We start from the raw sequence: 109,878 nt of genomic DNA, 5'->3' as shown, positions 1-109,878 counted from the left end.
GGTGCCTGGTGCAAACAACCAATGCCCGGCTGGGGGAATTGGTTGCTCTGCAGACTGGGTTACCCCTGGACGGTTTTATAAAGCTGCATCGGCCATGGCGGGGCAGGATCGAGAAAAAGGTCTGGTTGCTTCGATGGAGCGATTGGGGGGTGACAACTTCGATGATCCGTTGTGGCGGCAATACGTCGATGGGCACTGTGAAATGAGTGAGCGCGTGTTCCGGGAGGACATCGCTAACTGCGCAGTGCGAATGCGTTTTCAGTTGCCTCTGAATCGTTGAAGGAATGATCAGATTGAAGTCACTGCGAGTTTTATCTGCTGCACTGTTTGTTCTCTTTCCTATGGCGGCGCACAGTGAGGTCTCGACGGAGATTTATTGCTTCCGTTCGCAAGAAAGCGCCAAAAGCATCAATTTCGAACTCAGAACTTATTACGACTCCTTCTCCAAATGGAGCGGAGCGGCTGTCAGGTACAGCAAGTCAAAGAAGGCCATTTCTCTGGTGTATCGGAATACCGAGCAAGAAATTCTGGCAGAGGATCGTCCGTATCAGTTCACTACGACTTGGGTTGAGGTATCGGAGGGCGCGCTGACGGGTGAGTATGAAATGGTGAGTCAGGGTGCCCGGGTCTATGGCATGACTTATACGAACTACAAAACCGGGAAGAAGTACTCCTTCGAACACGATTTCAGTATGGATTTCTCATCGGAGACGGGCTGTCAGTGGTGAGGAATTGGTCAGTTGGAAAAGGGGACTCATCGTCCCCTTTTTTCCGCCCGCGATTCAGCTACGGCTTGGCCTGATACTCCCGAAACTCAATGTGATCGAGCGTGCCTTCCACCATCAACCGCACGCCGTCCGCCATTCTGCTCAGGCCCAGTGCCATCGAGCGGCGGGGGCCGTCGAGGTCGTCGGCCAGGTGGGCGGCGAAGGCGCTGATGGACAGGAGGTCTTCGGAGGCGTTGGCCATGAGGGCTTCGGCGTCGGCGTTGGGGCAGAGGGCGAACAGGCCACCCAGGCGTTTTGGGCGTGGGGCGCTGGGTTTGAAATGGTGGTCGAGGGCGCGTTCGGCGGCTTCGTGGAGTTTCTTCGAGTCTGGGAATTCGTAAGGGGAAACTTCTTCGTCAGTGAAGGTTGGGTCGATCATCGGTGTAAATCCTTTTGAGTTGGAAAGATTTGCTCCGGTTTTCGGACTTGCACATCCGGTCACCGATTTTGCGGTGACACACAGAGGCTATCGACGATGGTCCAGCCTGCCTAGTTCATGGACAGCACCGCAGTTTGAAGGACATTTCCCAAGGATTTGCGGGTTAGAGGAACAAGAAACCATTGCTATCGGCAGCTCCTACAGGAATGTGTTTCTTCAGGTGTAGGACGGGGGGATGGTGTGACGCGGAGCGTCACGGGAGGCATTCCCACGCGGAGCGTGGGAACGATCAGGCTCAAGGGTTTGGAAGCGTGACTTGGTAGTCATCATGCGAGAAAAGACCTGCATCGTCTTCTATCAATCCAGGATAGTGGCGAATCCATCCGAATCCCTTACACTCCCCCAGCCGTTCATTTTCCTTTTGAGGCTGTGCGCATGAAATTTCGTTTTCTTCTGTGGATGCTGGGTCTGTTGATGGGGAAGGCCAGTCGGACAAATCCTGCGTTCCAGCAGCAGTTGGGTGACAAGGATCTGGTGTTTCAGCTGCAGACTCTGGACGGGAAGGTGGCGCGGCATTTCGTGGTGAAGGACCAGCGCATTACCAGCAAGTCTGGTGTGGTGGCGGAGCCGGCGTTTGCGATTGCGTTCAAGGACGCGGCGTTCGGGTTTGCCACGATGCAGGCGAAGAACAAGCAACTGGCGTTCATGCAGGGGATTCAGGACAAGTCGATTCAGCTCAAGGGCAACCCGGCGCTGGTCATGTGGTTTCAGGGGTTGATGAAGTATTTGAAGCCTAGGAAGGCCAAGCCGAAGTCATAGGTCTTGCAGGTAGTTTGCCGGGAAGGTCCAGCGTTTTCAGCTGTCCGGTTCAGGGGGCTCGGCGTCCAGTGGCTGGCCCCGGTACGTCTTGTAGATCTGCTGGACTTTCGGGTTGTCCAGCTTCTCGTAAGCGATGTCTTCCTTGTCCAGGCCATCCAGGCCTCTGATGCCACTGATGGTCTCTGGCCATTCGTCACGACTGGATATATCGACTACGAACGGGTTGAGGTAGTTATCGAGATGCCTTTCGCGAGGTTCTCGGATCTCGTCGCTGAGTGCCCGCAAGTAGTCGTCTTTGTTTGTTCTTGACCAGTCGATGGCGAACCCGGCTCGATAACAGAGTTCCATGAAGACCAATAGAATCGCGCGTCCATTGCCGTCCAGGAAGGGGTGTGCGAAAGCCAGTTGGCCCATCACTCCACCGGGATGGTCTCTGAAGCGTTTTTTGTCTGATGCGAGCTTGAGCGCATAGTCGACAGACATTTTGATGGAGTCCGGGCGCTCGAAGACGGTGCTGCGAGGGTCGTCGAGAGAGCCCTTGAAGACTGCCAGGTGAGGGACAAGCTCGTTCCGGTCTTTTCCTGCCCAGTGATAGAAGCCGGAGAACAGGATTTCGTGAACCTTGAGTACAGTCTGGTAATCGATTGGCTTTTTCTTGGCCAGATAGGCAAGCGCCTCTTCGATACTCAATTCGAACGAAAGATGCTCTGACTCTTTTACTTCAACGGGATCTTTCAGTTGCAGCGAGTTTTGAAGATATCCAGCCTTGTCGAAGTCGCCGAATGGATCAAAAGTCATGCGCTACGTTTCTGTGCGCGCCTTTCTTGAAGATAGCGCCCTTGGAGCGCCAGGATTTCAGATTTGCTCAGAACGCCTTTTCGCTTGAGATTGACGAGCAACTGTTCGATGCCATCCAGCTCGACGACATCGCCAGACAAGCGGGTAATCCCCACGGCCATACGACTCATGCCGTCACGACTGGCTGTAACCTTGTTGTCTTTGGCAAGCTTGCGCACTTCGCTCGCAACGCTGACAGCATCTGTTTGGGTCATCGGAAATTCCTCTGAATGCCGTCAAATCATAGCAGGGCGCTTGTTTGCTGTCGTTGCTGGCAAAGTGGCCGAAATCTGTGGAGCCAGGGCCCAATCTGCAATCAAAACAGGCCCTGGTTGACGTTCCGAAGAATGCTTTAAGCCTGGCTGAACTGCGAAGCCAGTTCACGCAGCAGGACTTCGGCTTCCAGGACTTTGCTGACCACATCATTGGCCTTGTCACGAGTCAGGCCAACGCGTTCCAGCAGCGCATCCGGGATGTCTTCATCCGGGCCGGAGCCGATCCCGCGACTGCGCAGCAGGCGCACGGCCAGGCAGACGAGGTTCGGGTATTCGGCGTAGGCGCCGTCGTAGTTCGGGTCGTGCTGGAAGCGCAGGGCGGTGGCCAGTTCGTCCGGCATGTCCCAGTAGCGCATCAGCCAGGAGCCGATCTGTTCACGACTGATGCCCAGCAGGTGTTGCTCGACATAGCTGTGGCACAGGTGCGGGTTGACCTCCAGGTGGCGGCAGATCAGCGAGAAGTGCGGCGGGAACACGTGGGCCAGCAGCAGGTAGCCGAAGTTGTGCAGGAGGCCGGCGAGGTAGGTCAGGCCGGATTCCGGGCGCTGGGCACGCGGCATGGCGCGGGTCAGGCCTTCGATGACGGCGGCGGTGTAGATCGACTGTTGCCAGTACGGCGTGGTGTGTTGCGGGTGATCCTTGGGCAGGCTCAGGGTCTTGCCGAGGGCCAGGCCCAGCGCCAGGTTGATCACCAGGTCGAAGCCCAGCACGCGGACGATCGCGTCTTCCACCGAACGGATCTTGCCCGGCGAGGCGTAGTACGGCGACGCCGCCCAGCTCACCACTTGCGCGGCCAGTGCCGGGTCGGTTTCGACCACGCCGGTGATGTCGTCGATGGTGGCGTTCGGGTCGACGCGCAGCTTGATGATTTTTTGTGCGGTTTCGGCCAGCGGCGGAATTTCGATGGTCGCTTCCAGACGCTGCTGGATGCGTCGCGCGGTGAACGCCTGCACGGCCTGGGTGATTTCCTCGCGGTCATCGTCCGGGCGGTCGAGGTTCGGGCGGATGCTGCTCAGGGCTTCGCCAAAGTTGGCGGCGCTGGCCTTGGTCAGCATGGTCTTGAAGTCTTCGCTGGCGATTTCCAGCAGCAGGCCCGGCTCGCCGGAGTTGATCAGCAACTTCGGCTCGCGCAGCAGGCCTTCTTCGTAGAGGCACGGCGAACTGGTCAGCGCCGGCAGGCCCGGCAGCAGGCTCAGGCTGTGTTTGCCGAGCATCTTTTCCAGGCGTTCGGTGGACACGGCGGTCAGGCGACGGCCCGTCAGCTCGGCGAGGCGGTTGAGATCCAGCAACTGGCTCTGTGGAAACAGCACCATCAGCGCACCGACCGCGTCGTCCAGCAACACCGCCTGCACTTTGCGCGAGGCGTTGAGGCCGTGGTGGTCGAGCACTTCTTCGTAGGCGACGCCCAGCTTGTTGAGCAGCAGCCGAATAACAGACGGAGCGTGCGGGGATTCGGGGGCGAGAGCAGCTTCGGTCATGGTCTGTATCCGTTTTTGAAACAATTGCAGGAGTATAACCAGCTTGGTTGGAACGAGCTGTCAGAAACTGCGACGGTGCTCACACTTGGCCGTATTGCTGCCCGTGTCGCAGCCAGCGGTCGAGCAACGGGCTGACGTGGGTGGGCCAGCGTTCTAGCAAAGCCTGGGCGGCATCGCGCACGGCGGGCAGCAGATCGGCGTCGCGCATCAGGTCGGCGACCTTGAATTGCAGCAGGCCGGTCTGGCGGGTGCCGAGCATTTCGCCGGGGCCGCGCAGTTCGAGGTCTTTTTCGGCGATGACGAAACCGTCGTTGGTCTCGCGCATGATGCCCAGGCGCTGGCGGCCGATTTGCGACAGCGGCGGATGGTAGAGCAGCACGCAATGGCTGACCGCGCTGCCCCGGCCGACGCGACCGCGCAACTGGTGCAGTTGCGCAAGGCCCAGGCGCTCGGGGTTTTCGATGATCATCAGGCTGGCGTTGGGCACGTCGACACCGACTTCGATCACGGTGGTGGCGACCAGCAGTTGCAGGTTGCCGGCCTTGAATTCGGCCATGACGGCGGCTTTCTCGGCGGGTTTCATGCGGCCGTGGATCAGCCCGACCTTCAGTTCGCCGAGGGCGGCGGTCAGGTCTTCAAACGTGGTTTCGGCGGCCTGGCAGGTCAGCTCTTCGGACTCTTCGATCAGCGTGCACACCCAATAGGCCTGACGGCCCTCGGCGCAGGCGCTGCGTACCCGCTCGATGACTTCGACGCGACGGGTGTCGGTGACCAGCACGGTGTTGACCGGGGTTCGGCCGGGCGGCAGTTCGTCGAGGATCGAGGTGTCGAGGTCGGCGTAGGCGCTCATCGCCAGTGTTCGCGGAATCGGCGTGGCGGTCATGATCAGTTGATGCGGGCACATGCGCCCGCCGACGCCTTTCTGCCGCAGCGCCAGACGTTGCTGCACGCCGAAGCGGTGTTGTTCGTCGATGATCACCAGCGCGAGATTCTTGAACTGCACTTCGTCCTGGAACAGCGCGTGGGTGCCGACCACCATCGGCGTGCCGCTGGCGATCTGTTCCAGCGCGGCGACGCGGTTCTTGCCCTTGAGCTTGCCGGCCAGCCACGCCACGTCGATGCCCAGCGGTTCGAGCCAGCGTTTGAAGGTGATGAAGTGCTGCTCGGCGAGGATCTCGGTCGGCGCCATCAGCGCGACCTGGTAGCCAGCCTCCAGCGCTTGCAGCGCGGCGAGGGCGGCGACCACGGTTTTACCCGCGCCGACGTCGCCCTGAATCAATCGCAGCATCGGTTCGTGCTGGCTGAGGTCGTAGGCGATTTCGTTGCCGACCCGCTGTTGCGCGCCGGTCGGATTGAAGCCGAGGTTGGCCAGGTATTTCGCCGGCAGCTTGGTGGCTTTCGGCATCGCCGGCGCGCGCAGGGAGCGCATGCTTTCGCGCAGGCGCTGCTGCGATAGCTGGTGAGTCAGCAGTTCCTCGAAAGCGAGGCGATGCTGGGCCCAGTGATGGCCGAGGGCGAGTTCGTCGACGTCGGCATCGGCGGGCGGGTTGTGCAGGTAGCGGATCGCGTCGGCCAGCGGCGCCAGTTGATAGTCGCGGGCCAGTTCGGTCGGCAGCCAGTCGGGCAGGGTGGATGGCTTGAGCAGGGTCAGGGTCTGCATGCACAACTGGCGCAGACGCGCCTGTGTCAGGCCTTCGGTCAGCGGGTAGACCGGGGTCAGGGTTTCATCCACCGGTGGCGGTTCGTCGCCGTTGATGGCGCGGTATTCCGGGTGGTAGATCTCCAGCCCCGAGGCGCCGGGCCGGGCTTCACCGTAGCAGCGAATCCGCGTGCCGCGCTTGAGGCCTTCTTTCTGCGCGTTGCTGAAGTGGTAGAAGCGCAGGCTCAGTCCGCCGGTGCCGTCCTGCAAACGCACGACGAGGCTGCGACGCCGGCCCATGACCACGTCGGCGCCGCTGACGGTGCCTTCGACCACGGCGTCCTGTCCCGGCCGCAACGCGCCGATCGGCACCACGCGGGTGCGATCCTGATAACGCAGCGGCAGGTGGAACAGCACGTCCTGGAGGTTTTCCAGACCGACCTTGGCCAGTTTCTCGGCCATGGCTTCACCGACACCCTTGAGTGCGGTGACCGAGACCTGCGACAGCTCCGTCATGACGCTGGCTTAACCGGCCGTGACCGGCGCGGCAGGCTTGGCGACCGAGCACAGGCGTATGGAGTCGGCGAGGATCTCGATGGCTTTCGGCCGTGGGAAGCTCGCACGCCAGGCGATGGCCACGGTGCGGAACGGCACCGGTGCCGACAGCGGGCGCACTTCGATCACGCCGGGGGCGTAGTGGTGGCTGTCCACCGCTGACAGCGGCAGGATCGAGATGCCCAGACCGGACGCGACCATGTGGCGAATGGTTTCCAGTGAGCTGGATTCGACCGTGGTGTGCTTGGCGCCGTCGTTGCCCTTGGTCAGGGTCGGGCAGGCTTCCAGCACTTGATCGCGGAAGCAGTGGCCTTCGCCGAGCAGCAGCAGGCTCTTGTCGTTGAGCAGCGCGGCGTCGATGGATTCTTTCTGGGTCCACGGGTGCTGGGCCGGCATCAGGACGTAGAACGGCTCGTCGTAGAGTTGCAGGGTCAGCACGTCGGCTTCGTTGAACGGCAGGGCGATGATGATCGCGTCCAGCTCGCCGTTGCGCAGTTTGTCGCGCAGCACGTGGGTGAAGTTTTCTTCGATGTACAACGGCATCTGCGGGGCGACCCGGTGCAGTTGTGGAATCAGGTGCGGGAACAGGTACGGGCCGACGGTGTAGATCGCGCCGACTTTCAGCGGGGCGGTCAGCTGGTTCTTGCCGGCCTGGGCCAGTTCGCGGATGCCCTGGGCCTGCTCCAGCACTTTCTGCGCCTGGGCGACGATGCCTTCACCGACCGGGGTCAGGCGCACGGCGCTTTTGCTGCGCTCGAAAATCAGCACACCGAGTTCGTCTTCAAGCTTTTTCACGCCCACCGACAGGGTCGGCTGGCTGACGTGGCAACGCTCGGCCGCGTGGCCGAAATGCTGCTCTTGGGCGAGGGTAACGATGTAGCGTAATTCTGTGAGAGTCATAGCAAGCGTCCATGAAGATGCGGGCCAAGCATACCGGCTGCAATCGATAGACGCACGTTATCAGACTGAGTGATGAATGCGACACCGGGCAATGCCGGTTTGCCGTGGATGGATAAGCGAAAGGCACCTTTCGGTGCCTTTTGGGCTGGATCAGGCCGGGCTTCGCGAGTGCGAATCAGCGGCGGCGCTCCAGCGAGTACACAAACGGCGCAACGATTTCGATCGCGCCATTGGTCAGCATGTCCGCCGGTGGCTTGGGCAGCGGCTGGGCGCGGCGGATCATTTCCAGGGTGGCCCGGTCCAGATCGGCGTTGCCGGAGCGGCTCACCAGTTCGAACGACAGCACGTTGCCTTCGCCATCAACCACGAAACGCAACCGGTTCAAGCCTTCCTTGCCCCGTGCCTGAGCGCTGGCCGGGTACTTCTTGTACTTGGCCAGATGCGCGAGCAGGGTGCCTTGCCAGCTGGCCTTGGCGGCCAATTGTGCAGGCGACGGGCCCGGTGCAGGCTGGGCGGATTTCTCCGTCGGGGCCTGAGTCGGCTGGGTATCGGCCGGCTTCTCTTCGGACGGTTTCTCCTTCGGCGGATCGGGCAGTTTCTTCTCGATCGGCTTCGGCGGTTTGGGTTTCGGCTTGGGCTTGGGGTTGGGCACCGCGATCTCGGCTTTCGGCGCTTCGGCCAGTTTCGGGATCGGCAGTTCCTCAGCCGGAGCCGGTGGCTGCGGTGGCGTGACGACTTTCGGCGGTGCGGGCGGTGGCGGGGCCGGAACCGGTGCCAGCTCGACCATCATTGCCTGCGGCGGCAATTCGATGGGCGGGCGGACGTTCCAGTTCAGCGCCAGCGCGATGGCCAGCGCGTGAACACCCAGCACCACGGCCAGGCTACCGCTGTAACGCGTCAGCTTATGGCGCGTGGTGATCATTTCTTGACTGCGCTCTCGAGTCCGACCAGACCGACCTTCAGGTAACCGGCAGCGCGCAGGTTATCCATCACGCTCATCAGGTCGCCGTAATCCACACCTTTGTCGGCCTGGAAGAAGATCGTCGTGTCTTTCTTGCCCTGGGTCTTGGCGTCAAGGACGGCGCCGAGGGTTTCGGCTTTCACTTCGTCATCGCCAATGAACAGGCGCTGGTCAGCCTTCACGCTGAGGAACACCGGTTTCTCCGGCCGCGGCGCCGGTTTGGCGGTCGAGGCAGGCAGGTCAACCTTGATGTCCACGGTGGCCAGCGGCGCGGCCACCATGAAGATGATCAACAGCACCAGCATCACGTCGATGAACGGCGTGACGTTGATTTCGTGGTTCTCGGCCAGATCGTCGTCTGCGCCTTCTTTCAAATGCAGGCCCATGGCCGATTACCCCACTTTCACCATGTGCGGTTGCGAGCTGTTGCGCTCAGGCTGGTGGTCGAGGTCGCGGCTGACCAGCAGCAGCACCTGAGCCGACGCATCGGACACCTGAGCCTTGTAACCGGCGATGGAGCGGGCAAAGACGTTGTAGATGACCACGGCAGGAATCGCGGCCACCAGACCCAGTGCGGTAGCCAGCAGCGCTTCAGCGATACCCGGTGCTACGACGGCAAGGTTGGTGGTCTGGGTTTTGGCGATGCCGATGAAGCTGTTCATGATGCCCCACACGGTACCGAACAGGCCGACGAACGGTGCGGTGGAACCGATGGTGGCGAGGACGCCGGTGCCGCTGCTCATGTTGCGGCCACAGGCTGCGACCAGGCGCTCGAGGCGGAAGCTGACGCGTTCCTTGATGCCTTCTTTCTCGCGGGCGTTGGTCGACAGGCGCATTTCTTCCAGCGCGTCGTGTACCAGCAGGTTGGCGAGGGTGCCTTCCTTCGCGGCGGTGGCGCTGGCCTCTTTGAGCGTGGCGGCTTTTTTCAGGGCGGCAATCTCGCCGCGCAGACGACGCTTGGCGCCCATCAGCTCGAAGCCCTTGGCGATCCAGATGGTCCAGGTGATGATCGAGGCGATGGCCAGACCGATCATCACGGCTTTAACGATGACGTCGGCGTTCTGGTACATGCCCCATGGCGACAGGTCGTGGGCCATGCCCAGGGTGTTGTCGGCTTCAAGGACTTCCGGCGCGTCGGCGGCGCTGGCGTCTACGGCCTGCACCGGATCGGTCGCGGCAGGTGCAGCAGCCGGAGCGCTTTGCTCGGTGGCGGCTGGCGCGGCCGGGGCTTGTGCGTCAGCGAAGGCGGCGGCTGGCGCCAGCATCAGGCTGACCAGCAGGGCAGCCACGGCGCTCCAGGCGCGAGGTCGGTTGGTTGGCGAAGCGGAGTTTTGAATGCGTGTCATGCTGGCCGGACCTGAGATAGAAAAACGGTGATGCTCTTCCAGGCCTCGTGAGGCCGAGAACAAAAGTGGCGTGCATTATTGCAAGTAATTCTTGTTAACAAAAGTAATAGAGTTGCTTTTTTTCCTTGATTGCTAGCCGCTCGTCCCTTGCCGAGGCTAGTCTGTCGCTTTCCGATGGGAGATTTTTGATGTCCGCGCCTTCTGTTTTGATCGCCGGTTGTGGTGATGTCGGCAGTCGTCTGGCCACGCAATTGCTGGCTGCCGGCTTCCAGGTCTACGGCCTGCGCCGTGATATTTCACGTTTGCCGGACGGCGTTATCGGTGTGGCCGGTGACTTGTTCAATGAGGATTGCCCCGAGACGTGGCCGGTGGGCGCTATCGATTACCTGGTGTATAGCGCGGCGGCTACTGATCACGATGAAGCCGGTTATCGCGCGGCTTATGTGCAGGGTTTGCAGCATGTGCTGGGTTGGCTGAACGATTACGGTCAGGAGCCTGAGCGGTTGCTGTTTGTTTCCAGCAGCAGTGTTTATGGCCAGCAGAACGGCGAATGGGTCGATGAAAAGTCCGAAACCGTCGCTGCGGGTTATTCCGGTCGGGTGATGCTGGAGGCCGAGCAGGTTGCGCTCAACAGCGGCATTCCTGCGAGCATCGTGCGCCTGACGGGTATTTATGGCCCTGGTCGTGAATGGCTGCTGACCCAGGTGCGTCGGGGTTATCGCGTGGCGGTCGATCCGCCGCTGTATGGCAATCGCATCCATGCCGATGACGCGGCGGGGTTGATGGCGTTTCTGCTGGAAGCGGCTCGCAGAGGCGGGGCGCTGGATGACATCTATATCGGCGTGGACGATGCGCCGGCGCCGCTGGCCGAGGTGGTAGCGTGGCTGCGTGAGTATCTGGGTGTCACCGAGTGGTCGGAAGACGAGAGCGTGCGTCGCACCGGCAGCAAACGTTGCAGCAATGCCCGGGCGAAGGCGCTGGGATGGGTGCCGAAGTATCCGAGTTATCGCGAGGGGTATGCCGCGATTCTTGAGGGGCGCTGCTGATCTTCAGGCGTAAAAAAGGCGGGAGCAAATGCTTGCTCCCGCCTTTTTTGTCTCAAGCGCCGATCACTGCTTCTCGAGCAACCACTTGCGTTCACCCGGGGTGAACTGCGGTTGTTCGTCCGCCAGTGCCGTGTTCACGGCCTGCAGGATTTCCAGCTCTTTGCCCTTGCGAACAAAGATCCAGTTGTTGCCCTGGCCGTTCTGCTGCAACCACATGCTGTCGTTGCCGCTGCTCATCGATGCGCAATCGCCTGCGAGGCACAGCGCATAGCGGTCGGCACCCGGCAGGCCGGAGACTTGACCGTCCGCCTGGAACTGCACGGTGGCGCCTTCGCCCTGGCCGCTGGTGATCGTCCAGTTGCCGCCCAGATAAGCGGAATACAGCGCGCGTTCGAAGCTGGCGCCGATCGGTGCGCCGTCCGGCACCGGGATCTGTGCGCGGTCGAAGACTTGTTCCGGTTCATTTTCGTTGGCAGCTTGTTGCAGTTGGCCGCCGTCGCGTTTCAGCTCGCTGGCGGAGCTGCCATAGAAGTCGACTTTCCAGGCGCCGGACTGTTCGCCGAGCAAGCGACCTTCGACGTTTTCGAAACCGTTGGTGTAGCGGGCCTGACCGGCCTTGGTGTTGACGTCCCACTCCAGGTTCGGGCCGTAAGCCTGAAGCGCTTCGCGCAGGGGGCCGCCCTTGGCAGCGGCATCGATGGCGACCTGATTAATCCAGGTGCCGCTGATGTCACGGTCGGCAGGGTTGCTGGCGCAACCGCCGAGGAAAATGGCGAGCAGCGAGAGAGCAAGCGCTTTGCGCATGGTGGAATCCTTTCAAAACCTTTTCTTTACCGCAGAGCAGTCGGCGCGGCGTGAGGCCGCGCCGTGCGCATTACTCGATGACCAGAATGGCATCCATTTCAACCTGCGAACCCTTTGGCAGGGCTGCCACGCCGATGGCGGCGCGCGCCGGGTACGGCTGGTCGAAGTACTTGCCCATGATCTCGTTGACCTTGGCGAAGTGGCTCAGGTCGGTGAGGAAGATGTTCAGCTTGACGATGTCCTTGAACGAACCACCGGCGGCTTCGGCCACGGCTTTCAGGTTCTCGAACACCTGGACGGTCTGGGCTTCGAAGCCTTCGACTAGTTCCATGGTTTTTGGATCGAGGGGAATCTGACCCGACATGTAAACGGTGTTACCGGCCTTGATCGCCTGGGAGTAAGTGCCGATGGCGGCCGGGGCCTTGTCGCTGGTGATAACAGTCTTGGTCATGTATGACTCCTTGTAATGTTTAAGTTATGCACGCATGCGGGTGATGCGGATCACCCCGGTCAGGGCGCGCAGTTTCTTGATCACGCGGGCCAGGTGCACACGGTCGTGGACGCTGACCACCAACTGGACAACGCTGATGCGACCATCGCGTTCGTCCATGCTGATTTTCTCGATATTGCCGTCGGCTGCGTTGACGCTGCTGGCCAGCAGGGCGATCAGGCCGCGCTGGTGCTCCAGCTCGACGCGCAGTTCGACGTTGAATTCGCCGGTGACATCCTTGGCCCACGAGAGCTGGATGCATTTTTCCGGGTTGTGACGGATTTCGCTGATGTTGCGGCAGTTGTCCAGGTGCACGACCATGCCCTTGCCCGCCGACAGGTGACCGACAATCGGGTCGCCCGGGATCGGCGTACAGCATTTGGCATAGCTGAGAACCAGGCCTTCGGTGCCGCGAATCGCCAGCGGACCTTCCGGGCTTGGCAGTTGTTCGCCTTCGCCGAGCAGGCGGCGCGCCACGACGTAGGCCATGCGGTTGCCGAGGCCGATGTCTTCCAGCAAGTCTTCGATCAGTTCGAGGCGGTACTCGGTGAGCATCGCCTTCACACGCTCGGCCGGAATCTGTTCCAGCGCGCTGTCGAAGCCGTTGAGCACCTTGTTCAGCAGGCGTTCGCCGAGGCTGATGGATTCGGAGCGGCGTTGCAGTTTCAGCGCATGGCGGATGTGCGTCCGCGCCTTGCCGGTGACCACGAAGTTGAGCCACGCCGGGTTCGGACGTGCGCCGGGGGCGCTGACGATCTCGACCGTGGAGCCGCTTTGCAGCGGTTCGGACAGCGGTGCGAGACGACGGTTGATCCGGCAGGCGATGCAGCTGTTGCCGACGTCGGTGTGCACCGCGTAGGCGAAGTCCACAGCCGTGGAGCCTTTGGGCAGCTCCATGATCCGGCCTTTGGGCGTGAACACGTAGACCTCGTCCGGGAACAGGTCGATCTTCACGCTCTCGATGAATTCCAGCGAGTTGCCGGCGCGTTGCTGCATTTCCAGCACGCCCTTGACCCACTGACGGGCGCGGGCGTGGGTGCCTTTCGGCTGCTCGTCACCGCTGGATTTGTACAGCCAATGGGCGGCGATGCCGTTGTTGGCCATCTCTTCCATTTCACGGGTGCGGATCTGGATTTCGATCGGGACGCCGTGCATGCCGAACAGCGTGGTGTGCAGCGACTGATAGCCGTTGGCCTTGGGGATCGCGATGTAATCCTTGAAGCGCCCCGGCAACGGTTTGTACAAATTATGTACAGCACCCAGCACGCGGTAGCAGGTATCGACCTTGTCGACGATGATCCGGAACGCATAGACGTCCATGATCTCGTTGAAGGCCCGACGCTTGCCGCGCATTTTCTTGTAGATGCCGTAAAGGTGTTTCTGGCGACCGCTGACTTCACCCTGGATGCCGTCGATGGCGAGGCAGTGGCCGAGGGATTCTTCGATCTTGTTGACGATTTCCTTGCGGTTGCCCCGGGCGCGTTTGACGGCCTGGTAGATCCGCGCGGAACGCATCGGGTGCATCGCCTTGAAGCCGAGGTCTTCGAATTCGATGCGGATCGCGTGCATGCCCAGCCGGTTGGCGATGGGTGCGTAGATCTCGAGGGTTTCCTTGGCGATACGCCGGCGTTTTTCGCCGGACAGCACTTCCAGCGTGCGCATGTTGTGCAGGCGGTCGGCAAGCTTGACCAGGATCACGCGAATGTCGCGCGCCATGGCCATGGCCATCTTCTGGAAGTTTTCCGCCTGGGCTTCGGCCTTGGTCTCGAAGTTCATCTGGGTCAGTTTGCTGACCCCGTCGACCAGTTCGGCCACGGTTTCACCGAACTGCGCTTGCAGCGCTTCCTTGGCGATACCGGTGTCTTCGATCACGTCATGCAGCATCGCAGCCATCAGGCTCTGATGGTCCATGTGCATGTCGGCAAGAATATTTGCCACGGCAAGAGGATGCGTGACGTACGCCTCGCCGCTACGGCGGCGTTGGCCGTCGTGGGCTTGTTCGGCGTAGAAATACGCTCGGCGGACCAGGTTGACCTGGTCGTTGCCGAGGTAGGTCGATAAGCGATCGGCGAGGGCGTCTATGCTCGGCATGATGTCTCCTGCCGTAGGCTGTGATCCCGCGCCGTGCTACGTCGACCAGGCATAGGCTTAGACGGCCTCGTTGGACTCGTCCTCGAACGCAGCGAAGACAGGGTCTTCGTGGACGATTTCCTGCTCGGCGATGAACTCGTAGCTCATCAGGCCTTCAGCGATTTCACGCAGCGCAACTACGGTCGGTTTGTCGTTTTCCCACTGAACCAGGGGCTCTTTGCCGCCGGTGGCCAGTTGACGGGCACGCTTGGTAGAGAGCATGACCAGCTCAAAGCGGTTTTCCACGTGTTCTAGGCAGTCTTCAACGGTTACGCGGGCCATGGTATTCCTCGGAGCGAATGCAATATGCGCGCTGCCCGGTTGGGCGAGCGGACTCAACAGTTTAAAAAATCACCAGCGATTAGGGAAGCGCTGATTTTTTGACCAGACTCTTCAACGCGCTGCAAGTGCCAATGTAAAGCCCTTGCAGCGGTTTTGGGAAGTGCTGTTTCAGCCCAGCAATTCAGCCAGCAATTTGCCGAAACGCACTTGTTGGCGTTTCTGTTGCAGCTGATTGGCGCGGAAAATCGCCTTCAGATCGTCCAGCGCGTGGGCGAAATCGTCGTTGATGATCAGGTAGTCGTACTCGACGTAGTGGCTCATCTCGCTGACCGCTTCACGCATCCGGCCGTCGATGATGTCGTCGCTGTCCTGGCCACGGTTGGTCAGGCGCTGGTGCAGGGCCTGCAGCGATGGCGGCAGAATGAAGATCGAACGGGCCTGCGGCATCAGCTTGCGCACTTGCTCGGCGCCTTGCCAGTCGATTTCCAGAATCAGGTCGTGGCCTTCGTCCAGGGTCTGCTGCAGGCGGCTTTGCGAGGTGCCGTAGAAGTTGCCGAAAACTTCGGCGCGTTCCAGGAAGTCGCCGTGCTCACCCATCTTCACGAACTCTTCGCGGGTCACGAAGTGATAGTTCACGCCGTCCACTTCGCCCGGGCGCATGGCGCGGGTGGTGTGGGAAATCGAGACGCGGATTTCCGGGTTGGCGTCGGTCAGGGCCTTGACCAGACTGCTCTTGCCCGCGCCCGAGGGGGCGGAAATGATGTACAGGGTGCCGGTGCTGTGGGTCATGTCGGGGGTAGCCTTACTCAATATTCTGCACTTGTTCGCGCATCTGCTCGATCAACACCTTGAGGTTGACCGCCGCCTGGGTGCTGCGCGGGTCGAAGGCCTTGGAGCCCAGTGTGTTGGCTTCGCGGTTGAGCTCCTGCATCAGGAAGTCCAGGCGCCGGCCGGCGGCACCGCCGGACTTGAGCACCCGGCGAACTTCGATGATGTGGGTGCTCAGGCGATCCAGTTCTTCGGCCACGTCGCTCTTTTGCGCGAGCATGACCATTTCCTGTTCCAGACGCTGCGGGTCCATCTCGGCCTTCATGTCGGCGAAGCGGTCGAGGACTTTCTGGCGCTGGGTGGCGAGCATCTGCGGAACCAGTTCGCGCAGGGTCACTACATCTTCTTCGATGGAGGTCAGGCGATCGTTGATCAGGCGTGCCAGCTCCGCGCCTTCGCGCTCGCGGCCGGCCTTGAGGTCTTTCAGGCCCTGATTGAACAAGGCCAACGCCTCGGCGTTCAGCGCCTGCGGGTCGGTGGCGTCGGCGACCAGTACGCCTGGCCAGGCCAGCACTTCCAGCGGGTTCAGAGCGGCCGGGTTCTTGATCAGGCCAGCAACGGTTTCGGCAGCGGCGACCAGTTGCGCGGCGCGCTCGCGATCCACCTGCAGCGGCTTGCCGGTGCTTTCCTCGGTGAAACGCAGGGTGCATTCCAGTTTGCCGCGCGACAGGCCCTGGCGCAGGGCTTCGCGGACAGCGCCTTCGAGGTCGCGAAACGACTCCGGCAGGCGCAAGTGGGGTTCCAGGTAACGGCTGTTGACCGAGCGCAGTTCCCAGCTCAGGGTGCCCTGGACGCCGGCTTTTTCGACGCGGGCGAAGGCGGTCATGCTGTGCACCATGGGGTGACCTCGCGATACAGATCGGCGCGAATTGAAGCTCCGCAGCTCGATATCAATGAATTTAAGCCGACTGGCAGCAAAGGCGCAGGATTGTAGCGCAGTGCGGCAGATGCGCCCAAACACACGGTGTGACAAAGGGCTGCAGGCCGTCGGCGAAGCGCGTTTCAGGGCCTTCGGTCGTCGGCCGGATTTTTTAACGAGTGCCCAGGCGCGGTGCGCGGCTCTATAATGGTCCGCAGTTTTCCGTCCCCAGTACAGGTATCTCCTATGAAACGTCCTAGTGGTCGCGCTGCCGATCAGCTCCGCTCGATCCGCATTACCCGCAACTACACCAAACACGCCGAGGGATCGGTACTGGTCGAATTCGGTGATACCAAAGTCATCTGCACCGTCAGCGTCGAAAACGGCGTGCCGCGTTTTCTCAAAGGCCAGGGCCAGGGTTGGCTGACCGCCGAATACGGCATGCTGCCGCGCGCCACCGGCGAGCGTAACCAGCGTGAAGCGAGCCGTGGCAAGCAGGGCGGTCGTACCCTGGAAATCCAGCGCCTGATCGGCCGTTCCCTGCGCGCCGCGCTGGACATGTCCAAGCTGGGCGACGTCACCCTGTACGTCGACTGCGACGTGATCCAGGCTGACGGTGGCACCCGTACCGCGTCGATCACCGGCGCGATGGTTGCACTGGTCGATGCCTTGAAAGTGATCAAGAAGCGTGGCGGCCTGAAAGGCGGCGACCCGCTCAAGCAAATGATCGGTGCTGTTTCCGTGGGCATGTACCAGGGCGAGCCGGTGCTGGATCTGGACTATCTTGAAGATTCCGCTGCCGAGACCGACCTCAACGTGGTGATGACCAGCACTGGTGGCTTCATCGAAGTGCAGGGCACCGCCGAAGGCGCGCCGTTCCAGCCTGAAGAGCTGAACGCGATGCTGGAGCTGGCCAAGAAAGGCATGAACGAGATCTTCGAACTGCAAAAGGCTGCACTGGCCGACTGAGCAGGTTCGTAACCCGCAAGGAGGACGCGATGAGTGATGAGCAAGAGTTGCTGCCCAAGCCGAGCCAGGAGGTTCGTCAATGGGCCATGTTTTGTCACTTGTCCGCCTTGCTGGGGATCTGGATTCCGTTCGGCACGCTGATCGGGCCGCTGGTCCTGTGGCAGATGAAGCGCGAGACCGATCCGTTCATCGACGCTCAGGGCAAGGAAGCGTTGAATTTCCAGATCACCGTGGCGATTGCTTCGATGGTCTGCTTCGTTCTGATGCTGTTGCTTATCGGGTTCGTGCTGTTTGGCCTGCTGGCCATTGCGGCGCTGGTGCTGACGATTATCGGCGGAGTGAAAGCCAACGAAGGCTTCCCTTATCGTTATCCGTTCACCTGGCGGTTGATCAAATAACGAACGATCGCCCACAAAAAAACCGACAGTGAAGTCGGTTTTTTTGTGTCTGCGAAAGGCCGCTTAGATGGTCAGCGTCCAGTCGTAGTCGACGATCAGCGGCGCGTGCTGCGAGAACCGAGGCTGACGCGGCAGGCGTGCACTGCGCACGAAGCGCCGCAGGCCCGGAGTCAGGATCTGGTAGTCGAAGCGCCAGCCCAGATTCAGCATCTCGGCCTGTTCGTTGTCCGGCCACCAGCTGTACTGGTCACCTTCGCGGCTGACTTCGCGCAGGGCATCTACGTAGCCCATGTTGCCGACAATCTCGTCCATCCAGGCGCGTTCCGGCGCCAGGAAGCCCGGTGATTGCTGGCTGTCGCGCCAGTTCTTGATGTCGAGCTTCTGCTGCGCGACGTACAGCGAGCCACAATAAATGTACTCGCGACGTTTGCGCCGCTGTTTGTCCAGGTACTTGCCGAAGTCGTCCATGAGCTTGAACTTCTGGTTCAAGTCCTCATCGCCGTTCATCCCCGAAGGAAGCAGCAAGGTGGCAATACTGACTTTGTCGAAATCTGCTTGCAGGTAGCGCCCGTAGCGGTCGGCCGTCTCGAATCCGAGACCGCTGATGACAGCCTTCGGTTGCAACCGCGAATACAAAGCCACGCCACCTTGGGCAGGGACTTCAGCATCGCAGGCATAAAGGAAGTAGCCATCCAGTTGGAAGGCTGGGTCGTCCAGTTCAAAGGCGGAGGCACGGGTGTCCTGCAGGCAGATGACGTCGGCATTCTGTGCCTGCAGCCAACTGAGCAAACCGCGCTCGACTGCAGCCTGAATACCATTGACGTTCACACTGATGATCCGCATAAATGGCCCCAAAAATCGCGTGCGTGTATGATACACGGCGTCAAGCTAATTAGCTAAATCCGTGGTATTTGGGGTTTTTTTCATGCAAGCGTATCAGCGCGATTTCATTCGTTTTGCCATCGATCGCGGCGTTTTGCGCTTCGGTGAGTTCACCCTGAAGTCCGGGCGCACCAGTCCTTACTTCTTCAATGCCGGCCTGTTCAACTCGGGTTCCGCGCTGGCGCAGCTGGGTCGTTTCTACGCCGCAGCCATCGCCGAGAGCGGCATTCCGTTCGACGTGCTGTTCGGCCCGGCCTACAAAGGCATCCCGCTGGCGGCAACTACTGCTGTGGCGCTGGCCGAGCACCACAACCGTGACCTGCCTTGGTGCTTCAACCGCAAGGAAGCCAAGGCCCACGGCGAAGGTGGCAGCCTGGTCGGCGCGCCGTTGACCGGCGACGTGCTGATCATCGACGACGTGATCACTGCCGGCACCGCGATCCGTGAAGTGATGCAGATCATCGCTTCCCAGGACGGCGCCAAGGCTGCCGGCGTGCTGATCGCCCTGAACCGTCAGGAGCGCGGCAACGGTGAGCTGTCGGCCATTCAGGAAGTCGAACGTGATTTCGGCATTCCGGTCATCAGCATCGTGTCGCTGAACCAGGTGCTGGAATTCCTGGCAGACGACCCGCAGCTCAAGCAGCACCTGCCGGCCGTTGAAGCCTATCGCGCCCAGTTCGGCGTCTGATCGCAGCTTCAGGCAAAAAAAGACCCCGCTCAGCCAGGCTGAGCGGGGTCTTTTTATTTGCGCGAGCACTTATGGACGCTTGCGATTGCTGATCAGCGTACCCACACCGGTATCGGTGAAGATTTCCAGCAGGATCGCATTCGGAACGCGGCCGTCGATAATCAGCGAGCTGCCCACGCCGCCCTGAACCGCTTCCAGTGCACAGCGAATCTTCGGCAGCATGCCGCCGTAGATGGTGCCGTCGGCGATCAGGTCGTCGACCTGCTGGGTGCTCAGGCCGGTCAGTACGGTGCCCGACTTGTCCATCAGGCCGGCGATGTTGGTCAGCAGCATCAGCTTCTCGGCTTTCAGCGCTTCGGCAACCTTGCCAGCCACCAGGTCAGCGTTAATGTTGTACGACTCGCCGTTTTCACCCACACCGATCGGCGCGATCACCGGGATGAAGTTGCCTTTGACCAGCAGGTTCAGCAGTTCGGTGTTGATCCCGACCACTTCGCCCACATGGCCGATGTCGATGATTTCCGGTTGGGTCATCTCCGGGGTCTGGCGGGTGACGGTGAGCTTCTTCGCACGAATCAGCCCGGCGTCTTTACCGGTCAGGCCGATGGCGCTGCCGCCGTGACGGTTGATCAGGTTGACGATGCTTTTGTTGACCTGACCCCCGAGGACCATTTCCACCACATCCATGGTCGCGGCGTCGGTAACGCGCATGCCGTCGACGAAGTGGCTTTCGATCGACAGACGCTTGAGCAGATCACCGATCTGCGGGCCACCGCCGTGCACGACCACCGGGTTGATGCCCACGGCCTTCATCAGCACGATGTCGCGGGCGAAGCCGGTTTTCAGCTCCTCGCTTTCCATCGCGTTGCCGCCGTATTTGATCACCAAGGTCTTGCCGACGTATCGGCGGATGTAAGGCAGCGCTTCGGACAGGACCTTGGCAGTGTTGGCGGCAGCATCGCGTTCGAGGGTCATTCAGGGCTCCGGGTGAATCAGCAATCAGAACGGTAGTTGGAGATCAGGTGCAACGCGTTTCAGTTGGGCATGGAACACAGCCTTGATGCGCTGCAGTTCCGCCTCGTCATCGGCCTCGAAGCGCAGCACCAGCACCGGTGTGGTGTTGGACGCGCGCACCAGGCCCCAGCCTTTGGCGTAGTCGACCCGCACGCCGTCAATGGTGGTCAGGTCGGCGCCTGGGCCCCACTGGGCATCGTGCAGTGCATCAATGATGCTGAATTTGCTCTCTTCGGTCACATGGATATTGATTTCCGGCGTGGAAATATCGTTCGGGAAGGTCGCGAACAGCTCCTCGGCCGAAGATTTTTCCTTGCTGAGGATTTCCAGCAGCCGTGCGGCGCTGTAAATGCCGTCGTCGAAACCGAACCAGCGTTCCTTGAAGAAAATGTGCCCGCTCATCTCGCCGGCCAACAGTGCGCCGGACTGTTTCATTTTCTTTTTGATCAACGAGTGACCGGTCTTCCACATTAGCGGCCGACCGCCATATTCCTTGATCAGCGGGATCAGGCGGCGGGTGCATTTGACGTCGAAGATGATCTCCGCGTCCGGGTTGCGCGCCACTACGTCACGGGCGAACAGCATCAGCAGGCGATCCGGGAACACGATGGTACCGGTGTTGGTCACCACGCCGACGCGGTCGCCGTCACCGTCGAAGGCCAGGCCGATGTCGGCGTTGGTTTCCTTGACCTTGGCGATCAGGTCGACGAGGTTCTCAGGCTTGCCCGGGTCCGGGTGATGGTTCGGGAAGTTGCCGTCGACTTCGCAGAACAGCGGGATGACTTCGCAGTTCAGCGCTTCGATCAGTTGCGGGGCGATCACGCCGGCTGCGCCGTTGCCGCAGTCGACCACGACTTTCAGGCGGCGGGCCAGTTTGATGTCCTGGACGATTTCGGTGGTGTAGCGGTCGAGAATCTCGACCTGGGTCACGCTGCCCGTGCCGCTGCTCAGGTTGCCGGTCTTGATGCGCTCATGCAGGACCTGGATCTGTTCGTTGGCGAGGGTGTCGCCGGCGATCACGATCTTGAAGCCGTTGTAGTTCGACGGGTTGTGGCTGCCGGTGAGCATCACGCCGGATTTGCCGGCCAGCACGTTGGCGGCGTAGTACAGCGCAGGCGTCGGCACCAGGCCGACGTCGCTGACATGGCAGCCGCTTTCGGCGATGCCGCGGATCAGTTCGGCAACCAGTTCCGGGCCGGACAGACGGCCGTCACGACCGACGGACACGTTCGGTTCGCCCTGGGCCAGGCTTTGGGAGCCAATGGCGCGACCGATCCAGTAGGCGGTTTCGCCATTGAGGAATTCCGGCACGGTGCCGCGAATGTCATAGGCGCGGAAGATGCTGTCGGGAAGCTTCGGGGCGACTTGGGCGGGGGTGCTCATCTGCAAAAATGCTCCATCTCGAAAGTGGCTGGACACACCGACGACTATTCGACGGCAAGCTCAAACTGAAGGGTATGACGGCGGTTTTCACAGAGAGTTCGTGGTGTGAAAGGGCCATGACGCCACGTACGGCGTGGCTTTGACCTGTCAATGCCTTGATTTTCAGCGGTAAAGCTTTCAGATGAATCTGCCTATTTTTATGGCGAAGGAGCAGGCTCCCTCGCCATAAAACCAATCACTTGGTGCCGGAATGGCCGAAACCGCCAGCGCCGCGTTCGGTTTCGACGAACTCTTCAACCATTTCGAAGTGCGCCTGAACCACCGGCACCAGCACCAGCTGCGCCAGGCGCTCCCCAACCGGCATGGTGAATTCGGTCTGGCCACGGTTCCAGCAGGACACCATCAGCGGGCCCTGGTAGTCGGAGTCGATCAGGCCGACCAGATTGCCCAGCACGATGCCGTGCTTATGGCCCATGCCCGAGCGCGGCAGGATCAGCGCGGCGAGGTTCGGATCGCCGATGTAGACCGACAGACCGGTAGGGATCAGCACGGTTTCACCCGGCTTGATCACGATGTCCTCTTGCAGCATGGCGCGCAGGTCGAGGCCGGCGGAGCCCGGTGTGGCGTATTGCGGCAGCGGGAATTCGGTACCGATGCGTGGGTCGAGGATCTTGGCTTGCAAAGCGTGCATGTAAATTAAACCTGGTTCAGACGTTCGGCGATAAAAGTGACCAGTTGGCGAGCGATCTTGCTCTTGCTGGTCTGGGCGAAAACCGTGGGGTGCAGCGCACGGTCGATGACGCTGCAGGCGTTTTCTTCGCTGTTGAAACCGATGCTCGGGTTGGCGACGTCGTTGGCGACGATCAGATCGAGATTCTTGTCCTTCAGCTTGCGCGCAGCGTAGTCGAGCAGGTGTTCGGTCTCGGCGGCGAAGCCGACACTGAACGGACGGTCGGGACGGGTCGCGATGGTGGCCAGGATGTCCGGGTTGCGCACCATTTGCAGGACGAAGCCGTCGCCGCTCGTAGGGTCTTTCTTCAATTTTTGCGGGGCGACGACTTCCGGACGGTAGTCCGCCACCGCCGCCGAGGCGATAAAGATGTCGCAAGGGATCGCGGCTTCACACGCGGCGAGCATGTCGCGGGCGCTGACCACGTCGATCCGGGTGACGCGATCCGGCGTCGGCAAATGCACCGGGCCGCTGATCAGGGTCACGCGGGCGCCGGCTTCCACCGCCGCTTCGGCCAGGGCGAAGCCCATTTTTCCGGAGCTGTGGTTGGTGATGTAGCGCACCGGGTCGATGTTTTCCTGGGTTGGGCCGGCGGTGATGACCACGTGCTTGCCGGTCAGCGCCTGACGCTGGAAGCAATCCGCCGCGAGTTGAGCCAGATCGGTGGCTTCCATCATGCGGCCCATGCCGACGTCGCCGCAGGCCTGGCTGCCGGAGGCCGGGCCGAAGGTCTTCAGGCCACGGCTTTCAAGGAGTTGCAGGTTGGCCTGGGTCGCCGGGTCGCGCCACATGGCCTGGTTCATGGCCGGGGCGACGGCCACGATGGCGTCGGTGGCCAGCACCAGGGTGGTCAGCAAATCGTTGGCAATGCCTTGGGCCAGACGGGCCAGCAAGTCGGCGGTGGCCGGGGCGATCAGCACCAGATCGGCCCATTTGGCCAGTTCGATGTGGCCCATCGCCGCTTCGGCGGCCGGGTCGAGCAAGTCCAGGTGAACCGGGTGGCCGGACAACGCCTGCATGGTCAGCGGGGTGATGAATTCGCTGCCGCCACGGGTCATGACCACGCGCACTTCGGCGCCCTGATCGATCAGGCGGCGCACAAGGTCGGCGCTCTTGTAGGCAGCAATGCCGCCGCCGACGCCCAGAACGATGCGTTTCCGATACAGCCGCTGCATAGGTCTGCCTTTCATTTCGTTGGTGACATACGTGGCGAACCCCCTCCCCAGGGTGAATTCGCCCGCAAAAAAGATGGGCTACGATATCACAGCGACCGCTACGGAACAGCGGCGCCCACAGACAAGGAAGGTGTATGAGTATTCGCGATTGGCCGGCGGCGGAAAGGCCGCGGGAGAAGCTGTTGGAGCAGGGCTCGGGAAGTCTTTCCGATGCCGAGTTGCTGGCGATTTTTCTGCGCACCGGGGTATCCGGCAAAAGTGCGGTGGATCTGGCGCGACACTTGTTGAATCAGTTCGGCAGCCTGCGAGCGTTGCTGGAGGCTGACCTCGGGGCGTTCAGCGAGCAACTGGGCCTGGGCCCGGCGAAATTTGCTCAATTGCAGGCCGTGTTGGAGATGGGGCGGCGACACTTGGCCGAGCGCATGCGCCAGAAAACGGCGCTGGAAAACCCGCAGGTCGTGCGTGATTACCTCAAGGCCATGCTGCGCCACGAGCCGCACGAGGTGTTCGGTTGCCTGTTTCTGGATTCCAAACATCAGGTGCTGACCTTCGAGACGCTGTTTCGCGGCTCCATCGACAACACGGCCGTGCACCCCCGGGAAGTCGTGAAGCGTTCGCTGGCCAACAACGCGGCGGCGGTGATCCTGTGCCACAACCATCCGTCGGGGAACAGCGATCCGAGTCAGGCTGATCGATTATTGACCAAGCGTTTGCAGAAGGCTTTGGAGCTGATCGACGTGCGGGTGCTGGATCACTTCATCGTTGGCGATGGTGAACCGTTGTCGATGGCTGAGTGCGGCTGGATGTAGCTCCGAAGGGAGAATGCAAAACCCTGTGGGAGCTGGCTTGCAAGCGATGACGGCGGCACATTCAGCACAATGTTGTCTGTCAGTCCGCTATCGCTGGCAAGCCAGCTCCCACAGGTTTTGTGTTGTGGCGGATTACTTCAGGGTGACCCTGGAGTAATCCTGCCGCCCAAACGGGCTCACCGAGTAACCCTGCACGTCCTTACGCGTCAGCGCATATGCCGTCGGATGAGCCAGCGGCAGCCACAGCGCCTGCTGCTGGATCTGCGCCTGCGCCTGCTCATACAGCTTGGTGCGTACGCCTTGTTCGCTGGTGGTCTTGCCGGCGCTGATCAGCTTGTCCAGGTCGGCATTGCAGTAGCGGGCGAAGTTGGTGCCGGATTTGACCGCCGCGCAGGAAAACTGCGGCGTGAGGAAGTTGTCCGGGTCACCGTTGTCGCCGGCCCAGCCCATGAACAGCAAGTCATGTTCGCCAGCCTTGGCGCGACGGATCAGTTCGCCCCATTCGATCACGCGGATTTCCGCTTGAATGCCGATTTCTGCCAGATCCGATTGCAGGAGCTGCGCGCCGAGGCTCGGGTTCGGGTTGAGCAGGCTGCCGGACGGGCGCGTCCAGATGGTGGTCTGGAAACCGTCCTTCAATCCGGCCTTGGCCAGCAGGGCCTTGGCCTTGTTCACGTCGTGGGCGTAACCCGGCAGGTTCTTCGCGTAGCTCCAGGTGTTCGGCGGGTACGGGCCGTTGGCGGCTTCGGCGGTGTCCTCGAACACGGCTTTCAGGTAGTTGGCCTTGTCGAAGGCGAGGTTGATCGCCTGACGCACTTCCGGTTTGTCCAAGGGCGGATGCTGGCTGTTGATGCCTACGAAAGCAGTCATGAACGCGTCAGTCTTTTCGACTTTCAGCGTCGGCTCTTGCTTGGCAGCCTGTACGTCCAGTGGTTTTGGCGACAGGGCAATCTGGCACTCGTTGCGCCGCAGCTTTTGCAGCCGCACGTTGGCGTCCGGGGTGATGGCGAAGATCAGTGGGTCCACCGCAGGTTTGCCGCGGAAGTAATCCGGGTTGGCCTTGTAGCGGATCGAGGCGTCTTTCTGGAACCGGGTGAAGACGAACGGCCCGGTGCCGACCGGCTGGCTGTTGAGCTTGTCGGTGGCGCCGGCCTTCAACAGCTTGTCGGCGTATTCAGCAGAATAAATCGAGGCGAAGCCCATGCTCAGGGTCGCGAGGAACGTCGAGTCCGGATGATCGAGAGTGAAGCGCACGGTCAGCGGATCCAGTGCGTCGATCTTCTTGATCAGGCTCGGCAACTGCATCGACTGGGCGTGCGGGAAGCCGCTCTGGGCGACTTTGTGCCACGGGTTGGCCGGGTCGAGCATGCGGTCGAAACTGAATTTGACGTCTTCGGCAGTCAGCTCGCGGGTCGGCTTGAAGTAGTCGGTGGTGTGGAACTTCACCTGCGGGTGCAGCTTGAAGACGTAGGTCAGGCCGTCAGTGCTGACTTCCCAGCTGGCGGCCAGGCTCGGGACCACCTTGCCGCTGGCGGTGTCGAAGTCCACCAGGCGATTCATCAGCACGTCGGCCGATGCGTTGGTGGTGGTCAGCGAGTTGTACTGCACCACGTCGAAGCCCTCGGGGCTGGCCTCGGTGCAGACGCTCAGGGCGGCGGCCTGGGCCAGTGGACTCAGTAACAGCGGGGCGAAGAGCAGGGGGAGGGCAGCGAGGCGCATGGTCGGCTTCCTTTACAGATCGAAGGCCCATCTGCAAGTGCAGTCTGGAAAAGGCCTACCCTAGTGGTCGCGATTGCAAATGACTATCCCCTTTTTGCATTTTCGGAGCTGCGCGGCTGAGGATTTGTCGGAACAGACGGTAGGAAAAGTCTCGATTGCGGGCATGGCCGATTTTCTTCGACGAATGGTAAAAATTGCCGGCAGCCTTTGCCCAAGGCGCTTGCGGCCGGGAAAAGCGGCTTTTTAGCCATTCTTTGCGCACGGAAAGTTGTTGCTCCGTGGTCTTTCTGGTATAAAGCAGCGCTCTTTTCTAGGGGCCCGGTTCCTTCGCTTGTAGGTGTAGCCGGTAAGACCTCTAAAGAATCGCGGCGCCTGGCGCCACAATGACTAGAGATTAAGCGGCCAACCCATGCCGGGTTGGGCATGTGGTTTTAGAGGGCTGAGGCATGTCTAGAGTATGTCAAGTTACCGGTAAGGGTCCGGTGACTGGGAACAACATTTCCCACGCAAACAACAAAACCCGTCGTCGTTTCCTGCCGAACCTGCAGCATCACCGCTTCTGGGTTGAAGAAGAGAAACGTTTCGTGCGTCTGCGCGTATCTGCCAAAGGCATGCGTATCATCGACAAGCGTGGCATCACTGTCGTGCTGGCCGAACTCCGCAAAGCTGGCAAGATCTAAGGGAGCTAATCATGCGTGAATTGATTCGTTTGATTTCGAGCGCCGGTACTGGTCACTTCTACACTACCGACAAGAACAAGCGCACTACTCCGGACAAAATCGAGATCAAGAAATATGATCCGGTTGTTCGCAAGCACGTGATCTACAAGGAAGGCAAAATCAAGTAATTGATTTTTCCCGACTTACGAAAAAGGCCCGTATCTCACGATACGGGCCTTTTTTGTGCCTTCGAATATAGATTTGCCAGCCGTTTAGCCAAAGCTGAATGATTCGATATTGCCTGCCTTATTGACCCTGATGACTATACGCTCAGGATTCAACTCGCGACTCATCAGATCCCTGGGGCCAATCACTTGCATGCGGCCGGTCAACTCGGTGATGTAACGTTTGACGCTCACTACATAGCGGCTGCCTGCCAAATGTCGAATTTGTTGCAGGACCTGTTCATTGGTCATGTTCTTTAATCCTTTTGATTGAATGTCGAGTCCGTCCGGGCCATTCAGTACTCCGTCTGGGCAGGTGCCCGGTGCGGTATATATTTATGTGCAACAAGGCCCCCACATTGCTGTGCAGGCCTTGTTGCAGGGGGGGGGCTTCAACCTCTGATCATCATTTGAAGATTTCAAACCACACGATCTTGTCGTCACGAGTGACGATTTGCACGAGCTGATACTTCTTCATGGCATTGTCTACTAACCTTTGCTTTTCGACACGAAAGCCGGTCAGCTCGGCGATGTAGACTTCTACCGACTCCACGTACGGCGTGCCGATCAAGTGGTGAATTTTGTTGAAGATTTCAATGTGGATCACGCTGCATCTCCTTATGCATGATTGAGACGTCCTTATGGACGACCCGATTTTCAATCCCTCAACGCCTGGTCATGCACTACTTAGTTATTTTTTTGCTTCGAAGATCACATAGACCTTGCGACAAGCCTCCAGCACTTCCCAGGTGCCACGGAAACCGGCCGGAATCACGAAGCGGTCGCCGACACGCAGAGTCTTGGCGTTCCCATCGTTGTCACGCAATACCGAAACGCCCTGCAGGATTTCGCAGTATTCGTGCTCGGTGTAATTCACCGTCCACTGCCCGACCGCACCTTCCCACACGCCGACACCCATTTGCCCGCAAGGGCTGTCGTACTGATTGAACACCGCCTGCTCGGGATCGCCCTTGAGCACTTTGGCCGGGTCCGGGCGATAGCGTTCGGCTTCGGTTGTGGTCAGGCTGATGTCGACGACGTTCTGGATGTTCATTGTTGTTTTCTCCCGTGATGACGGCGCGGTGGCTTGAAAGGGCCAAAGTCTATGTTGATTAAATTGAACGCCGCAAGGCGCTATAACCGCCTTATGTCAAATATATTGAAACAACCCCGGCCGCTGGTTTAGGGTGGCGGATGCCTTGGGCCGAAAAGCAGGCTGGCCGGGCAGTATTCCCGAGAACGACCGCGACGATCGCGGCGCTCGTATTGAACAAGAGGAGGACACTCGAATGACCACCCTGACTCGTGCCGACTGGGAACAACGCGCCCGCGACCTGAAGATCGAAGGCCGCGCCTTCCTCAATGGCGAGTACACCGATGCCGTCTCCGGCGAGACCTTCGAGTGCATCAGCCCGGTCGATGGCCGTCTGCTGGGCAAGATTGCCAGCTGTGATGCCGAAGACGCCCACCGCGCCGTGGAAAACGCCCGCGCCACGTTCAACTCCGGCGTCTGGTCGCGCCTGGCGCCGACCAAACGCAAAGCCACCATGATCCGTTTCGCCGGCCTGCTCAAGCAGCACGCCGAAGAACTGGCCCTGCTCGAAACCCTCGACATGGGCAAACCGATCAGCGATTCGCTGTACATCGACGTGCCGGGTGCCGCGCAAGCGCTGAGCTGGAGCGGTGAGGCGATCGACAAGATCTACGACGAAGTTGCCGCCACCCCGCACGATCAACTGGGTCTGGTAACCCGTGAGCCGGTTGGCGTGGTCGGGGCCATCGTGCCGTGGAACTTCCCGCTGATGATGGCCTGTTGGAAACTCGGGCCGGCGTTGTCGACCGGTAACTCGGTGATCCTCAAACCGTCGGAAAAATCCCCGCTGACCGCCATCCGCATCGCCGAACTGGCAGTCGAGGCCGGCATTCCGAAGGGCGTGCTGAACGTGCTGCCGGGTTACGGTCACACCGTCGGCAAGGCGCTCGCGCTGCATAACGACGTCGATACCCTGGTGTTCACCGGCTCCACCAAGATCGCCAAGCAGCTGATGATCTACTCCGGCGAATCGAACATGAAGCGCGTCTGGCTGGAAGCCGGCGGCAAGAGCCCGAACATCGTGTTTGCCGATGCGCCGGATCTGCAAGCCGCTGCCGAATCCGCCGCCAGCGCCATCGCCTTCAACCAGGGCGAAGTCTGCACCGCCGGTTCCCGTCTGCTGGTCGAGCGTTCGATCAAGGACAAATTCCTGCCGATGGTGATCGAGGCGCTGAAAACCTGGAAACCGGGTAATCCGCTGGATCCGGCCACCAACGTTGGTGCGCTGGTCGACACCCAGCAGATGAATACCGTGCTGTCCTACATCGAGTCGGGCCACACCGACGGCGCCAAACTGGTGGCCGGCGGCAAGCGCATTCTTCAGGAAACCGGTGGTACTTATGTCGAGCCGACGATTTTCGACGGCGTGAGCAACGCGATGAAGATTGCCCAGGAAGAGATCTTCGGCCCGGTGCTGTCGGTTATCGCCTTCGATACCGCCGAGGAAGCGATCAGCATCGCCAACGACACGCCTTACGGCCTGGCGGCGGCAGTCTGGACTCGGGACATTTCCAAGGCGCACCTGACCGCCAAGGCACTGCGGGCCGGCAGCGTGTGGGTCAATCAGTACGATGGCGGCGACATGACCGCACCGTTTGGCGGCTTCAAGCAGTCGGGCAACGGCCGCGACAAGTCGCTGCACGCGTTCGACAAATACACCGAGCTGAAGGCGACCTGGATCAAGCTGTAAACCGTTGACGGGAGCCTGAGTGAATCAGGCTCCCGAATCGAACAGAGATCCCTGTGGGAGCGAGCCTGCTCGCGATAGCGGTGTGACAGTCGACATCAATGTTGAATGTGACACCGCTATCGCGAGCAGGCTCGCTCCCACATTGGTTTTGTGTGAATAAAAATTATCCACAGGAGCGTGGACCATGCGTTGGGCGACGTATTTCGCCGTGTTGGCGTCTGTCTTGAGTGTTGGCCTGGCCCTTGGTGTCAGCATGCCGCTGGTGTCGTTGCGCCTGGAGGGCTGGGGTTACGGCTCGTTCGCCATCGGCGTGATGGCGGCGATGCCGGCCATTGGCGTGTTGCTGGGGGCGAAGGTTTCCAGTCATCTGGCCGCGCGCTTCGGCACGGCTAACCTGATGCGCCTGTGCCTGTGGGCCGGGGCGCTGTCCATCGGCCTGCTGGCGCTGCTGCCGAGTTACCCGATCTGGCTGGTGTTGCGGCTGATGATCGGCGTGGCTCTGACCATCGTCTTCATCCTTGGCGAGAGCTGGATCAATCAGCTGGTGGTCGAGCAGTGGCGTGGACGACTGGTGGCGCTGTACGGCAGTAGTTACGCGTTGAGCCAACTGTCCGGTCCGTTGCTGTTGGGCGCGCTGGGCACTGATCACGATTATGGTTTCTGGGTCGGTGTTGGCCTGTTGATCGTATCGCCGCTTCTGCTGCTGGGCCGCAGCGGTGCGCCGAGCAGCGAGGCCAGCAGCGTGACCTTCGGCGATCTGTGGGGCTTCGCTCGCGAACTGCCGGCCATCGCCTGGGCGGTGTCTTTGTTCGCCGCATTCGAAGCGATGATCCTGACGCTGTTGCCGGTGTATTGCCTGCAACAGGGGTTCACCGCAGAGATTGCGCTGGCGATGGTCAGCACCGTGGTGGTGGGCGATGCGCTGCTGCAATTGCCCATCGGTGCATTGGCCGACTACCTGTCGCGACGGACCCTGTTCACCAGCTGCGCCGTGGTGCTGATGCTGTCGAGCCTGGCGATCCCGATGCTGCTCGACACCTTGCTGATCTGGCCGCTGTGGGTGCTGTTCGGCGCCAGTGCCGGTGGTCTGTTCACGCTTTCGCTGATTCTGATTGGCGAGCGTTACCGCGACGATGCGCTGGTGCGCGCCAATGCGCATGTCGCGCAGCTGTGGGGTGTCGGTTGTCTGATCGGCCCGTTGATGGCGGGCGCGGGCAGCCAGTGGATCAGCGGACATGCGTTGCCGTGGCTGATGGCGGCCGGCGCGTTCGGGCTGGTGATTCTGCTGTCGCGACAAGGGGCGTTCGGCAAGGTGCCGGAGCCCGCTTGATGAGGCGGCTGGAGCGGGTTGCTACAGCATCCGCTCCAGTCCCACCGTGGTGCTGAACCACGCATTGAAGCGCCGCCACCAGTTGCCGGGCTCCTTGGTCAGCGTGTGCATCTGGCCATTGTCCTCGGTGACCCACACCACTTTTCCGTCCTGCAGTTTCGCTTCGTAGCTGAGCGCCGGCGCCATGCCCTGCAAGGCCAGTTCGCGCACGTGCGCCGCCAGTTCGGGGCTGTCTACCAGCACCCCGACTTCGGTGTTCCACAGCACCGAGCGCGGGTCGAAATTGAACGAGCCGATGAACGATTTTTTGCCGTCGAAGATCATCGCCTTGCTGTGCAGGCTCGAATCCGAGCCGCGATAGGACTTGCTGTAAAACAGGTGCGGGCCGCTGCCGTCGTTATCCCCAGGCTGGCGCCGCAGCTCAAACAGCTTCACGCCATGTTCCAGCAACGCCTTGCGATACGGCGCATAACCGCCGTGCACCGCCGGCACGTCGGTGGCTTCCAGCGAGTTGGTCAGCAGGCTTACCGACACGCCCGCATCGGCGCGGCCGGTCAGGTAGACCAGCCCCGGTTGTCCCGGCACGAAGTAGGCAGAAATCATCACCAGTTCTTTGCTGACACCGGTGAGCTCCGGCGCCAGTTGTGTGGTCAGCAGCAGCTGCGAATCGGGCTCGCCCTTGGCCAGCACCTTGCTCGGCGCATCCCACAACGCCTGATTCCAGGCCCAGATCAGCTCCCGGCGCCAGACGTCCATGCGCGGAGCGGTGCGGTAAGTCATCAACTGCTGATACAGCGCGTGATTCTGTTTGCGGGTCTCTTCCAGGGATTCTTCCAGGCGCGTGCGGGTGTTCTGCAGGTCTTTGGCCGTGGGTTTGCTGGAGAGGAATTCGTCGATCGGCTTGCTCAGGGCACTGTTCCAGTACTGGTCGAAACTGTGCCCGAGCTGTTCGGCGACCGGCCCGACACTGAGCATGTCGATGTCGGTGAAGTTCAGGTTGGGCTCGGCATCGAAGTATTCATCGCCCAGATTGCGCCCGCCGACGATGGCCACACTGTTGTCCGCCAGCCACAACTTGTTGTGCATGCGCCGATGTTGCAGCGACAGGTTGAACAGCCGCCCGGCCGCACGGGTCACGCCGGTGCTGCGCCCCAGGTGCAGCGGATTGAACAGACGGATCTGGATCTGTGGATGCGCCGCCAGTGTGGCGATGATGAGGTCGAGACCGTCGCTGGTGGTGTCGTCCAGCAGGATCCGCACCCGCACGCCACGGTCGGCAGCCTTCAACAATTCTTCCACCAGCATTCGGGTGCTGATGCCGTCATGGACGATGTAGTACTGCAAGTCGAGACTGCTTTGGGCGTTGCGGATCAGCTCGGCGCGGGCGGTAAAGGCTTCGGTACTGTTGGACAGCAGGCGAAAGCCGGACTGGCCCTTGTAGGGCGCCGCCTGGGCCTGGATGGAACGGCCGAATGCCGATCCGTTGGCTGGCAGGGTCTGGCTGGGTTCTCGTGGAACATCCAGTGAGGCGCACCCGGCGAGCAGCAGGACGAACATCAGTGCAAATGGCAGGGAATGTCTTGAGCTCAAGTCGGATCGTTCCGGGTGTGGGCGAGGTCAGGAGTATGGCACGGCGTACGCAGCGTGTTATCCGTTCGACGGTCAGTCAATCCGAGCCCTGGACCAGAGCGGCTTGTAGCTTATGACTGTCGGGCAAGCGAGAGTTCTTAAACGAATTGACGATTTTTCCGGCTCACATCAGCTACGCCTTGCAGCGATTTTTCCCGTGCGAATCGCGCCGTCGCCTTACATCGCTGCCGGGAAACAATTGGAATAATGACAACGCTGATTTTGAGGCAGGAAGTTTCCTGTTTTACAGCAGAAGAAGCGCAGCTGGCTGTCATCTTTCGATTCTTATGGAGTGAGAATTTTCATGCGCAAGACCTTTCGTGCAATTGCTGTCGCAAGCGCCCTGTCACCGGCCTGGGTCATGGCCGACAGCGCGGATCTGACGATCACGGGCACCATTGTTCCGACCTCCTGTACACCGGCCTTCGCCGGCGGCAATACCGTTGATCTGGGAGACATTTCCGCCGGTTCGCTGAACCGGGATCGCCAGACCGAACTGCAGAACCGCAACATCACGCTGAGCGTCAGTTGCTCCGCAGCCGCCCCCATGGCGATCAAAGTGCATGACAATCAGTCTCATACGCAGCGGCCCGGGATTGTCATCGATGGCTACGACTGGGCCATGTACATTTACGGGATCGGTGAAGTGGCCGGGGCGAAGATCGGTGGCTACGGCCTGCGGTTCGGCACACCCACCGTCGACGGTCAGCCGTCGATGGTCATGTACAAGCAGGGCGACATGGCCAACTGGGACTCTCCCGAAACGGCAACGCTGGTCGGGAAAAACGCCGAAGGCGGCAACCTTCGGTACTCGTGGGGTGCTTCGCTGGCGGCAGGTCCGACGCCGGGCATTGTCCACACGTTCCCCATGACCCTGGTTCCCGTCATCGGCCCGTCGTCGAGCCTGCCGATCACCTCCGAGTTCGCACTCAACGGGTCGGCTACGTTCGAGTTGCTTTACCTCTGAGGGAATGCGGGTGGTTGTGCCGGGTTTGAGGCGCAACAGGGTTTTGCAGTGACTGCCGACAGGCTCGGCCTTTGTGTGGCCTGTCATTTCCTATCAACCTGATCGGCTGGCTCGTGGCCTGGCGGTGCTGCCGGCTGCGCGCTTGTCTGTGGACAACGACATGAACGGCTTCATGCGCAGCGCCATCATGAGTGTGCTGTTGGTGGTTTTATGGGAGCCCGGCCAGCTCCGGGCGGCGGGGATGGTTCCCGAAACGCCGGTATTGGTGCTCGACGAAGGACTGGGCGAGGCGGGGATCAATGTGTTCAACAGCGAGCCCCATCCGGCGCTGTTGCACACCTCTGTCGAGGACGTGCCGCAAGACACCGAACCCTTGCTTCTTCTGACGCCGCCGGTCGCCCGGGTCGAGCCCGGGGCCACACAGCGCGTGCGATTCATTTTGCGCAGCGCCGCACCGCTGAAGACCGAGCGTCTCAAGCGGGTGGTGTTCGAAGGCATCGCGCCGCAGGATGCGACGGGCAAGGCGCAGGTCAACCTGAGCGTGCGCCAGAACATCCCGGCGATCCTGCGTCCGGCGAAATTGCCGATCGACCGTGAGCCCTGGAAGCATTTGGTCTGGCTACGACAAGGCTCCGAGATAAAGGTCCGCAATCCAAGCCCGTATGTGGTGCGGCTGGGTCATTCGGTGATGTTGTTGCCTGGTGGCAAAGAGATGGATCTGGGGCGTACCTATGTGTTGCCTGGCGAGCAGCTGACCCTGAGCGGGACGGCTGAATCGAGCCGTTCACAGCTCCAGGTGCGACTGTTTCCAGTCACTACGTACGGTTTCGCCATTGCGCATTTCGACGCTCCGTTGGTGGCGGATTGATGCAGCGACATTGTCTGGCCGGCGCGGCGCTGATGATCATTCTGAGTGCCGCTCCGATCGCCAGAAGCACCGAGCGTGTATCCGTGCAGTTCAATCAGGATGTCCTGAAATCCCGCGGGTTGGACCCGCGTCTGGCCGAGTACTTCAGCCAGGCGCCGCGCTTTCGCGAGGGCGAGCAGGCGGTAGCCCTGTCGGTCAACGGCGTTCCCAAGGGGCGGGTGCAGGTCGTATTCGATGCCGAAGGCGAGTTGTGTTTCACGCCGTCACTGCTGGAAAGGGGCGGCATCAGAGCCACCACTCGAATCGAGTCGGCGGGTGGACCGGGATGTGTGCCGTTCGGTCAGTACGTTCCTGACGCGGTAGTGCAAACCGATCCCTCGCAGGGGCATGTCGCACTGCTGGTGCCCACCGATGCGCTGATGCCAGATCGCCCGGTTCGCCGCAGTTTCCTCAACGGGGGCGCGGCAGGCCTGTTCAACTACGACGCCTTGCTGCTTGGCAGTCGGTTCGCCGGCCAGTCCTCGCAGTTCCGCAATCTGAATACCGAGCTTGGGCTGAATGCTGCGGATTGGTCGTTTCGCAGTCGTCAGGTGTACAGCGATTTCGCCGGTCAGGATCGCCTCGAGCACCTGTATGCCTATGCCTCGCACACCTCGGAGCGCTATCGGGTCAACCTGCAATTGGGTCAGTTGAACATGGCTTCCCCGTTGTTTTCCGGCGAGGCCTTCAACGGCTTTCAGGTGCAGCCGGAACTGGCCCTGATGGCGCTGGACGATGACAGCTCCGGTGCGCGGGTAGAAGGGATTGCCTATTCCGCCGCCCGAATCGAAGTTACGCAGAACGGTGCGCTGATCTACACCACGGTGGTGCCCGGCGGCCCGTTCACCCTGGTCGGTTTGCCGTTGCTCAGTCAGAGCGTGGATCTGGAAGTGACGGTGCATGAAGAGGACGGGCAGCAGCGGCGCTTCATTGTGCCGGCGACGCAGTTGCGAGGCGCAATGACGGGGCGGGCGGCCGGTTATGGGCTGGCGGTCGGCCAAGTGCGACGCTATGCCGATGATGATCGTGATGCGCCGTCCTTCGCGGCTGCCAGCAAGGACTGGCGGCTGGGCCAGCGTGGGCAGGTCACGGCCGGCGCCATGCTCGGTACAGGTTATGAGTCGGTGGGCTGGGCGATGCAGGGCAGCGTCGGCAATCGACTGGTACTGGGGGGCCGGCAGTTGGTTTCCCGGGCGCAGGATCAGGCTGCATCCGGCACTCAGTTGCAATGGACGGCCAGCGGTCCTCTGAGTGAAAGGCTGTCGGCGAGTGTTGCGCTGACCCGGCAGACTCAGGGGTTTCGCACACTCTCGGATACCACCTGGGACTCGCACAATGATCAGCCGTTTCAGCGAATGCGCAATCAACTGACGGCGAATCTCAGCACCAGCAGCCCGCTGTTCGGTGGTTTTTCCGCCAGCTATTCGCGGTTCTCCCTGTTTGACGGGACGGCCACTTCAAGAGTCGCCCTGGCCTGGTCGCAGAGCATTCGGCGAGCCAGTGTGACATTTACGGTTGAGCGCGATGTCGCGGGGGATTCGAACGATGCTCGCGGTACGGCAGCCTATCTGAGTGTCAGTCTGCCGTTAGGTGTCCGGCAGACGTTGCGCAGCTATGTGCGCAACGACGACGCGGGCGGCACTCGCAGCGGCCTGCGATTCAATGAACAACTGAGCGACACCCTGGCTTACAGCATCGGCGCCGAGCGACCGGATGAAGGTGGCGCCGGATTCAACGGGCGGGTCAATCTGTTGCCCCGCTACAGTCAGATGGACATGGGCTATTCGCGCAGCGGAGCCGGTAACCAGAACTATGACATCGGTCTGCGCGGCGGTGCGTTACTGCATGGTGAAGGCGTGACCCTGTCGCCTTATCCGCTGCGCGAAACCTTCGCCTTGCTCAAGGCCGGCGACAGTGCGGGAGTCAAGCTCAACACCCCGCGCGGCCCGGTCTGGACCGATTATGCCGGGCACGCCGTGGCGGCGAGTCTGCCGGCGTACAGCAAGGGACGGGTCGAACTCGACACGGCCAGCCTGGGGCGCAATGTCGATGTGCACAACGCTTACCAGGAAGTCGAAGCCGGGCGTGGTGCGGTAGCGCACCTTGCATTCGAGATGGTCACTGCGCGGCGCCTGCTGTTACAGGCGCGCACCGCCGACAACGTGCTTCTGAGCAAGGGTGGAGCGGTTTTCGACGCGCAGGGACAGTACATCACTAACGTGCTGGAAGCCGGCACGATCTTTTTGCCCGATGTCCTGCCCGACACGATTTTGCATGTGGTGCTGCCCGATGGCAGTCGCTGCCGGTTGATCTACAGCATCGACGAACAACCCGACACGCAGTCGCTGTACGAAACGGCACAAGCCACCTGCCAAGCGGTTTAAGGAGTCAGTCACCATGCAGCATTTGAAAACCGGCATGATCGGTCTGGCATTGCTCAGTACCGCATTTATTGCCGATCAGGCACAGGCGCAGTCGGACTGTGCAGTCAGGCTGGGGCAGCCTTCCGTCGATTTTGGAGCGATGACGCGCGGTCAGTTGCTGCAACAGCCCATAGAGTATGACCAGTTGAGTTTCGGGCGCCGACGGGTACAGATCACCGTTCAGTGTGAACGGACAGGACCGTTGCGACTTGACCTGGTCGCGCCAGCAGCGGACGCCGTCGACTATCGCTTTGGCGCCGGGGTATTGAGGGTTCAAGTGGTGGCTGTCCGGGTGGATGGCAAGGCTGTGCAGTGGCTCGGTTTTGAACCGGGTGCGGCATCCGGTGCGGCTGTCTGGCCCGCCGGGCAAAGCCTGATTCCGGCGCGAGCGGGCGTTGCACTGGAAGGTCAGCGCATGGACGTCGAAGTGGAGCTTGAAGGGCGGGTAGGGTCAGCGCAGACCCGAGTTGCCGATCTGACCCGCTTCGGGATCGATCTGCGCTTTCAGGCGTACTGAATCTCGGACCCCGGAAACAGGGCGGTTCAAAGCATCGGGCCACGGCAGCGTAGGATCCCGCCACCAAGCTCAAATTACCTATTGAACCAGTCGTGATTTCGCTGTTTAAGCGCTCCCGTTTCCTACAGATTTATCTCTCATAAGCCGCAATCATCAGCCCGCTTACTTACATACCAGGTTTGTAGGGAGTGGACAGTCATTTAATGGAAGATTACGGCTTATGAAAAAGACATCCCGTCTTGCGGTACTGGCTGCAGCGTTGCTGCCAGCATGGGCAATGGCAGAAAGCGTTGACCTGAATGTCATCGGTACCATTATTCCGACCTCCTGCATTCCGGCCTTTGCCGGTGGCGGCACGGTGGATCTGCGCAAGATTTCGGCGGCGACGTTGAATCCGACCACTCAGACCCTGTTGGCCGGTCGCGATGTGTCCCTGCACATCAATTGCGATGCACCGGCCCCCGTGGAAGTGTCGGTGCGTGACAACCGGGCCGGCACCAAATTGCCCGGCATCAGTGATGGTGCCGGTCAGAGTGATCCGGCACTGTTTTTCGGGCTGGGCGAAATCAACGGTACGCCTATTGGTGGTTTCGCCTTGCGCCATGGCATTCCGGAGACCGACGGCAATGCCCAGACGCTGCTGACCCGGACGCTGGCGGCCCCGGCATGGCGTGTGCCGACCAGCACACTGGTCAGCAATGCGCCGCAACTGTACTCGTGGGGCGACAATGCCGCGGCCGGTCCGGTTGCGGCTCGTCATCACGGTTTCCCGATGCACCTGCTGCCGATCATCGGCCCAAGCAACGCCCTGCCGATTGCCAACGAAATCCCGCTGGACGGCTCCGTGACGTTCGACATGTTCTACCTCTGATGACAGCGTCCCGGTGTCTCTCAGGCACCGGGACCGGCTGGCACACGCGAGCGCGGTCCGGCATTTGCCGGGCCGCATCCAGCATTCCACGGATTATCCCGATGCTCATTTCTTTCAAGTCTGCTCTCAAGACTGCAGCGCTGTGCCTGTTCGCATGGCTTTCAGTGCCGCTGGCCCACGCCGCCGGAATGGTTCCGCAGACGCCGGTGCTGTTGGTGGAGGAGGGCATGGGTGAAGCGGTGATGAATGTGCGCAATACCGACACGCGCCCCGCATTGCTGCACACCACCGTCGAGAATATCGAGGACAGCGACGATGTACTGCTGGTCTTTACCCCGCCCATCGCTCGTGTCGAACCGGACGGCATTCAGCAAGTGCGATTCATTCTGCAAAGTCAGCAACCGTTGAAGACTGAACGCCTGAAGCGGGTGATCTTCGAGGGGATCCAGCCGGCCAGTGACGCCGCCGGAGCGCGGGTCACTCTCGGTGTCCGTCAGAACCTGCCGGTGATTCTGCGCCCCGCCGGATTGCCGGTGGAGCGCGAGCCCTGGAAACGGCTGACCTGGTCAATAGATGCCGCTGGTGTGCAGGTCGTCAATCCGAGCCCCTATGTGGTTCGGCTGGCGAAAACCATTGTGCCTCTGCCGGGCACCCGCTCGGTTAACCTGCCGAAGACCTACATCTTGCCCGGCGAGCGCCTGCACGTTGATTTCCCGTTGCACGCCTCGGCTCAGACGATGGCAGTGAGGATTTTTCCGGCCACCACCTACGGCTTTGCGGTCGACCATTACGACGCGCCGGTTACTCGCTGATGAAGGTCTGCGTTCGTTGGGGCGTGTTGCTGCTGGCGGTCAACGGCACGGTGCTGGCGGCCGAGTCACTGGAGTTCGACGCTCAAGTGTTGAGGGATCGCGGCATCGACCCTGCGCTGGCGGCGTACTTTCGGGAGGCGCCGCGCTTCGCCCAAGGCGAGCATTCCGTGGCGCTTGAGGTCAACGGACAGGCCAGAGGCCGTGTGCGGGTGTCGTTCAACGAGCGCGGAGAATTGTGCCTGCAACCCCAATGGCTGAACGCTGCCGGAGTACACCCGCCACCCTCGATGGCCAAGTTGCGACCGCAGCAGTGCACGACGTTGGTGGAGGGATTTCCCGAAGCGGTCGCGCATCTGGATCCGGGACGCGAACGGATTGATCTGCTGGTACCGACCGACCGTCTGATGCTGCCGGAACGTACGCCCAACAACTTCGCTCATGGCGGAATGGCCGGCGTTTTCAACTACGACGCGTTGATGGTCGGCAGTCAGCATGAAGGCCAACACGACAGGTTTCAAAGCCTGGGCTCAGAGGTCGGCGTGAACGCCGGGGATTGGGTATTGCGCAGTCGGCAGTCTTACACGTCGACCTCCGGCAACTCGCGGTTCGAGCACCTGTATGCCTACGGTGCGCGAACCCTGGAAGACGCCGAAGTCAGCCTGCAGGTCGGGCAATTGAATCTCGCGTCGACCTTGTTTGCCGGTGAACCATTCAACGGTGTGCAGATCCTGCCGGAAGCGGCATTCACCCTGTTGCGCACGGCGCAGGACGGCGCGCGGGGGCAGGTGGAAGGTGTCGCGTATTCGCCGGCCCGCATCGAAGTCCGGCAGAACGGCGTGATGATCTACACCACCATGGTGCCGAGTGGACCGTTCACGCTGCGAGCGCTGCCGCTGCTGAGCAATCAGATTGATCTGGACGTGACTGTGCACGAGCAGGATGGACAGGCGCGCCGCTTGCGCGTGCCGGCGGCCAGTCTCCACGAAGCACAATGGGCCGGGCCGAGCGGGTTCAACTTCGCGCTGGGCACGGTGCGACGGCTGGGCTCGGACGACCGACAGACGCCTTCTTTCACGGCGTTCAGCAAGGATTGGGATTGGGGGCAGGCCACCCGTCTGACCGCCGGTGTGCTCGCGGCAACCGACTACCTGTCGACAGGCTGGGGCCTGCAACGACAATGGGCCGGCGGCTACGCACTGGGCGTGAAGCAGGTGCTGTCCGATGAGCGCTCCAGTGGCGCGGGAGGCAGCCAGACGCAGCTGACGCTTAGTGCGCCGCTGTCCGAGCACCTGTCGACGAGTCTGGTTGCGGTGCGCCAGAGTCGGAATTTTCGCACGCTGTCAGACACCGGCTGGAATCAGGCGCTTCACCGGGCTGAGTCTCCCGGTCGCGATCACCTGGTGTTTTCTGTCACCGGTTCGGTGGATCAATGGGGCGCGTTTGGAGCGACCTGGTCGCGATATTCGACCCAGGGTGAACCGTCGCAGTCGCGTCTTGGCCTGTCCTGGTCACGTACATTGCCTGAGCGCATCAGCCTGTCGTTGAACCTGGAACGTGCTATCGGCGATACGGCGCCCGATCGCCTGGGCAATTCCGCTTACCTGACACTGGGAATGGCGCTGGGTGGCCAGCGAAGACTGCGCGGCTATTTGCGCCGTGATGATCGATCCGGCCTGCGTCGGGGCGTGGCCGTCAGCGATGTGCTGGCGGAAAACCTGGCCTACAGCGCCAACGCGGAGTACCGCGATGAGACTGCGGCCAGTTACGGCGTGCGCTTCAATACGCTGCCGCGCTACACCAGCCTGGACGTTGGCGTCGGTCGGCGATCCGGCGCGACCGATTACGACGTGGGGCTGCGCGGTGGTGTGGTGCTGCATCGCGAGGGCGCAACGTTGTCGCCCTATCCCCTGCGTGACACTTTCGGCGTACTCAAGGCCGGTGATCGATCGGGCGTGAAACTGAACACGCCTCAAGGGCCGGTCTGGACCGATGGCTCGGGCCACGCAGTCGCGGCGAGCCTGCCGGCCTGGTCGACGGCACGGTTGGAAGTCGACCCGCTCAGCCTGTCGCGCAACGTTGAAGTGCTCGACGGGGTGAAGGAAGTGCAGCCCGCCCGTGGTTCGGTGCAGCATCTGGATTTCTCGCTCGTCACTGTCCGGCGATTGTTGCTGAATGCGATGACCGTCGACCGGCAATGGCTGGCCAAGGGGTTGAGTGTTCACGATGAGCAGGGCCGCTACCTGACAACGGTCCAGGATGCCGGAACGATTTTTCTGCCCGACGCAAAAGCGGGTCAGCGCCTGCATGTGCAGCTCCCTGACAACACGCGGTGCGTGTTGCGTTTCCCGCTTCCCGAATCCCCTGAAGACAGCGCGCTCATCGAGCGGGTCGATGCCACCTGCGCGCCGGCCGAGCTGTCCTGAACGAGTGCATCTGATGAAATTTCTGCCGGTTTGGATCGTGTTGCCGTGTCTGGTATTTCAACAGGCGTTCAGCGCCGAGACGTGTCAGTCGAGTCTGTCGCCCGCGAGCGTGAACCTGGGTAGCGCAACGCGCGCCGACCTGCTGCAACGCACGGCGCTTGATGGCCGGGGCCCGGGCTTTGGTCTGCGCAGCGTGCACTTGCGGGTGCACTGTCCCGACGTGCGCTTGATGCGCTGGGCATTTGTCGCGCCCCCCGCCGATCCGCAACGTTTCCGTTGGGCGGCGGGCACGTTGCAACTGCGTATCGTGGCTGCTCGTGTCGACGGTGCGGCGGTGCACTGGCGCCTGGACAGCGGCCAACCGGTCGAAGGTGATTTCCTGCGACCGGGCATCCACGTTGTTCCATGGCGGGCGGACGCCGGTATCCAGGGCAGTCTGCTGGAAGTGGAGCTGGAGCTGGATGCGCGGGTCGATGACGCCTCAAGCCGCCCCGTCGATCCGGTGCGGTTTGAAGGTCAGGGCGCCTTTATGGTGGATTAATCGGCCTCGGCCAACAGCTTGATCGCCGCCGCGCCAACCTTGCGCACCGCTTCTTCGATCAGTGCTGTGGGTTTGGCCGCGTAGTTCATGCGCAGGCAATTGCGGTATTTGCCCGAGGCGGAAAAGATGCTGCCGACGGCAATCTGTACGCCCTGATCGTGCAGCGCACGATTCAGTTTCAGCGTATCGAAACCTTCCGGCAGTTCGACCCAGAGCATGAAGCTGCCCTGCGGGCGGCTGGCGCGGGTGCCGGCCGGGAAGTAGCGCGTCACCCAATCGATCATCACGTCGCGATTGCGCTGGTATTGCGTGCGCATCCGCCGCAAATGCGGTTCGAAGTGCCCGGCCTTGAGAAATTCGGCGATGGCGATCTGCGGTTGCGGTGCCGTGGAGCCAGTGCTGATGTATTTCATGTGCAGCACCCGCTCGAGATAGCGGCCGGGCGCGACCCAGCCAATGCGCAGGCCCGGCGCCAGGGTCTTGGAGAACGAACTGCACAGCAGCACACGGCCGTCTTCGTCGAAGGATTTGATCGTGCGCGGACGCGGGTAGGTGTAGGCCAGTTCGCCATACACGTCGTCCTCGATGATCGCCACGTCGAAGCGCTGGGCCAGGTTGAGCAGGGCGCGTTTACGCGACTCCGGCATGATGTAGCCAAGCGGGTTGTTGCAGTTGGGCGTGAGCTGGATGACCTTGATCGGCCATTGTTCCAGCGCCAGTTCCAGCGCTTCGAGGCTGATGCCGGTGAGCGGATCGGTGGGGATTTCCAGGGCTTTCATGCCCAGCCCCTTGAGGGTCTGCATCGCGCCGTGAAAGCTTGGCGAGTCCACCGCAACGATGTCGCCGGGTTCGCAGATTGCGTGAATGCTGGTGGACAGCGCTTCGTGGCAACCGGTGGTGACCACCAGATCGCTGGCGCTCAACTGGCAGCCGGAATCGAGCATCAGCCGGGCAATCTGTTCACGCAATTCGAGAGTGCCGTGGATGTTGTCGTAATACAGACCGGGCATGTCCTGACGGCGGCTGATACGGGCCAGTCCGCGCAGCAGCGGTTTCATGGTCGGTGACGAGATGTCCGGCATGCCGCGACCGAGCTGCACAACGTCCTTGCGCGGTACCGCGCGAATCAGTTCCAGCACCTGATCCCACTGGGAAATTTCCACCGGTCGTTGCGCCGGGCGCCCGACCGCCGGCAGTTCCGGCAACTCGCGACCGACCGGCACGAAGTACCCGGACTTGGGTTTCGGCGTGGCCAGGCCGCTGTCTTCCAGCATCCGATAGGCCTGCTGCACCGTGCTCAGGCTGACCCCGTGTTCGACGCTCAAGGCGCGCACCGACGGCAGGCGATCACCAGGACGGTAGAAGCCTTGTTCGATGCGGGTGCCGAGCAGTTCGGCGAGATTCACATAGAGCGTCATGGCACTGCCTCGATGCAGATGATTCGTTAAACCAGTACAGATGCGGCGTAAATCGACAATTCAGTCGCAGAGACAGCAAATCTGTATGGAAATAATACAGATGTGTTGAATCTGTAATGCTTTTGCTCGCCCGCGCATCATGGAATCTCTGGCTACCCAAGTAAACAGGAGCAACGAAAATGAACGGCTTGAGCGATGTGCGGCTGACGTTACACAGTCAGGAACTGGAGGCAGGGCAACAGGACAATGCGCGCAACGAGAGCATGTGCAACGCGCCGTCGGGCCTGAGTCGCTGGGACCTGTTCTGGCATCGTCTGCACACGCGCAAGGCGTTGTTGCGCTTGACACCGGAACAGCTCAAGGACATCGGGCTGACCCGCGAGCAGGCGCTGGAGGAAGGGTTGAAGCCGTTCTGGCGGATTTAGAGGGATCGTTCCCACGCTTTGCGTGGGAACGCCGCCCCGGACGCTCCGCGTCCGCTGTGACGCAGAGCGTCACTGGATGCATTCCCACGCAGAGCGTGGGAACGATCTCAGACCAACTCTTTAAGCCGATGCCACAACATCCCCAACGCCAGCAGCGGTGAGCGCAGATGCTTGCCGCCGGGGAAGGTGATGTGTGGCACTTTGGCGAACAGTTCGAAGCCACCGCTGTGCTGGCCGCTGATAGCCTCGGCCAGCAGCTTGCCCGCCAGGTGCGTGGCATTCACGCCGTGGCCGGAATAGGCCTGGGCGTAATACACGTTCGGCTGCTCCGCGAGCCGGCCAATCTGCGGCAGACGGTTGGCGCCGATACCGATCATCCCGCCCCACTGATAATCGATCTTCGCTGACGCGAGCTGCGGGAACACTTCAAGCATCTTCGGCCGCATGTACGCGCCGATGTCCTTCGGATCGCGCCCCGAGTAATGGCAGGCGCCGCCAAACAGCAGGCGGCGGTCGGCCGAGAGCCGGTAGTAATCCAGCGCCACCCGCTGATCGCAGACCGCCATGTTCTGCGGCAGCAGGGCGTGGGCCTGCTCTTCGCTCAGCGGTTCGGTGGCAATGATGTAGCTGCCGGCCGGCAGCACCTTGCCGCTGAGTTGCGGATTCAGATTGTTGAGATAGGCGTTGCAGCCCAATACCAGAGTCTTCGCCCGCACCGAACCTTGCGCCGTGTGCACCCGGACTTCAGGGCCGTAGTCGATGCGGGTGACCGCCGATTGCTCGAACAGCTTCACCCCCAGTTGCTGCGCTGCTGCGGCTTCGCCGAGTGCCAGGTTCAGCGGGTGCAAATGACCAGATCCCATATCGATCAAGCCGCCGACGTAGCGGTTAGAGCCAACCACTGTGTGCATTTCGTTCGCTTGCAGCAGACGGGTTTCGTAGCGGTAACCGAGGCTGCGCAGCTCTTCGGCGTCTTCGGCAAAACCTTCCAGGTCGGAGGGTTTGTTGGCAAGGTCGCAGTAACCCCAGGTCAGGTCGCAGGGGATCTGAAATTTTTCGACGCGCTGGCGGACGATTTCCACCGCTTCCAGGCCCATGAGTTTCATCTGACGTACGCCGTCGGCGCCGATCACGTTGGCGAACTGATCGAGGCCGTGACCGACCCCGCGAATCAACTGCCCGCCGTTGCGGCCGCTGGCGCCCCAGCCGATCCGGTGCGCTTCCAGCAACACCACGCTCAAGCCCCGTTCAGCCAGTTCCAGCGCGGTGTTCAGCCCGGAGAAACCGCCGCCGACTACGCACACGTCGGCGATCAGTTCACCTTGCAGCACCGGATGGTCGGGTTGCGGCAGGCTGCTGGCGGCGTAATAAGAGGCAACGTGGGGTTGGCTCGCGGTGGCTTGGGCGCGGGCATTCATGGGCGTCATCCTGAGCGGGTGTCGAGAAAATTTGACGGAGCATAAGCCGCAGGCCCGAGGCCGGGCAACATTGGTCGCCCCGTGGTGTCTGGATCATGGCTTTTGCGGCACAATTGCCGCCTATTTCGCTCCGGTTACCTCTGCAATGAGCTGCAACAGTCAGAAAATCCGCACCCTGCGTCAGCAGATTCCCACGTTCGAATGCGTGCCGGGCTGTCATGACTGTTGCGGGCCCGTGACCACCTCGCCTGAGGAAATGTCCCGCCTGCCGCGCAAGACCCGCGCCGAACAAGACGCGGCCATGGAAGAGCTCAACTGTGTGCATTTGGGGCCGAATGGCTGCACGGTGTATGACGAGCGGCCGCTGATCTGCCGTTTGTTCGGCACCACCCAGACCTTGCCGTGCCCCAACGGCCGGCGACCGGTGGAACTGATTCACCCACGGGTCGAGAAGCAGGTGTTCGAGTACATGGCTGAAAACCGGCAAGTGCTGGTCTGACTCTGATCGTTCCCACGCTCTGCGTGGGAACGCAGCCCGGGACGCTCCGCGTCCCTTCCAAAGCCGAACGCGGAGCGTGGGAACGATCCAGTGGGCAGGTACTGGTCTGAGCGATCAGTCCGGAATCGGCAGGCTCAGGCTCTCTTTCACTTCTTCCATCACGATGTAGCTCTTGGATTCGCGCACATGCGGCAGCTTGAGCAGGATGTCGCCCAGCAGCTTGCGGTACGAGGCCATCTCGGAAATCCGCGCCTTCACCAGATAGTCGAAATCCCCTGATACCAGGTGGCACTCCAGCACGTGGGGCAATTTCAGCACCGCACGTCGGAACTCTTCGAAAGTATCGCCGGATTTGTAGTCGAGGCTGATCTCGACGAACACCAGCAGACTACCCTTCAAGTGCTGCGGATTCAGGCGGGCGTTGTAGCCCATGATGATCCCCTCGCGCTCCAGGCGCCGTACCCGCTCGGTACACGGCGTGGTGGAGAGCCCGACCTTTTCGCCCAGTTCGGTGAATGAAATCCGCCCGTCCGCCTGCAGGATCCGCAAGATGTTGCGGTCGATCTTGTCCAGCTCACGTTTGGTCTGAGTGTTGGTACGCATAGGGGATGCGCCTCCGTGAAAAGGGTTTTTGCCGAGAATTGTCGCCAAATATAGGCGCTTATACAGTGAAAAGCACTGGCAAATCTTTTTTACACTGCGCGCATCATTGCTCTAACAACAGACGTACGCGGCACGCCGCGATGAGGGATACAAAATGCGCGTTATGGTCTTGGGTAGCGGCGTCATCGGTACCGCCAGTGCTTACTATCTGGCCCGTGCCGGGTTTGAAGTGGTGGTGGTCGACCGGCAGCCCGCCGCGGCCATGGAGACCAGTTTCGCCAACGCCGGCCAGGTCTCGCCAGGCTACGCCTCGCCGTGGGCTGCGCCGGGCGTACCCCTCAAAGCCATCAAGTGGCTGCTGCAACGCCACGCGCCGCTGGCGATCAAGGCCACCGCCGACATCGACCAGTACCTGTGGATGGCGCAGATGCTGCGCAACTGCACCGCCAACCGTTACGCGGTGAACAAGGAGCGCATGGTGCGTCTGTCCGAGTACAGCCGCGACTGCCTCGACGAACTGCGCGCCGAAACCGGCATCGCCTACGAAGGCCGCAGCCTCGGCACCACCCAGTTGTTCCGCACCCAGGCACAACTGGATAACGCTGCCAAAGACATCGCCGTACTGAAAGAATCCGGCGTGCCGTTCGAAGTCCTCGACCGCGCCGGCATTGCCCGCGTCGAACCGGCGCTGGCGGGTGTCACCGACATCCTCGCCGGTGCCCTGCGCCTGCCGAACGACCAGACTGGCGACTGCCAGATCTTCACCACCCGCCTCGCCGAAATGGCCACCCAACTGGGCGTGGAATTCCGTTTCGGCCAGGACATCCAGCGCCTCGACTTCGCCGGTGACCGCATCAACGGCGTGTGGGTCGACGGCAAGCTGGAAACCGCCGACCGCTACGTACTCGCCCTCGGCAGCTACTCGCCGCAACTGCTCAAGCCGCTTGGCATCAAGGCACCGGTGTATCCGTTGAAGGGCTACTCGCTGACCGTGCCGATCACCAACCCGGCCATGGCCCCGACGTCGACCATTCTCGACGAGACCTACAAGGTCGCGATCACCCGTTTCGACAACCGCATCCGCGTCGGCGGCATGGCGGAGATCGCCGGTTTTGACCTGTCGCTGAACCCGCGTCGGCGCGAAACCCTGGAGATGATCGTCAACGACCTTTATCCTCAGGGCGGCAATCTGGCCGAAGCGAGTTTCTGGACCGGCCTGCGTCCAACCACCCCGGATGGCACGCCGATCGTCGGCGCCACCCCGTTCAAGAACCTGTTCCTGAACACCGGTCACGGCACCCTCGGCTGGACCATGGCGTGCGGCTCCGGTCGCTTGCTGGCTGACCTGATGGCGAAGAAAAAGCCACAGATCAGCGCCGAAGGCCTCGATATTTCCCGTTATGGCAACACCACCCAGGAGTCCGCAAAGCATGGCAATCCAGCGCCAGCTCACCAATGAGCGCATGAGTCAGATCGTCAGCCACAACGGTACGGTGTATCTGTCCGGGCAGGTCGGCGATGACTTCAACGCCGGTGTCGAACAGCAGACCCGCGACGTCCTCGCCAACATCGAGCGACTGCTCGATCTGGCCGGCACCGACAAACAGCACCTGCTGTCGGCGACGATCTACCTGAACGACATCGAGGCGCACTTTGCCGGCATGAATTCGGTGTGGGATCAATGGCTGCCCAAAGGCGCCGCCCCGGCCCGTGCCACGGTTGAAGCGAAGATGGCCAAGCCGAGCATCCTGGTCGAGATCTCCATCGTCGCCGCGTTGCCGTAACCCGTTGTAAAGATCCCTCTCCCGGTGCTGTTGGCGGTTCACGCCGTCAGCCAGCGCCGGTTTTTATTCCCATGACCGCCAAGAAGTCTGCTGCCATGCGTCCTGCCCGTGCCCTGATCGACCTTCAAGCCCTGCGTCACAACTACCGTATCGCCCGTGAAGTCACCGGTGCCAAGGCACTGGCGGTGATCAAGGCCGATGCCTACGGCCATGGCGCGGTGCGTTGCGCCCAGGCGCTGGAGGCTGAAGCGGACGGCTTCGCGGTCGCGTGTATCGAAGAAGCCCTGGAGCTGCGTGCCGCCGGGATTCGCGCGCCAGTGCTGCTGCTTGAAGGTTTTTTCGAGGCCGATGAGCTGGCGCTGATCGTCGAGCACGATTTCTGGTGCGTGGTGCATTCGCTGTGGCAGCTCGAAGCGATCGAGCAGGCAGCGTTGAGCAAACCGATCACCGTGTGGCTGAAGCTCGATTCGGGTATGCACCGCGTGGGCCTGCATCCGAAGGATTACCCGGCGGCTTACCAGCGTTTGCTGGCCAGCGGCAACGTGGCGAAAGTCGTGCTGATGAGTCACTTCGCCCGGGCCGATGAGTTGCACGAGCAGAGCAGCGCCGATCAGGTTGCAGTATTCGAAGCTGCGCGTCGGGGCCTGGCGGCTGAAGTCAGCCTGCGCAACTCGCCGGCGGTGCTGGGCTGGCCGCAGATTCAAAGCGACTGGGTGCGCCCGGGCATCATGCTCTACGGCGCCACCCCGTTCGAAGAAGCCAACGCCGTGGCCGAGCGCCTGCAGCCGGTGATGACGCTGGAATCGAAAGTTATCAGCGTGCGTGAACTGCCGGCCGGCGAACCGGTGGGTTACGGCGCGAAGTTCATCACCGACAAACCGATGCGCATTGGCGTGGTCGCCATGGGTTATGCCGACGGTTATCCGCGTCAGGCGCCGACCGGCACCCCGGTGCTGGTGGCCGGCCAGCGCAGCCGCATTCTTGGGCGGGTGTCGATGGACATGCTGTGCATCGACCTGACTGACGTGCCGCAGGCCGGCCTCGGTTCGACCGTCGAGCTGTGGGGCAAGAACATCCTCGCCAGCGATGTGGCGAAGTGGGCGGACACCATTCCGTACCAGATCTTCTGCAACCTGCGCCGGGTGCCAAGGCTCTATTCCGAGGGTTGAAGCGCTAGCGGGGCCCAAGTGTTGTAAATACTGAACGCTGTCGCCATGATAACGCTCAATATTTCTACAACATCAGGAGGCTCCAGCCTTGGACGTCGGTGAACGACTGCAATCGATCCGCAAGCTCAAAGGGCTTTCCCAGCGTGAACTCGCCAAGCGCGCGGGCGTCACCAACAGCACCATTTCGATGATCGAAAAGAACAGCGTCAGTCCTTCGATCAGTTCGCTGAGGAAGGTTCTGGGCGGGATTCCCATGTCCATGGTCGAGTTCTTTTCCGAAGAGATCCTGCAGGAAAAACCGACCCAGATCGTCTACAAGGCCAACGAGCTGATCGACATTTCCGACGGCGCCGTGACCATGAAACTGGTCGGCCGCGCGCACCCGAGTCGGGCCATCGCGTTCCTCAATGAAATCTACCCGCCGGGCGCCGACACCGGCGAAGAAATGCTGACCCACGAAGGCGAGGAAACCGGGATTCTGGTGGAAGGGCGCCTGGAACTGGTGGTAGGCCTTGAAACTTTTATCCTCGAAGCCGGCGACAGCTACTACTTTGAAAGTACCAAGCCGCATCGTTTCCGTAATCCGTTCGATGCACCGGCGCGACTAATCAGCGCAGCCACGCCGGCGAATTTTTAAACCAAGAGGCGCCAGGCCATACGGCGAAGGCACCCGAAACGTTTTTCCACAGCGCGATATAACCCCTTCGACTTTGGGGTTGTTTCAGTGAAGCGGGCTAACCGCTATACTTGCGCCCGCCTGCGAACCGTGGCCGCAGGCGTGAATAGCCACCATTGAGGGTGAACGCGTGAACCTAATTATGAAAATGCTGGCTGCACCAGCAACCGTATTGGCCCTCTGGGCTGTCAGCGCTCAAGCTGCGACGAATGACGACATTGCCAAACGCCTCGAGCCGGTGGGCCAGGTGTGTGTTCAAGGGCAAGAGTGCAAGGGGATGGAAGTCGCTGCTTCGGCAGGCGGCGGTGGCGGCGCCAAGACGCCGGACGAAGTGATTGCCAAACATTGCAACGCTTGCCACGGCTCCGGCCTGTTGGGCGCACCGAAAATCGGTGACACCGCGGCCTGGAAAGAGCGTGCCGACCACCAGGGCGGCCTCGACGGCATCCTGGCCAAGGCCATCACCGGCATCAACTCGATGCCGCCAAAAGGCACCTGCGCCGACTGCTCCGATGAAGAGCTCAAGGGCGCGATCCAGAAGATGTCCGGCCTGAAATAAGCCGCGCTTCTGACAAAAAAAAACCGTCTTCGGACGGTTTTTTTGTGCCCGCGGTTCAGGCCTGAGGCTGTTCTTTGCAGCAAACAACCGGCAATCTCGGTCGTACCTCTATTCACGGAACGGGCAGGAGGCTTCAGATGGTGCAGTTGTGTTCGATCGAACAGGCGGTGGACGACGTGCTGGCGCGGTTGCCGGCGCATATCCACATGGGCCTGCCGCTGGGGCTGGGCAAACCCAATCCCTTCGTCAACGCGCTGTACCGGCGGGTGGCCGGGTTGCCCGAACGGCAGCTGACGATCTACACCGCCTTGTGCCTCGGCCGTCCGGCCTTGGGCGATGGTTTGCAGAAGCGCTTCATCGAGCCCTTCGTCGAGCGGGTGTTCGGTGATTACCCAGAACTGGAATTCCTCGCCGATCTGCACCGCGATAGCCTGCCGGCCAACATCCGCATCGAGCAGTTCTTCATGCAGCCGGGCAGCCTGCTCAACAGCGCGCCGGCCCAGCAGGATTACGTCAGCAGCAACTACAGCCACGCCGCCCGCGACATCAACGCCGCCGGCCTGAACCTGGTGGCGCAGTTGCTCGCCAGCAGCAGCGAACACCCGGATCGCCTGAGCCTGAGTTGCAACCCGGACATCACCCTCGACCTGTTCCCGATGATCGCCAAACGCCGGGCAGCGGGGGAGACCATTCTGCTGGTCGGGCAGGTGCACACCGAGCTGCCGTACATGCCGGGCGATGCCGAAGTCGATATCGACACCTTCGACCTGCTGATCGACGAGAAGGACAGCAGCACGCTGTTTTCCACGCCGAACATGCCTGTCGGGTTTCAGGATCATTTCATCGGTCTGCACGCCAGTACCCTGGTGCGCGATGGCGGTACTTTGCAGATCGGTATCGGCTCGATGGGCGATGCGCTGACCGCCGCGTTGCTGGCGCGTCAGGCCGACAACGCCGGATACCAGGACTTGCTGGCCGATGTGAACCTCAGCCAATGGGCGCAGTTGATCGAACGCGAGGGCGGCATCGAACCCTTCGCCAAAGGCCTGTACGGTTGCAGCGAAATGTTCGTCAACGGCCTGCTGGTGCTGGCCGAAGCCGGGATCATCCGGCGCAAGGTCTACCCGGATGTGCAGACCCAGCAGCAGGCCAACGCCGGGACCCTCGACGAGGCGGCGCAAACCGATGGCATCTCGATCCACGGCGGTTTCTTCCTCGGGCCGCGCAGTTTCTATGAACGCTTGCGTGAGTTGCCGCGGAGCAAACGCCTCGAATTCAACATGACCCGCATCAGCTACATCAACGAGCTGTACGGTCAGGAAGAACTCAAGCGCCTGCAGCGTCTGGATGCACGATTCATCAACACCGTGTTCACCATTACCCTGCTGGGCGCCGGGGTGGCGGATCAACTGGAAGACGGGAGAGTGCTCAGCGGCGTCGGCGGGCAGTACAACTTCGTTGCCCAGGGCCATGCGCTGCACGATGCGCGTTCGATTCTGCTGCTGCGCAGTTGGCGCGAATCCGGCGGCGATGTCAGTTCGAACATTGTCTGGGAGTACGGCCATTGCACGATTCCACGGCACCTGCGCGATATCGTGGTGACTGAGTACGGCATCGCCGATCTGCGCGGCAAGTCGGATGCGGTGGTAATCGAGGCGCTGTTGAATATCAGCGACTCGCGCTTCCAGCAGGGCTTGATCGAGCAGGCGCAGAAGGTCGGCAAGTTGCCGAAGGATTTCCGTCTCGATCCGCGCTTTACCGACAACACCCCACAACGCTTGCAGGCGATTGCCGCGCGGCATCCGAACCTGTTTCCGGAGTATCCGCTGGGCTGCGATTTCACGGAGGTCGAAAAGGATCTGTTGCGGGCGTTGAACTGGCTCAAGAGCAAATTCAAGCTGACCGAGATTCTGGAACTGGGCAAGGCCGCGCTGGATGCGCCTGAGGCTTCGCTGTATCCGGAGCATCTGGCGCGCATGCAGCTCACCGATCCGGAAGGTTTGAAGGAAGACCTGTTTCAGCGGTTGCTCCTTACTGGCCTCAAAGCTACCGCGCAATAACTCCAACACCCGAAGCAACTGTGGGAGCCAGCCTGCTGGCGATTGCTATCCGCCAGTCCTGAAGATGTTGACTGACACGACGCCATCGCCAGCAGGCTGGCTCCCACAGAGGTAATGCGGTGTTGCTTACTCGATGAAGGTAACCACGCCATCCTTCAGCGATTTCACGCGAGCCAGCGACTCGACGCGGTAACCCTGCGAATCCAGCTCCGCACGGCCGCCCTGGAACGACTTCTCGATCACGATGCCCAGGCCAGCGACGGTGGCGCCGGCCTGCTTGATGATCGAGATCAGCGCCTGGGACGCCTTACCGTTGGCCAGGAAGTCGTCGATGATCAGCACACGGTCGCTGCTGGTCAGGTGGCGCGGGGAGATGGCCACTGTGCTTTCGGTTTTCTTGGTGAACGAGTAAACGGTCGCCGACAGCAGGTTTTCAGTCAGGGTCAGGGACTGTTGCTTGCGGGCGAAGATCACCGGCACGCCGAGGTTCAGACCGGTCATGATCGCCGGGGCGATGCCCGAGGCTTCGATGGTGACAATCTTGGTGATGCCCGAATCCTTGAACAGCGAGGCGAATTCGTCGCCGATCAGCTTCATCAGGGCCGGGTCGATCTGGTGGTTCAGGAAGGCGTCGACCTTCAGGACCTGGTCGGAAAGCACAATGCCTTGTTCGCGGATTTTCTGGTGCAATGCTTCCATGAAGCTGTCCTCATTTGGCGCTTTGTGCGCCGAAGGTCTAGTAAAAAGTGGTCAATTCTAGCGCTTTAACATCGCGCGTATATCAGCCAGTGCGCTGTTGCCCCGCACGGCTTTGACTTCGGTCGGTGTGTCGTCGTTGCCTTCCCAGGCCAGGTCGTCCGGCGGCAGCTCATCAAGGAAGCGGCTTGGCGCGCAGTCGATGATCTCGCCGTACTGTTTGCGCTTGGCGGCGAAGGTAAACGCGAGGGTCTGGCGCGCGCGGGTAATGCCCACGTAGGCCAGGCGGCGTTCTTCTTCGATGGTGTCGGCTTCGATGCTGGAGCGGTGCGGGAGGATTTCCTCTTCCATGCCCATGATGAACACGTAGGGGAATTCCAGGCCCTTGGACGCATGCAGGGTCATCATCTGGACGCCTTCGGCGCCGTCTTCCTCTTCCTGCTGACGTTCCAGCATGTCACGCAGGACCAGTTTGCCGATGGCGTCCTCGACGGTCATTTCGCCGTCTTCGTCTTTTTCCAGGGTGTTCTTCAAGGCTTCGATCAGGAACCAGACGTTGCTCATCCGGTAGTCCGCGGCCTTGTCGCTGGAGCTATTGGTGCGCAGCCAGTTCTCGTAGTCGATGTCCATGACCATGCTGCGCAGGGCGGAGATCGGGTCTTCGCCGGCGCACTGCTCGCGCACCTTGTCCATGAAACGCTTGAAGCGCGACAGGCGATCGGTGAAGCGGCTGTCCAGATGCTCGCCCAGGCCGAGTTCGTCGGTGGCGGCGTACATCGAGATCTTGCGTTCGGTGGCGTAGTTGCCGAGCTTTTCCAACGTCGTGGAGCCGATTTCCCGGCGCGGCACGTTGATCACCCGCAGGAAGGCGTTGTCGTCGTCCGGGTTCACGATCAGGCGGAAGTAGGCCATCAGGTCTTTCACTTCCTGACGGCCGAAGAAGCTGTTGCCGCCGCTCAGACGGTACGGCACCTGATGGTGCTGCAGTTTCAGCTCGATCAGCTTGGCCTGGTAGTTGCCGCGATAGAGGATCGCGAAATCGCTGTACGGGCGGTCGGTGCGCAAATGCAGGCTGAGAATTTCCATGGCCACGCGCTCGGCTTCGGCGTCCTCGTTGCGGCAGCGGATCACGCGGATCTCGTCGCCGTGGCCCATCTCACTCCACAGCTGCTTCTCGAATTCGTGCGGGTTGTTCGAGATCAGCACGTTGGCGCAGCGCAGGATGCGGCTGGTGGAGCGGTAGTTCTGCTCCAGCATCACCACTTTCAGGGACGGATAGTCGTCCTTGAGCAACATCAGGTTTTCCGGCCGCGCGCCGCGCCAGGCGTAGATCGACTGGTCGTCGTCGCCCACCACGGTGAACTGGTTGCGTTTGCCGATGAGCATTTTCACCAGCAGGTACTGGCTGGCGTTGGTGTCCTGGTATTCGTCGACCAGCAGGTAACGCACCTTGTTCTGCCATTTTTCGAGGATGTCGGCGTGCTCTTCGAAGAGTTTCACCGGCAGCAGGATCAGGTCGTCGAAGTCCACCGCGTTGAACGCCTTGAGCGTGCGCTGATAGTGGGTGTAGACGATGGCGGCGGTCTGTTCCTTGGGGTTACGGGCGTTTTCCAGGGCCTGGGCCGGCAGGATCAGGTCGTTTTTCCAGGCGCCGATCATGTTCTTGATCTCGTCGACGCCGTCGTCGCCTGCATATTCCTTCTGCATGATGTCGGTCATCAGCGACTTGACGTCGGTTTCATCGAAGATCGAGAAACCGGGTTTGTAGCCCAGCCGTTCATGTTCCTTGCGGATGATGTTCAGGCCCAGGTTGTGGAAGGTGCAGACCGTCAGCCCGCGTCCTTCACCTGGACGCAGCAGGGTGCCGACACGTTCTTTCATCTCGCGCGCGGCCTTGTTGGTGAAGGTCATGGCGACGATGTACTGGGCGCGGATGCCGCAGTTCTGGATCAGGTGCGCAATCTTGCGCGTGATCACGCTGGTCTTGCCGGAGCCAGCACCGGCGAGCACCAATAGAGGGCCGCCGACGTAGTTCACGGCTTCTTGCTGCCGGGGATTGAGTCGGGACATACGAAAATTCGGGAGTCGTTGACGAAATGGGCCGGCATTTTAACAGGCTCAGCGATTTGTGCTGCTCTCTCCGACTTGTGACGCAGCACGCGATTCAAATTTGCCGGTTTTGTTACTTTCACGCAGGATGCGCGGTGATTTTGCGGCTAATGTTCTCATTCGTGACACAAAATAACGTTTTGATAACCGTTGTCGTTTGGTCATTGGTTGCCGCAACGGCATAATGCCCGCCGCCCACATCATTGCAGAGTCTAGGGAGTCAGCTTGACTACGCCTGTCGAACCCTTGCGTTTGCTGCTACTGGCCGAAGAGCCAGCGTGGACAGCGTTATTGCGCGAGTGTCTGGCGCCGTTGGGAAGTACGGCGGTGCTGATCAGCGCGCCGAGCTGGGAGTCGGTCAGCAGCCTGTTCGAAGACAACCGCCACGCGGTGTTGTTGACCGTTCCCGCGTTGCAGCCGGCGCCCGGCCGTTGCAGCCTGCCGACGGTGTTGCTGTTGGAACACGAGCCGGCGACCGCGCCCGACGGCGTCAGCGACTGGCTGGTGTTCGATGCCCTCGATCCCGGCATGCTCCGGCGTTGCCTGCGGCATGTGCGCGAACGCGGCGTGCTGGAAAACACCCTGCAACGCCTGGCCGAACAGGATCCGCTGACCGGCATCGCCAACCGCCAGGGCTTCCAGACCCTGCTGACGGCGCGCCTCGCCGAAAACGACGGTCGCGGCCTGGCCCTCGGGCACCTTGATCTCGACAACTTCCGTCACGCCAACGACGCCCTTGGCCACCAGGCCGGCGACCGCCTGATCCTGCAAGTCGTCGCACGGCTGAAAAGTCAGCTGGAAGTCGGCGATCAACTGGCGCGCCTCGGCAGCGATGAATTCGCCTTGCTGATCGATACCCGCCGCGCCCCGCAACGGGCCGAATGGATGGCCGAGCGCATTACCGAAGCCCTGGCCGAACCTTATTGGGTCGACGGGGAAAGCCTGTTGATCGGCTCCAGCCTGGGCATCGCCCATGCCCGCGCCCAGGGTGGTGCGGATCCGCTGATGTGGCACGCGCATATCGCCATGCAGCAGGCCAAGAGCACTCAGGGCTGCACCTTTCACATCTTCAACGAGCGGATCAACCGCAACGCGCGGAGCATGGCCGACCTCGAAAGCGAGCTGCGCCGGGCGTTGCGCCGTGACGAGCTGGAGCTGCACTACCAGCCGCGCCTGAACCTGCAGGACGGCCAGATCGTCGGCCTCGAAGCGCTGGTGCGCTGGCGCCATAGCGAACGCGGCCTGCTGCCGCCGAGCGAATTCGTGCCGCTGGCGGAGCAGAGCGGCCTGATCGTGCCGCTGGGTTATTGGGTGATATCCCGGGCCCTGCGCGACATGCAGGCGTTGCGCGAACGCGGACTGCCGGCGCTGCACATGGCGATCAACCTGTCGTTCCGCCAGTTTCAGGACAGCCAGTTGCTGCCGACGCTCAGCCGTCTGATCGCCGAGCGCGGCGTCGAGGCGCAGTGGCTGGAATTCGAACTCACCGAAACCGCCGTGATGCGCCGCAGCGATCTGGTCAAGCAGACCATGGACGCCCTCGGTCGCCTCGGCGTGCGATTTTCGCTGGATGATTTCGGCACCGGGTTCTCATCGTTCGTGCACCTCAACAGCCTGCCGATCACCTTGCTGAAGATCGACAAGAGCTTTGTCGGCGGCATGGAGCAGCGTGAAGAGAACCGCAAACTGGTGCACGCGATGATCAATCTCGCGCACAACCTGCACCTGGAAGTGGTGGCCGAAGGGGTGGAAACCCGGGAGCAACTGGATCTGTTGCGCGGGTTTGGCTGTGATCAGGTGCAGGGTTACCTGATCAGCAAGCCGTTACCGTTGGCGGAACTGGTTGAATATCTGGTGGTTGACGCCAGCCAGCCGCCGCTGGGTATCGTGGTTTAGCCTCAAATCCCTGTGGGAGCGAGCTTGCTTCCACAGGGAAACTCATTCCGGCTGAGCGATCTTGAAGCCTTGAGATTGCGGCTCGAGCCGAATCATCCGCTTCATCTTCCATTCGAACGCCAGCGTCAGGCTCACCGCCGCGCAGGCCAGCCCCAGCGCCAGACCCCACCAGACGCCGGTCGGCCCCCAGTGCAGATGGAACGCCATCAGCCACGCCGCCGGCGCACCGATCAGCCAGTAGCAAACGAGCCCGACCAGGAATGTGGTCTTGGCATCCTTGAGCCCGCGGATGCAGCCCATGGCAATCGTCTGCGTGCCGTCGAACAGCTCGAACCACGCCGCCACGGCCAGCAGGCTCACGGCCAGACGAATCACTTCGGCAAACGCCGGGTCGTTATGGTCGAGGAACAAACCGACCAACTGATTCGGCAGCAACCAGAACACCATCGCAAACCCCAGCATCACCACTGCACCGAAGACGATGCCGACCCGTCCCGACATCCGCGCATCGTTCAATTGCCCGGCGCCGTAATGCTGGCCGACGCGCATGGTGATCGCATACGACATCCCCGCAGGAACCATGAATGCCACCGAGACGATTTGCAGGGCGATCTGATGCGCCGCCAGTTGCGTGCTGCCCATGGTGCCCATGCACAGCGCCGCGAAGGCGAACAGCCCGACTTCCACCGCGTAGGTGCCGCCGATAGGCAGGCCCAGGCGCCAGAGTTCTTTCAAATACTGCCGATTTGGCCGCGACAGACCTTCGCGAAGCGGGTAGGCGTCATAGGCCGGATGCCGGCGAATGTGCCAGGCCAGTGCCAGCGCCATGCAGTTGGCAACGATCGCCGTGACCAGACCGATACCGGTCAGCCCCAGTTTCGGCAGGCCGAACAGGCCGGTGATCAGCGCGTAGTTGAGCAGGAAGTTGGCCACCGTACCGGCGAGGCTGATGACCATCACCGGCGTTGCCCGGCCGATGGCGCTGGTGAATCCGCGCAAGGCCATGAAGCTCAGGTAGCCGGGCAGGGCGAACGGCAGGGCGATCAGAAATTGCCCGGCGGCGTTGACGTTGGTCTCGGTCTGGCCGAATAGCAAGAGCACCGGTTTCAGATTCCACAACAGCAGCCCGGCACCGAGCGCCATCAGCCACGCCAGCCACAATCCGGCCTGGGTCAGGCGGGCGGCGCCGATGATGTCGCCGGCGCCCTGACGAATCGCCACCAGAGTGCCGACCGCCGCGATCACGCCGATGCAGAAGATCGACACGAACGAATAGCTCGCCGCGCCCAGACCGCCACCGGCCAGCGCTTCGGGACTGAGGCGCGCCATCATCAGGGTGTCGGTCAGCACCATCAGCATGTGCGCCAACTGCGAGGCGATCAACGGCCCCGCCAGCCGCAGGATGGCCCAGAGTTCGGTACGCACAGGACGCTGCATGGCGTTCACATCCTTATAAAAGAGGGAGCAAGAGACTGTCGATTCTCAGGGTTTGGCGCAGGTTGCACAAAGGGATAAAAAGGATGGATGGCATGATTAAAACTCATCCTGCCGTGATTCTGCTAAGTTGGCGCAATCCCGCCATAGGAGCGCTGTGCATGTCCCGTCGTCTTCCACCCTTGTATGCCCTGCGCGCATTCGAAGCGGCGGCCCGCCACAGTTCGTTCACCCGGGCAGCCGAAGAGTTGTCGATCACTCAAAGTGCGGTGAGCCGGCACATCCGCACGCTCGAAGAGCATTTCGCCTGCCGCTTGTTTCACCGCAGCGGGCGCAACCTGCAACTGACCGAGTCTGCGCGCCTGCTGCTGCCGGGCATCCGTGATGGCTTTGCCGCGTTGGAGCGGGCCTGCAATACCTTGCGCGCCGAAGATGACATCCTGCGCATGAAAGCCCCGTCGACCCTGACCATGCGCTGGTTGCTGGCGCGGCTCAGTCGTTTCAGGCATTTGCAGCCAGGCAACGAAGTGCAACTGACCAGCGCGTGGATGGACGTGGACTCGGTGGACTTCAACAACGAGCCCTTCGATTGCGCGGTGCTGCTGAGTGACGGACATTTCCCGCCGGACTGGGAAGCCAGCCTGCTGTTTCCGGAGGAGCTGATTCCGGTTGGCGCGCCAAATCTGCTCAACGATCAGCCGTGGGACGTGGCGCGGCTGGCCAGCGCCGAGCTGCTGCACCCGACGCCGGATCGCCGGGACTGGCGCAGTTGGCTGGAACACATGGGACTGTCGGAACAGGTGTCGCTCAAGGGCGGGCAGGTGTTCGACACCCTGGAGCTGGGCATGATCGCGGCAGCCAGGGGCTATGGGGTGTCCATGGGCGATCTGCTGATGGTGGCCGAGGATGTCGCGCAAGGGCGCTTGAGCCTGCCCTGGCCGACGGCGGTCGCCAGCGGACTGAATTATTACCTGGTATGGCCAAAGACCCGCCCCGGAGGTGAACGTTTGCGCCGCCTCAGCGACTTCCTGCAAGGCGAAGTCCGCGCCATGACGCTGCCGGCGGTCACGCGCTTGAGCTGAATCGTTCGAGCCTGCACAATGCCGGCCTTTCGCCATAACCCTGCTGTTCGCTCAAGTATTCGGTTTTACCGCCGAATACGTGCATGTGGAACCGTCGTGCCGGTTACCACGATTCACCCCCATTAGAAAATTATCCGAGCTGCGATCAAGGAGGATCGGAAGTTCGGCCAGGAGCTGTCCATGTCTCAACCTCGCGCTCGGATCGCCTCGCAGCTGGGCCTCGCGCTCGCCGTGATACTGGCGATTGTCATCAGCGGCAGTACAGTCTTTGCTTTGCGTTCGCTGGATACCGCCAACCTCGCCACACGTGAGGAGCACCTCGCCAGTGAGGCGCGTCTGCTCGCCGACCAATTGAGCACCTTCCACGGCACGCTGCGCGAAAGCACCCAGCGCCTGAGCGGGTTGTTCGAGAAGCGCTTCAGCGCCGGCCTGAGCATTCATCCGAGCGAGCCGGTGACCGTGGCCGGCACCCAGACGCCGGGCCTGCACCTGGGCAGCGAAGTGTTGAACAACAACTTCAAGGAAGTCGACGAGTTCAAGCAGATGACGGCGGGCGTTGCCACGCTGTTCGTGCGCAGCGGCGAAGACTTCATTCGCGTCAGCACCTCCCTGAGCAAACAGGACGGCACCCGCGCCATCGGCACCGTGCTCGACCACGCTCACCCGGCCTATGCGAAGTTGATGGCGGGGCAGGGTTACGTCGGCCGCGCCTTGCTGTTCGATCGTTCCTACATGACTCAGTACACCCCGGTGCGTGACAGCAGCGGCAAGGTAATCGCGGTGTTGTTCGTCGGCTTCGATTACACCGACGCGCAGAACGCCCAGTTCGCCAATCTCAAGCGCTTCCGTATCGGCCAGACGGGCTCGCTGGCGCTGCTGGACGAGAAGAACCAGTGGCTGGTGGCACCGGCCGGTGTGCAGGCGCTGGATCAAGCGATTCCTGTAATCAACGATCTGGCGAAAGCGCCGGGTAAAGGCCGGTTCTGGAGCGACAAGTCCGAAGATTTCTACAGCATCGCCGTGCCGTTCGAGGGTGGGCCATGGTCGGTGGTGGCGAGCATGCCGAAGGCCGAGATCCGCGCGGTGACCTGGAGCGTCGGCACCCAGCTGGCCATCGGCAGTCTGCTGGCGATGCTGCTGGCGGTCGGCTCCGTGGTCTGGTTGCTGCGCAGCAAGCTGGCGCCGCTGGGCGATCTGGTGCGTCAGGCCGAAGCCCTGGGTGCCGGTGATCTGAGCGTGCGCCTGAGCGTGTCGAGCAACGACGAGATCGGTCAGCTGGCTCGCGCGTTCAACCAGATGAGCCAGGCCCTGTCGACCATGGTCGAGCACATCCGCCGCGCCTCCGAAGAGGTCAACCGTCGGGCTCAGGCGCTGTCCGGTCTGTCCGGCGGCGCCTATGAAGGCATGGAGCAACAGTCTGGCGAAATCACCAGCATGGCCGGTGCAGTTGAAGAGTTCTCCGCCACTTCGCTGAACATTGCCGACAACATGGGCAACACCCAGCGCCTTGCCCAGGAAAACGCGCAGCAGACGCAGATCGGTCGCACGTCGATGGAGGAAGCGTCTTCCTCGCTGGAGCAGATTGCCGGCGCACTGAACACCACCGCGACCGTGATCAACACGCTCGGTCAGCGTTCCCAGGAAATCGGCGGCATCGTCAGCGTGATCACCTCGATTGCCGAACAGACCAACCTGCTGGCACTCAACGCCGCCATCGAAGCCGCCCGTGCCGGTGAACAAGGTCGCGGCTTTGCCGTGGTGGCCGACGAGGTGCGCAGCCTGGCCTCGCGTACCCGTCAGGCGACGGATGAAATTTCCAGCATGATTCACAGCATTCAGCAGGAAACCGGCAACGCCATCAGCAACATGGAGCAGGGCAATCTGCTGATGCAGGAAGGGCTGTCGCGCAACGCCAACGTCGCTTCGGCGCTGGCGCGCATTGACGAGCAAAGTCGCTCGGCGGGTGAGCAGTTTGCCGCGATCACCACCGCGACTCAGGAGCAGAGCAGCACCGCGACTTTGCTCAGCAGCAACTTGCAGAGCATCGCGATGGCCAACAGCGAGCAGCGCGAAGTGGTGTCGAACCTGGCCATCACCGCCAAGGAACTGGAAGGCCTGGCAGCCGACCTGCGCCAAGAGGTCGACCGCTTCCGTTGAGGCGTCTCTGAAATAGCGATCGCGAGCAGGCTCGCTCCCACAGGATCTATGTTGGACTTGTGGGAGCGAGCCTGCTCGCGATTGGGGCCACCCCAAACTCAGCACTTACTGAGTCGCCGGCCGATACTGCAACGCTTCGGCCAGATGCTCGCGACTGATATCTGCGCACTTTTCGAGATCCGCCAGCGTCCGCGCGACCTTGAGCAGCCGGTGCGCCGAGCGCAGCGACAAGGTCAATCTTTCGCACGCGTTCTCCAGCCAGGTTTCATCGGCTGTGGATAACTTGCAGTGCTTCTTCAGCCCCGGCAAATCGAGAAACGCATTGGCGCAACCCTGGCGTTTTTGCTGACGCTCGCGGGCCTCAGCGACCCGCGTGGCCGCGCTGGCGCTGTCCTCTCCCGGTTTTACCGCAGGGTTCAGCGCTGTCGCCTCCCGCGCTACTGTCAGGTGCAAATCGATCCGGTCCAGCAACGGCCCCGACAGTTTGTTGCGATAGCGCTGCACCATGTCCGGTGTGCATGAGCATTTGCCGCTCGGTTCGCCGAGATATCCACAGGGGCAGGGATTCATCGCCGCCACCAATTGGAATCTCGCGGGAAACCGCACCCGTTCCTTGGCCCTTGCGATCACGATGCAGCCGGATTCCAGCGGTTCGCGCAGCACCTCCAGCACCTTGCGATCAAACTCGGGCAGCTCATCGAGAAACAGCACACCGTGGTGGGCGAGGGTAATTTCGCCGGGTTGCGGCTTTGAGCTGCCTCCGACCAGCGCCGGCCCGGAGGCCGAGTGATGCGGTTGGCGGAACGGGCGTTGCGGCCAGTGAGTCAGCGGCGCGCCGCTGGCGACGGATTGAATCGCCGCCACTTCCAGCGCTTCACTCTCGGTCAGCGGTGGCAGCAGCCCTGGCAAACGACTGGCCAGCAATGTCTTGCCCGTCCCCGGTGGCCCGCTGAGCAGCAGGTTGTGGGCACCGGCGGCGGCAATCAGCAGCGCCCGTTTGGCCGCCAGTTGGCCCTGGACTTCATTCAGGTCGGGATAGGGTTTGGCAGCATGGATCAGCCCGTCCGAGACATAAGGCTCGACTGGCGTATGCCCGTTGAAATGCGCCACAGCCTCCAGCAGATGATCCACCGCAATCACCCTCAGTCCCGACGCCAGACACGCCTCTTCGGCATTCGCCCGCGGCACCACCAGCGTCCGCCCGGCCTTGCGCGCTGCCAGTGCCGCCGGCAACACCCCGCGCACCGCCCGCACGGCGCCGGATAACGCCAGTTCGCCAAGGCACTCCACATCATCCAGCGTCAACGTCGGCACCTGCACACTCGCCGACAGAATCCCCAGCGCAATCGCCAGATCGAACCGCCCGCCATCCTTGGGCAGATCCGCCGGTGCCAGATTCAGAGTGATCCGCCGCGCCGGAAACTGCAGCCCGGAATTGATGATCGCACTGCGCACCCGGTCCTTGCTCTCTTTTACCGCCGCCTCGGGCAAGCCGACCATGGTCAGCGAGGGCAGGCCGTTGGCCAGGTGAACTTCGACGGTGACGGCGGGGGCATCCACGCCAATCTGGGCGCGGCTATGGACGATGGCGAGGGACATGGTCGTTCCTTGAGTTGAATCGGGGGGCCGCTTCCTGCGGGTTTTTGAAGGGTAGTCGGGGAGGGGAGTGTTGGAGGGACGGTTGCCTGGGCAAACCTTCACTGGATGTTGCGGTCGACAGCCGCACATATCTCGAGGCGAAAAAAAACCGCCTTGAGGAGACGGTTTTCAGTTGCAGGCTTCGGTGAGGCCAAGGCCTGCGCGTCCTTAGTGGACACACTCACGTTTGCTCAGGTTATGCAGGTTTGATCGCTGGCACAAGCATCAACGAAATTCCGCCAACCAGTTGCGGGCTGGGATGAGGACTCACTCAGCCGGCGGCGTCAGCTTCGCTTCCAGCTCCGCCACCTTCGCCTCAAGGCTCTCGAGCCGGGCGCGAGTGCGCGCCAGCACCACCATCTGACTGTCAAACTCTTCGCGGCTCACCAGGTCCAGTTTGCTGAAGGCACTTTGCAGCAGCATCTTGAACTGGCTTTCGATTTCGGCTTTTGGCAAGGGCGTGTCGCCGCTGAACAGGCGGGAGGCGGTGCCGCTCAGGGCGTCGAGGAAGTCTTTGGGCGCGAGCATGGGATATGTCCTGGAAACAATGGCCGGCAGTGTATCACGCAGTGTCTATAGTCATTGGCGCAGGCACGGATGCACGCTTTTCGCGCAACAGGATGCACGGCCGCGCACCGTTGTTGTGCGTATCCCGAGTGCCATTTGGGTGATGGCATCTGCGGCAGCGGCCAAGGGATTGAAATCAGTGGTTTTTGGCGAGATGGCAAGCTTTCTGCTTAGTCACCTTCGACCCATGCACTGATGCAGTCGCTGTGACGAATGCAGTGCGGCAGACGGAGCGGGGAGTTTCGTCTGGAGCGGTTAGCTGGCGTCGACAACGAAGCGTTACAAAGCCAGGCACTGCGCTTAGACTTGAGTCGGGTTTGTTTTCCTGGGGCAAGTCCACCAATTCGGGAGAGAGTTTCATGAAGCTAGTCACTGCCATCATCAAGCCGTTCAAGTTGGACGACGTGCGCGAGTCGCTGTCCGAAATCGGCGTGCAGGGCATTACCGTTACTGAAGTCAAAGGCTTCGGTCGGCAGAAGGGGCACACCGAGCTGTATCGCGGCGCGGAGTATGTGGTCGATTTTCTGCCCAAGGTGAAAATCGACGTTGCCATCGACGACAAGGATCTGGATCGGGTTATCGAGGCGATAACCAAGGCTGCCAACACCGGCAAGATCGGTGACGGCAAGATCTTCGTGGTCAATCTGGAACAGGCGATCCGCATCCGTACCGGCGAAACCGATACCGACGCGATCTAAACGCCGCCACAAACCCAACGCCCCAGGAGAAAACAATATGACTCTGCGTAAATTCGCAGGGCTAGGAGCCCTGTTGTCTATCGTAATGCCCGGCCTGGCCATGGCGGCAGACGAAGTGGCAGCCCCAGTCCTGAATTCCGGCGACACTGCCTGGATGCTTACTTCCACAGCCCTCGTGCTGTTCATGACCATTCCCGGCCTCGCGCTGTTCTACGGCGGCATGGTCCGGTCGAAAAACATTCTTTCCGTGATGATGCAGTGCTTCGCCATTACCGGTCTGATCAGCGTCCTGTGGGTCATTTATGGCTACAGCATCGCGTTCGACACCACCGGCATGGAGCAGGGCGTCGTCAACTTCAATTCGTTCGTGGGCGGTTTCGGCAAGGCGTTCCTGGCCGGCGTCACCCCAGCGAGCCTGACCGGCCCGGCGGCGCTGTTCCCCGAGGCGGTCTTCATCACCTTCCAGATGACCTTCGCGATCATCACTCCGGCGCTGATCGTCGGTGCGTTCGCCGAGCGGATGAAGTTCTCCGCGATGCTGATCTTCATGGGCATCTGGTTCACCCTTGTCTACGCACCGATCGCGCACATGGTCTGGTCCGGCAACGGCGGCCTGATGTGGGACTGGGGCGTGCTCGACTTCGCCGGCGGCACCGTGGTACACATCAACGCCGGTGTGGCCGGTCTGATTGCCTGCCTGGTACTGGGTAAACGCAAAGGTTTCCCGACCACCCCGATGGCGCCACACAATCTGGGTTACACCCTGATGGGCGCGGCGATGCTGTGGGTCGGCTGGTTCGGCTTCAACGCCGGCTCCGCTGCGGCCGCCAACGGCACTGCCGGCATGGCGATGCTGGTGACCCAGATCGCGACCGCCGCTGCTGCATTGGGCTGGATGTTCGCCGAGTGGATCACTCACGGCAAACCAAGCGCACTGGGTATCGCATCCGGCGTCGTTGCAGGTCTGGTCGCGATCACTCCGGCCGCTGGCACCGTGGGCCCGATGGGCGCACTGGTGATCGGTCTGGCAGCAGGCGTGGTGTGCTTCTTCTGCGCCACCACCCTGAAACGCAAACTCGGTTATGACGACTCCCTGGACGCCTTCGGAGTGCACGGTATCGGCGGTATCCTCGGCGCGATCCTGACCGGTGTGTTCGCTGCACCGTCGCTGGGTGGCTTCGGCACCGTCACCGACATCGCCGCACAAGTCTGGATTCAGTGCAAAGGCGTCGGCTTCACCGTGATCTACACCGCCATCGTCACTTTCATCATCCTCAAGGTGCTGGATGCCGTGATGGGTCTGCGCGTGACCGAGGAAGAAGAATCGGTCGGCCTGGATCTGGCACAACACAACGAGCGCGGCTACAACCTGTAAGCACGCGCCGCAAAAAACTTGCCCGGCTTGCCGGGCATTTTTTTATCTGGAATTTGTCTTCCCTGATACAGCTGAAAGGATTTTTCGTACTGCTTTGGTCGTGTTTACGACGAGGGTTTTTCTGCGGCCAAAGGCTTACATCATTGAAGGAATATTAGGGCCTTTGTTTTTTTCCAGAGCGCGCTAGAATGCGCCCCGAACGTGCGGAGAACTGTATGTGGCAACAGACTCTGATAACCCTGCGGGCACGGCCCCGGGGCTTTCATCTGGTGACGGACGAGTTGCTCGCCGGTCTGCCTGAACTCAAGGCATGCCGGGTCGGTCTGTTGCATTTGTGGCTGCAGCATACCTCGGCGTCGTTGACCATCAACGAGAACGCCGATCCGGCGGTACGTCGCGACTTCGAACGATTTTTCAATCGTCTGATCCCACAAGGAACAGACGGCTATGAGCATAACGACGAAGGCCTGGACGACCTCCCGGCGCACTTCAAGGCCAGCGTGCTGGGCTGTCAGATCAGTTTGCCGGTAACGGCGGGTCGACTGGCACTGGGCACCTGGCAAGGCGTTTACCTGGGCGAGCACCGTGATCATGGCGGTGCCCGTAAAGTCCTCGCCACCTTGCACGGTGAAGGGGCATAAACCGTTGGTCACCAATGGTTACTGATTTTTTTCCGGCGACTTTCGACAGTCGCCAAAGCTGGTCTATAACTAATCTGCTTTTCGCAAGTCATGAGGTAGAACATGAGCGACGATGATCTGGAAAACGACGACCTCGAAGTAGGCGACGAAGACGAGGCCGAAGACGGTCTGGAAGCAGCAGCGGAAGACGCTGCTGAAGACGATGGCGGTGACGATACGCCGGTCCCGGCTGCCAAAGGCAAGGCCAAGGCGGCGGTGTCGGTCGACGAGTTGCCGAGCATCGAAGCCAAGAACAAGGAGCGCGATGCCCTGGCCAAGGCCATGGAAGAGTTCCTTGCGCGCGGCGGCAAGGTGCAGGAAGTGGAGGCCAACGTGGTCGCCGATCCGCCCAAGAAGCCGGACAACAAGTACGGCAGCCGCCCTATCTGAGGCGTGGCGCTTGCTTGCTGAAAAAGCCCGCCGTCGCTGCGGGCTTTTTCATGGGCGAAAGAAAATCAGCCGCGGCTGTTCCAGCGGGCGAGCACCGCGGGCAGATCGTTCAGGCTGCGAATCTCGGCATCCGGCAGGCGCTCCGCTTCCCAGACCTTGCCGGCGGGGTTGAACCAGATCGCTCGCAGACCGGCCTGCTGCGCCCCGGCGATGTCGTCCCCCGGGTGATCGCCGATATGCACGGCGGCTTCGGCGCTCACGCCACCGCGCTGCAACGCTTCATGGAACAGGCGCGCATCCGGCTTGGCGATGCCGATGTCTTCGGCGCACAGCGCAAACTTGAAGTAGTCCGCCAGTCCGAGACGACGGACATCGGCGTTGCCATTGGTGACCACCCCGAGGGCGTAGTGTTTGGCGAGGGTTTCCAGAATCGGCTCGACTTCCGGGAACACCTCGATCTGATGCCGCGCATGCAGAAACACTTCAAAACTCTTGTCCGCCAGATCCGACGCTTCGCTGTGGGCGTATCCGGCTTCCTCCAGCGCATGGAACAGCACCCGCCGGCGCAGCGCGCTGATGCGGTGCTTGAGTCCCGGCTCGTTGGCCAGCACCCGTTCGCGGATCGACCACAGATGCTCCACCGGTACCGCGCCCAGATTTGGCGCATGTTCGCTCAGCCATTCGCGCAAAACCGCTTCGGCGCTGACGATCACAGGGGCGGTGTCCCACAGGGTGTCGTCGAGATCGAAGGTGATCAACTGGATGCTCATGAATCGTCGCCTTTCATGCGTTTGGCCCGTGGGTGGGCGCTGTCGTAGACCGCCGCCAGGTGCTGGAAGTCCAGGTGGGTATAGATCTGGGTGGTCTTGATGTCCGAGTGGCCGAGCAATTCCTGCACCGCGCGCAGATCCTGAGAGGACTCGAGCAAATGGCTGGCGAAGGAGTGCCGCAGCATGTGCGGGTGCAGGTTCTGACCCAGTTCGCGCTCGCCGGCCAGTTTGACCCGCACCTGAATCGCGCGCGGGCCGAGGCGTCGGCCCTGCTGGCTGACGAATACCGCGTCGTCCGCCGGATTGGTCAGCGCCCGCAACGGCAGCCATTGCTCCAGTGCTTCCCGGGCTTTTTTGCCGATCGGCAACAGGCGCGTCTTGCTGCCCTTGCCGAGTACCTGAACCATGCCGTCGGCCAGATCGAGCTGATCGAGATTGAGCCCGGTCAGCTCCGACAGGCGCAGGCCGGAAGAATAGAACAGCTCCAGAATCGCCTGATCGCGCCGCGCGAGAAAATCGTCCTCGACCGCACCTTCAAGCAGTTGCAGGGCGCGGTCCGTGTCGAGGGTTTTCGGCAGGCGGCGTTCGCCTTTGGGCGGTGCCAGGCCGGTGGCCGGATCGTGGTCGCAGAGGCCTTCGCGATTCAGATAGTGATAGAGCCCGCGCACGGCCGAGAGCAGGCGCGCCAGACTGCGCGAGGACTGGCCCTGGGCATGCAGGCGGGCGATCAGGCTGCGCAGGCGCTGGATGTCGAGCGCCTGCCAGCTGCCGATGTTCTGTTTGATGCACCAGCCGAGGACTTTGTCGAGGTCGCGGCGGTAGGCCGACAGCGTGTGTGGCGACACCTGCCGCTCACTGCGCAGGTGTTCGCAGTAAGCGTCCAGTTGTCGTTCCATGCTCAGCGTACCGAGCGCAGGGAGCTGTTGACCCGTGGCAGCACGCGACCCATGACTTCGGCGATGTAGCTGAGGAACAGCGTGCCGACCGAGCTCTTGTAGTGCTGCGGATCACGGCTGGCGATGGCCAGGATTCCGTGGATGCCCTGGTGGCTGACGGCGACCACGGCGGTGGAGCCGATCTGCTTGCGTTGCTCTTCGCCGAACAGGAAGTCGAGTTCATGTTCGCGCAGGCTGCCGCTGACGCTCTTGCCTTCGGTGAGCAGGCCGCCGATGGCGGTCTGCGCGTCGGCGTGGGTCACCCAGCGGCCGACCGGGGCCGGGTTGTCTCCGAGCAGGATCAGGCTGACGAAGGGCACCTGGAAATCCTGACGCAGGCTGTCTTCGACGCTGATCACCACATCTTCCAGGGTGGCAGCGTCCATCAGCGCGAGGATCAGGCGACGGGTCTTGTCGAACAGGCGATCGTTGTCCCGGGCGACGTCCATCAAGTGCGAGAGGCGGTGACGCATCTCGATGTTGCGGTCGCGCAGGATGGCCATCTGGCGCTCGACCAGCGAGACGGTATCGCCGCGCTGATGGGGGATACGCAGGGACGGCAGCAGTTCTTCATGCTCGACGAAGAAGTCCGGATGAGCCTCCAGGTACGCGGCAACTGCTGCCGCCTCCAGGCTCTCGGACGCTGATTCACCGGACTGTCGGGCGGGTACCTGAGGCTTATCGGTCATGGCTTCTGCTCACTCAAAGACGCACTTGTCCTTCGTATACGCGCACTGCCGGGCCGGTCATCAACACCGGTTGGCCGGGGCCTGCCCACTCAATGGACAGACGCCCGCCCGGCAGGTCGATCAACAGCGGCGAATCCATCCACCCCTGACTGATCGCCGCTACAGCAGCAGCGCAGGCACCGGTGCCGCAGGCCTGGGTTTCCCCGGCGCCGCGTTCCCAGACGCGCAGTTGCGCGCGATGGCGGTCGATGACCTGGAGAAAACCGACGTTGACCCGCGCCGGAAAGCGCGGGTGATGTTCGATTTTCGGCCCCAGTTCATGCACCGGTGCAGTGTTGATATCGCTGACTCGCAGCACCGCATGGGGGTTGCCCATGGACACCGCGGCCAGATCGACCGGCGTACCGTCGACATCGACCTGATAACTCAGGGCCTGCTCCGGCGCCTGGAACGGAATGTCCGCCGGCACCAGGCGCGGGGCGCCCATGTTCACGCCGATCTGGCCGTCGTTACGCACGTCCAGTTCGATGATGCCGCCCTTGGTCTCGACGCGGATCTGCCGTTTGGCGGTCAGACGCTTGTCGAGCACGAAGCGGGCGAAGCAGCGCGCACCATTGCCGCACTGCTCCACTTCGGAACCGTCGGAGTTGAAGATCCGGTAACGGAAGTCCACATCCGGATTGCTCGGCGCTTCGACGATCAGCAACTGGTCGAAACCGATGCCGGTGTGCCGGTCGCCCCACATTTTTGCGTGCTTGGGCTGAATATGCGCGTGCTGGCTGACCAGGTCGAGGACCATGAAGTCGTTGCCCAGGCCGTGCATCTTGGTAAAACGCAGCAGCATGGGGTTACTCCGGCAGCAGGCTTTCGCCGGCAAACAGCTCGGCCACGGTTTCGCGGCGACGCACTTCAAAGGCCTGATCGCCATCCACCAGCACTTCGGCGGCACGGCCGCGGGTGTTGTAGTTGGAGCTCATCACGAAACCGTAGGCACCGGCCGAATGCACGGCCAGCAGATCGCCTTCTTCCAGCGCCAGTTCGCGTTCCTTGGCGAGGAAGTCGCCGGTTTCGCAGATCGGGCCGACCACGTCGTACTTGCGTGCAGCGGTGTCGCGCGGCTTGACCGCGGTCACGTCCATCCAGGCCTGGTACAGCGCCGGGCGGATCAGGTCGTTCATGGCCGCGTCGACGATGGCGAAGTCTTTGTGCTCGGTGTGCTTGAGGTATTCGACTTGAGTCAGCAGCACGCCGGCGTTGGCGACGATGAAGCGGCCCGGTTCGAACACCAGCGCCAGATCACGGCCGACCAGGCGCTCGCGCACAGCCTTGATGTAATCGGCAGCCAATGGCGGCTCTTCGTCGCGATAACGCACACCCAGGCCGCCACCGAGATCGATGTGGCGCAGGTGGATGCCGCAATCGCCAAGGCGATCGACCAGATCCAGCAGGCGATCAAGGGCATCGAGGAACGGCGGCAGAGTGGTCAGTTGCGAACCGATGTGGCAGTCGACGCCGACCACTTCCAGGTTCGGCAAGTGCGCGGCACGCACGTACACGTCTTCGGCGTCGGTGATGGCGATGCCGAACTTGTTCTCTTTGAGACCGGTGGAGATGTACGGGTGGGTGCCGGCATCGACGTCCGGGTTCACGCGCAGCGAGATCGGCGCGCGAACGCCCAACTCGGCGGCGACCACTTGCAGGCGCTCGAGCTCGTCGGTGGATTCGACGTTGAAGCAATGCACGCCGACTTCCAGCGCACGGCGCATGTCGTCACGGGTCTTGCCAACGCCGGAGAACACGATCTTGTCCGGGCTGCCGCCGGCGGCCAGCACGCGTTCCAGCTCGCCACGGGAGACGATGTCGAAACCGGCGCCGATACGGGCCAGGACATTCAGGACGCCGAGGTTGGAGTTGGCCTTGACCGCGAAGCATACCAGGTGCGGCATGCCGGCCAGCGCATCGGCGTAGGCCAGGTACTGGGCCTCGATGTGGGCGCGGGAGTAGACGTAGGTCGGTGTGCCGAAGCGATCGGCGATGGCGGACAGCGCCACACCTTCCGCGAACAGCTCCCCGCCACGGTAGTTAAAAGCGTCCATGGCGATCCCTTAGTAAACGTCGTGCTTGTGTGCCTTGGAGACAGGCTGCTTTTGCGAAGACTGGGCTTGCTCGGCCGGGTCCTGATCTTCATCGGGCAGGTACAGCGGGCCTTTCTGACCGCAGGCCGAAACGAGACAGGCAACCGCGACGAGCGCAGCAAGGGAAGAGATCAGGCGCTTCATGGCGAAATCCTTGAAAATGCGTTAATTGCGCCGGAGTATACCGGCCACCCGGCAGCTTGCCTATGCGACGGAACTCCCGTCCGGCGGGGCTCGGGCTGCGGCGCGGAAACTTTTCCCGCGTGGCGGGTGGATATTTCGTCGCCGGGCAGGGCGCTTGGTCGTTATCCTTTGCAATCGGCTGGCAGCGTCCGTATCTTGCGGCGCTTGAGCCTGATCAGACATTTTTTGAGGTTGCCGCAATGAGTTTGTCCGAAGCCCGTTTCCACGATCTGGTCGATGAAACCCAGGAAAAACTGGAAGACATCTTCGACGACAGCGACCTGGACATCGACATGGAGAACTCGGCCGGTGTGCTGACCGTCAAGTTCGAAAACGGCACCCAGCTGATCTTCAGCCGTCAGGAACCGTTGCGTCAGCTGTGGCTGGCCGCCGTGTCCGGTGGTTTCCACTTCGACTACGACGAAGAAAGCGAACGCTGGATGTGCGACAAGAGCGAAGAACAGCTGGGCGAAATGCTCGAGCGCATCGTCAAGCAGCAGGCCGGCACCGAATTCGATTTCGAAGGCCTGTGATTTCGTGACTGACACCGCGCCCGCCCGTCCGCCGAAGCCGCTCTACAGCAACGTCAGCCCGGCCGTGCCTTCGCCGTGCACCGGCGTGTGCCGGCTGGATGAGCAGAAGGTCTGCCTCGGCTGCATGCGCCATGTCGAAGACATCCGCGAGTGGCGTGCGGCCGATGACGAGCGCCGCCGGGTGATTTGTGCGCAGGCCGCTCAGCGCCGGCAGCTCGCCGGCGCGTAGCTTGTATATTTTTTGAGCTGTGATAGTGTCCGGAAACGCCTCAACCCATCGAGGCCTGGTGAAAACCCCGTCTTTTTTGGCGGGGTTTTGCTTTTTTTGTGTGCAGAAGAAAGGAGTCTGCCCGGATCATGACCGCACCTTCCATCACCCTTACCCGTCTGGACGTGCAACGTCTGGAGCGCCTGATCGACAGCCTGGATGACACGCTGCCGGGCGTGATCGCGCTGCAAACCGAACTGGACCGCGCCGATACCCTGGTCGGTCACGATGAAGTGCCTGCCGATGTCGTGACGATGAATTCCCGTGTGCACTGCCGCGAAGAAAGCAGCGGTAAGGACTACCACCTGACCCTGGTCTATCCGAAGCACGCCAATGCCGACGAAGGCAAAGTCTCGATCCTGGCCCCGGTCGGCAGTGCGCTGCTGGGCCTGAAGGTTGGTCAGCACATCGACTGGCCAGCCCCGGGCGGCAAGACCCTGAAACTGACCTTGCTCGAAGTCGAATCGCAGCCGGCCAACGGCGGTGATTTCCCGGAGTAACCCGCCTCAGACCTGCTCGAGCGCCTCGTTCAGAGAGCGTTCAAGGTCGGCCTTGTAACGCAGATACAGATTGCTCGAACTCTGCCCGTCACCGATCACGCCCGACAGGTCCAGGTCGGTGATGTAGCAGCGGTAGCGCTCGGTTTCCCGGCGCTGCCCGACGATCTCCCGGGCGACCACGCTGAACAGCTGGTCACCATGTTCCAGCTCGCTGAATTCCCGTTGATTGCAATACAGCGTGACCTGCACCTCGCCGGGCGCGGCTTTGCCGACGATCGCCTGCACGTCGTAGAACGGTTTGTTGACCGGCGTCTGCGGCGCCGGGCGCATTTCGACCCGTCGCGCGCGTCCCGGCCCTGATGGCAATAACTGGTAATACAAGATTTCAAGGCTGGCGGCATGGCCCGCATCCATCGGCAGCAGCGCTTCGCGGCGGAACTGGATCGACTGCAGGAACCGCTGCAATGGCACCAACAGGCTTTGCTCGTCGTGAAAGGGCAAGTGCTGTTGCCACAGCGCATTGAATTCGTCGAGTACGTACAGCTCGGCAGTTTGTTCGGTGATCCGGTAGAACACCTGAATGCATTCAGGCTGGCCCATCGGCAGGATCAGCGCCAGGTCGTGGTCTTCCAGCGCCATCGGGTCCAGGTGCAGCGGGCTGTAGCGCGGCTGTTCCTCGCCCAGGTAATCGAGCAGCGCCGGCAGGGTGGCGAGGGCGACATGGTTGACCTGACCCGGCACCAGTTCCAGCACGTGGTAATGCTGCTGCACCTGGATCAGGTAGCGGTGATTCAGGTCGCTGAGCAACAGGGTCTGCGCGGTGTCGATGATTTCTTCCACCCGTCGCGCGATGAACTGCGCGCGGTTGTGACAGAAGCAGCGCACTCGCAGCGACGGCTGTTGCGCTCCGCGCGGCAGATTGTTGAGGTAATCGCGCAGGCAGTCCATCAGGGCATGCGGGCCATCGAAGCGGTTGACCAGCACTTCGTTCCAGCTGTTGAGCGTGACCTGATCCAGGGTCAACACCAGGTTCTCGCGCACACCGGCGTAGCTCAGCGAATCGGTACGCTCGGTGGTCATCAGGATGTTCAGGTCGCGGTGATGCTTGAGCGGATCGACCCCGACATTCACCAGCATCAAGACTTCGTTCGGTACGGCGGCGCGCAGCAGCGGTTCTTCGGCAACGGTCGGCAAGGGCAGGGGGATGCTCTGTTGCAGGCTGCCGAGCAGGTTGAACAGCTCGAACTCGCTCATGTCGCTGGTGCCGGGGTGCAGGGCCAGTCGGGTGCTGCTGTCGATCACGCCGTTGCGGTGGCACCAGGTCAACAATTCCAGCAACTCGCGGCTGCGCTTGATCGGCGCGAAGTGTTCCCACTCCAGCGCCGTCAGGCTGCCGTTGTACAGGCCCCATTGGGTCTGGCCCGGTTCCTTTTTGTTCGGCGATTGCACCAGGGTCAGGGTGTCTTCGGCCAGGTCCGGGGCGATGCCGGGATTGATGAACTCGACCTTGTCCGCCTTGCGCTCGAACGCCGCATACAGGCGCCGTCCGAGAACGTTGAGGTCGCGTTTGTTGATCAGGCTGACGGTCTGCTCTGCGCGAGCAAACTGGGTCAGGAATCGATAGCTGTAATTGAGTTCGTTGACCAGCGCCCGGCGTTCGGCGCTGACCTGGCGGACTTTCCACTGGCTGCGGCTGTCGAGCAGCGCCAGTTGCCGCTGATCCCAATGCCATTCGCTGGCCAGTCTTTCCAGCAGTGAGCGCTGCCAACTCTGGGTTCGGCTGTTGCCGGTGAGCTTGCGGTTGACCTTGAGGTACAGCGCACGGCGTACCAGCTCAAGCCGCTCCGGTTCGTTGCGCGCTGTGAGGTATTCCTCGATCCGCCGGTAAACCACCATGTACGGATCCAGCTCGTCGAGGTCCAGCCGATTGGCGAACACCGCCTGCTTGAAACGCAGGCTCAGGCACTGCACCTCGGGATGTTCGCTGGCGTAGACCTCGGTCAGCAGCAGCTTGAGCACCGATTTGTAAGGTGACTCGATGCCCTTGAACAGTTGCCACAGCCCGGCGCCTACGAATTCCCCCGGCGGAATGTGCGCCATCGGCCCCAGGTCGAGTGTTTCATCGTTGCGGATGAAACGCTTGGAAATCAGGGTGTGGGTGTACGCGTCATAGGCGCGTTCTTCGTAGACCGGCACCAGCCACCAGATCGGCGTGCGCCCGGCCAGCCAGATCGCGGTGCGGTAGAACTCGTCCAGCAGCAGATAGTGCTGGGTGGTGCCGCAATCTTCGGAGCTGAGCTGGGTGTCGCGTTCGCCTTTGACGAAGCGCACCGGGTCGATCAGGAAGAAGTGCGCCTCGGCCCCCTGGCTGGCAGCCCAGGTTTCGAGCAATTGGCATTTCTTGCGCAGCTCGGCGAGTTCGCTGTCGCTCAGGTCGGGGGCGTGGCAGACCCACACGTCCATGTCGCTCTGGTCCGCCTGGGCCAGGGTGCCGAGGCTGCCCATCAGGAACAGACCGTGAATCGGCCGTGGCGGGTTGCTGCCGTGACGCGGCTTGTAGGAGAACGAGCGGGTCAGGCGCTGGGCTTCGGCAAGCGCATCGGCGTCCGGTTCGTAATTCGACAGCCCGGCCGGCGTACTGCCCGAGACATAACCCGGCAACAGCGGATGATTGACGTGGAAAAACAGCGGCAGCAGCGTCAGCACACTTTGCTGGCGCGTCGAAAGACCTTCCAGCGCCCGGTTCAGGCGGCCTTCATTGAGTTTCAGAAAACGTGCACGTAGCTGGCTGAGTACCTTGCGGTCGATGCCTTCGTCCAGGTCGGGGCGGATTTCATGGGTGCGGGTCATGTCGGCTCAAACCGGCGCGCAGGGCTCGGAGGCAAGGGGTCTCGGGTGTCCGGGAGTTTAGCGCCTGAGCGGCAGGAGTTTTAAGCTGAATTTGTTTTTTGACGTCAGATTTCTATCGCGCGGCGATGGGGGACGTTCATGGCTGGCCCGCGGAAATCCCGTGGCAGGGGTTTCCGTGGGCAAAGTCGGGAAAATCAGGCGGTTTGCTGCTCTCTGAGAATCGTCAGTACGGTTTGCACGTTTTGTGCGGCATCGCGACCGAGGCTGGTCAGGTAACCGCCATCAGGCTGGTCTGTCAGTTCTTTTTCGAACAGGCGTTGTGCGGCGGCAATGTGCTTCGGGGCAGCGGTCTGATGAATTTTCAGACCTTCCTGGGAACTGTCCAGGTTGAAGAGTGCGAGGACTTCCAGTTCGGCAACCAACTCAGGGGTAAGCGACATAAGGACTCCAGACTTTCTAGGAATTGGACGACAGCGCCCCTAAGGTGAACCTGCCGGCGTGGCCTGTCCAGTGCGCGTGTCAGGGTTTTTGTCCCGGGGTGGATTCCAGTGTAGTCAGGGAGCGGGAGAAGACCGCGCAGATGGGTGACAAATTGTGTGGGAGCAGGCGGGCTCCCACAGGGCGGGGCCGTTTACTGCTTTTCCGGTGGCAGCTCGGGCAGTGCGCGCAGCGCGGTTTCGTACCACTCGGTATCGAACGCGCGGTCTTCGTCGAGCATCGCGTCGATTTCACAGGCCAGCACGTGGGCCATCAGATTCAGGATGTCATCACGCTCGTAACCGACCAGCGTCAGTTTGTTGAAGGTTGCCTTGGCCGCTGGCGGGTTGTCGCTTTCGATCTGGTTCTCGATCGCTTCGATCAGCGTCGATTCGGTGAACTCTTCTTCATCATTGTCGATGTCAGTCGGCTCGCTCATGGCAGGCTCCTCAAGGAAAGGCGCCAGTTTACCCGCATTCAGCGGCGTGATGCTGCTGGCGCGAATCCCTGGTGCGATCTATAAACAGGCACTGCCCACCCCGCACGGCCTGGAGGCTATGTGATGTTCAAGCTCTATGGATTCTCCGTCAGCAACTACTACAACATGGTCAAGCTGGCGCTGCTGGAAAAAGACCTGCCGTTCGAAGAGGTCACGTTCTACCCGACGCCAACGCCGGAGTCCCTGGCCATCAGCCCGCGCGGCAAGGTGCCGGTGCTGGGGACCGAAGGTGGCTACATCAATGAAACGATGGTGATGCTCGAATACCTTGAAAGCAGCCAGAAGGGTGTCCCGCTGTTGCCGACCGAGCCGTTTGCCCGCGCTCAGGTGCTGGCGGTGGCCAAGGAAATCGAGCTGTACATCGAGCTGCCGGCCCGTGCCTGCTATGGCGAGGCGTTTTTCGGTACGACGCTGCCGGAAGCGATCAAGGAGAAAACCAAGGCTGAATTGCTGCTGGGCTTTGCGGCACTGGGCCGTCACGGCAAGTTCGCCCCTTATGTGGCGGGCGACAGCCTGACTATTGCGGATTTGTACTTCCTCTACAGCGTGCCGTTGGCAGTTGCGGTGGGGCACAAGCTGTTCGGTCTGGATTTGCTGGCGCAGATGCCGAAGGCCAAGGCGCTGCTGGAGCGGCTTGAGCAGAATCCGCACGTGCAGAAGATTGCGGCGGATAAAGATGCGGCGATGCCGGCGTTTTTGGCGATGATCGCTGCGAAGAAGTAGCAGTTTTAGCGTTTTTGAAAGAGCAATCGCCAGCAGGCTGGCTCCCACACTGAATTTGTATTCACAGATCCAGAATGTGGGAGCCAGCCTGCTGGCGATGCTTTTGGCTTTTAGCGGCTGGCGATCAACGCCTGACCGCGAACCACGGCAGTCTTGACCTGCGCCGGCGCAGTGCCGCCGATGTGGTCACGGGCATTTACCGAGCCTTCGAGGGTCAGAACGGCGAACACGTCCTGCTCGATCTGGTCGCTGAACTGGCGCAGTTCTTCCAGGCTCATTTCCGCCAGATCCTTGCCGGTGTCGACGCCGTACTTCACGGCGTGGCCGACGATCTCGTGGCAATCACGGAACGGCAGGCCACGGCGCACCAGATAGTCGGCCAGATCGGTAGCGGTGGAGAAACCGCGCAGCGCCGCTTCGCGCATGATCGCGTGTTTCGGTTTGATCGCCGGGATCATGTCGGCAAAGGCACGCAGCGAGTCGCGCAAGGTGTCGGCGGCGTCGAACAGCGGCTCCTTGTCTTCCTGGTTGTCCTTGTTGTAGGCCAGCGGCTGGCCTTTCATCAGGGTCAGCAGGCCCATCAGGGCGCCGAATACCCGACCGGTCTTGCCACGTACCAGCTCCGGCACATCCGGGTTTTTCTTTTGCGGCATGATCGAGCTGCCGGTGCAGAAACGGTCCGGCAGATCGATGAACTGGAACTGCGCGCTGGTCCACAGCACCAGCTCTTCGGAGAAGCGCGACAGGTGCATCATCGCGATGCTCGCGGCCGAGCAGAATTCGATGGCGAAGTCACGGTCGGACACGTTGTCCAGCGAGTTGCCGCCGACGGCGTCGAAGCCCAGCAGTTGCGCGGTGTATTCGCGGTCGATCGGGTAAGTGGTGCCGGCCAGTGCGGCGCTGCCCAGCGGCATGCGGTTGGTGCGCTTGCGGCAGTCGACCAGACGCTCGTAGTCGCGGCTGAGCATTTCGAACCAGGCCAGCATGTGGTGCCCGAAGGTCACCGGCTGAGCGGTCTGCAGGTGGGTGAAGCCCGGCATGATGCTGGCGGCTTCACGCTCGGCCTGCTCCAGCAGGCCTTTTTGCAGGCGGGTGATTTCGCTCAGGATCAGGTCGATCTCGTCACGCAGCCACAGGCGTATGTCGGTGGCGACCTGGTCGTTACGGCTGCGGCCGGTGTGCAGCTTCTTGCCGGTGACGCCGATGCGGTCGGTCAGGCGTGCCTCGATGTTCATGTGCACGTCTTCGAGGTCGACGCGCCAGTCGAACTGGCCGGCCTCGATTTCGCCCTGGATGGTCTTCAGGCCATCGATGATGCTGTCGCGCTCGGCATCCGTCAGCACGCCGACCTTGGCCAGCATGGTGGCGTGGGCGATCGAGCCCATGATGTCGTGGCGATACAGGCGCTGGTCGAAAGTGACGGAGGCGGTGAAGCGGGCGACGAAGGCGTCGACGGGTTCACTGAAGCGGCCGCCCCAGGACTGATTGGTCTTGTCAGTGCTCATGAATTCGCTCGTATCGGCTTGAAGAAAGAAGGCGTGAAACGCTGGCGCGGATAATAACAGGGTTGCCAATCCTGTCGCTGACACTGGTCGATACGTTTTTTTCTCATTCGCTCCGCCATAGTTGTCGGCGTCCCCGGGGGATTTGCGCAAGGATATTTTCCGATTGAGCAATATCGGCCCGACGAGCGTCTACAGTAGGACATAGGGGTCGGGTGACCACGGATCGGGCAAAGATCCGGCCACCGACTATAAGAAGAGAGAGGGGTGGGTGTATTGGCCATTGGCATACCCTGCGTAAAACGCAGTCGGCGACGGGCGTCGGGCGGTACGTTGCGGGTGTCGGCAAATATTGCCGGCCGACGTACGGCACTTTTTGGCGCTAGCGCTAGTCTTAGCGTGGATCGCGGTGACGGACGTCACTCCACTTGTCTACGCTATCCTTGTGCGAGACTCACGCAGGAATCCAGCGCAATATGAATGTCCTGATCGTTGATGACGAACCACTGGCCCGCGAGCGACTCAGCCGAATGGTGAGCGAGCTCGAGGGCTACACAATCCTGGAGCCCAGCGCCACCAATGGCGAAGAGGCGTTGGCACTGATCGACAGCCACAAGCCGGATATCGTACTGCTCGATATCCGCATGCCGGGCCTCGATGGCCTGCAGGTGGCTGCCCGTCTGTGCGAACGCGAAACCCCGCCGGCCGTGGTGTTTTGCGCAGGTCCCGATGAATTTGCCGTGGAGGCCCTGCAGGCCAGCGCCGTGGGCTATGTGGTGAAACCCGTGCGAACCGAACATCTGCATGACGCCCTGAAACGGGCTGAACGTCCCAACCGGGCCCAACTCTCGGCCCTGACCCGTCCTGCCGCCGAAAGCGGTAACGGCCCGCGCAGCCACATCAGCGCCCGGACCCGCAAAGGCATCGAACTGATCCCGCTGGATCAGGTGGTGTACTTCATTGCCGACCACAAATACGTGACCTTGCGCCACGAAGCTGGCGAAGTCCTTCTGGATGAGCCGCTCAAGGCGCTGGAAGACGAATTTGGCGAGCGCTTCGTGCGGATCCACCGCAACGCACTGGTCGCCCGCGACCGTATCGAGCGACTGCAACGCACACCGCTGGGCCACTTCCAGTTGTTCCTCAAGGGCCTCAACGGTGACGCGCTGATTGTCAGCCGTCGACATGTGGCGGGCGTGCGCAAAATGATGCAGGGGCTTTAGTCCGCAGGCTTCGGGCGGTTCTTCGTTCATTTCACCAGGCATTGCAGGCCAGGGAGGCCACGCCGTATCTGATTCAGGTCAAAGTGGATTTGGCTGAGCTGTTATTATCCGCCGTATCTATTCAGTACGGATTGATCCATGTCCTCTCGCGAAATCCGCATCGCCACCCGCAAAAGTGCTCTGGCCCTCTGGCAGGCCGAATACGTCAAAGCCCGTCTTGAAGCATCCCACCCGGGCCTGCTGGTGACGCTGGTGCCCATGGTCAGTCGCGGCGACAAGCTGCTCGATTCGCCCCTGTCGAAAATCGGTGGCAAGGGCCTGTTCGTCAAGGAACTGGAAACCGCGCTGCTGGAAAACGAAGCCGACATCGCCGTGCATTCGATGAAAGACGTGCCGATGGATTTCCCCGAAGGCCTCGGTCTGTTCTGCATCTGCGAGCGCGAAGATCCCCGTGACGCGTTTGTCTCCAACACTTATTCCAGCCTCGATGCATTACCCGCCGGCAGCATCGTCGGCACTTCCAGCCTGCGGCGTCAGGCGCAGTTGCTGACACGCCGTCCGGATCTCGAGATCCGTTTCCTGCGTGGCAACGTCAACACCCGTCTGGCCAAGCTCGACGCCGGCGAGTATGACGCGATCATCCTCGCGGCAGCCGGCCTGATCCGCCTCGGTTTCGAAGATCGCATCACCTCGGCCATCAGCGTCGATGACAGCCTGCCGGCCGGTGGCCAGGGCGCCGTCGGTATCGAATGTCGCAGCGCCGACACCGAAATCCATGCCTTGCTCGCGCCCCTGCATCACGCCGACACCGCCGACCGTGTCACCGCCGAGCGTGCTCTCAACAAACATCTGAATGGCGGCTGCCAGGTGCCGATCGCTTGCTACGCCGTGCTCGAAGGCGATCAGTTGTGGCTGCGCGGTCTGGTGGGCGAACCGAGCGGCGGCAAGCTGCTCAGCGCACAAGCACGGGCACCGCGCGCGGCAGCCGAGACGCTGGGCGTACAGGTTGCCGAAGACCTGCTCGGCCAAGGCGCCGACGATATTCTCAAGGCGGTCTACGGCGAGGCAGGTCACGAGTGACCGCCTGGCGCCTGCTGCTGACGCGCCCGGCGGAGGACTGTTCGGCGCTCGCCGCCGTGCTGGCCGAACAAGGGTTTTTCAGCAGCTGTCTGCCGCTTTTGGAAATCGCCCCTCTGCCGGTCTCTGACACAATGCGCCGCACGATCATGCAACTGCCGCGCTACAGCGCGGTGATCGTGGTCAGCAAACCGGCGGCGCGGATCGCGGTGGATCTGCTCGACGCTCTGGGTCTGGCGACGCCGACGATGCCGTGGTTCAGCGTAGGCGCGGCGACCGCAGCCATCCTTCGGGATCGGGGGCTGGATGTGAGCTTCCCGGACGCGGGTGACGACAGCGAGGCCTTGCTGCAATTGCCGCGTCTGCTTGAGGCGGTGGCCGTGCCCGGTTCGCAGGTATTGATCCTGCGCGGGGAGGGTGGACGCGAGCTGCTGGCCGAGCGCCTGCGCGCGCTTGGTGCTAGTGTCGAATACTTGGAGTTGTACCGTCGCGACCTGCCGGTCTATCCGCCGCAGGAGCTGCCCCGCAGGATTGCAGCGGAACGCCTGAACGGGCTGGTGGTCAGCAGTGGACAGGGTTTTGAGCACCTGCGCCAACTGGCTGGTGATACCTGGCCGGTGCTTGCGCGGTTGCCGTTGTTTGTTCCAAGCCCAAGGGTTGCCGAGCAGGCCAGTGCCGCCGGGGCCCGAACAGTTGTGGATTGTCGCGGCGCCAGTGCCGCGGCCTTGCTGACGGCGTTACGGGAGCATCCCGTGCCCGTTCTCTAATGCAAAGGATGGATACGTGAGCGAAACAGCCTTGCCTAAAGATGACGTTCAACCTGTGATCGATGCACCGGTTGATGTACCGCCACCGGCCGCGGAACCGCGCCGAGGCAACGGATTGGCCATTCTCGCGCTGCTGCTCGGCGCTGCCGGTGTTGCGGTGGGTGGCTGGGGTGTCTGGCAGGTGCGACACCTGCAGACCAGCACTCAGAATCAGTTGAGTCAGGTTCAGGCGTTGAACGATCAGGCCCAGACCCTGAAGCTCAATGAGCAACGACTGACCGAACGCCTCGGGCAATTGCCCGGCGCCGATGAACTTGCCGATCGCCAGCGTCTGGTGTCGCAACTTCAGGGCGATCAGCAACGCCTCAACCAGCGTCTGGAAACAGTCCTCGGCGCCAGCCGCAAGGACTGGCGTCTGGCCGAGGCCGAGCACTTGCTGCGTCTGGCCAGCCTGCGTCTTTCCGCCCTCCAGGACATCAGCAGCGCCCAGGCGCTGGTGCAGGGTGCCGACGAAATCCTGCGCGAACAGAATGATCCCGGCTCGTTCGCCGCCCGTGAGCAAGTGGCGAAAACCCTGGTGGCGCTGCGCAGCACCGAGCAGCCGGATCGTACCGGGTTGTTCCTGCGCCTGGGCGCTTTGCGTGATCAGGTCGTCGGCCTCACCGAGCTGGCGCCGGAATACAAGGATCGCGGTGATTCGCTGCTGGGCCTGACCTCCGATGGCGACGGCGCCAGTCGCTGGGCGCAGTGGTGGGATCAGATCTCGCGCTACATCCGCATCGATTTCAACGCTGACAAAAACGTCCGGCCGCTGCTCGCCGGTCAGAGCCTGAGCCAGGTGCGTCTGGCCCTGAGCCTTGCGCTCGAACAGGCGCAATGGGCCGCGCTCAACGGTCAGGCACCGGTGTACACCCAGGCCCTGGCCGAAGCGCGTGACGTGCTCACGGGCAACTTCAACCCGGACAACCCGCAGAGCAAAATCATGCTCGAGCAGGTTGCGGAATTGAGCAAGCAACCGGTTACCGTCAATACGCCGGATCTCGCCGGAACCTTGAGCGCAGTGCAGGCGTATCTGGAGCGCCGCAACGTCAACGCCGAAGATTCGGTGAAACCCTTCGCCAAACCGGCCGCCAGTACTGCGCAGGAGGCGACACCATGAAGCGCCTGTATGTGATCGTGTTTCTTGTGATCGCGGCAACGGCGGCGCTGGGCCTGGCGATTGCCGAGCATTCCGGTTACGTGCTGGTCGCCTACAAAAGCTTTCGTTATGAATCGAGCCTGTGGGCGACCCTGGCGGTGGTGGCGGTGCTGTGGCTGCTGGTCTGGGGCATCAAGGCGCTGGTCGAGCTGGTGCTGACCTCTGGCGGTGTGGTCAATCCATGGTCGCGTCGTAACCGCAGCCGCCGCGTGCAGGTAGCAATCGAGCATGGTCAGCTCGACCTGGCCGAAGGCCGCTGGGCCAGCGCCCAGCGTCACCTGTACCGGGCCGCTGAAGCCGAGCGTCAACCGTTGCTGTATTACCTGGGGGCTGCTCGAGCCGCCAACGAACAAGGCAACTACGAGGAAAGCGATCGCCTGCTGGAACGCGCCCTCGAGCGTCAGCCGCAGGCCGAGCTGGCGATCGCCCTCAGCCATGCGCAGTTGCAGACCGATCGTGGCGATACCGATGGGGCGCTGGTCACCTTGCAGGCGATGCACGAACGCCATCCGCACAATGTCCAGACCTTGCGACAGTTGCAGCGCCTGCATCAGCAGCGCGGTGACTGGTCGTCCGTGATTCGGTTGTTGCCGGAGCTGCGCAAGGACAAAGTCCTGCCACCGTCCGAACTGACCGAACTCGAACGTCGCGCCTGGGGGGAAAACCTGTCCCTCGCGGCCCAGCGTGAAGAGGACGGCGCAGTCGGTTTACAGTCGCTCAACCGCGCATGGCAGCAACTGACTTCTGCCCAGCGCCAGGAGCCGGCGCTGGTGCTGGCCTACGCCGAGCAGCTGCGTCAGCTGGGCGCCCAGGTCGAAGCGGAAGAAGTGTTGCGTACGGCGCTCAAGCGCAAGTACGACAGTCATCTGGCGCGTCTCTACGGTCTGGTGCGCGGTAATGATCCGACACGTCAGTTGCAGACGGCTGAAGGCTGGCTCAAGGATCATCCGGGCGATGCCAGCCTGCTGCTGACGCTGGGACGCCTGTGCCTGCAAGCCAGTCTGTGGGGCAAGGCGCGGGACTACCTGGAAAGCAGTCTGCGAGTGCAGCGCAATCCGGAAGCGTGCGCCGAGTTGGCGCGGCTGCTGGCCCGGCTCGGTGACACCGAGCGCAGCAATCTGCTGTTCCAGGAAGGGCTGGGTATGCTGGATGAACGCCTGCTGGCTGCACCATTGCCGGTAGCCGCTCGAGCATGATCAGAAAGGGGGAGCGTTGCTCCTCCATTTCTTTCCCGGCGACTGAATTGTTACCGGTAAATCCCCTCCCGAGCAAAATCCTACAGTGGGCTACACCGAATCCTTCGGTGCCTGTCGGGATTTCCCTACACTTCTGATGAAGTGTCGCCAGTGACCTGCCTTGAAAGCCCGAGGCGCTTTCCTCTACCGTAACTGCCTGTCTTTATTGTTACGGATAAGCCATGTCGTTGGCCTGCTCACGCTCCCTGTTTTTTATGGCTTTCACTGCGGGGATTCTGGCCCTGGGAGCTTCTTATTACCTCGAATACGCGGTCGGTCTGGTGCCCTGCAGCCTATGTCTGGTCCAGCGTCTGTTCATGTGTGTGCTCACCATGTTTTGTGGTGTGGCGGCGGTCCATGGGCCGCAGCGTGTCGGTCTGTCGCTGTACTGGATGATGGCGTTGCTGACCAGTCTTGGCGGGATGACGGCGGCCTGGCGACAAGTGCTGTTGCAAAGTGATTCCCTGCAAAGGCTGGCGCATTGCGGGCCAGGGCCGGAGGAAATGTTCAGCAGCCTGCCGTGGTTATGCGCACTGATGCGTATGTTCAACGACACTGCCGATTGCACGGAGTTGTCCTGGACACTGTTCGATTTGAGCATTCCGGAGTGGAGCCTGCTGTTCTTCGTGGGGATGTCGATCCTTGCCGCTTACCAGTTGCTGCGACAGGTCTGGATGGCTTTACAGCGACCACTTAGCGGCCAACCGTCGCACCCGGCGCTGGTCAGGGATTAAACACTTGTATGAACTTTCTCTCCTGCGTACCTTGAAGCCATAGGCGTGCGGGCATAATCTGGCCCGCACGTGTCATTGGAATTGTGTTGCTCGATGACGCTCTGCCTGGCCGCCTCTCAAAGCAATATTCACAAGAAGAGGCGCGGGTGTAGGGCAGCATGACCCACAAGGGAAGAGAGATCACCATGCTCGAAAGTTGTCAGAATGCTCAGGAACGTTGGGGTGGAGTTCATCTGCTGATCGACCGCTGGCTGCAGGAGCGTGAGGAATTGATCGCTGCCTATGACAAGCTGGGCGCCAAACCTCAGGCGCTGTCCGAGGATCGAAAGCCTTTGCAGGAATTCTGCGGTGTGCTGGTCGATTACGTCTCGGCCGGGCACTTCGAGATCTACGAACAGCTGACGGGCGAGGCCAAGGCCTTCAACGACAAACGCGGCCTGGAACTGGCCGAGACGATCTATCCGCGGATCGATGTCATCACCGAAAAACTGCTCGCGTTCAACGACCTTTGCGATGAAGGCAAATGCGTTGCGGAGAAATTCAAGGAGCTGGGCGGCCTGCTTCACGAGCGCTTCGAACTGGAAGACTGCCTGATCGAAGTGCTGCATACCGCACACAAGGAAGAGGATTCGGTTCAGGCCTGAACCGAACCTCGCAAGACACAGAAACGGTGCGCCCCAAACGCACCGTTTTTTATTGGGCGATCAACTGGTCGCGCCGCGCAATTCCACTTCGAACACCAGCGGTGTGAACGGCGCGATCAAGTCGCCTGCACCGTCGGCGCCATAAGCCTGATCCGATGGGATCACCAAACGCCACTTCGCGCCGACCGGCATGTTCTGCAGCGCGGTGCGCCAGCCGGCGATCACGCTGTCGAGATTGAACCACTGCGGCTGGCTGTTCTGATCGAACACGGTGCCGTCCGGCAGTCGGCCGATGTACAGCACCTGCACTTTTCCATCCGGGCCGGCCTTCGTGCCATTCCCCGGCGCAAGCTCGGTCAGCAGGATGCCGTCGGCCAGCTCCTTCACACCCGGTTTGGCTTTTTCGGCGGTGAGAAAACGTCGCTCGTTTTCCATCGCGGCTTCAGTCGAAGGCATCGCCGCCTGCTCGGCTGTCTGCGATTCGTGATCGGCGAGGATCTGCTCGATGCGTGCCTCGCTCAGTGCCAACGGCTTGCCTTGATAGGCCTGCTGCAGACCTTCGATCAACGCCTGGATCTGGAGCTGCGGTACTTCCTGACGCAGTCGTTCGCCGAGGCTGGCGCCGAGGCTGTAAGCCAGATCGTGGGCGTCATTCGCCGTCGTTTTTTCGTCGGCCTGAGCCACGGAAAAAATCATGCAGAGGGATAAAAAAAAGTAGCGCGACATGGGCACTCTCCATCCTGAATTGCGGTGGATTATGCCAGCGCGAACGTCTGCAACGGTGAACTGCTTTTGCCAATGCGCAGAAGTTTTTTGCAAGCCTGCAACCGAGTGCTTTCGATACTGTCAACATGCCCTAGCGGCGGTAGCAGCAGAGGTCTAGTATGAGCCGCACTCACGTCAGCCAGGAGGTAAACCATGTCGGCCACCAAGAAGCCTGTAAACACTCCGTTGCATTTACTCCAACAACTCTCGGGCAGCTTGCTCGAGCATCTGGAAAACGCTTGCTCCCAAGCCTTGGCTGATGCTGAAAAACTGCTCGCCAAACTGGAAAAGCAACGCGGCAAGGCGCAAGAAAAACTGCACAAGTCCCGCACCAAACTGCAGGACGCAGCAGCGGCCGGTAAAGCCAAGGCGCAGACCAAGGCCAAGGCTGCCGTGAAGGAGCTCGAAGACCTGCTCGATGCGCTGAAGGAACGTCAGTCCGACACCCGCAGCTACATTCTGCAACTCAAGCGCGATGCCCAGGAAAGCCTGAAACTGGCCCAGGGTGTCGGTCGTGTTCAAGAAGCCGTAGGCAAGGCGCTGTCCCTGCGTTCGGCCAAACCTGCAGCGGTACCTGCGAAAAAAGCAGCCGCCAAGCCTGCTGCAAAAGCACCGGCCAAAGCGCCTGCGAAAGCCCCTGCAAAAGCGCCAGTGAAAGCCGCTGCAAAACCAGCCGCGAAGAAACCCGCAGCCGCCAGCGCTGCCAAACCTGCGGCCAAAACCACAGCGGCCAAACCGGCTGCTGCAAAACCAGCCGCCAAGCCTGCAGCGAAAACCGCTGCTGCGAAAGCGGCTCCAGCGAGAACTGCCGCTGCGAAACCTGCTGCCAAAGCAGCCGCCAAGCCGACAGCAAAACCAGCCGTTAAAGCCGCCGCTAAACCAGCCGCCAAAACAGCTGCTGCCAAGCCTGCGGCGAAAACCGCTGCCAAACCGGTTGCTGCCAAACCTGCTGCCAAAGCGGCGGCGAAACCAGCGGCCAAGCCTGTGGCAAAAGCTGCGGCCAAACCCGCTGTAAAACCAGCCGCCAAACCGGCTGCCGCCGCCAAGCCTGCAACGACCGCGGCCAAGCCAGCGACCGCCGCTAAACCAGCCGCCAAACCAGCAGCGAAACCCGCTGCAAAACCAGCAGTGAAAAAACCTGCCGCTGCCAAGCCTGCTGCCGCGAAACCCGCTGCAGCAAAACCGACCGCTGGTCCTGCTGCCAAACCTGCCGCACCGGCAACTCCGGCTGCGACCGCTGCACCTGCACCCGCCGCCACTACCTCGACCACCGCAACCACGCCATCGTCGGCGCCGGTGTCGAGCGTCGCCAGCAACCCGTCCAGCGCTTCCTAAGCGCCGGTCGCCGCGACGCGCAGCACTTGCAGCGCGTCGCGGTTCAGGTTGGCCGCAGGGCCGGCCAGCACTTCCAGCCAGTCACTCGATTCCTTTGAATGACGCTTCCAGCCTTGCGCGGCGCCTTCCAGTCGTGACAGCAGCGCACGCTCCGCCTCCAGCTCCAATCCCTTGATCTGCTCACGCATCCCCTTGAGCACCGGATCGGTGTCGGCCAGGGTTTTCCACTGTATGCGCAATGCGCGTAACGGCTGGACCACTTCCCGATCCCAAGGCTCTGTCATTTCCAGAAGCTGCCGGGCGCGTGCCTCGTCACAGGTCGCATCGCGTTGTTCCAGCCATAAACCGCACAACATCAGGCACACGTTGGCCCCCGCCGATTGCAGGCGCAGGCAGGCATCCTCCACGCCGGGACGGGCGTAGACGGCAAGGGCAAAGCTCCACAGGTCAGAGGACATCGTGCTACTCGCGCCAGTTGCGGGGGAAGCTGGTAGACTCCGCCGCCATTATGATCCGACTTCAGAACCTGACTTTACAGCGTGGCCCGCAACGTCTGCTAGAAGACGCCGAGCTGACCCTGCACGCCGGCCACAAAGCCGGCCTCATCGGTGCCAACGGCGCCGGCAAATCCAGCCTGTTCGCCTTGCTCCGCGGTGAGTTGCACCCGGACTCGGGCGACTGCCTGCTGCCGTCCGACTGGCGTATCGCCCACATGCGCCAGGAGGTCGACACGCTCGAGCGCCTGGCGGTCGACTATGTGCTCGACGGTGACCTGCGCCTGCGCGAAGTGCAGCGCGAGCTCGCGGCAGCCGAAGAGGCCCACGACGGCACCGCGCTGGCCCGCCTGCACGCCGAACTCGACAGCGCCGACGGCTACACCGCCGATGCGCGGGCGCGCAAGTTGCTCGCCGGTCTTGGTTTCACCAACGAGCAGATGGATCGTCAGGTAGGAGATTTCTCCGGTGGCTGGCGGATGCGTCTGAACCTTGCGCAGGCTTTGATGTGCCCATCAGACCTGTTGCTGCTCGACGAACCGACCAACCACCTGGATCTCGACGCCATCATCTGGCTTGAAGAGTGGCTGAAAAGTTACCCCGGCACCTTGCTGCTGATTTCCCACGACCGGGATTTCCTCGATGAAGTGGTCGATCACGTGGCTCACGTCGATCAGCGCAAACTGACGCTCTACCGTGGCGGCTATACCGCGTTCGAGCGCGCCCGTGCCGAGCGTCTGGCCCAGCAGCAACAGGCCTACGAGAAGCAGCAGGCGCAGCGTGCGCACATGGAAAGCTACATCGCCCGGTTCAAGGCCCAGGCCACCAAGGCCCGTCAGGCCCAGAGCCGGATCAAGGCGCTGGAGCGCATGGAAGAGCTGTCGGCGGCCCACGTCGATTCGCCGTTCGATTTCGTTTTCCGCGAGTCGACCAAGATCTCCAGCCCGCTGATCGACCTGTCCGATGCGCGCCTGGGTTACGGCGAGAAAACCGTGCTGGAGAAGGTCAAGCTGCAACTGACCCCCGGCGCGCGGATCGGCTTGCTCGGCCCCAACGGCGCGGGCAAGTCGACCCTGATCAAGAACCTTGCCGGCGAACTCGAACCACTGGCCGGGCGCCTGACTCGCGGTGAGAACACTGTGGTTGGTTACTTCGCCCAGCATCAGCTCGACTCGCTGGATTCCAAGGCCAGCCCGTTGCTGCACTTGCAGCGTCTGGCGCCAACCGAACGCGAGCAGACCCTGCGCGACTTCCTCGGTGGTTTCGACTTCCGTGGCGCACGCATCGATGAGCCGGTGCTGAATTTCTCCGGTGGCGAAAAGGCCCGTCTGGCCCTGGCGCTGATCGCCTGGGAACGGCCGAACCTGCTGCTGCTCGACGAACCGACCAACCACCTCGACCTGGAAATGCGCCTGGCGCTGACCATGGCGTTGCAGGAATTCAGCGGCGCGGTGTTGGTGGTTTCCCACGATCGGCATCTGCTCAAGAGCACCACCGATCACTTCTTCCTGGTCGCGGACGGCAAGGTCGAAGAGTTCGATGGCGACCTTGAGGACTACGCCCGTTGGCTGGTCGAGTACCGTCAGCGCAACGCCCCGGTCAGCAACACACCGGTCAACCCGGACAAGACCGACAAGAAGGCCCAGCGTCAGGCCGCCGCTGCGTTGCGTCAGCAACTGGCGCCGCACAAGCGCGAAGCCGACAAGCTCGAAGCCGAGCTCGGCAAGCTGCACGAGAAACTGGCGAAGGTCGATGCCAGCCTCGGCGACAGCGACCTCTACGAGCCGGCGCGCAAGAACGAACTGCGTGACCTGCTGGCCGAACAGGCCAAGCTGAAAGTCCGCGAAGGCGAGCTTGAAGAAGCGTGGATGCAAGCGCTGGAGACGCTGGAAAGCATGCAGGCGGAGCTGGAGGCGTTGTCTTGATGGAAGCTTTCAAACTTCCATTGCCGGCGATGTGGGTCGAGCCGATCTGGCTCGGCGTGCAGATTCTGCTGATCCTGCTGGCCGGCTACTTCGCCCAGCGCGTCGTCGCCCGATTCCTGACTCGCCTGGGCGAGAAGTATCCGTTCCCGCCGCAGTTGCTGATGCCGCTGCGCGGCGGTCTGCGCTGGCTGATCATGGGCAGTGCGCTGATCTTTGTGCTGGAGCGTCTCGGGGTGTCGGCCACGGTGCTGTGGACCGCGCTGTCGGGCTTCGTCGCGGTGGCGGCGGTGGCGTTCTTCGCCATGTGGAGCGTGTTGTCGAACCTGCTCTGCGCGATTCTGATCTTCACCGTCGGCCCGTTCCGTCTCGGCGACGTGGTCGAACTGGTCGATACCACCGACAAACCCGGCGTCAAAGGCCGGGTGGTGGCGATCAATCTGCTCTACACGACCTTGATCGAAGCTGAAGAACTCGGCACCGGCAGCGCCATGGTGCAAGTGCCCAACAGCCTGTTCTTCCAGCGTTCGGTGCGCCGCTGGCGCGGCACTGATGTGTTCCCTTCCAGCGGTTTCGAAAAGTGATCGGACGCCGGCCACATTGGTCGGCGCCCGCAACATCCTGCAAAAAATCGGTAGTCATCCAGCCAATTCCGCATTAGCTTTGAGGATTGTCACGAGTCCGAGTCGAGGTGTGCGATGGAGCTTCAAACATGGCTGGCGTTTTTTGCCGCCTGCTGGGTGATCAGTCTTTCTCCGGGGGCCGGCGCCATTGCGTCGATGTCCAGCGGTCTGCAATACGGTTTCTGGCGCGGTTACTGGAACGCCCTGGGCCTGCAGATCGGCCTGGCTGTGCAGATTGCCATCGTCGGCGCCGGTGTCGGCGCGATCCTCACCGCTTCCGCCACGGCGTTCCACGCGATCAAATGGTTCGGTGTCGCGTATCTGGTTTATCTCGCGATCAAGCAGTGGCGCGCACTGCCGATGGACATGAGTGACGACGCGGCGGTCCGGCCGATCGGCAAGCCGCTGGCGCTGGTGTTCCGTGGTTTTCTGGTGAACATCAGCAACCCCAAGGCCCTGGTGTTCATGCTCGCGGTGCTGCCGCAGTTCATCAATCCGCATGCGCCGCTGCTGATCCAGTACGTGGTGATCGGCGTGACCATGATCGCGGTCGACCTGATCGTCATGGCTGGCTACACCGGTCTGGCGTCGAAGGTCTTGCGCCTGTTGCGTACACCGACCCAGCAGCGACGCATGAACCGCACGTTTGCCGGGCTGTTCATTGGCGCGGCGGCGTTCATGGCCACACTGCGCAAAGCGGCGGCATAAAGCGTACAGGCATTAAAAAGGCGACCTTCTCAGGTCGCCTTTTTCGTTTCCGGCGGTTTATCAGCGCAGAATCACTGGCGCCGTATCACGCGGCAGATTGTTGCGCGGCTGCGGTTCGCGCGGCTGCTCGTAACCGCCACCGCCGAGCTGCAGGCTCAGCTGCCCGGCCACATCTTCGCCCAGTGCCTTCGAGACGTCACGCACCACCCGCGGGCGGTTGAGCGAGATCTTGATGTCGCGGTGATTCACCAGTTTGGTGTCCTGTGCCTCACCCATCGCCGTGAAGGCTGAGGTGATTTCGTAGGTCTTGGTGTTGATCAGGCTGAAATCGGCCACCAGCGTCAGACCCAGCACGGCGGAATAGCTGTCGGTGTTCGCCAGCTCGTTTACGTCCTGAGTGAAGTCGATGTCCGACACGGTGCCGAACAGCACGTAGTCGGCACCCTTGAAGTTGCCGGCCTTGATCCGCTTGATCACGTCGTAGACGTCACCCTTGGACGACGCCGTGTACGGCGTGCCCTGCACCAGCTGGAACATGCCGGTACGCAGGATTTCACCCTTGATGTCGCCGGTGAACTTGCGCAGCTCGGTCTGTTCGATGTAGCTGGTGGTGGCTTCGAGTTCGTTGTAGCTCGAAGAACCGCTGGAACTGTAGTAGCCCTCGCGGTAATTGTTCTGGGCCGAAACGATGTGGATGTATTGCTCCACACGCTCCTGATACGCCAGATCCGTCACCGCGACTTTCGGGGCCGCCTGCACGCTGAACGCGCAAGCCAGGGCCATCATGCCAATCCATGTGCGCATCGATTAACGCTCCGTGGTTTTGCGGATCTCTTTCTCGTCCATCCACTCGGCCAGACCGCTTTCAACGTCGATCAGTTGCAGGCTGAATTTGTAGAAGACGTCCTTGTAGTCGCTGCTGCGCTTGACGATCGAGCTGATCGAACCTTCAAGACGGTATTTGGCGGCGATCATGTTGCCGGTCTTGGCCACGGTGCTTTTCTTGTACAGGCCGCTCTGGTTTTGCAGCTTGAGCTGGTCGACCTGGCTCTGCATCGCGGTGTTGTCGCTGGCGAAGCGGGCAGTGCCGGACTTCATCAGCTGGGTCTTGATGCTGGTGGTGATTTCGCGGGTGTCGATGTATTCGCTGGTCTTGTTCTTCACGTCGTAGACCTGCACCACAGGGCGACCCTGCAGAATGCCGGACTGGGCCAGGGAACGGGTCATCGACTCGGCGATCATCTGCAGGTCGGTCGAACCGAACTCGTTGGTCACGGTTTCAACGGCCTTGGTGTCGCCGTAGCTGATGTTCTTGCTGCCCAGGGTCGGCGAAGTGTTGGCGCAACCGCTGGCCAGCAGGGCGAGGACGGCGATGAAGGAAAAGCGTGCAAACATGGGAGTGCTCTCTGAATCGGGAATAGGGTGTCGGGCTTAAGGCGTCTTGAGTTCCAGACGGAAGTCCACGGCTTTTGGCGTCGGGGCGATGCCCTGGATGAAGCTGGTCTGGGCGCCGTACATCATCTGGCTCTTCCAGACTTCTTCTTCGGCGATCGGGAAACCTTCCGGCCCGAGCCAGGCGAAGCGGTAGTAGAACGTCTTGTTGCTGTTGAGGGTGTTGCTCAACTGCACGTTGACGGTCATGAAGCCGTTTTCGCGGGCCACGCGCATCGCGCCGACCACGATGTGTTTCTGCGGGCCCATGGCCACGACCTTGCTCGCGGCACTGCCCGGCTCCGGTGGTGGCGGGGTGGCGCAGCCGCTCGCCAGCAGGGCGAGGGCGGCGACGGCGATGAGTTTGAAGCGCATGCAAAGACTCCGTTCTTAAGGTTGTTTGAGGCTGGCCACGGCGGTGGCGCCAGCGCTCGGGGTGACGTGGGCGGCGAGGCCGGCAGCGAACACCTGATTGCCGACGGCGCGCAGGGTGATCACCTGATAACGCTGATCGACGGTGACCTTGACCTGAGAGCCACCGACGGCGCTCGGCAGAGTGACCAGGTGCTCACCTTTCTTCAAGCGCAGACGTACAACCTGAGTCATGTCCGGCAGGGTACGCCACGTACGGGTATCGGCACCTTCGAGCACAGCTGAAGAAATACCTACGGCCAGACCCGCCAGCGGGTTGGTTTCGTTGATCTTCTTCTGCGCTACACCTTTGGTGATCGCGCGCACGGTGGTGCGCAGGATGATCCCCGGCATGTCATCGCGCAGGGCACGGCGGGACATCGCGGTGGTGCTGTTCAGCGCGGTCAGGTCGACCTGTTGGCCATCGACACCGATCTGCGCGAACGTCGCGGTGGAGGTGTCGGGCTTGATGATCGGGAACGACAGCGGAGTAATCACTACGTTGTTGGAGATTGGCAGCGGCAACGGCACGCGGATCGAATCGCGGGCCGGCGCCAGACCGCTTTGCACCACGATCAGGATGTCGCTGTCATCGCTTTTGACCGGTTTGTCGAGGTTGACCAACGCCTGCTCCAGCAGCGGCGTGTTCGGGCGCAGTTCGGCAGCCTTGCGATAGCCCGGCGCAGCGAGGTCTTTTTCGCCCAGAGCTTCATAGACGAAACCGGCCAGGTAATGGCTGAACGCACTCTGGTAGCTGTTTTTCAGGCCGACCACTTCCGGCGCGTCAAGGCTGGCGACCGGGTAGCCCTGCAAGTCCTTGTACTCGGTCTTGATGCCTTCTTTCTCGGCTTCCTCTTCGCTCTTGAGGTATTCCTTGTCGCGCAGGTCGGCGATCACCGCTTCACGTTCGTGCGTCTTCTTGATCGCGGTGCGGGCGCCGTCGAAATCGTTGACCGCCAGCAGGTTCAGGGCCATCTGCGTAGTCAGCATGACTTTTTCGTAGTCGTAGCCTTCGTAACGGCGCACCTTGTCGTTGACCAGGAAACTGCCGAACTGGGCCAGGTACTTGTCGGTGTCGAGCTTGACCGAATCTTCCCACTTGCCCACCACCTGGTCGGCGCTGGTCCAGGCATTCTGGCTGCCGGAAAGATCGCCCTTGGCGCGCAGCAATTCACCCTTCTCGAAGTAATAGAGCAGGTCTTTGTCCGGGCCGGTGTTGTTTTTTTCCAGCAGGGTCAGGGCGGCCTCGACGTTGCCGGTGGCCAGTTGCTGGTTGGTCTGGGCCAGTTCGGAATCGTAGTTGCGAAACGCCGAACAGCCGGACAGCAGGGTGACAGCGCTGAGCGCGATCAGAGTGGGAGCGCGGAATGCCATGGGGTTACTTCTTCCATGAGTAGCGACAGCCTCGGGTGCGGGTCGGGCTGCTGGGACCGATCGACAGTGGCACTGGCCTCCTGCCAATTCCTCATAAAAAGAGGAGCTTTAATGCCGCAACGCGATAGCGCGGGCGCGGCATTATAAGCGGGCGATGCTGGCTATGTAATAGCTTTTTAATTGCACTGGTTGGTTGGGTGCCATTACTTATCCGGCAGTCTGGCATTGCCGATTACGTTGGCGACATCTCTCAAAACTCGCAGGTTGACCAACTGGTGATCGCGGTCGATGCGCAGGGTGACCGATGACGCTCCGGGTGCATTGGGCGCATTGAATTGATGATCGCCTTTCTTCAGCCGGATGCGTGCCACCAATGTCTTGTCGGGGAGCGTGCGCCAGGTTCGGGTATCGGCCTCCTCAAAGGGGTCGTGCTCGGTGACGACCAGCGAGGCCTTGGCCGGATTGCGTTCGTTTTCCTGGGCCTGGGAAATGGCGGCCATGTTGGCGCGGAACATTGCCCGGGAAATGATCGCCGGCATGTCATCGCGCAGCGTACGAAACGCCATGTCGGTGAGGCTGTTGATCACGGTCAGCGGGCGTTTGCGGCCATCCACCAGGATGTGGTCGAACGCTGGTGTGACGGTGTCCGGCACCAGGATGGGAAACGAGATCGGTGCGGTAATGACCAGACTTTCATTGAGCCGCACCGGGATCGGCACCGTTACCGAGCTGCGGGCCGGCGCCAGACCGCTCTGGACGACGATCAGAACATCGCTTTCATCATCCTTGGCCGGTGGCTGGTCGAGATTGCGCAGCGCCTGTTCGAGGAAGGGCGTGTTCGGGCGCAACTCGATTGCCTGGCGATAACCCGGTGCGGCCAGATCCCGTTCACCCAGCGCTTCGTAGGTGAACCCGGCCAGGTAATGGCTGAAAGCACTCTGGTAGCCGTTCTTCAGTTCGATAACCGCTGGCGCGTCCAGGGTGGTGACGGGATAGCCCTGCAGATCCTTGTATTGCACGACGATGCCTTGAGCTTTGGCCTGTTCCTCGAGCTCTTCATACTGGCGCTCCCGCTGGCGGGCGATCAGTGCTTCACGTTCGTGGGTCTTCTTGATGTCTGCCCGGGCGCCGTCGAAATCACTTTCGCCCAATTGGTTGAGGGCCATCTGTGTGGTCAGCATGACTTTTTCGTAGTCATAGCCTTCGTAGCGGCTGAGCTTGTCGTTGACCAGCAGGGTGCCCATTTCATAGGCAAACCGGTTGAGCAGCTTCATGGGCGCGGAAGGTACGGCCTCTTCGCGTTGAAACACCATCCGGTCGGCGCTGCGCCAGGCTTTCTGGCTCTGGGGGCGTGCGTTGGCGAAGCTGAGGATCGAGCCCTTTTCGAAGTAATACAGCAGATCCTTTTCTTCCCAGGGGTTGTTCCATTCCAGCAGGTCCAGGGCACCCTGATAGTCGCCGAGCATCAGCCGGTCGTTGGTTTGCTGCATTTCCAGGTCGTAATTGCGGTAAGCCGCGCAGCCGCTCAGTTGCAGGATCGTGCTGATTAATACCGGGAGTAGCAGGCATTGGCGCATGGAGTGCAGCTCTTCCTGGAGCAGAGAGGCGAAAGGTGAAGGATTATAGGGGTGGGCAGTGGCCATGTGCCGGGTATTGGAGAGAAAGCTTGAGGGAATCGCGCTCGAAGTGAACAATATGTAACTTCGCATTTCCATTTGAGACTCATTCATGACTGCCGCGTCCCGATTTCTGGCCTGGCTGGTGTTCCCGCTGTGCGCCCTGAGCAGCTTCAATCTGCTGGCCGACACCGTGGAAGGCGCGCCGCAAGCGTTGCACCTGCTTGATTACATCAGCGCCGATTACCCGCCGACGGTAGCGGCAGGCAAGGTCATCGACGATGGCGAATACCGCGAGCAACTGGAATTCACCCAGGTGCTGCAAGGGCTGATCGCCGACCTGCCGGCCAAACCGGAGAAAGCGGCGCTGGAACAGGGCGTCAGCGCCTTGCACGCCGCGATCACGGCGAAACAGGACGGTGCGGACGTCGCCCGTCAGGCTCGGCAACTGGGGGCGAAACTGGCGGTGGCTTATGAAGTCAGCCAGGCCCCGATCATCACCCCCGACCCGACCCGCGGTGCGCCGCTCTACGCGCAGAACTGCTCGGTGTGCCATGGCGACACCGGTGCCGGCGACGGCCCGGCGGGTCTCGGCATGACGCCGGCGCCGGCCAATCTGCGCGACGCCGCGCGGATGGATCGCCTGAGCCTGTACGCGATCTACAGCACCCTCGGCCAGGGCGTCGAAGGCACTGACATGCCAGCCTTTGCCGATCAACTGGACGACCGTCAGCGTTGGGATCTGGCGACCTATATCGCGCAGTTCAGCGCCGATTCGGCCACGGCCAAATCCGACAAGACCTACAACATTGCCGAACTGGCCCGCCAGACCCCGGCCGAAGTGCAGGCTGCCGAAGGCCCTGAAGCCGCCGCGATCTTCCGTGCGCAACGGGCGCAGCCGCCGCAGGTCAAGCGCGGCCCGGCGCAGTTGCTCGACTACACCGCCGCGACCCTGGACAAGAGCCTGGCGGCCTACCGTGCCGGTGAACACGATCAGGCTTACGACCTGTCGGTGGCGGCGTATCTGGAAGGCTTCGAACTGGTCGAAAGCTCGCTGGACAACGTCGACGCCAACGTGCGCAAGGACACCGAAAAGTCCCTGATGGCCTATCGGCAATCGCTGCAGGACAGCTTGCCGGTGGAGCAGGCCGAACAGCGTCTCGATGCGGCCAAGGCCAAACTCAAGGAGTCTGCCGGCCTGTTGGGCAGCGATGGATTGAGCTGGTCGCTGAGCTACATCTCCGGTCTGCTGATTCTGCTGCGCGAAGGTCTGGAAGCGATTCTGGTGCTGGCGGCGATCCTCGCGTTCTTGCGCAACACCGGCCAGCAATCGGCGGTGCGCAGCGTCAACGTCGGCTGGGGTCTGGCATTGCTGGCCGGTCTCGGGACCTGGGCGCTGGCGGCGTACGTGATCGATGTCAGCGGCTCCCAGCGTGAACTGCTCGAAGGTGCCACGGCGCTGTTTGCCAGCGTCATGGTGTTGTGGCTCGGGGTGTGGATGCACGACCGTCGGCACGCGGCAGCCTGGCAGGACTACATCAAGCAGAGTCTGGTTGGCGGAGGCGGGCGTTTCGGTTTCGCGATCCTGGCGTTCTTCTCGGTATACCGCGAGCTGTTCGAAGTGATCCTGTTCTACGAAACCCTGTGGCTGCAGGCCGGTCCTGCCGGGCACAACGCGGTGTTGGCGGGCGGTGCGACGGCGCTGGTGCTGCTGTTCGGTCTGGCGTGGGTGATCCTGCGCGGTTCGGCGAAACTGCCGCTGGCGCTGTTCTTCAGCATCAACGCCGCGCTGCTCTGCGCGTTGTCGGTGGTGTTCGCCGGCCACGGCGTGAAGGCGTTGCAGGAAGCCGGGATCTTCGGCACCCGGCCGGTGGCGTTCTTCGATTTCGACTGGCTGGGCATTCATGCCGATGCCTACTCGCTGACGGCGCAGGCCGTGGCGATTGCGGCGATCATCGTGCTGTATGGCCGCAGTTGGTTGGCTGAAAAGCGCCGAGTGGCGGCTTGAGATGATGCGCGTATGGATCGATGCCGACGCCTGCCCGAAGATGGCCAAGGAGCTGGTGGTGAAGTTCGCCCTCAAGCGTCGCTTCGAAGTGGTGCTGGTGGCGGGGCAGCCGCAGAGCAAGCCGGCGCTGGCGATCGTCAAGTTGATCGTGGTGCCGAGCGGCCCGGATGCGGCGGATGATTATCTGGTGGAGCATGCGGTGCCGGGTGAGCTGGTGATCTGCAGCGACATTCCACTGGCCGACCGGCTGGTGAAGAAGGGCGTTGCAGCGCTGGACCCGCGCGGCAAGGAGTTCGACGCGCAGAACATGGGTGAGCGGCTGGCGACACGCAACCTGTTCACCGACCTGCGTGAGCAAGGCCAGGTCACTGGCGGCCCGGCGCCGTTCGGTGACCGCGAGAAGCAGGCGTTCGCCAATGCGCTGGACCGGATCCTCACCAGGCTCACCCGCAAAACCTGAACATTGATCGTTCCCACGTCGAGGCGTCGAACCGTCTGCGTGGGAATGCCTCTCGGGACGCTCCGCGTCCCAGCCTCACCACCGATGCAAAGCAGACGCGGAGCGTCCAAGGCTGCATTCCCACGCGGAGCGTGGGAACGATCACGGTCTCCGGTCAGGCGTCGTTTTCGTGGGTCAGCTCTAGCACCCGATCCACCAGCTTGTTGATCCCCGAAGCCGCCTCGCTGATCGACTGCGCCAGCATGTAGGCCGGGGTGGTCACCAGTTTGCGCGCCTTGTCTTCGATGATGTCGGTTACCGCGCAGTCTTCGTGGTTGGCGCCCATCTTGTTCATGGCGGCGGCGGTGTTGGCGTCGTTGCCGATGGTGCAGGTCACGCCGGGGCCGTAGATTTTCGCGGCCAGCGCCGGCGAAATGCAGATCAGGCCCACCGGTTTGCCCGCTTCGGCAAAGGCTTCGGCCAGCGCCAGCACTTGCGGCTGCACGGTGCAGCCGGCGCCTTCGATGGCGAAGTTCGACAGGTTCTTCGCCGCACCGAAACCGCCTGGCACGATCAGCGCATCGAAGTCCTCGACATCGGCCTCACGCAGATCCTTGACGTTGCCCCGGGCGATGCGAGCCGATTCCACCAGCACGTTGCGCGACTCGGGCATTTCTTCGCCGGTCAGGTGATTGATCACATGCAATTGCGCGATGTTCGGGGCGAAGCACTGCACCTGGGCGCCGCGCTGGTCGAGGCGCAACAGGGTAATGACGCTTTCGTAGATCTCGGCGCCGTCGTAAACGCCGCAACCGGACAGGATCACTGCAACTTTTTTGCTCATGGGTTTCTCTCCAGATTCATGGCGCTAAATGTCCTCTAATTTGTCGTTCGTTGCCATAGGATCAAGCCGCGGCTACACCTAGGATCTGAGCTACAGATTCCGACCAGGGCGCGTCATGAACTTCATCCTGTATGCGGTACCGTTTTTCTTCGTGTTGATTGCGGCGGAGCTCATCGCCGACCGCTGGCGCAGGGTGAGCAACTATCGCCTGGCCGATGCGGTGAACAGCATCAGCACCGGGGTGTTGTCGACCACCACTGGTCTGTTGACCAAGGGCGTGGGCCTGGTGACCTATGCGTTTGCCCTGGAGCATCTGGCGCTGGTCAGGTTGCCTGCGGACAGCGTCTGGGTCTGGGTGTTTGCCTTTGTCTTCTATGACTTCTGCTATTACTGGCTGCATCGCATGGGCCATGAACGGAACATTCTCTGGGCGGCGCATTCGGTGCATCACCAGAGCGAGGACTACAACCTTTCCACGGCCTTGCGCCAGACCAGCACCGGGTTCCTGCTGAGCTGGATCTTCTACCTGCCGATGGCCGTGCTCGGGGTGCCGCTGCTGGTGTTCGTCAGCGTTGCGGCGCTGAATCTGCTGTATCAGTTCTGGGTCCATACCCGGCACATTCCCAAGCTCGGCTGGTTCGAGTGGTGCTTCGTCACGCCGTCCAACCATCGGGCCCACCATGCACAGAACGCTCTCTACATGGATCGCAACTACGGCGGGGTGTTCATTATTTGGGACCGACTGTTCGGCTCCTTCCAGGAGGAGGACGACAACGAGCCGGTGATTTTCGGCGTGACCACGCCGCTGGCGAGCTGGAATCCGTTGTGGGCCAACCTGCAGTTTTACGCGCAGCTATGGGATGACGCGCGCCGGGCGGAACGCGTGTGGGACAAGATCAGGATCTGGTTCATGCGCACCGGCTGGCGTCCGGCGGACGTTGCGGCGAAGTACCCGATGAACAAGCCGGACCTGAGTCAGTTCCGCAAATTCGAAGTGCCGCTGGACAGCCGTCAGCAGTGGTACGTGGGGTTGCAGTTCGGCGTGTATGTGGCGCTGGGCAGTTATCTGATGAATCTGGAACACAGTCTGCCCACCGGAGCATTGCTGCTCGGCTGGGGCGCGGTGGCGTTCGGTTTGTTCGTGTTGGGCGTGGCCCTGGAGAATTGCCCGTGGGCGGCGAAGCTTGAAGTGTTGCGGCTGGCATCGAACCTGCCGCTGGTGTGGCTGGCGCCGCTGGTCGGACTCTGGCCGGCCAGCCCGGGGATATGGGTCGGCCTGCTCAGTTACAGCCTGCTCAGCGGCATCGGGCTGTATGGCTGTCGCCAGCGACTTACTCGGCTGGCGTCTTAGGATCGGCGGTGTTGGTCATTTCGGCTTTGTGCCGTTCGGCCTTGGCCAGCAGCTCGGCCTGTTCTTCCTCGTAAACCTTTTTCGCCAGCCGGGCATTCTTGAACCGGCGGCGCAGCCATAGGCCCAGGCCGAGCACCAGCAGCGCGCCCAGCACCCACAACTCATACTTCTTGATGCTGCCGAGCATGCCTTCGAGCACGGCGCCGAAATGGTAAGCAGCGGCGGCCAGGGCGGTGGCCCAGATCGCGGCGCCGATACCGTTGAGTAGCAGATAACGTCCCGGCGGATAGCCCGAGAGGCCGATTGCCACCGGCATCACCGTGCGCAGGCCGTACACGAAGCGAAAGCTCAAGACCCAGATGTCCGGGTGCTTGCGGATGTGTTCCAGCGCGCGGTCGCCCATCATCTGCCAGCGCGGCTTGCGCGCCAGCAGCTTGCGCCCGTGCTTGCGGCCCAGGAAGTACCACAGCTGATCGCCGGCATAGCTGCCGAAGAACGCCACGACCACCACCAGTTTGATGTCCATGTATTCACGGAACGCGAGGAAGCCCGCGAGCACCAGGATGGTTTCGCCTTCGAAAAACGTCCCGAGAAACAGGGCAAAGTAGCCGAAGTCATGCAGAAATTGTTGGAGCATTGTCTGGGTGCTGGCGAAATGAACGCGCAGCCTAACCCTTCGGACACATTCAGGAAAGTGTCGAAATGTGTCTCGACGTGAACATTTCCTACACGGACAATGGAAAGCGACTACCTGTCGCAGGGGTGCACATAACTGTCATACGACCGTCATAATGGCCATCTATAACTGTCACGCTCGCCCGTTTGCGCGGGCTCAGGAGTCTGCCGTGAGCTTTACCCCAGCCAACCGTCTGTTCCCTGCCACCCGCCTGCGTCGCAATCGCCGTGATGATTTTTCCCGGCGGCTGGTACGTGAGAATGTGCTGACGGTCGATGACCTGATCCTGCCGGTGTTCGTCCTCGACGGTGAAAACCGCCGCGAAGCCGTGGCCTCGATGCCGGGTGTCGAGCGCCTGACCATCGACCTGCTGCTTGAAGAAGCCGCCAAATGGGTCGAGCTGGGGATTCCGGCGCTGGCACTGTTTCCGGTTACCCCGCCCGAACTCAAATCCCTCGATGCCGCCGAAGCGTGGAATCCCGAAGGTATCGCCCAGCGCGCCACTCGCGCCCTGCGTGACCGATTCCCCGAGCTGGGCGTGATCACCGACGTCGCCCTCGACCCGTTCACCACTCACGGTCAGGACGGCATTCTCGATGAAGAAGGCTATGTGCAGAACGACATCACCGTCGATGCACTGGTCAAGCAAGCCTTGTCCCATGCTGCTGCGGGCGCCCAGGTGGTTGCCCCGTCGGACATGATGGACGGCCGCATCCAGGCCATCCGCGAAGCGCTGGAGCTGGCCGGTCACGTCAATGTGCGGATCATGGCCTACTCGGCCAAGTACGCCAGTGCCTATTACGGCCCGTTCCGCGATGCGGTGGGTTCGGCCGCGAACCTGGGCAAGGCGAACAAGGCCTCCTATCAGATGGACCCGGCCAACAGCGACGAAGCGCTGCACGAAGTGGGTGCGGACTTGTCTGAAGGCGCGGACATGGTCATGGTCAAACCCGGCATGCCGTACCTGGACATTTTGTTCCGGGTAAAAGATGCCTTCAAAGTGCCGACCTTCGTCTATCAGGTCAGCGGCGAATACGCCATGCACATGGCGGCGATCCAGAATGGCTGGTTGAGCGAAGGCGTGATCCTCGAATCCCTGACCGCCTTTAAACGTGCCGGCGCTGATGGCATCCTGACTTACTTTGCTGTCCGTGCCGCTCAATTGTTACGAGAGCAGAAATAGCCCTCCCAGGAACATTCGATGAATACCGAAGGACTCACTGAAGTTGCCGTAAAAGAAGCTCAACCCGTGGTCGAGCAGATTACCGAAACCCCGCCGGAACTGGAGCCTGCGCCACCCGCGCCGGCAACCGAGCCTGCCGCGGCGGTTCCGGCGATCGCGATTCCCGGCCTGGATGACAGCAGCCTGTACATCCACCGTGAATTGTCGCAACTGCAGTTCAACATCCGCGTGCTGGAACAGGCGCTGGACGAGTCCTACCCGTTGCTGGAGCGGCTGAAGTTCCTGCTGATCTTCTCCAGCAACCTCGACGAATTCTTCGAAATCCGCGTCGCCGGCCTCAAGAAACAGATCACCTTCGCCCGTGAACAGGCCGGCGCCGACGGCCTGCAACCGCATCAGGCCCTGGCCCGGATCAGCGAGCTGGTGCACGGTCACGTAGATCGCCAGTACGCGATCCTCAACGACATCCTGCTCCCGGAGCTGGAAAAGCATCAGGTGCGTTTCATCCGTCGTCGCCACTGGACGACCAAGATCAAAACCTGGGTCCGCCGCTATTTCCGCGACGAGATCGCGCCGATCATCACTCCGATCGGCCTCGACCCGACGCACCCGTTCCCGTTGCTGGTGAACAAAAGCCTGAACTTCATCGTCGAGCTCGAAGGTATCGACGCCTTCGGTCGCGATTCCGGTCTGGCGATCATCCCGGCACCGCGCCTGTTGCCGCGAATCATCAAGGTGCCGGAAGAAGTCGGCGGCCCTGGCGACAACTATGTGTTCCTGTCGTCGATGATCCACGCCCACGCCGATGACCTGTTCCAGGGCATGAAGGTTAAAGGCTGCTACCAGTTCCGTCTGACTCGAAACGCCGACCTGGCGCTCGACTCCGAAGACGTCGAAGACCTGGCCCGCGCCCTGCGTGGCGAGTTGTTCTCCCGCCGTTACGGTGATGCCGTGCGCCTGGAAGTCGCCGACACCTGCCCGAAACACCTGTCGGACTACCTGCTCAAGCAGTTCAACCTGAGCGAGACCGAGCTGTATCAGGTCAACGGCCCGGTGAACCTGACGCGTCTGTTCAGCATCACCGGTCTGGACAGCCATCCTGAGCTGCAATACACGCCGTTCACGCCGCAGATCCCGAAACTGCTGCAGAACAGCGAAAACATTTTCAGCGTGATCAGCAAGCAGGACATCCTGCTGCTGCACCCGTTCGAGTCGTTCACCCCGGTGGTCGACCTGCTGCGCCAGGCCGCCAAGGACCCGCACGTCCTCGCCGTGCGCCAGACCCTGTACCGCTCCGGCGCCAACTCGGAAATCGTCGATGCGCTGGTGGACGCCGCGCGTAATGGCAAGGAAGTGACGGCGGTCATCGAGCTGCGTGCGCGCTTCGACGAAGAATCCAACCTGCAACTGGCCAGCCGCCTGCAAGCGGCGGGCGCGGTGGTGATCTACGGCGTGGTCGGCTTCAAGACCCACGCCAAGATGATGCTGATCCTGCGCCGCGAGCAGGGAGAGATCGTGCGTTACGCGCACCTCGGCACCGGTAACTACCACGCCGGCAACGCCCGCCTGTACACCGACTACAGCCTGCTGACCTCCGACGATGCCTTGTGCGAAGACGTCGGCAAACTCTTCAGCCAGTTGATCGGCATGGGCAAGACGCTGCGCATGAAGAAGCTGCTGCATGCGCCGTTCACCCTGAAGAAGGGCATGCTCGACATGATCACCCGCGAGACGCAATTTGCGCTCGACGGCAAACCGGCGCACATCATCGCCAAGTTCAACTCGCTGACCGATCCGAAGATCATCCGCGCGTTGTACAAGGCCAGCCAGTCCGGCGTGCGCATCGATCTGGTGGTGCGCGGCATGTGCTGCCTGCGTCCGGGCATCGCCGGGGTTTCGCACAACATCCACGTGCGCTCGATCATCGGCCGCTTCCTTGAGCACACCCGGGTGTTCTACTTCCTCAACGGTGGCGAGGAGCAGATGTTCCTCTCCAGCGCCGACTGGATGGAGCGCAACCTCGACAAGCGCGTCGAGACCTGCTTCCCGGTGGAAGGCAAGAAGTTGCTGACCCGGGTCAAGAAAGAGCTGGAGCTGTACCTGACCGACAACACCCACAGCTGGAGCCTGCAATCGGACGGCCGCTACATCCGCAACACGCCGACCGGCAACCAGAACCCGCGCAGTGCGCAGGCGACTTTGCTGGAGCGGTTGGGCAGCCCGATTCTGCCGGTGAGCAGCTGACCGCAGGTTTCATAGCTATAAAAAAGGCGATCCATCCGGATCGCCTTTTTTGTGCCTGCCCGTTACTCAATGAACGGTCAGGACAATCCCGACCCGCGTCAGCCACTCGGCCTCAAGCCCGAAATCCGCCTGGGTCAGCTGGTTTTCATCCAGCCAGTTCTCCGGGAATTCCACGTCGAGGTGGTTGCCATTTGCATGCAGCGTCACTTGCGGCATCGCCTGGGTGCCACGGATGTGGTGGAACAGGATGGCGAAACGCAGCAGCACGCACAGGCGGATCAGCTTGTCGCCGTCGTCGCCGAACTCGGCGAACTTGTCCTTGGGGATGTTGCGGCGGTGGCCACGCACCAGCAGGGCGAGCATTTGTTGGTCTTCGCGGGAGAACCCGGCGAGGTCCGAGTGTTCGATCAGGTAGGCGCCGTGCTTGTGGTAGTGATAGTGCGCGATGTCGAGCCCGACTTCGTGCACTTTCGCCGCCCAGCCCAGCAGTTCGCGCCAGATGCCGTCGTCCAGCTCCCAATCCACGGCCACTTGATCGAAGGCGTGCAAGGCTTTGCGCTCGACCCGTGCGGCCTGTTCCTGATCGACGTGGTAGCGCTCCATCAGCGAGGTCAGGGTGCGTTCGCGCACGTCTTCGTGGTGATGTCGGCCGAGCAGGTCGTAGAGCACGCCTTCACGCAGCGCGCCTTCGCAGTGATCCATTCGTTGCAGTTCGAGGGCGTCGAAGATCGCTTCGAGAATCGCCAGACCGGCCGGGAAGATCGCCCGACGATCCGGCTTGATGCCTTCGAAATCGATCTTGTCGACATCGCCGAGCTTGAACAGACGGCGCTTGAGCCACGCCAGGCCTTCGGCATTCACCTCGCCGGTGCCATGACCGCCGGCCTTCAGCGCCAGACCAATGGCGCGGATGGTGCCCGAGGAGCCAATGGCTTCATCCCAGGTCAGGCGATGCAGGGCGTGTTCGATGCTCATGATTTCCAGGCGCGCCGCCGTGTACGCCTGGGCGTAGCGGGCCGGGGTGATCTTGCCGTCCTTGAAGTAGCGTTGGGTGAAGCTCACGCAGCCCATTTGCAGGCTTTCGCGCAGCAGCGGTTCGAAACGCTGGCCGATGATGAATTCGGTACTGCCGCCGCCGATGTCGGCGACCAGGCGTTTGCCCGGGGTGTCGGCGAGGGTGTGGGACACGCCGAGGTAGATCAGGCGGGCCTCTTCACGGCCGGAGATGACTTCCACCGGATGGCCGAGGATTTCTTCGGCGCGACGGATGAATTCGCCACGGTTGCGCGCCTCGCGCAGGGCGTTGGTGCCGACGATCCGCACGGCGCCCAGCGGCATGCCGTTGATCAGTTGGGCAAAGCGCTTGAGGCAGTCGAGCCCGCGCTGCATGGATTCTTCGTTGAGCTGACGCTCATCGTCGATGCCGGCGGCCAGCTGAACTTTTTCTCCGAGCCGTTCGAGAATACGGATTTCGCCGTTCTGGGCCTTGGCCACGACCATATGGAAGCTGTTGGAGCCCAGGTCGATCGCGGCGATCAGGGACAGATTCTTGGCTTGGGATTGCGGCATGGTCTGGGGGTCTCGGTCGATAACCCCGACATCGTGCCACGATCAAACGCTGCCGCCAACGCGCATGGTTCAAACCCTTGATCCTGCGCATAAAAGCCAGGGACCGTTGCGCACTCAACGATGCTGATCGTTCCCACGCTCTGCGTGGGAATGCCTCAACGGACGCTCTGCGTCCGCTTTTGGGACGCGGAGCGTCCCGGGCTGCATTCCCACGCGGACGGTTCGACGCCTCGACGTGGGAACGATCGGGTAGCAGGCTGTTTCAGGCAGTCGCTTCCACGGTGCCAATAAAGTTCGCCAGCTCCGGCGTCTGCGGATCGGCAAACAGCACTTTCGGATCCCCCATCTCGTGCACCTTGCCCTGATGCATGAACACCAGTTTGTCCCCGACCTCCCGGGCGAAGCGCATTTCGTGGGTGACCATGATCAGCGTCATGCCTTCCTTCGCGAGCTGGCGGACCACGCTGAGCACTTCGTTGACCAGCTCGGGGTCCAGCGCCGAGGTGATCTCGTCGCACAGCAGCACCTTCGGCGACATCGCCAGCGCCCGGGCAATCGCCACGCGTTGTTGCTGGCCGCCCGAGAGGCGTTCCGGGAACGCGTCGAACTTCTCGCCCAGGCCGACGCGCTCCAGCATCTGCCGCGCCAGTTCTTGTGCCTTGGCCTTGGGCACTTTCTGCACCACCTGCGGCGCGAGCATCACGTTCTCGCCGACGGTCAGGTGCGGAAACAGATTGAACTGCTGGAACACCATCCCGACTTTCTGCCGCAGGCTGCGCAGGTCGGCGCGGGCGGCGTCGAGGTATTCGCCGTCGACTTCGATCACGCCGTCGTTGATCGATTCCAGACCGTTGAGGGTGCGCAGCAGGGTGGACTTGCCCGAGCCGCTGCGGCCGATGATTGCCACCACCTGGCCTTCCTCGACGCTCAGGTCGATGCCTTTGAGCACGTGGTGATCGCCGTAATATTTATGCAGGGCAGAAATTCTAAGCAGAGGCATGCAGTCTCCTTTCCAGGTAGCGCGCACTGAGGGACAGGGGGTAGCAGAGCAGGAAGTAGCCCAGGGCGACGAGGCCGTAGACCATGAACGGTTCGAAGGTGGCGTTGGCGAGCATGCCGCCGGTCTTGGTCAGCTCGGTGAAGCCGATGATCGAGGTCACGGCGGTGCCCTTGACCACTTGCACCGAGAAACCCACGGTCGGCGCCACGGCAATTCGCAGCGCCTGCGGCAGGATCACGTAGCGCAGTTGCTCCAGCGGATTCAGCGCCAGGCTCGACGAAGCCTCCCACTGACCATTGGGAATCGCCTCCACGCAGCCGCGCCAGATCTCCGCCAGATAGGCGCTGGTAAACAGCGTCAGGGCAATCGCCGCCGCCATCCACGGCGAAATTTCCACCCCGGCCAGCGCCACGCCGAAGAACACCAGAAACAGCTGCATCAACAGCGGCGTGCCCTGAAACAGTTCGATCCAGGTGCGGGCGATGCTGCTGGGCAGCGGGTTCTTCGAGATGCGCATGATCAGGATCAGCAACCCGACAATCCCGCCACCGATGAACGCCACCAGCGACAGCGCCAGTGTCCATTGCAGGCCGGTCAGCAGATTACGCAGGATGTCCCAGAACGTGAAGTCGCTCATTGGCTGCTCCTTGCGCTGCTTTTCGACAGGTAGCGCCGGCCGAGCCAGTTCAACAGCTGACGGATCAGCAGCGCCATGCACAGATAGATGAGGGTGGTCAGGGCGTAGGTTTCAAAGGCGCGGAAGTTGCGCGACTGAATGAAGTTGGCGGCGAAGCTCAATTCTTCGGTGGCAATCTGCGAACACACCGCCGAACCGAGCATGACGATGATGATCTGGCTGCTCAGCGCCGGCCAGACCTTGCCCAGCGCCGGCAACAGCACCACGTGGCGGAACGCTTCGAAACGGCTCATCGCCAATGCCGCTGCGGCTTCCAGCTGCCCGCGCGGAATCGCCTGGATACCGGCGCGGATGATTTCGGTCGAGTACGCACCGAGGTTGATCACCATCGCCAGCACCGCCGCCTGCCACTCGGAAATCTGCACGCCGAGGGACGGCAGGCCGAAGAAGATGAAGAACAGCTGCACCAGAAACGGCGTGTTGCGGATCAACTCCACATATACGCCGAAGATCGCCGAGAACGGGCGGATGTTCCACGCCCGCACCAGCGCCCCGACGATGCCAACGCCAACCCCGAAGAGTGTGCCGATGGCCGTCAGCTCAAGGGTGAACAGCGCCCCGCGCAAGAGCAGGTCGGTGTTTTCCACCACCGGCAAAAAATCGAACTGATAGGCCATGAAAGTCTCCCGCGTCGCCGGTCAGAGGTCGGCCGGCAGCGGCTCTTT

At 61.7% G+C, this 109,878-nt stretch carries 111 protein-coding genes and 1 pseudogene (2 of these 112 only partly in view); 55 read left to right on the top strand and 57 right to left on the bottom strand.

Annotation, left to right across the window (positions count from 1 at the left end):
* Both ACEN93_RS16170 and ACEN93_RS16165 read left to right on the top strand, forming a co-directional pair.
* A protein-coding gene (locus ACEN93_RS16170; protein ID WP_495610259.1) for a lysozyme inhibitor LprI family protein crosses the window boundary here: on the top strand, positions 1–206 show its final stretch. The gene continues 319 nt to the left of window position 1, outside the view; the window shows 206 of its 525 coding nt (coding positions 320–525); the start codon falls outside the window, past its left edge; the stop codon is at positions 204–206.
* Between the two features lie 87 nt (positions 207–293).
* Positions 294–728: a hypothetical protein gene (locus ACEN93_RS16165; RefSeq protein WP_309295773.1), complete on the top strand. Its 435-nt coding sequence runs from the start codon at positions 294–296 to the stop codon at positions 726–728.
* Between the two features lie 58 nt (positions 729–786).
* Here the strand turns inward: ACEN93_RS16165 and ACEN93_RS16160 are convergent, their stop codons facing one another.
* The gene (locus ACEN93_RS16160; RefSeq protein WP_108563571.1) at positions 787–1,146 is read right to left on the bottom strand and encodes a DUF6124 family protein; all 360 of its coding nucleotides are present in this window, start codon (positions 1,144–1,146) and stop codon (positions 787–789) included.
* Positions 1,147–1,581: 435 nt separating this feature from the next.
* Here ACEN93_RS16160 and ACEN93_RS16155 point away from each other — a divergent pair, with 435 nt between their 5' ends.
* A complete protein-coding gene (locus ACEN93_RS16155) occupies positions 1,582–1,965 on the top strand; it encodes an SCP2 sterol-binding domain-containing protein (RefSeq protein ID WP_039765176.1) in 384 nt (127 codons plus the stop codon).
* Between the two features lie 36 nt (positions 1,966–2,001).
* On the opposite strand, the gene ACEN93_RS16150 is transcribed toward ACEN93_RS16155, so the two are convergent.
* From ACEN93_RS16150 to exbB, 8 genes are all read right to left on the bottom strand, one after another.
* On the bottom strand, positions 2,002–2,763 hold the full coding sequence (locus ACEN93_RS16150; RefSeq protein WP_074689967.1) for a Fic/DOC family protein: 762 nt from the start codon (positions 2,761–2,763) through the stop codon (positions 2,002–2,004).
* Positions 2,760–3,017 carry a hypothetical protein gene (locus ACEN93_RS16145; RefSeq protein WP_039765180.1) on the bottom strand — a complete coding sequence of 86 codons (258 nt, stop codon included), beginning with the start codon at positions 3,015–3,017 and terminating at the stop codon, positions 2,760–2,762. Before ACEN93_RS16145 ends, ACEN93_RS16150 begins: the two co-directional genes overlap by 4 nt.
* Before the next feature lie 137 nt (positions 3,018–3,154).
* Positions 3,155–4,555 (bottom strand): aminoacyl-tRNA deacylase and HDOD domain-containing protein, encoded by a 1,401-nt coding sequence (locus tag ACEN93_RS16140; protein ID WP_039765182.1) that lies wholly within the window; start codon positions 4,553–4,555, stop codon positions 3,155–3,157.
* Positions 4,556–4,634: 79 nt separating this feature from the next.
* Entirely contained in the window at positions 4,635–6,710 is a 2,076-nt protein-coding gene (gene recG / locus ACEN93_RS16135) for an ATP-dependent DNA helicase RecG (protein WP_074689971.1), read from the bottom strand.
* Between the two features lie 9 nt (positions 6,711–6,719).
* Entirely contained in the window at positions 6,720–7,649 is a 930-nt protein-coding gene (locus tag ACEN93_RS16130; protein ID WP_007954418.1) for a hydrogen peroxide-inducible genes activator, read from the bottom strand.
* A gap of 175 nt (positions 7,650–7,824) precedes the next feature.
* Complete coding sequence (locus tag ACEN93_RS16125; protein WP_490840548.1) at positions 7,825–8,571, bottom strand: TonB family protein; 747 nt, start codon at positions 8,569–8,571, stop codon at positions 7,825–7,827.
* The gene (exbD, locus tag ACEN93_RS16120; protein WP_039765185.1) at positions 8,568–8,996 is read right to left on the bottom strand and encodes a TonB system transport protein ExbD; all 429 of its coding nucleotides are present in this window, start codon (positions 8,994–8,996) and stop codon (positions 8,568–8,570) included. The genes ACEN93_RS16125 and exbD overlap by 4 nt, the downstream gene beginning before the upstream one ends.
* Before the next feature lie 6 nt (positions 8,997–9,002).
* Positions 9,003–9,956 carry a tonB-system energizer ExbB gene (gene exbB / locus ACEN93_RS16115; RefSeq protein ID WP_064600426.1) on the bottom strand — a complete coding sequence of 318 codons (954 nt, stop codon included), beginning with the start codon at positions 9,954–9,956 and terminating at the stop codon, positions 9,003–9,005.
* 188 nt (positions 9,957–10,144) lie between these two features.
* On the opposite strand from exbB, the gene ACEN93_RS16110 reads away from it, so the two are divergent.
* A complete protein-coding gene (locus ACEN93_RS16110; protein WP_103385864.1) occupies positions 10,145–11,002 on the top strand; it encodes an SDR family oxidoreductase in 858 nt (285 codons plus the stop codon).
* 63 nt (positions 11,003–11,065) lie between these two features.
* On the opposite strand, the gene ACEN93_RS16105 is transcribed toward ACEN93_RS16110, so the two are convergent.
* The 6 genes from ACEN93_RS16105 to ACEN93_RS16080 all read right to left on the bottom strand — a co-directional run bounded on the left by ACEN93_RS16105 (position 11,066) and on the right by ACEN93_RS16080 (position 16,374).
* Positions 11,066–11,806, bottom strand: a complete 741-nt coding sequence (locus tag ACEN93_RS16105) for a putative periplasmic lipoprotein (RefSeq protein ID WP_074689978.1) — start codon at positions 11,804–11,806, stop codon at positions 11,066–11,068.
* 70 nt (positions 11,807–11,876) lie between these two features.
* On the bottom strand, positions 11,877–12,257 hold the full coding sequence (locus ACEN93_RS16100; protein WP_003229509.1) for a RidA family protein: 381 nt from the start codon (positions 12,255–12,257) through the stop codon (positions 11,877–11,879).
* A 24-nt stretch (positions 12,258–12,281) separates the two neighbouring features.
* On the bottom strand, positions 12,282–14,387 hold the full coding sequence (gene spoT, locus ACEN93_RS16095; protein WP_007954439.1) for a bifunctional GTP diphosphokinase/guanosine-3',5'-bis pyrophosphate 3'-pyrophosphohydrolase: 2,106 nt from the start codon (positions 14,385–14,387) through the stop codon (positions 12,282–12,284).
* Positions 14,388–14,444: 57 nt separating this feature from the next.
* Positions 14,445–14,708, bottom strand: a complete 264-nt coding sequence (gene rpoZ, locus ACEN93_RS16090; protein ID WP_003229503.1) for a DNA-directed RNA polymerase subunit omega — start codon at positions 14,706–14,708, stop codon at positions 14,445–14,447.
* Positions 14,709–14,876: 168 nt separating this feature from the next.
* Entirely contained in the window at positions 14,877–15,497 is a 621-nt protein-coding gene (gene gmk / locus ACEN93_RS16085) for a guanylate kinase (protein WP_236187573.1), read from the bottom strand.
* 13 nt (positions 15,498–15,510) lie between these two features.
* Positions 15,511–16,374, bottom strand: a complete 864-nt coding sequence (locus ACEN93_RS16080; protein WP_007954440.1) for a YicC/YloC family endoribonuclease — start codon at positions 16,372–16,374, stop codon at positions 15,511–15,513.
* 267 nt (positions 16,375–16,641) lie between these two features.
* Between ACEN93_RS16080 and rph the strand changes: the two genes are divergently transcribed.
* Together rph and ACEN93_RS16070 are read left to right on the top strand one after the other, a co-directional pair.
* Positions 16,642–17,364 carry a ribonuclease PH gene (rph, locus tag ACEN93_RS16075; RefSeq protein ID WP_003229494.1) on the top strand — a complete coding sequence of 241 codons (723 nt, stop codon included), beginning with the start codon at positions 16,642–16,644 and terminating at the stop codon, positions 17,362–17,364.
* A gap of 29 nt (positions 17,365–17,393) precedes the next feature.
* A complete protein-coding gene (locus tag ACEN93_RS16070) occupies positions 17,394–17,762 on the top strand; it encodes a DUF4870 domain-containing protein (protein WP_039765199.1) in 369 nt (122 codons plus the stop codon).
* A gap of 63 nt (positions 17,763–17,825) precedes the next feature.
* Here ACEN93_RS16070 and crc read toward each other — a convergent pair whose 3' ends face one another.
* Positions 17,826–18,605, bottom strand: a complete 780-nt coding sequence (crc, locus tag ACEN93_RS16065; RefSeq protein ID WP_007920349.1) for a catabolite repression control protein Crc — start codon at positions 18,603–18,605, stop codon at positions 17,826–17,828.
* An 82-nt stretch (positions 18,606–18,687) separates the two neighbouring features.
* On the opposite strand from crc, the gene pyrE reads away from it, so the two are divergent.
* Positions 18,688–19,332, top strand: coding sequence for an orotate phosphoribosyltransferase (pyrE, locus tag ACEN93_RS16060; protein ID WP_011336558.1), 645 nt, complete (start codon positions 18,688–18,690; stop codon positions 19,330–19,332).
* A 69-nt stretch (positions 19,333–19,401) separates the two neighbouring features.
* Here pyrE and argB read toward each other — a convergent pair whose 3' ends face one another.
* From argB to coaBC, 4 genes and pseudogenes are all read right to left on the bottom strand, one after another.
* Complete coding sequence (gene argB / locus ACEN93_RS16055) at positions 19,402–20,307, bottom strand: acetylglutamate kinase (protein WP_007954443.1); 906 nt, start codon at positions 20,305–20,307, stop codon at positions 19,402–19,404.
* Positions 20,308–20,331: 24 nt separating this feature from the next.
* Positions 20,332–21,708 (bottom strand): annotated as a pseudogene (locus ACEN93_RS16050) (phosphomannomutase/phosphoglucomutase); the annotation flags it as partial.
* A gap of 256 nt (positions 21,709–21,964) precedes the next feature.
* A complete protein-coding gene (gene dut, locus ACEN93_RS16045; RefSeq protein WP_007954445.1) occupies positions 21,965–22,420 on the bottom strand; it encodes a dUTP diphosphatase in 456 nt (151 codons plus the stop codon).
* A 5-nt stretch (positions 22,421–22,425) separates the two neighbouring features.
* Positions 22,426–23,634, bottom strand: coding sequence for a bifunctional phosphopantothenoylcysteine decarboxylase/phosphopantothenate--cysteine ligase CoaBC (coaBC, locus tag ACEN93_RS16040; RefSeq protein WP_134023013.1), 1,209 nt, complete (start codon positions 23,632–23,634; stop codon positions 22,426–22,428).
* 134 nt (positions 23,635–23,768) lie between these two features.
* On the opposite strand from coaBC, the gene radC reads away from it, so the two are divergent.
* Positions 23,769–24,443, top strand: coding sequence for a RadC family protein (gene radC, locus ACEN93_RS16035; protein ID WP_039765208.1), 675 nt, complete (start codon positions 23,769–23,771; stop codon positions 24,441–24,443).
* A 132-nt stretch (positions 24,444–24,575) separates the two neighbouring features.
* On the opposite strand, the gene ACEN93_RS16030 is transcribed toward radC, so the two are convergent.
* Positions 24,576–26,162, bottom strand: a complete 1,587-nt coding sequence (locus tag ACEN93_RS16030; protein WP_103385867.1) for an ABC transporter substrate-binding protein — start codon at positions 26,160–26,162, stop codon at positions 24,576–24,578.
* Between the two features lie 446 nt (positions 26,163–26,608).
* On the opposite strand from ACEN93_RS16030, the gene rpmB reads away from it, so the two are divergent.
* Together rpmB and rpmG are read left to right on the top strand one after the other, a co-directional pair.
* Positions 26,609–26,842 carry a 50S ribosomal protein L28 gene (rpmB, locus tag ACEN93_RS16025; protein WP_039765213.1) on the top strand — a complete coding sequence of 78 codons (234 nt, stop codon included), beginning with the start codon at positions 26,609–26,611 and terminating at the stop codon, positions 26,840–26,842.
* An 11-nt stretch (positions 26,843–26,853) separates the two neighbouring features.
* Positions 26,854–27,009 carry a 50S ribosomal protein L33 gene (rpmG, locus tag ACEN93_RS16020; RefSeq protein WP_003177274.1) on the top strand — a complete coding sequence of 52 codons (156 nt, stop codon included), beginning with the start codon at positions 26,854–26,856 and terminating at the stop codon, positions 27,007–27,009.
* 84 nt (positions 27,010–27,093) lie between these two features.
* Here rpmG and ACEN93_RS16015 read toward each other — a convergent pair whose 3' ends face one another.
* The 3 genes from ACEN93_RS16015 to ACEN93_RS16005 form a co-directional block, all read right to left on the bottom strand.
* The gene (locus ACEN93_RS16015; RefSeq protein WP_039765218.1) at positions 27,094–27,297 is read right to left on the bottom strand and encodes an I78 family peptidase inhibitor; all 204 of its coding nucleotides are present in this window, start codon (positions 27,295–27,297) and stop codon (positions 27,094–27,096) included.
* A gap of 154 nt (positions 27,298–27,451) precedes the next feature.
* Positions 27,452–27,652 (bottom strand): hypothetical protein, encoded by a 201-nt coding sequence (locus tag ACEN93_RS16010; RefSeq protein WP_039765219.1) that lies wholly within the window; start codon positions 27,650–27,652, stop codon positions 27,452–27,454.
* 84 nt (positions 27,653–27,736) lie between these two features.
* Positions 27,737–28,099, bottom strand: a complete 363-nt coding sequence (locus tag ACEN93_RS16005; protein WP_039765221.1) for a cupin domain-containing protein — start codon at positions 28,097–28,099, stop codon at positions 27,737–27,739.
* Between the two features lie 235 nt (positions 28,100–28,334).
* Between ACEN93_RS16005 and ACEN93_RS16000 the strand changes: the two genes are divergently transcribed.
* Together ACEN93_RS16000 and ACEN93_RS15995 are read left to right on the top strand one after the other, a co-directional pair.
* The gene (locus ACEN93_RS16000) at positions 28,335–29,828 is read left to right on the top strand and encodes an aldehyde dehydrogenase (protein WP_414882427.1); all 1,494 of its coding nucleotides are present in this window, start codon (positions 28,335–28,337) and stop codon (positions 29,826–29,828) included.
* Positions 29,829–30,012: 184 nt separating this feature from the next.
* Positions 30,013–31,158 carry an MFS transporter gene (locus ACEN93_RS15995; RefSeq protein ID WP_495610258.1) on the top strand — a complete coding sequence of 382 codons (1,146 nt, stop codon included), beginning with the start codon at positions 30,013–30,015 and terminating at the stop codon, positions 31,156–31,158.
* A 21-nt stretch (positions 31,159–31,179) separates the two neighbouring features.
* On the opposite strand, the gene ACEN93_RS15990 is transcribed toward ACEN93_RS15995, so the two are convergent.
* Positions 31,180–32,715 (bottom strand): phospholipase D family protein, encoded by a 1,536-nt coding sequence (locus ACEN93_RS15990; protein WP_092163873.1) that lies wholly within the window; start codon positions 32,713–32,715, stop codon positions 31,180–31,182.
* Between the two features lie 376 nt (positions 32,716–33,091).
* Between ACEN93_RS15990 and ACEN93_RS15985 the strand changes: the two genes are divergently transcribed.
* The 8 genes from ACEN93_RS15985 to ACEN93_RS15950 all read left to right on the top strand — a co-directional run bounded on the left by ACEN93_RS15985 (position 33,092) and on the right by ACEN93_RS15950 (position 42,248).
* Entirely contained in the window at positions 33,092–33,754 is a 663-nt protein-coding gene (locus ACEN93_RS15985; RefSeq protein WP_039765227.1) for a DUF1120 domain-containing protein, read from the top strand.
* A 73-nt stretch (positions 33,755–33,827) separates the two neighbouring features.
* Positions 33,828–34,622: a fimbria/pilus chaperone family protein gene (locus ACEN93_RS15980; RefSeq protein WP_235375860.1), complete on the top strand. Its 795-nt coding sequence runs from the start codon at positions 33,828–33,830 to the stop codon at positions 34,620–34,622.
* Positions 34,622–37,045, top strand: a complete 2,424-nt coding sequence (locus ACEN93_RS15975; RefSeq protein ID WP_495610257.1) for a fimbria/pilus outer membrane usher protein — start codon at positions 34,622–34,624, stop codon at positions 37,043–37,045. Before ACEN93_RS15980 ends, ACEN93_RS15975 begins: the two co-directional genes overlap by 1 nt.
* A gap of 13 nt (positions 37,046–37,058) precedes the next feature.
* A complete protein-coding gene (locus ACEN93_RS15970; protein ID WP_495610256.1) occupies positions 37,059–37,601 on the top strand; it encodes a DUF1120 domain-containing protein in 543 nt (180 codons plus the stop codon).
* A gap of 220 nt (positions 37,602–37,821) precedes the next feature.
* A complete protein-coding gene (locus ACEN93_RS15965; RefSeq protein WP_039765232.1) occupies positions 37,822–38,472 on the top strand; it encodes a DUF1120 domain-containing protein in 651 nt (216 codons plus the stop codon).
* A 101-nt stretch (positions 38,473–38,573) separates the two neighbouring features.
* Positions 38,574–39,284 (top strand): fimbria/pilus chaperone family protein, encoded by a 711-nt coding sequence (locus ACEN93_RS15960; protein WP_495610255.1) that lies wholly within the window; start codon positions 38,574–38,576, stop codon positions 39,282–39,284.
* Complete coding sequence (locus ACEN93_RS15955) at positions 39,284–41,707, top strand: fimbria/pilus outer membrane usher protein (protein ID WP_495610254.1); 2,424 nt, start codon at positions 39,284–39,286, stop codon at positions 41,705–41,707. The genes ACEN93_RS15960 and ACEN93_RS15955 overlap by 1 nt, the downstream gene beginning before the upstream one ends.
* A gap of 13 nt (positions 41,708–41,720) precedes the next feature.
* Positions 41,721–42,248 (top strand): hypothetical protein, encoded by a 528-nt coding sequence (locus tag ACEN93_RS15950; protein WP_039765235.1) that lies wholly within the window; start codon positions 41,721–41,723, stop codon positions 42,246–42,248.
* Here the strand turns inward: ACEN93_RS15950 and ACEN93_RS15945 are convergent.
* Positions 42,245–43,666 carry an aminotransferase-like domain-containing protein gene (locus ACEN93_RS15945; protein WP_039765236.1) on the bottom strand — a complete coding sequence of 474 codons (1,422 nt, stop codon included), beginning with the start codon at positions 43,664–43,666 and terminating at the stop codon, positions 42,245–42,247. The two genes, ACEN93_RS15950 and ACEN93_RS15945, sit on opposite strands and share 4 nt — an antisense overlap.
* Positions 43,667–43,845: 179 nt before the next feature.
* On the opposite strand from ACEN93_RS15945, the gene ACEN93_RS15940 reads away from it, so the two are divergent.
* Positions 43,846–44,091, top strand: coding sequence for a DUF1127 domain-containing protein (locus ACEN93_RS15940; protein ID WP_039765237.1), 246 nt, complete (start codon positions 43,846–43,848; stop codon positions 44,089–44,091).
* Between the two features lie 107 nt (positions 44,092–44,198).
* On the opposite strand, the gene ACEN93_RS15935 is transcribed toward ACEN93_RS15940, so the two are convergent.
* Positions 44,199–45,509, bottom strand: a complete 1,311-nt coding sequence (locus ACEN93_RS15935; RefSeq protein ID WP_495610253.1) for an NAD(P)/FAD-dependent oxidoreductase — start codon at positions 45,507–45,509, stop codon at positions 44,199–44,201.
* A 145-nt stretch (positions 45,510–45,654) separates the two neighbouring features.
* On the opposite strand from ACEN93_RS15935, the gene ACEN93_RS15930 reads away from it, so the two are divergent.
* Positions 45,655–46,008, top strand: coding sequence for a YkgJ family cysteine cluster protein (locus ACEN93_RS15930; protein WP_007954485.1), 354 nt, complete (start codon positions 45,655–45,657; stop codon positions 46,006–46,008).
* 114 nt (positions 46,009–46,122) lie between these two features.
* Here the strand turns inward: ACEN93_RS15930 and ACEN93_RS15925 are convergent, their stop codons facing one another.
* Complete coding sequence (locus ACEN93_RS15925) at positions 46,123–46,611, bottom strand: Lrp/AsnC ligand binding domain-containing protein (protein WP_003177284.1); 489 nt, start codon at positions 46,609–46,611, stop codon at positions 46,123–46,125.
* A gap of 154 nt (positions 46,612–46,765) precedes the next feature.
* Between ACEN93_RS15925 and dadA the strand changes: the two genes are divergently transcribed.
* The 6 genes from dadA (at position 46,766) to ACEN93_RS15895 (ending at position 52,859) form a co-directional block, all read left to right on the top strand.
* On the top strand, positions 46,766–48,070 hold the full coding sequence (gene dadA / locus ACEN93_RS15920) for a D-amino acid dehydrogenase (protein WP_210710258.1): 1,305 nt from the start codon (positions 46,766–46,768) through the stop codon (positions 48,068–48,070).
* The gene (locus tag ACEN93_RS15915; protein ID WP_039765240.1) at positions 48,042–48,395 is read left to right on the top strand and encodes a RidA family protein; all 354 of its coding nucleotides are present in this window, start codon (positions 48,042–48,044) and stop codon (positions 48,393–48,395) included. The genes dadA and ACEN93_RS15915 overlap by 29 nt, the downstream gene beginning before the upstream one ends.
* A gap of 95 nt (positions 48,396–48,490) precedes the next feature.
* Entirely contained in the window at positions 48,491–49,564 is a 1,074-nt protein-coding gene (gene alr / locus ACEN93_RS15910; RefSeq protein ID WP_495610252.1) for an alanine racemase, read from the top strand.
* Between the two features lie 88 nt (positions 49,565–49,652).
* A complete protein-coding gene (locus tag ACEN93_RS15905) occupies positions 49,653–50,201 on the top strand; it encodes a cupin domain-containing protein (protein WP_003229444.1) in 549 nt (182 codons plus the stop codon).
* Positions 50,202–50,382: 181 nt separating this feature from the next.
* A complete protein-coding gene (locus ACEN93_RS15900) occupies positions 50,383–50,799 on the top strand; it encodes a c-type cytochrome (protein ID WP_039765242.1) in 417 nt (138 codons plus the stop codon).
* Positions 50,800–50,936: 137 nt separating this feature from the next.
* Complete coding sequence (locus tag ACEN93_RS15895; RefSeq protein WP_495610251.1) at positions 50,937–52,859, top strand: acetyl-CoA hydrolase/transferase C-terminal domain-containing protein; 1,923 nt, start codon at positions 50,937–50,939, stop codon at positions 52,857–52,859.
* A gap of 126 nt (positions 52,860–52,985) precedes the next feature.
* Here the strand turns inward: ACEN93_RS15895 and ACEN93_RS15890 are convergent, their stop codons facing one another.
* Positions 52,986–53,558 (bottom strand): xanthine phosphoribosyltransferase, encoded by a 573-nt coding sequence (locus ACEN93_RS15890; protein WP_007920398.1) that lies wholly within the window; start codon positions 53,556–53,558, stop codon positions 52,986–52,988.
* A gap of 57 nt (positions 53,559–53,615) precedes the next feature.
* Positions 53,616–55,625 (bottom strand): DNA helicase Rep, encoded by a 2,010-nt coding sequence (gene rep, locus ACEN93_RS15885; RefSeq protein ID WP_039765244.1) that lies wholly within the window; start codon positions 55,623–55,625, stop codon positions 53,616–53,618.
* A 264-nt stretch (positions 55,626–55,889) separates the two neighbouring features.
* On the opposite strand from rep, the gene ACEN93_RS15880 reads away from it, so the two are divergent.
* On the top strand, positions 55,890–57,560 hold the full coding sequence (locus ACEN93_RS15880) for a putative bifunctional diguanylate cyclase/phosphodiesterase (RefSeq protein WP_039765245.1): 1,671 nt from the start codon (positions 55,890–55,892) through the stop codon (positions 57,558–57,560).
* A 42-nt stretch (positions 57,561–57,602) separates the two neighbouring features.
* Here ACEN93_RS15880 and ACEN93_RS15875 read toward each other — a convergent pair whose 3' ends face one another.
* Positions 57,603–58,997 (bottom strand): NorM family multidrug efflux MATE transporter, encoded by a 1,395-nt coding sequence (locus ACEN93_RS15875; RefSeq protein WP_074690005.1) that lies wholly within the window; start codon positions 58,995–58,997, stop codon positions 57,603–57,605.
* Between the two features lie 158 nt (positions 58,998–59,155).
* On the opposite strand from ACEN93_RS15875, the gene ACEN93_RS15870 reads away from it, so the two are divergent.
* Together ACEN93_RS15870 and ACEN93_RS15865 are read left to right on the top strand one after the other, a co-directional pair.
* Positions 59,156–60,076 (top strand): LysR substrate-binding domain-containing protein, encoded by a 921-nt coding sequence (locus ACEN93_RS15870; RefSeq protein WP_039765247.1) that lies wholly within the window; start codon positions 59,156–59,158, stop codon positions 60,074–60,076.
* 180 nt (positions 60,077–60,256) lie between these two features.
* The gene (locus ACEN93_RS15865; protein ID WP_039765249.1) at positions 60,257–62,233 is read left to right on the top strand and encodes a methyl-accepting chemotaxis protein; all 1,977 of its coding nucleotides are present in this window, start codon (positions 60,257–60,259) and stop codon (positions 62,231–62,233) included.
* Positions 62,234–62,338: 105 nt separating this feature from the next.
* Here ACEN93_RS15865 and ACEN93_RS15860 read toward each other — a convergent pair whose 3' ends face one another.
* A complete protein-coding gene (locus ACEN93_RS15860) occupies positions 62,339–63,832 on the bottom strand; it encodes a YifB family Mg chelatase-like AAA ATPase (RefSeq protein WP_074690007.1) in 1,494 nt (497 codons plus the stop codon).
* Between the two features lie 306 nt (positions 63,833–64,138).
* Positions 64,139–64,399, bottom strand: coding sequence for an accessory factor UbiK family protein (locus ACEN93_RS15855; protein WP_011336527.1), 261 nt, complete (start codon positions 64,397–64,399; stop codon positions 64,139–64,141).
* A gap of 398 nt (positions 64,400–64,797) precedes the next feature.
* Here ACEN93_RS15855 and glnK point away from each other — a divergent pair, with 398 nt between their 5' ends.
* The 4 genes from glnK to sutA all read left to right on the top strand — a co-directional run bounded on the left by glnK (position 64,798) and on the right by sutA (position 67,581).
* Positions 64,798–65,136, top strand: a complete 339-nt coding sequence (gene glnK, locus ACEN93_RS15850) for a P-II family nitrogen regulator (protein ID WP_002555808.1) — start codon at positions 64,798–64,800, stop codon at positions 65,134–65,136.
* 37 nt (positions 65,137–65,173) lie between these two features.
* Complete coding sequence (locus ACEN93_RS15845; protein WP_007951904.1) at positions 65,174–66,511, top strand: ammonium transporter; 1,338 nt, start codon at positions 65,174–65,176, stop codon at positions 66,509–66,511.
* A 215-nt stretch (positions 66,512–66,726) separates the two neighbouring features.
* Positions 66,727–67,152: a secondary thiamine-phosphate synthase enzyme YjbQ gene (locus ACEN93_RS15840; protein WP_039765261.1), complete on the top strand. Its 426-nt coding sequence runs from the start codon at positions 66,727–66,729 to the stop codon at positions 67,150–67,152.
* A gap of 102 nt (positions 67,153–67,254) precedes the next feature.
* The gene (gene sutA / locus ACEN93_RS15835) at positions 67,255–67,581 is read left to right on the top strand and encodes a dormancy-specific transcriptional regulator SutA (protein ID WP_039765264.1); all 327 of its coding nucleotides are present in this window, start codon (positions 67,255–67,257) and stop codon (positions 67,579–67,581) included.
* Positions 67,582–67,646: 65 nt separating this feature from the next.
* Here sutA and ACEN93_RS15830 read toward each other — a convergent pair whose 3' ends face one another.
* Genes ACEN93_RS15830 through lptM form a run of 6 tightly spaced genes read right to left on the bottom strand, consistent with a single transcriptional unit; the run spans position 67,647 to position 72,254 of the window.
* A complete protein-coding gene (locus tag ACEN93_RS15830) occupies positions 67,647–68,351 on the bottom strand; it encodes an HAD family hydrolase (protein WP_085667349.1) in 705 nt (234 codons plus the stop codon).
* A complete protein-coding gene (gene xerC / locus ACEN93_RS15825) occupies positions 68,348–69,247 on the bottom strand; it encodes a tyrosine recombinase XerC (protein WP_495610250.1) in 900 nt (299 codons plus the stop codon). The genes ACEN93_RS15830 and xerC overlap by 4 nt, the downstream gene beginning before the upstream one ends.
* Before the next feature lie 2 nt (positions 69,248–69,249).
* The gene (locus ACEN93_RS15820) at positions 69,250–69,975 is read right to left on the bottom strand and encodes a DUF484 family protein (protein ID WP_007951894.1); all 726 of its coding nucleotides are present in this window, start codon (positions 69,973–69,975) and stop codon (positions 69,250–69,252) included.
* 13 nt (positions 69,976–69,988) lie between these two features.
* Positions 69,989–70,819 (bottom strand): diaminopimelate epimerase, encoded by an 831-nt coding sequence (gene dapF, locus ACEN93_RS15815; RefSeq protein WP_011336523.1) that lies wholly within the window; start codon positions 70,817–70,819, stop codon positions 69,989–69,991.
* Between the two features lie 4 nt (positions 70,820–70,823).
* Entirely contained in the window at positions 70,824–72,071 is a 1,248-nt protein-coding gene (lysA, locus tag ACEN93_RS15810) for a diaminopimelate decarboxylase (RefSeq protein WP_039765275.1), read from the bottom strand.
* A 9-nt stretch (positions 72,072–72,080) separates the two neighbouring features.
* Positions 72,081–72,254: an LPS translocon maturation chaperone LptM gene (gene lptM / locus ACEN93_RS15805; RefSeq protein WP_007951888.1), complete on the bottom strand. Its 174-nt coding sequence runs from the start codon at positions 72,252–72,254 to the stop codon at positions 72,081–72,083.
* A 239-nt stretch (positions 72,255–72,493) separates the two neighbouring features.
* Here lptM and cyaY point away from each other — a divergent pair, with 239 nt between their 5' ends.
* The 3 genes from cyaY to rnk all read left to right on the top strand — a co-directional run bounded on the left by cyaY (position 72,494) and on the right by rnk (position 73,594).
* A complete protein-coding gene (gene cyaY / locus ACEN93_RS15800) occupies positions 72,494–72,826 on the top strand; it encodes an iron donor protein CyaY (protein WP_007951887.1) in 333 nt (110 codons plus the stop codon).
* Positions 72,827–72,830: 4 nt separating this feature from the next.
* The gene (locus ACEN93_RS15795) at positions 72,831–73,055 is read left to right on the top strand and encodes a DUF1289 domain-containing protein (protein ID WP_039765278.1); all 225 of its coding nucleotides are present in this window, start codon (positions 72,831–72,833) and stop codon (positions 73,053–73,055) included.
* A 128-nt stretch (positions 73,056–73,183) separates the two neighbouring features.
* Positions 73,184–73,594, top strand: coding sequence for a nucleoside diphosphate kinase regulator (rnk, locus tag ACEN93_RS15790; RefSeq protein WP_007951886.1), 411 nt, complete (start codon positions 73,184–73,186; stop codon positions 73,592–73,594).
* 6 nt (positions 73,595–73,600) lie between these two features.
* Here the strand turns inward: rnk and ACEN93_RS15785 are convergent, their stop codons facing one another.
* The 3 genes from ACEN93_RS15785 to ACEN93_RS15775 form a co-directional block, all read right to left on the bottom strand.
* Entirely contained in the window at positions 73,601–76,444 is a 2,844-nt protein-coding gene (locus ACEN93_RS15785; protein ID WP_495610249.1) for a class I adenylate cyclase, read from the bottom strand.
* A gap of 194 nt (positions 76,445–76,638) precedes the next feature.
* Entirely contained in the window at positions 76,639–76,884 is a 246-nt protein-coding gene (locus tag ACEN93_RS15780; RefSeq protein WP_127648051.1) for a TIGR02647 family protein, read from the bottom strand.
* Positions 76,885–77,075: 191 nt separating this feature from the next.
* Positions 77,076–77,360 (bottom strand): hypothetical protein, encoded by a 285-nt coding sequence (locus ACEN93_RS15775; protein WP_007951881.1) that lies wholly within the window; start codon positions 77,358–77,360, stop codon positions 77,076–77,078.
* 123 nt (positions 77,361–77,483) lie between these two features.
* Between ACEN93_RS15775 and ACEN93_RS15770 the strand changes: the two genes are divergently transcribed.
* A complete protein-coding gene (locus ACEN93_RS15770; protein ID WP_495610248.1) occupies positions 77,484–78,143 on the top strand; it encodes a glutathione S-transferase family protein in 660 nt (219 codons plus the stop codon).
* Between the two features lie 110 nt (positions 78,144–78,253).
* Here the strand turns inward: ACEN93_RS15770 and argH are convergent, their stop codons facing one another.
* Positions 78,254–79,648 (bottom strand): argininosuccinate lyase, encoded by a 1,395-nt coding sequence (gene argH / locus ACEN93_RS15765; RefSeq protein WP_495610247.1) that lies wholly within the window; start codon positions 79,646–79,648, stop codon positions 78,254–78,256.
* A gap of 473 nt (positions 79,649–80,121) precedes the next feature.
* Between argH and ACEN93_RS15760 the strand changes: the two genes are divergently transcribed.
* From ACEN93_RS15760 to ACEN93_RS15730, 7 genes are all read left to right on the top strand, one after another.
* A complete protein-coding gene (locus ACEN93_RS15760) occupies positions 80,122–80,868 on the top strand; it encodes a LytR/AlgR family response regulator transcription factor (protein WP_039765284.1) in 747 nt (248 codons plus the stop codon).
* A gap of 138 nt (positions 80,869–81,006) precedes the next feature.
* Positions 81,007–81,948: a hydroxymethylbilane synthase gene (hemC, locus tag ACEN93_RS15755; protein ID WP_039765286.1), complete on the top strand. Its 942-nt coding sequence runs from the start codon at positions 81,007–81,009 to the stop codon at positions 81,946–81,948.
* A complete protein-coding gene (locus tag ACEN93_RS15750; RefSeq protein WP_039765288.1) occupies positions 81,945–82,712 on the top strand; it encodes a uroporphyrinogen-III synthase in 768 nt (255 codons plus the stop codon). The genes hemC and ACEN93_RS15750 overlap by 4 nt, the downstream gene beginning before the upstream one ends.
* 16 nt (positions 82,713–82,728) lie before the next feature.
* The gene (locus tag ACEN93_RS15745) at positions 82,729–83,871 is read left to right on the top strand and encodes a uroporphyrinogen-III C-methyltransferase (RefSeq protein WP_039765290.1); all 1,143 of its coding nucleotides are present in this window, start codon (positions 82,729–82,731) and stop codon (positions 83,869–83,871) included.
* The gene (locus ACEN93_RS15740) at positions 83,868–85,106 is read left to right on the top strand and encodes a heme biosynthesis protein HemY (RefSeq protein WP_495610246.1); all 1,239 of its coding nucleotides are present in this window, start codon (positions 83,868–83,870) and stop codon (positions 85,104–85,106) included. Before ACEN93_RS15745 ends, ACEN93_RS15740 begins: the two co-directional genes overlap by 4 nt.
* A gap of 221 nt (positions 85,107–85,327) precedes the next feature.
* A complete protein-coding gene (locus tag ACEN93_RS15735) occupies positions 85,328–85,879 on the top strand; it encodes a disulfide bond formation protein B (protein WP_039765294.1) in 552 nt (183 codons plus the stop codon).
* Between the two features lie 185 nt (positions 85,880–86,064).
* Positions 86,065–86,523: an Rsd/AlgQ family anti-sigma factor gene (locus ACEN93_RS15730; protein WP_007951863.1), complete on the top strand. Its 459-nt coding sequence runs from the start codon at positions 86,065–86,067 to the stop codon at positions 86,521–86,523.
* A 60-nt stretch (positions 86,524–86,583) separates the two neighbouring features.
* Here the strand turns inward: ACEN93_RS15730 and ACEN93_RS15725 are convergent, their stop codons facing one another.
* Positions 86,584–87,249, bottom strand: a complete 666-nt coding sequence (locus tag ACEN93_RS15725) for an FKBP-type peptidyl-prolyl cis-trans isomerase (protein ID WP_039765295.1) — start codon at positions 87,247–87,249, stop codon at positions 86,584–86,586.
* A 192-nt stretch (positions 87,250–87,441) separates the two neighbouring features.
* Here ACEN93_RS15725 and ACEN93_RS15720 point away from each other — a divergent pair, with 192 nt between their 5' ends.
* Positions 87,442–88,623, top strand: coding sequence for an AlgP family protein (locus tag ACEN93_RS15720; RefSeq protein ID WP_495610245.1), 1,182 nt, complete (start codon positions 87,442–87,444; stop codon positions 88,621–88,623).
* Here ACEN93_RS15720 and ACEN93_RS15715 read toward each other — a convergent pair.
* On the bottom strand, positions 88,620–89,081 hold the full coding sequence (locus tag ACEN93_RS15715; RefSeq protein ID WP_074690035.1) for a TIGR02444 family protein: 462 nt from the start codon (positions 89,079–89,081) through the stop codon (positions 88,620–88,622). The genes ACEN93_RS15720 and ACEN93_RS15715 overlap by 4 nt on opposite strands.
* A gap of 50 nt (positions 89,082–89,131) precedes the next feature.
* On the opposite strand from ACEN93_RS15715, the gene ACEN93_RS15710 reads away from it, so the two are divergent.
* The 3 genes from ACEN93_RS15710 (at position 89,132) to ACEN93_RS15700 (ending at position 92,370) form a co-directional block, all read left to right on the top strand.
* Positions 89,132–91,042 carry an ATP-binding cassette domain-containing protein gene (locus ACEN93_RS15710; protein WP_495610244.1) on the top strand — a complete coding sequence of 637 codons (1,911 nt, stop codon included), beginning with the start codon at positions 89,132–89,134 and terminating at the stop codon, positions 91,040–91,042.
* Positions 91,042–91,623 (top strand): mechanosensitive ion channel family protein, encoded by a 582-nt coding sequence (locus ACEN93_RS15705; protein ID WP_011336505.1) that lies wholly within the window; start codon positions 91,042–91,044, stop codon positions 91,621–91,623. Before ACEN93_RS15710 ends, ACEN93_RS15705 begins: the two co-directional genes overlap by 1 nt.
* A gap of 114 nt (positions 91,624–91,737) precedes the next feature.
* Positions 91,738–92,370, top strand: a complete 633-nt coding sequence (locus tag ACEN93_RS15700; RefSeq protein ID WP_064600316.1) for a LysE family transporter — start codon at positions 91,738–91,740, stop codon at positions 92,368–92,370.
* 60 nt (positions 92,371–92,430) lie between these two features.
* Here the strand turns inward: ACEN93_RS15700 and ACEN93_RS15695 are convergent, their stop codons facing one another.
* From ACEN93_RS15695 to ACEN93_RS15675, 5 genes are all read right to left on the bottom strand, one after another.
* Positions 92,431–93,174: a penicillin-binding protein activator LpoB gene (locus tag ACEN93_RS15695; protein ID WP_495610243.1), complete on the bottom strand. Its 744-nt coding sequence runs from the start codon at positions 93,172–93,174 to the stop codon at positions 92,431–92,433.
* 3 nt (positions 93,175–93,177) lie between these two features.
* Positions 93,178–93,765: a penicillin-binding protein activator LpoB gene (gene lpoB / locus ACEN93_RS15690; RefSeq protein WP_007951848.1), complete on the bottom strand. Its 588-nt coding sequence runs from the start codon at positions 93,763–93,765 to the stop codon at positions 93,178–93,180.
* Between the two features lie 36 nt (positions 93,766–93,801).
* Positions 93,802–94,176, bottom strand: coding sequence for a YcfL family putative periplasmic lipoprotein (locus ACEN93_RS15685; RefSeq protein ID WP_011336502.1), 375 nt, complete (start codon positions 94,174–94,176; stop codon positions 93,802–93,804).
* A gap of 15 nt (positions 94,177–94,191) precedes the next feature.
* The gene (locus tag ACEN93_RS15680) at positions 94,192–95,586 is read right to left on the bottom strand and encodes a COG3014 family protein (protein WP_103385888.1); all 1,395 of its coding nucleotides are present in this window, start codon (positions 95,584–95,586) and stop codon (positions 94,192–94,194) included.
* 203 nt (positions 95,587–95,789) lie between these two features.
* Positions 95,790–97,163: a COG3014 family protein gene (locus tag ACEN93_RS15675; RefSeq protein WP_495610242.1), complete on the bottom strand. Its 1,374-nt coding sequence runs from the start codon at positions 97,161–97,163 to the stop codon at positions 95,790–95,792.
* Between the two features lie 151 nt (positions 97,164–97,314).
* Between ACEN93_RS15675 and ACEN93_RS15670 the strand changes: the two genes are divergently transcribed.
* On the top strand, positions 97,315–99,210 hold the full coding sequence (locus ACEN93_RS15670; protein ID WP_495610241.1) for an FTR1 family protein: 1,896 nt from the start codon (positions 97,315–97,317) through the stop codon (positions 99,208–99,210).
* Between the two features lie 4 nt (positions 99,211–99,214).
* Positions 99,215–99,670 carry a YaiI/YqxD family protein gene (locus tag ACEN93_RS15665; protein ID WP_085654031.1) on the top strand — a complete coding sequence of 152 codons (456 nt, stop codon included), beginning with the start codon at positions 99,215–99,217 and terminating at the stop codon, positions 99,668–99,670.
* A 154-nt stretch (positions 99,671–99,824) separates the two neighbouring features.
* On the opposite strand, the gene elbB is transcribed toward ACEN93_RS15665, so the two are convergent.
* Entirely contained in the window at positions 99,825–100,493 is a 669-nt protein-coding gene (gene elbB, locus ACEN93_RS15660; RefSeq protein WP_210710243.1) for an isoprenoid biosynthesis glyoxalase ElbB, read from the bottom strand.
* A gap of 115 nt (positions 100,494–100,608) precedes the next feature.
* Here elbB and ACEN93_RS15655 point away from each other — a divergent pair, with 115 nt between their 5' ends.
* The gene (locus ACEN93_RS15655; protein ID WP_495610240.1) at positions 100,609–101,844 is read left to right on the top strand and encodes a sterol desaturase family protein; all 1,236 of its coding nucleotides are present in this window, start codon (positions 100,609–100,611) and stop codon (positions 101,842–101,844) included.
* Here ACEN93_RS15655 and ACEN93_RS15650 read toward each other — a convergent pair.
* Complete coding sequence (locus ACEN93_RS15650) at positions 101,825–102,481, bottom strand: DedA family protein (RefSeq protein ID WP_039765319.1); 657 nt, start codon at positions 102,479–102,481, stop codon at positions 101,825–101,827. The two genes, ACEN93_RS15655 and ACEN93_RS15650, sit on opposite strands and share 20 nt — an antisense overlap.
* Positions 102,482–102,689: 208 nt before the next feature.
* On the opposite strand from ACEN93_RS15650, the gene hemB reads away from it, so the two are divergent.
* Positions 102,690–103,703: a porphobilinogen synthase gene (gene hemB / locus ACEN93_RS15645; RefSeq protein ID WP_007951836.1), complete on the top strand. Its 1,014-nt coding sequence runs from the start codon at positions 102,690–102,692 to the stop codon at positions 103,701–103,703.
* An 18-nt stretch (positions 103,704–103,721) separates the two neighbouring features.
* Positions 103,722–105,947 carry a polyphosphate kinase 1 gene (gene ppk1, locus ACEN93_RS15640; protein ID WP_039765322.1) on the top strand — a complete coding sequence of 742 codons (2,226 nt, stop codon included), beginning with the start codon at positions 103,722–103,724 and terminating at the stop codon, positions 105,945–105,947.
* A gap of 66 nt (positions 105,948–106,013) precedes the next feature.
* Here ppk1 and ppx read toward each other — a convergent pair whose 3' ends face one another.
* The 5 genes from ppx to ACEN93_RS15615 form a co-directional block, all read right to left on the bottom strand.
* Positions 106,014–107,516, bottom strand: a complete 1,503-nt coding sequence (gene ppx / locus ACEN93_RS15635; protein ID WP_039765323.1) for an exopolyphosphatase — start codon at positions 107,514–107,516, stop codon at positions 106,014–106,016.
* 262 nt (positions 107,517–107,778) lie between these two features.
* On the bottom strand, positions 107,779–108,516 hold the full coding sequence (locus ACEN93_RS15630) for an amino acid ABC transporter ATP-binding protein (RefSeq protein WP_039765325.1): 738 nt from the start codon (positions 108,514–108,516) through the stop codon (positions 107,779–107,781).
* Positions 108,503–109,153, bottom strand: a complete 651-nt coding sequence (locus ACEN93_RS15625; protein WP_007951832.1) for an amino acid ABC transporter permease — start codon at positions 109,151–109,153, stop codon at positions 108,503–108,505. Before ACEN93_RS15625 ends, ACEN93_RS15630 begins: the two co-directional genes overlap by 14 nt.
* Entirely contained in the window at positions 109,150–109,830 is a 681-nt protein-coding gene (locus ACEN93_RS15620) for an amino acid ABC transporter permease (protein ID WP_495610239.1), read from the bottom strand. The genes ACEN93_RS15625 and ACEN93_RS15620 overlap by 4 nt, the downstream gene beginning before the upstream one ends.
* Before the next feature lie 21 nt (positions 109,831–109,851).
* On the bottom strand, positions 109,852–109,878 hold the end of the coding sequence (locus tag ACEN93_RS15615; protein ID WP_074690049.1) for a transporter substrate-binding domain-containing protein. It continues 759 nt past the right edge of the window; the window shows 27 of its 786 coding nt (coding positions 760–786); its start codon lies off the right edge, out of view; the stop codon is at positions 109,852–109,854.

Source organism: Pseudomonas sp. Pseusp21 (assembly GCF_059492145.1).
Note: the sequence above shows the minus strand (reverse complement) of the source record. Positions and strands in the feature narration are given on the sequence as shown.

Excerpts from the sequence above, each read along its gene's own strand:
- ACEN93_RS15950 (WP_039765235.1), top strand. The coding sequence starts at position 41,721 with ATGAAATTTCTGCCGGTTTGGATCGTGTTGCCGTGTCTGGTATTTCAA.
- dadA (WP_210710258.1), top strand. The coding sequence starts at position 46,766 with ATGCGCGTTATGGTCTTGGGTAGCGGCGTCATCGGTACCGCCAGTGCT.
- ACEN93_RS15930 (WP_007954485.1), top strand. The coding sequence starts at position 45,655 with ATGAGCTGCAACAGTCAGAAAATCCGCACCCTGCGTCAGCAGATTCCC.
- ACEN93_RS15720 (WP_495610245.1), top strand. The coding sequence starts at position 87,442 with ATGTCGGCCACCAAGAAGCCTGTAAACACTCCGTTGCATTTACTCCAA.
- hemC (WP_039765286.1), top strand. The coding sequence starts at position 81,007 with ATGTCCTCTCGCGAAATCCGCATCGCCACCCGCAAAAGTGCTCTGGCC.
- ACEN93_RS16140 (WP_039765182.1), bottom strand. The coding sequence starts at position 4,555 with ATGACCGAAGCTGCTCTCGCCCCCGAATCCCCGCACGCTCCGTCTGTT.
- ACEN93_RS15730 (WP_007951863.1), top strand. The coding sequence starts at position 86,065 with ATGCTCGAAAGTTGTCAGAATGCTCAGGAACGTTGGGGTGGAGTTCAT.
- ACEN93_RS15705 (WP_011336505.1), top strand. The coding sequence starts at position 91,042 with ATGGAAGCTTTCAAACTTCCATTGCCGGCGATGTGGGTCGAGCCGATC.
- ACEN93_RS15935 (WP_495610253.1), bottom strand. The coding sequence starts at position 45,509 with ATGAATGCCCGCGCCCAAGCCACCGCGAGCCAACCCCACGTTGCCTCT.
- ACEN93_RS15995 (WP_495610258.1), top strand. The coding sequence starts at position 30,013 with ATGCGTTGGGCGACGTATTTCGCCGTGTTGGCGTCTGTCTTGAGTGTT.
- ACEN93_RS15715 (WP_074690035.1), bottom strand. The coding sequence starts at position 89,081 with ATGTCCTCTGACCTGTGGAGCTTTGCCCTTGCCGTCTACGCCCGTCCC.
- ACEN93_RS15665 (WP_085654031.1), top strand. The coding sequence starts at position 99,215 with ATGCGCGTATGGATCGATGCCGACGCCTGCCCGAAGATGGCCAAGGAG.
- ACEN93_RS15975 (WP_495610257.1), top strand. The coding sequence starts at position 34,622 with ATGCAGCGACATTGTCTGGCCGGCGCGGCGCTGATGATCATTCTGAGT.
- ACEN93_RS16070 (WP_039765199.1), top strand. The coding sequence starts at position 17,394 with ATGAGTGATGAGCAAGAGTTGCTGCCCAAGCCGAGCCAGGAGGTTCGT.
- ACEN93_RS16145 (WP_039765180.1), bottom strand. The coding sequence starts at position 3,017 with ATGACCCAAACAGATGCTGTCAGCGTTGCGAGCGAAGTGCGCAAGCTT.
- ACEN93_RS15890 (WP_007920398.1), bottom strand. The coding sequence starts at position 53,558 with ATGGAAGCATTGCACCAGAAAATCCGCGAACAAGGCATTGTGCTTTCC.
- ACEN93_RS15650 (WP_039765319.1), bottom strand. The coding sequence starts at position 102,481 with ATGCTCCAACAATTTCTGCATGACTTCGGCTACTTTGCCCTGTTTCTC.
- ACEN93_RS15990 (WP_092163873.1), bottom strand. The coding sequence starts at position 32,715 with ATGTTCGTCCTGCTGCTCGCCGGGTGCGCCTCACTGGATGTTCCACGA.
- ACEN93_RS15830 (WP_085667349.1), bottom strand. The coding sequence starts at position 68,351 with ATGAGCATCCAGTTGATCACCTTCGATCTCGACGACACCCTGTGGGAC.
- ACEN93_RS15985 (WP_039765227.1), top strand. The coding sequence starts at position 33,092 with ATGCGCAAGACCTTTCGTGCAATTGCTGTCGCAAGCGCCCTGTCACCG.
- ACEN93_RS16105 (WP_074689978.1), bottom strand. The coding sequence starts at position 11,806 with ATGCGCAAAGCGCTTGCTCTCTCGCTGCTCGCCATTTTCCTCGGCGGT.
- radC (WP_039765208.1), top strand. The coding sequence starts at position 23,769 with ATGAGTATTCGCGATTGGCCGGCGGCGGAAAGGCCGCGGGAGAAGCTG.
- ACEN93_RS15775 (WP_007951881.1), bottom strand. The coding sequence starts at position 77,360 with ATGAGCGAGCCGACTGACATCGACAATGATGAAGAAGAGTTCACCGAA.
- ACEN93_RS15685 (WP_011336502.1), bottom strand. The coding sequence starts at position 94,176 with ATGCGCTTCAAACTCATCGCCGTCGCCGCCCTCGCCCTGCTGGCGAGC.
- lysA (WP_039765275.1), bottom strand. The coding sequence starts at position 72,071 with ATGGACGCTTTTAACTACCGTGGCGGGGAGCTGTTCGCGGAAGGTGTG.
- ACEN93_RS16100 (WP_003229509.1), bottom strand. The coding sequence starts at position 12,257 with ATGACCAAGACTGTTATCACCAGCGACAAGGCCCCGGCCGCCATCGGC.
- spoT (WP_007954439.1), bottom strand. The coding sequence starts at position 14,387 with ATGCCGAGCATAGACGCCCTCGCCGATCGCTTATCGACCTACCTCGGC.
- ACEN93_RS15735 (WP_039765294.1), top strand. The coding sequence starts at position 85,328 with ATGTCGTTGGCCTGCTCACGCTCCCTGTTTTTTATGGCTTTCACTGCG.
- ACEN93_RS15820 (WP_007951894.1), bottom strand. The coding sequence starts at position 69,975 with ATGACCGATAAGCCTCAGGTACCCGCCCGACAGTCCGGTGAATCAGCG.
- ACEN93_RS15740 (WP_495610246.1), top strand. The coding sequence starts at position 83,868 with ATGAAGCGCCTGTATGTGATCGTGTTTCTTGTGATCGCGGCAACGGCG.
- argH (WP_495610247.1), bottom strand. The coding sequence starts at position 79,648 with ATGAGCACTGACAAGACCAATCAGTCCTGGGGCGGCCGCTTCAGTGAA.
- lpoB (WP_007951848.1), bottom strand. The coding sequence starts at position 93,765 with ATGTTTGCACGCTTTTCCTTCATCGCCGTCCTCGCCCTGCTGGCCAGC.
- exbB (WP_064600426.1), bottom strand. The coding sequence starts at position 9,956 with ATGACACGCATTCAAAACTCCGCTTCGCCAACCAACCGACCTCGCGCC.
- ACEN93_RS15785 (WP_495610249.1), bottom strand. The coding sequence starts at position 76,444 with ATGACCCGCACCCATGAAATCCGCCCCGACCTGGACGAAGGCATCGAC.
- ACEN93_RS15900 (WP_039765242.1), top strand. The coding sequence starts at position 50,383 with ATGAAAATGCTGGCTGCACCAGCAACCGTATTGGCCCTCTGGGCTGTC.
- ACEN93_RS16000 (WP_414882427.1), top strand. The coding sequence starts at position 28,335 with ATGACCACCCTGACTCGTGCCGACTGGGAACAACGCGCCCGCGACCTG.
- rpmG (WP_003177274.1), top strand. The coding sequence starts at position 26,854 with ATGCGTGAATTGATTCGTTTGATTTCGAGCGCCGGTACTGGTCACTTC.
- ACEN93_RS16030 (WP_103385867.1), bottom strand. The coding sequence starts at position 26,162 with ATGCGCCTCGCTGCCCTCCCCCTGCTCTTCGCCCCGCTGTTACTGAGT.
- ACEN93_RS15630 (WP_039765325.1), bottom strand. The coding sequence starts at position 108,516 with ATGCCTCTGCTTAGAATTTCTGCCCTGCATAAATATTACGGCGATCAC.
- ppk1 (WP_039765322.1), top strand. The coding sequence starts at position 103,722 with ATGAATACCGAAGGACTCACTGAAGTTGCCGTAAAAGAAGCTCAACCC.
- ACEN93_RS15695 (WP_495610243.1), bottom strand. The coding sequence starts at position 93,174 with ATGCGCACATGGATTGGCATGATGGCCCTGGCTTGCGCGTTCAGCGTG.
- ACEN93_RS15780 (WP_127648051.1), bottom strand. The coding sequence starts at position 76,884 with ATGTCGCTTACCCCTGAGTTGGTTGCCGAACTGGAAGTCCTCGCACTC.
- ACEN93_RS15625 (WP_007951832.1), bottom strand. The coding sequence starts at position 109,153 with ATGAGCGACTTCACGTTCTGGGACATCCTGCGTAATCTGCTGACCGGC.
- xerC (WP_495610250.1), bottom strand. The coding sequence starts at position 69,247 with ATGGAACGACAACTGGACGCTTACTGCGAACACCTGCGCAGTGAGCGG.
- coaBC (WP_134023013.1), bottom strand. The coding sequence starts at position 23,634 with ATGCAGCGGCTGTATCGGAAACGCATCGTTCTGGGCGTCGGCGGCGGC.
- ACEN93_RS16080 (WP_007954440.1), bottom strand. The coding sequence starts at position 16,374 with ATGGTGCACAGCATGACCGCCTTCGCCCGCGTCGAAAAAGCCGGCGTC.
- elbB (WP_210710243.1), bottom strand. The coding sequence starts at position 100,493 with ATGAGCAAAAAAGTTGCAGTGATCCTGTCCGGTTGCGGCGTTTACGAC.
- gmk (WP_236187573.1), bottom strand. The coding sequence starts at position 15,497 with ATGACCCACAGCACCGGCACCCTGTACATCATTTCCGCCCCCTCGGGC.
- ACEN93_RS15895 (WP_495610251.1), top strand. The coding sequence starts at position 50,937 with ATGGTGCAGTTGTGTTCGATCGAACAGGCGGTGGACGACGTGCTGGCG.
- ACEN93_RS15670 (WP_495610241.1), top strand. The coding sequence starts at position 97,315 with ATGACTGCCGCGTCCCGATTTCTGGCCTGGCTGGTGTTCCCGCTGTGC.
- ACEN93_RS15770 (WP_495610248.1), top strand. The coding sequence starts at position 77,484 with ATGTTCAAGCTCTATGGATTCTCCGTCAGCAACTACTACAACATGGTC.
- ACEN93_RS15840 (WP_039765261.1), top strand. The coding sequence starts at position 66,727 with ATGTGGCAACAGACTCTGATAACCCTGCGGGCACGGCCCCGGGGCTTT.
- ACEN93_RS16150 (WP_074689967.1), bottom strand. The coding sequence starts at position 2,763 with ATGACTTTTGATCCATTCGGCGACTTCGACAAGGCTGGATATCTTCAA.
- ACEN93_RS15760 (WP_039765284.1), top strand. The coding sequence starts at position 80,122 with ATGAATGTCCTGATCGTTGATGACGAACCACTGGCCCGCGAGCGACTC.
- ACEN93_RS16130 (WP_007954418.1), bottom strand. The coding sequence starts at position 7,649 with ATGACTCTCACAGAATTACGCTACATCGTTACCCTCGCCCAAGAGCAG.
- ACEN93_RS15870 (WP_039765247.1), top strand. The coding sequence starts at position 59,156 with ATGTCCCGTCGTCTTCCACCCTTGTATGCCCTGCGCGCATTCGAAGCG.
- ACEN93_RS15675 (WP_495610242.1), bottom strand. The coding sequence starts at position 97,163 with ATGCGCCAATGCCTGCTACTCCCGGTATTAATCAGCACGATCCTGCAA.
- ACEN93_RS15710 (WP_495610244.1), top strand. The coding sequence starts at position 89,132 with ATGATCCGACTTCAGAACCTGACTTTACAGCGTGGCCCGCAACGTCTG.
- ACEN93_RS16155 (WP_039765176.1), top strand. The coding sequence starts at position 1,582 with ATGAAATTTCGTTTTCTTCTGTGGATGCTGGGTCTGTTGATGGGGAAG.
- ACEN93_RS16005 (WP_039765221.1), bottom strand. The coding sequence starts at position 28,099 with ATGAACATCCAGAACGTCGTCGACATCAGCCTGACCACAACCGAAGCC.
- ACEN93_RS15875 (WP_074690005.1), bottom strand. The coding sequence starts at position 58,997 with ATGCAGCGTCCTGTGCGTACCGAACTCTGGGCCATCCTGCGGCTGGCG.
- alr (WP_495610252.1), top strand. The coding sequence starts at position 48,491 with ATGCGTCCTGCCCGTGCCCTGATCGACCTTCAAGCCCTGCGTCACAAC.
- ACEN93_RS15915 (WP_039765240.1), top strand. The coding sequence starts at position 48,042 with ATGGCAATCCAGCGCCAGCTCACCAATGAGCGCATGAGTCAGATCGTC.
- ACEN93_RS15655 (WP_495610240.1), top strand. The coding sequence starts at position 100,609 with ATGAACTTCATCCTGTATGCGGTACCGTTTTTCTTCGTGTTGATTGCG.
- ACEN93_RS15680 (WP_103385888.1), bottom strand. The coding sequence starts at position 95,586 with ATGGCATTCCGCGCTCCCACTCTGATCGCGCTCAGCGCTGTCACCCTG.
- pyrE (WP_011336558.1), top strand. The coding sequence starts at position 18,688 with ATGCAAGCGTATCAGCGCGATTTCATTCGTTTTGCCATCGATCGCGGC.
- ACEN93_RS15970 (WP_495610256.1), top strand. The coding sequence starts at position 37,059 with ATGCAGCATTTGAAAACCGGCATGATCGGTCTGGCATTGCTCAGTACC.
- ACEN93_RS15965 (WP_039765232.1), top strand. The coding sequence starts at position 37,822 with ATGAAAAAGACATCCCGTCTTGCGGTACTGGCTGCAGCGTTGCTGCCA.
- ACEN93_RS15865 (WP_039765249.1), top strand. The coding sequence starts at position 60,257 with ATGTCTCAACCTCGCGCTCGGATCGCCTCGCAGCTGGGCCTCGCGCTC.
- ACEN93_RS15855 (WP_011336527.1), bottom strand. The coding sequence starts at position 64,399 with ATGCTCGCGCCCAAAGACTTCCTCGACGCCCTGAGCGGCACCGCCTCC.
- recG (WP_074689971.1), bottom strand. The coding sequence starts at position 6,710 with ATGACGGAGCTGTCGCAGGTCTCGGTCACCGCACTCAAGGGTGTCGGT.
- ppx (WP_039765323.1), bottom strand. The coding sequence starts at position 107,516 with ATGCCGCAATCCCAAGCCAAGAATCTGTCCCTGATCGCCGCGATCGAC.
- ACEN93_RS15945 (WP_039765236.1), bottom strand. The coding sequence starts at position 43,666 with ATGACGCTCTATGTGAATCTCGCCGAACTGCTCGGCACCCGCATCGAA.
- cyaY (WP_007951887.1), top strand. The coding sequence starts at position 72,494 with ATGAGTTTGTCCGAAGCCCGTTTCCACGATCTGGTCGATGAAACCCAG.
- exbD (WP_039765185.1), bottom strand. The coding sequence starts at position 8,996 with ATGGGCCTGCATTTGAAAGAAGGCGCAGACGACGATCTGGCCGAGAAC.
- ACEN93_RS15925 (WP_003177284.1), bottom strand. The coding sequence starts at position 46,611 with ATGCGTACCAACACTCAGACCAAACGTGAGCTGGACAAGATCGACCGC.
- glnK (WP_002555808.1), top strand. The coding sequence starts at position 64,798 with ATGAAGCTAGTCACTGCCATCATCAAGCCGTTCAAGTTGGACGACGTG.
- ACEN93_RS15955 (WP_495610254.1), top strand. The coding sequence starts at position 39,284 with ATGAAGGTCTGCGTTCGTTGGGGCGTGTTGCTGCTGGCGGTCAACGGC.
- ACEN93_RS15960 (WP_495610255.1), top strand. The coding sequence starts at position 38,574 with ATGCTCATTTCTTTCAAGTCTGCTCTCAAGACTGCAGCGCTGTGCCTG.
- crc (WP_007920349.1), bottom strand. The coding sequence starts at position 18,605 with ATGCGGATCATCAGTGTGAACGTCAATGGTATTCAGGCTGCAGTCGAG.
- ACEN93_RS15940 (WP_039765237.1), top strand. The coding sequence starts at position 43,846 with ATGAACGGCTTGAGCGATGTGCGGCTGACGTTACACAGTCAGGAACTG.
- ACEN93_RS15860 (WP_074690007.1), bottom strand. The coding sequence starts at position 63,832 with ATGTCCCTCGCCATCGTCCATAGCCGCGCCCAGATTGGCGTGGATGCC.
- ACEN93_RS16160 (WP_108563571.1), bottom strand. The coding sequence starts at position 1,146 with ATGATCGACCCAACCTTCACTGACGAAGAAGTTTCCCCTTACGAATTC.
- ACEN93_RS16125 (WP_490840548.1), bottom strand. The coding sequence starts at position 8,571 with ATGATCACCACGCGCCATAAGCTGACGCGTTACAGCGGTAGCCTGGCC.
- rpoZ (WP_003229503.1), bottom strand. The coding sequence starts at position 14,708 with ATGGCCCGCGTAACCGTTGAAGACTGCCTAGAACACGTGGAAAACCGC.
- sutA (WP_039765264.1), top strand. The coding sequence starts at position 67,255 with ATGAGCGACGATGATCTGGAAAACGACGACCTCGAAGTAGGCGACGAA.
- ACEN93_RS15700 (WP_064600316.1), top strand. The coding sequence starts at position 91,738 with ATGGAGCTTCAAACATGGCTGGCGTTTTTTGCCGCCTGCTGGGTGATC.
- ACEN93_RS15725 (WP_039765295.1), bottom strand. The coding sequence starts at position 87,249 with ATGTCGCGCTACTTTTTTTTATCCCTCTGCATGATTTTTTCCGTGGCT.
- ACEN93_RS16015 (WP_039765218.1), bottom strand. The coding sequence starts at position 27,297 with ATGACCAATGAACAGGTCCTGCAACAAATTCGACATTTGGCAGGCAGC.
- ACEN93_RS15845 (WP_007951904.1), top strand. The coding sequence starts at position 65,174 with ATGACTCTGCGTAAATTCGCAGGGCTAGGAGCCCTGTTGTCTATCGTA.
- lptM (WP_007951888.1), bottom strand. The coding sequence starts at position 72,254 with ATGAAGCGCCTGATCTCTTCCCTTGCTGCGCTCGTCGCGGTTGCCTGT.
- rph (WP_003229494.1), top strand. The coding sequence starts at position 16,642 with ATGAAACGTCCTAGTGGTCGCGCTGCCGATCAGCTCCGCTCGATCCGC.
- dapF (WP_011336523.1), bottom strand. The coding sequence starts at position 70,819 with ATGCTGCTGCGTTTTACCAAGATGCACGGCCTGGGCAACGACTTCATG.
- dut (WP_007954445.1), bottom strand. The coding sequence starts at position 22,420 with ATGCACGCTTTGCAAGCCAAGATCCTCGACCCACGCATCGGTACCGAA.
- rnk (WP_007951886.1), top strand. The coding sequence starts at position 73,184 with ATGACCGCACCTTCCATCACCCTTACCCGTCTGGACGTGCAACGTCTG.
- argB (WP_007954443.1), bottom strand. The coding sequence starts at position 20,307 with ATGACCCTCGAACGCGATGCTGCCGCCAACACTGCCAAGGTCCTGTCC.
- ACEN93_RS16110 (WP_103385864.1), top strand. The coding sequence starts at position 10,145 with ATGTCCGCGCCTTCTGTTTTGATCGCCGGTTGTGGTGATGTCGGCAGT.
- ACEN93_RS15620 (WP_495610239.1), bottom strand. The coding sequence starts at position 109,830 with ATGGCCTATCAGTTCGATTTTTTGCCGGTGGTGGAAAACACCGACCTG.
- rpmB (WP_039765213.1), top strand. The coding sequence starts at position 26,609 with ATGTCTAGAGTATGTCAAGTTACCGGTAAGGGTCCGGTGACTGGGAAC.
- rep (WP_039765244.1), bottom strand. The coding sequence starts at position 55,625 with ATGTCCCGACTCAATCCCCGGCAGCAAGAAGCCGTGAACTACGTCGGC.